The organism is Streptomyces sp. NPDC004031 (assembly GCF_053604375.1).
In genome coordinates, this window is sequence record NZ_JBSGHL010000016.1 from 57,672 (window position 1) to 148,638 (window position 90,967).

Below are 90,967 nucleotides of genomic sequence, written 5' to 3' on the forward strand. Positions count from 1 at the left end.
CTCGACGAGGCGGTACGCCTGGTGGAGACGGTTGCGGACGGCGACGACAATGCCTACCGGGACACCGTCCACGGCCTCGCGCTGACGCAGCGCGCCGCCCTCCGTGACCGGCCCGCCGCCGTACGCGAAGCCGACGCGGCCGCCGCCGTACGCCTGCTGGGCGCGGTCGCCGACCTGCCCGAACCGTCGGCCGCCCGGCGCACGACCCGCGCGGCCACCTACGCCGAGGCGCTCGTCGGGCGCTTCGAACTCACCCGGGACACACGCGACCTCACCCGGGCCGAGGCCGCCTTCCGGGACGCGCTCGCCCACGCCGCCACGTCGCCCGACGTGAGCGCCGTGCGGGCAGCAGCCGGACTCGGCGCCGCTCTCGGGCGGCGCGTCGAAGCGCTCGACGAGTCCCCGGCCCCGGCCCCCTCCGGGTCCGGGGGCGGCGGCGAGGAGTCGGTGACGCTGCTGCGGGAGGCCGTACGGTGGCTGCGCCTCGCCGTGGACCGGGCGGCGGCCCCGGACCGCGAGTCGTATCTCGCCAACCTCGCGCGGGCCACGGGACTGCTCCTGGCCCACGAGGCGCGCGCCCGGCGGGCCACCGCCGAACCTCCGCCGCCGGACAGCACGGCCGCTGCTGCCGCTGCTGCCGCCGTCGCCGGGCCGGGACCGGGGCAGTCCGAGAATCCTGAGGTGCGGCGCCAGGCGGAGGAGTTGGTCGCGCTCGCGGCGCAGGTCGGCGGGCGGGTCACGACCCAGGCCGAGGCGATCGCACGGGTGCGCGACCCGGCGCGCGAGCTCTCCCGGACCGCCGTCGCCTCCGTACTGCTCGGCGCCGCCCGGCTCGTCGAGGCCGGGAACCCCGTCGACGCCCTGCCCGCGCTCACCCTCACCCTGGAGGCCACGCGTGCGCGGTGGGCCGCCGAGCGGGACACACCGTGGTGGTGGGCGGCGGACGCGTATGTCGAGGCGGCGCGGCTCGCGCTCGTCGAGATCGCCGACGGCCACCTCTTCGCCCACGCCGCCGCCGTGGCGGACGAGCAGATCACGAAGCTGCGGGCCGGGGTCCGTACCGGGGACGACCCCGCCGAACTCGCCGAAACCCTCTACGCGGCAGGCCTGTTGCGTCTCAGTCCGTACGTGGCCCACACCTCCGGACTGACCTTCGCGTCGGCCAACGATCTGTGGCGCGACCGCGCGGCCCGGCGTCGCGCGGTCCACCCCGACGGCGCGGGGGCCGTCGGCGAGCCCGAGACCGCCGAGATGCCGCCGCCGCTGGAGGCGGTCGGGGAGGCGGTGCGCTACCTGCGCGAGGGCGCGAAGTTGTCACGCGGGCACGAACGGGCGCGCGTGCTCAAGTCGTTGGCGGAGGCGTTGTCCGTCCTCGCGGACCTGGCGCGGGAGCCGGGGCAGGCGGCCACGCCCACCGCGGTCCCGTACGACGACGAGATCCGCGCCGCCGCCCGCGAGGCGTTCGACCTGCTGGACCCGGTGCGGGACCCGCTCGGCCGTCTCTACCTGCTGCGGGTCCTGGCCGTCCTCGGCGAAGTCGCCCTGCCCGGCGAGCTGACGGGCGTCCTCCCGCTGCCGTTGGCCACCGTGCGGGAACGGTTCGGGGTGCGGGACGCGGCGGGCGTCCTCGCGGAGGCGCTCGGCCTGGCCCGGCACGTCCGCAGGCCGGACCTGGAGTTCCGGCTCATCGAGGCCGCCGACCGCGAACTCCCCTCGCTGCCGGGGGATTCGTACCGCCGGGCCCGGTGGGACAGCGAGGTGCACTGCCTGCCGGAGAACCGCGTCGAGTGCCCCACCGGACCCGTCCCGCCGGAGGCGGCGGCCGCGCACGTCCTCGCGCAGGCCGAACGCGAGGACTGGCCGTCCGAGGAGCGAGCGGCGACCCTCATCCATCTCGCCGCCCACTCCCGGGGCGGCGGCGAGGAGCACCTCGGCCGCGAACTGACCACACGGGCCCGCGACATCGACCTCGCGCTGTGCGCCCGGCACGCCGCCGCGCTGCACTACCTCGACGGCACGCTCGCGCACGACGCGGGGCTGCGGGTCATGGTGCGAGCGGCCTCCGGGGAGCGCCCGGCGCCCCCGGCCCCGTCCGCCCCGCCGGATCCGGCCGCCCCGCCCGACCCGGCCGCGTACGGTCACGAGGCCCTCGCCGCCCGGCACTTCGGCATGGCCGCGGAGTCCTACGCGCTGTGCGGCCAGACCGGCCTGGCGCTCACCAGCCTGGACGCCGGGCTGGAAGCGGTGCTGGCGGCGGACGGGACAGGCGCGGGCCCGGCCGCCGCGGCGCTGCTGCCCGGGTCCGTATGGCTGCGCGGCGGACTCGACGAGGGCGTCGGCTGGAAGCTGCGCGACCTCTACCAACTGCTCACCCTCAAGCTCAGCGGCTACCCCGCCCTCTCCTTCGGCCTGATGGCGCTGCTCCACCAGGCCGCCAAGGGCGTCGACCTCACGCTTGTGTCCGACCGTTCCGGCCCCTTCACCCCCTCCGCCCGGCTCGCGCGCATGCTCGCCCACGTCGCGGCGCAGGAGGCCCGGCTGCCGGGTCCGGTCAGCGAGCCCGAACTCCCGGGCCCCGACGACGCGATGCTCTTCTACGTCGGCACCGGCGAGGCCGAGACCGGCGGCGATCCCGAGACGGAGCACCGCAACACCCTGCGCGCGGCGGACCGGTGGATCAGCCAGGAGCTTCTCGCGGGCGCCGCCCGGCGCGGCAACCCACTGCTCTTCCCCGAGGAGCTGTGCCCCCTGCTGCCCGAGGACACCGTGCTGCTCTCCCTCTACCTCGGCTACGTCCCCCGGGCGGACGGCACGGGCGCCGCCAGCTCGGTGTCGGGCCTGGCGGTGACGCGCGAGGGCCTGGAGCACCACACCGTACGGCTGGGCGACGTCGACGCCGGAATCTACCGCTTCACGCGCGAGGGCCACGTCCTGTCCGCCCACCCGCTGATGTTCGACGTCTCGGAGCTGCGCCGCGCCGTCGTCGCGGAACCGCTGCACCGCCCCGTGAGTCGGATGGCGCAGACCCAACTGCGCGACCGGAGCGGCTTGTTGCTCGCCGGATACGCCGAGGCGCTGGACGGCTGGCGGGCGGCGGGCAAACGGCACCTCTGCATATGGCCCAACGGCCCCCTGCACTACGTGCCGTTCCACCTGCTGGAGGTGAACGGCCGTCCCCTCGCCGAGGACTGGACCGTGACCCAGCTGCCGAGCCTCGGCTTCCTCCGCACACCCCCCTCACCCGTGCGTCGGCCCCCCACCCCCCGGAGGCTGGTCGCCTTCGCCTCCGCCGCCGGGGGAACGCCGCACGGACGGCCCGCGCAGGACGCGCTGGAGCCGCACGCGGCCGGTGTCGCGGCGGCGATGGGCGGCCACGCGGTGCTCGGCGCGGCCGCCACGCCCCGTCGGCTGCTCGCCGAACTCGCCGACGCGCGCTACGTCCACATCGCCGCGCACGGCGCCCACAACGACTGGGCGCCCTGGTACCAGTGCCTGTTCCTGTCACCGGACGCGGACAACGACGGCCGCCTCTTCGCGCACGACGTCCTCCGCGCCGACCTGCGGGGCGTCGAGCTGGTCACGATGAGCTCCTGCGAATCCGCCCTGGGGCGCTTCGACGTCAACGACAACCTGCGCGGCCTGCCCGCCGCGTTCCTCGCCGCGGGCGCCTCGGCGGTCGTCGGCTGCCTGTGGCCGGTCCACCCCCAGGTGGCCACCGACTTCTTCGGCACGCTGTACGAGCGCCTCGCCCGGCACCCCGACCGCCGGGCCGCGTTCCGCGACGCCCAGACCACCACCCGGGCCCGTCACCCCGCATACCGCGACTGGGGCGCCTTCTGCCTCATCGGCGACTGGCGTTCCCCGGACGACGCGACGCACGGAGCCCCCTCATGAGCCAACTCGCCCTCCCCACCACGCCGTTCCACGATGTCGCCCTGGAGAGCGTCCCGCGCCTCCAGTCGCCCGCCCCCCACCCCCGCGTCGAGGGCCGGGTGTCGGTCAGCACCCCCGTCGTCCACCCCCTGACCCCGCGGGAGGCCGCCGCCGACACGGCCGAGTGGCTCGGCTTCCTGACCGCAGAAGCCGCCCACAGCGACTACCTGCTGCTCAGCGTCACCTGTGCCTTCCGCCCGCCCGCCAACGGCGACCCCTTCGCCGACGCGGCCGTCGGCATCCTCCTCGAAGCCCCCGGCGCCCCCGCCGATCGCCAGCCCATCGCCTGGTCCCTCTCCCCCCGCCACCGCAGCCGCCCGGCGGGCCGCTCCACCGCCGTCACCCTCACCGCCCGCCTGGCCATCGTCGAGTCCACTCTCGCCGTCACCCCCGGCGCGCCGCGCGAGTCCCCCTTCGTCATCGGCATGGGCGAACGCGACAGCGACCCCGAATGGCGCATCCACCCCACCAGTGACCACCCCCTGGTCGGCGACGAGACCTTCACCGTGATCGTCAAAGCCCCCGCCGCGACCCCCGCCCAGGCCCGCGTCACCGTCACGGCCACCCTCCGGCACCGCCGCCTGGGCCTCCTCCCCTACCGCGCGGCCCTCCCCCCGACCCTCCACACGATCCCCCTCAACTAGGCGCCCCACCAACGCGGTTGCCGGTGTCCGGGGCCGCCGCCGCGTGGGCGGCACCCCCGGAACCGCCCCCGCCTCAGCCGCCCGCGCCCTCCCCGTACGCCGCCGCGATCTCCTGCGAGGACGCCCAGCGGCTGTACGTCGGGGACTGCGGCCAGCCCTCGGGAGAGTCCTGCCACTCCTCCTGACGGCCGTAGGGAAGCAGGTCGACCAGGCCGAACAGATGGCTCAACTGCTCGGTGCCGCGCCCGTCGGTGTGCCAGGTGCGGTAGACGGTGTCGCCGTCGCGCAGGAAGACGTTGACGGCGAAGCCGCCGCCCGGCGGGGCACCGACGTCGCTGCCGAACGGGCTGTTCGCCGTCGAATACCACGTCATCGTGTTGCCCACCCGCCGCCGGTACGCGAGCGCCTCGTCGATCGGCCCCTGTGTGACGACCACGAACCGCGCGTCGAACTTCTCCAGCCCGAGAAGCCGGGTGAACTGCGAGGTGAACCCCGTGCACCCGCCGCACTGCCACGCGGCCCCGTCCCGCCACATGTGGTTGTAGACGATGAGCTGCGGCTGCCCGCCGAAGACCTCGACGAGCCGCACGGGCCCGTCCTCCCCCTCCAGCACGTAGTCCGGCATCTCCACCATCGGCAACCGCCGCCGCTGCGCGGCGATGGCGTCCAGCTCCCGGGTGGCCGCCTTCTCCCGCGCCCGCAACGCGGCCAACTCCCGCGCCCAGACTCCGGCATCGACGACAGCCGGCAGCCCCGTCCCACTGACGGACATGTTCCCTCCGAACACTCGGTCTCCTTGAGTACGCATCCGAGAAGACCGACTCCCCCCACCGCCGAAACTCATCGCTGCCGGGGCCCGGCGACGCCGATCGCCCCGCGGGGGGGTCACCCCTCCCCCGCCTGGTCCGGATCGGTGATGAGCTTGCCGTTCGCGTCCAGCGCGTGGTTCTGCCAGTACTTGTCCCACTTGTCGTCGACGTGCTGCGGCACCTTCCCCTCGGGGTAGCGGACACTGCCCTTGGGCGGCTGCTCCTTGTCCGGGACGCAGGAGCCGCCGCCGGCGGACCCGACGGCGGCGACCGGGTACTCGTCCGAGCTGCAGATCGCGTCCCGGAGATCGATGGAGCACGCGGTGGTCAGTGCGGCGACCGCGCTTCCGGCCACCAGCAGGGCGAGAGCGCGACCGGAGCCGCCGACAGACTTCTTCATGGGATCCCCCTCTTCGGTTGCCCCCGAGTCTGCCGACGGGCGGTCGCCCGCGGATCCGTACTCCTACTCAGACCGGAACGGGTGACAGCGGCGGCACATGAGTACCTGGCGGGGTCCGTGAGCGCCGCCGACGGGTGGCCGGGCGGGGGTCAGACGTGGGCGGTGCCCGGGGGCGCGTGGGTGGCGATCCAGGCGTCCACGCGGGTCCATTGGGTGAGCAGCCACTCGCTGCGGGCTTCCGGTGTGCGCGGTATGTCCCCGGAGCTGACGCGCCACCAGTGGGCCCGCACCGGCTGGTGCAGGGGGATGCCGTTCCAGACCGAGCGGACGGAGTCGATGACGTCCAGGCCGGAGTGCGCCACGAAGATCGCGTCGGCGGTCGGCGCCGCCTCCAGGGCGGCGAGCACGCCCGCGTCACGCGGTGGCAGGACGTAGTGCAGCCGGGTGGCGCGTGCGGCCTTGCGCAGACGGCCGTGGCGGCGCAGCGAGGCCACCGCCCTGCGGTGGCGGCGCGGGGTGAAGTTGCCGCCTTCCGGGAAGAGGACGAGCGCGTCTCCCGGGCCGAGCGCGGCGGCCAGCGCGCCGATCGCCTCCTGGTCGCCGCCGTCCGGCGCGGGCAGGAAGCAGTGCGGGACCTCGCTGACCAGTACGTCCAGGCACGGGTCCGCGCGCAGCGAGCCCTTGAGCACCGTGTACGGGCGCAGGCCCGCCTCGCCGAGGAGGGTGTGGAGGACGAGGAAGGAGTCGCCGGGGCCCGCGTGCCGGGCGAAGACCAGCAGCGGCGGGCCGGGCTGCTCTGCCGGGGCCGGTATCCGCGGGGTGATACGCAGATCGAGGCCGAACAGGGGGCGCGCCGCCGCGCGCAGGTACGTCAGCAGCCGGGTCAGCACCGCGTACGCACCCGCGACACGTGCCTCGCGCGCACCACGGCGGCCCGGAGGGTGGCGTACGTAGAGCGCCGCCGCCGCGACGAGGCCCGCGCAGTCCGCCAGCAGGTAGAGGAGCACGAAGCCGATGACGCGGGCGGGCCGGGCCGGTCTGCGGGCGGCGAGGGACACCGCACCGGCGAGGGCGGTGACGGCGAACAGCGCGGCCACGACCGGGATGAGCGCGAGCAGCAGCGGCACGGTGGTGGCGCGCCGCGCCACCGCGAGGGCCGTGGCGCCCGCTCGCCGGCGCGGGCCGGCCGCCGTGGCGTCGGTGGCCGGTGGCGTGCGGTCCGCGCCGCCCTCCGGGTGCCGGGCCCCCCGCGCGCGCCCCGCCCCGGGAAGCGCGCCCGCCACCGGCTGCCGGGCGCCCGGCACTGCCTCCGGCACGCCCGGCGTCGGCGTGCCCTCCACCGGGGACGTCACTGCGACGCCTTTCCACCGCCGGGTCCGGCGAGCGCGGTGTCCAGGTAGCGGGAGGACGCCGCGTACGCCGCCTCGATGCGCTGGGCCGTGTGTCCGAACGTGCGGTGGCGCAACTGGCCGAGGGGGGTGGGCTGCGCGGAGCCGCTGGGCAGTACGTGGACGGTCACGCCGCCCGGCAGTTCCGCCATGTCACGGGCGAAACGGTGGCGACGGGCGATCTCGAAGGCGACGAGCGCGACCTCCCACGGCAACCGCGGCGGCCGCAGGGCGCGTTCGACCCGGCCCACCTGGAGGACGTAGACCTCCTGCGCGCCGAGGGCCACCGCCCGCGCGACGGGGATGCTGTTGACGAGCCCGCCGTCCACGAAGTGCTCGCCGTCCAGTTCGACGGGCGGCAGCAGGCCCGGTACGGCGCACGAGGCGAGGACCGCCTCGATGAGCGGGCCGTCCTCGAACCAGTGCTCGGCGGCCTTCTCGATGCTGGCGGCCACGCACTGGAAGGGTACGGCCAGGTCCTCGACCCGGCTCACGGGCAGGTGCGAGCGGAGCAGGTCGTCCAGCGGACCGGGCGCGTACAGGTGGGTGCCGCTGCGCACGACGGTGGTGAGCCGTCCGAGGAGCGAGCCGGTGAACACACCGGCCCGGCCGAGCCCGGTCCACAGGTCGGCGAGGCGGTCGATGGCGGCGGGCGACGGCTCGGCGGCCACCGCCGCGCCGTTGATCGCCCCCACGGAGGTGCCGACGACCGCGTCCGGCCGGACACCGGCGGCGAACAGCGCCTTCAGCATGCCCACCTCGTGGGCGCCCAGCGCCCCGCCGCCGCCCAGTACGAAGGCCCTTCTCGGCCCGTCGGCCGCTGCATCGTCCATAGGCCCCCTTTGCCCCGGACGGCGGTGTTCACGCCCGGACCCGGACGTGAAGCCTCCCACCGCCCCCGGCGGCATCCGGCACGGCTGGGAGCGGCCCGTAGCGCCAGGGCCGCGGCCCGCTCCCCCACCGGGGTCCTTCGGTCTCCGCCCCGAAGGGATGCGGTCCGGTGACGCGGCGGGCATCCGCCCGGCCGGTCCGCCTGCGGACAGACCGGGACGACGGGCCGACCGCCTCGGCGGGGGCGCCGACGGACGAAGGAGGAGCCAGGGCGTCGAAGTCGCTCATGCGTGCGGATCGGTTCCCAGGGCAGATGCCTCCAGCCGGAGCAATCGCCCCGGCCGGTCCGCCGGGCGTAGTCGGCGGGCTCCCCCACCCCGAGGAAGAGGATTCGCCATGTACATCGGCCTGGGAACTGTCGTTCTGATCGTCATCGTCGTCGCCATCGTGATGTTCCTGCGCCGCGGGTGAACCCCCGCACCCCGGACCGGAAGGCCCCCGCCGCGCCCTGGCCGGCTGACGGCGGGGGCGAGCAGGGACTCGCGGAACCCGCCCTGCCCGAGGGGCCCGGAGGCGGGCGGGCCGGCGGTGGTGACCTCGGAGTCCGTCCAGGCGTCGGTGTGCGCGGGCCGCACCGGCCTCCGTTCGGTCACACCGCCTGAACTCCCCGGTCATCTGGTGACGCCGCCGGCGCAGCGCTGACGGCCCGGCAGGCCCGGCCGCCGGTCAGGTGAGCCGCTGCTCGAGCCGGCGCAGCGTACGGCGCTGGCGCCGGTATCCGAACCAGACCATGCCGTCCAGGACGACGAGCAAGCCGAGGAGCGGCAGGGCCGCCACCCATTTGCCACTGACCAGCGGCAGGACCGCGACAGCCAGGACCATTGCCGTGAAGGCCGGCGCCAGCCACCGCAGGCGGCGCAGCTGCCCCTTCCGACGGGCCATCAGGCCACGCATCTGCTGGCGCCGGGCAGGATCCTCCGGGATCCGCCCCTTGTTGATCATCCGGTTCAGACCCCGGATGTCGGCGCGTTCATCGCCGGCCGCGGCCAGGTCCCTGCGCCGGCGCCGGCGGTAGAGCGCAAGCGAGAACACGGCGTAGAAAGCCGCGCTCAGTACCGCCCCGACCGGCGAACGGCTGGGCCGGACGGCCATCAGGACGCCTGCGTCCACCACGACGAGCAACAGAGCGTAAGCCCATAAGTGCTGGTCCAGCCAGCGCATCACCCCACGCACGGGAGCCTCCTCCACGGTCGGCATGTGACCCCTTCGAAGGTCCGCTACCCGCCCGGCCCCATTCCAAGTACGGACCACGGCATGTACCGGCCGCCCTCGGCGCGGCGCGCGGCACAGCGACGCCAGCAGCCCCGCCCTCAGGGGACGATGTGGCCCGCGGCGCGGAACAGCTCGTACCACTCGGCCCGGGTGAGCCGGAGGTCGGAGCCCTGTGCGGCGCCTGCGACGCGCTCGGGGCTGGTGGTGCCGAGGACGACCTGCATCCGCGCGGGGTGGCGGGTGATCCACGCGGTCGCGATCGCGATGGCGGGGACGTCGTACTGGGCGGCGAGACGGTCGATGACGGCGTTGAGTTCGGGGTAGTCCGGCGAGCCGAGGAAGACGCCCGTGAAGAAGCCGGCCTGGAAGGGGGACCACGCCTGGACGGTGATGTCGTGCAGACGGCAGTAGTCGACGATCCCGCCGCCGTCGAGGGTGGCTGCCTGCTGCTCCGCGAGCATGTTCGCGGCGACCCCCTGCGCGACGATCGGCGCGTGGGTGATCGAGAGCTGGAGCTGGTTGGCCACGATGGGCTGGCGCACGTACCTGCGCAGCAGGTCGATCTGGTGCGGGGTGTGGTTCGAGACGCCGAAGGCGCGCACCTTGCCCGAGGACTCCAGCGCGTCGAAGGCGCGCGCGACCTCCTCGGGCTCGACGAGCGCGTCCGGGCGGTGCAGCAGCAGGATGTCGACGCGGTCGGTCCGCAGGGCCGCGAGCGAGCCCTCGACCGATTCGACGATGTGCTCGTAGGAGAAGTCGTAGTACCCGCCCTCCGGCACGATCCCCGCCTTGGTCTGGATCGTGATCTCGTCGCGCTGCGACGGGGTCAGCGCCATCGCCTCGGCGAAGCGGCGTTCGCAGGCGTGCAGTTCGCCACCGTAGATGTCGGCGTGGTCGACGAAGTCGATGCCCGCGTCGCGCCCGGTGCGGACGAGCTCCCGGACTTCCTCGTCGCTCTTGTCGGCGATACGCATGAGGCCGAGCACAACGTTCGGGGCGACGATGTCGGTACCGGGCAGAGTGAAGCTCTTCACGAGGGATTTCCCTTTCAGATGTCCAGGTCTGCACAGTACAAGCGGACCCTCCCGCACCGTCGCGAGGGCTCGGTGTCCGCCCGTGGCGATCCCGCGCCGCCGCGCGCCCGCGACCCCCGTTCAACGCCCGTTCGACCCCCGGTAACATGTTCGAAATCACGGGGATCGCCCTCTTCGGCCGGCGTTCGCCGGGAAAAGCGTGCCGTCCGGCACGAAGAATGCTCCGTGCGGCCGATACCCGACACATCGGCCAGACTTGATATCCAAGACATCGCGGGCAAGCAGCACAACAGCGGTCGCCGCACGGCACCGGCCAGGTGCCGTGCTGTGGGGCGCGGCAGGCGCAGTGGTCCTCGGATTCCTCGTCTCGCTGGAGATCGCCGCGCGCCACTACGGTCTGCCCGGCCCCGTCACCAACCAGGCGCGCGAGGTGGTGTTCGCCCCCACCTCGGGGCCGCTGCTGTACGCCGGACTGGCGCTGACGATGGTGGTGCTCACCTGGCGGCAGCGGTTCGTCGCGCTCGGCGCGGCGATCGGCATCGACGTCGTCTTCTGCCTCGTGCGGTGGGCGGTGGGCGGTGGGGTGCACTTCGGCAACGGCGCCCTGTGGGTGATCCTGGGCTGTGCGGTCATCGCCGTCACGCGCCGCACCGGGCAGGAGCGCGCCCTGTTGCTGAAGGGTGTCGGACTTGGCCTGCTGCTGGTGACCGGCCACAAGACCGGCGACACCTGGTTGCTCATCACGTCGAAGACCCGCCCGATGGTGCTCGACCAGTACGTGGCGACCGCCGATCACGCGCTGGGCAACCCGTCGTGGCTGGTCGGCCGGGCGGTCGCGGCCACCGGTCCGGCGGGTTCCCTCCTCCTGCACGGCGTCTACGGCCAGCTGCCGCTGGCAGCGGCCGTCATCGCCCTGTACCAACTGCGCAACGTGGCGGTGGAGCGCCGCTTCCCGGGCCACCACCTGGTGCGTACGTTCCTGGTCATCGGCCTGCTCGGGCCCGCCGTCTACATGATCTTCCCGGTGGTCGGCCCGGTCTTCGCCTTCGGAACCGACGGCGGCCACTGGGCGGCGGCCAACCTGTGGCCGGACACACCGACACCGATCGGCCCCCCGCACCGGATGGCGTTCGACGGGATCACCCCGCGCAACTGCATGCCCAGCCTGCACACGGCATGGGCGACCACGATCTTCATCCACTCGCGCAAGGGTCCGCGGGCGCTGCGCGCTGCCGGCACGTTCTGGCTGGTCGCCACGCTCACGGCGACGCTGGGATTCGGTTACCACTACGGCGCGGACCTCGTCGCCGGCGCGGTGTTCGCGCTCACCGTGGAGACGGCGATGCGCGCGCTCGACCGCGGTTGGGACTGGTCGGCGTCATGGCTGGTCGCCCGCGGTGCGACGGTCTTCGTCGCGCTGCTGCTGTCCTACCGCTACCTGCCGGTGGAGATGGCCAGGCACCCGTGGCTCTTCGGACCGCTTCTCGTCCTGGCACTGGTTTCGGTGGTCCTTCCCTACGTGTGGACCACGAGGCGATGGGACCAGGAGCCCGCCGGCGAGCTGCGACTGCGCCCGCGACCGGCGGAACCACGCCCCGAACTGGTCTGAGCCGGGCGTCACGCAGGGTTCTGGCCTGTACGGAGGCCACCGGGGGGCTGATGTGTGGACGAGCACAGCATTCCTCGGCTGGGCCGTTCGCGGCCTCACCGTGTGGGAGTGCAGCGTCAGCAGCTACCACCTTCAGGACTACGTGCCCGTGACGGTCAGCCACGTCGTCCGGGGTGACGGGACCCGGCTTGGCCAACAGGGGGAAGCGGGGAGTGGAGCAGCGGACACGGGAGCCTTCTCGATCACTTGGCTTGGACACCTGAAAGATCGCGGATCCCGTGTCCGCTCCGTCAACCCGTCAACCCGTCAACCCGCGGTATCCCTGGCAACATTGGCGACCTACTGCCGCCAGACGGTCTGGGTTTGCAGGACGTCATTGGTGTGGAGGTCTATCAGGATGATGTCGACCTCATTGATACCACCCGAGAACGCCGAGCCGTCGATCGTGAAGTTGTACGACTTCACCTCGTCGACTGCGGTGCGTGTTTGGATATCGACAAGACTCCCGCCGGCGTACGCATCGAACTCAACCTGCGTTCCGGCTCCACCGATGTCGGTGACCGATCCCTGAATCCCTACCGAACGGTTGAGCCACGTCACACTCCCGGACGCACTGTGTCCTCCCGTGCCGACGCCGTACGCGGAACTGGTGGCGAAAGCCGGACTCACGGCAAGCGCCGTGGCAGCCACGGCCCCCACGGCGATCGTCCCCATCGATCTCAAACGCATGAAACTCCTCCTGGAATGGCGGGACGTCTCTGTGCGTGTCAACGCTAAGTTTATGAGCGTGGGTGACGCAACTTGTTTCCGAGCCAAAAAATGAGCCACCGGTGGCACCGATTCGTGCAGGTGCCAGATTTTGCCGTCGATAAGGGAGTTTTTGGCTCTTTGAGCTGGTAACACCATCTTGTGGGGCGGTGGTCGAGCCGGTGCTGCCGTCGTGGCCGGAGCGTTCGCCGGGTCCGCGGCCGGTTTCGGATCGGTTGTGTCTGCGGGGTGTGCTGTTGGAGCCGCGCGTGCGCGGACGCTTCCCGTGTACGCGTGAAAAAAGGGGGCGCCGCGACGGCAACGGAACCCCGCTCAACGTCATCACCACTGCGGCGAACGTCAACGACGTCGCCCAGACCCTGACGCCGGTCGACGGCGTCCCGCCGGTCGCTGGCCGCGTCGGCCATCCCCGTAACCGCCCCGAAGCCCTGCTCGGCGACAAGGGCTACGACAGCGAACCAAACCGCAGCGCACTGCGGAAACGAGGTATTCCGCCCGTTGTTTCTCGACGCGGCCACCGCGACATCCATGGCCTCAGCAGACTCCGCTACGTCGTCGAGCAGACCATCGCCCTGCTCCACCAGTTCAAACGACTCGCAATTCGCTGGGAGCACCGCCTCGACCTCAACAACGCCTTCGTCTCACTGGGCCGCACACTCATCTGCCGGCGACGCCTCGAGAAGGCCCCACGGTGATGGTGCTACGAGTTCTTCGGGAGCCGGCTGGTGTGTCAGCGTAGTGATCTAGAGGGCAGGAACCCACTGGTGACCGGCGTGGCCCCACACGACCCCCAGGCCACTCGCGTCCTGGGAGGAATTCACGCATGTGAGGTCCATCGGGGTCTCGTGGCCGGCCTGCCCGGCAACAGGCTCCGGGCAACGGGATGGGGAGGATGCACGAGTTGCTTCCGGTTTCTGCCCGGACCCCTCCGTGCGGAGCCTGCGGCGTTATCTTCGTGTCCAAGGGCGGAGAGTATGGGGGGAACGCATGGCGGACGACGGTGTGTGGGTGGACGTGGCGGACGCTGTTGCCGCCTTGCGCCATGAACTGACCGCGGCCATGGCCGCCGCCGAGGAGCAGGCGCTGCGCTTCGAGGTCGCGGGGGTCGAGATGGAGTTCGACGTGGTGGTGCGCCGCAGCGGTGGCGGGTCCGGGGCGGTGAACCTCGGCGTCGTAACCCTCGGCGGGCAGCAGACGGTCGGGCGCGACGACCGGCACCGACTGCTGGTCAAGCTGAACCCCAGGGACGCCGTGACGGGCCGGGCGGTGGAGATCAGCGGCCGGGCCGACGACATACCGGCACACTGAGGTCCCGGCCCGGCCGATGGTTGTCGCTGAGGACCGTGTGGTCGAGATCTACGGGCTTCGGGAGGACGGTTCGTGGCGTAGCGGCTCCGGGTACGCGGTCGGCGGCGGCCTCGTCCTCAGCGCGGCGCACGTCATACGGGACCAGGGCGCCTGGAGCGCGGACATAAGGGTTCGCCGCTCCGGGACCGTGGACCTCTTCGTCGCCCACGTCCGCTGGGCGGGCGACGAAGACGCCGTGCTGCTGGAGGTTCGCGGCCCGGGGTGGGCGGGGCCGCGGGCCGTTCGGTGGGGCCGCCTCGTGGGCGCCGCGCCGCTCGTGCCCGGCGAGGCGACCGGCTTCCCCGAGGCGCAGCGCCTGCCCGACGGGGTCCGCGACACCGAGCAGGTGACGGGGACGGTCAACCCGGGGACCGGACGCAAGGCGGGCCTGCTCGCCGTCGACGTCGACACCGCGCCGCTGCCCTCCCGGCCGGACCCGTGGGGCGGCATGTCGGGAGCGGCGTTCCTGTGCGAGGGGTTGCTGGTCGCCGTGATCGTGCGGCACGCGACCGGGTTCGGCGGCCGCCGGCTGCTGGCGCTGCCCGCGGCGGCCTTCGTCCCGGACCCGGGTTTCGGGGATGCCGTGGAGCGCGCCACCGGTACCCGGCCCGTGCTCGAACCCGTGGAGTTCGTCAACCTGCTGCTGCGCGCCGACCCGCCCCGCTCACCCGCGGGTCTGCTCCGCGCGGAGAGCGGCGCCGTACGCTTCGCCGGTCGGCAGCGACTCCGACGGGACCTGTGGGACTGGTGCTCGACCGACGCCGGTTTCGCTCTGCGGCTGCTGGTGGGCCCGGGTGGGCAGGGCAAGACCCGCCTCGGTCTGCGGGTCGCGGCGGAGGCGCGCGACCGGGGCTGGGTCGCGGGCGTCCTGTCCGAGCGGGCGGGCACCGCGGAGGTGGCGCGGCTGGCGAGGCGCGGCGTCCCCACGCTGCTCGTCGTGGACTACGCGGAGAGCCGTGCCGAGCAGATCGCCGCGCTCGTGACCGCCGGAGGCATCTCGGACGTTCCGCTGCGCGTCCTGCTGCTGGCCCGCGCGGCCGGCGACTGGTGGCGGCAGCTTCTCGCGGCCACGCCGGGTCTGACGGCCGATCGTGTTCCGGAGCCGGAGCGGCTCGGGGGCCTCGCCGATGACGACGACACCGCGCCGGCCGCGTTGTGGGAGGACGCGGTCAGCGATCTGTCGGTGGCGCTCGGCGACGTCCGGGGGTACCGCTCGGCCGACCCGCCGCTCGTCGCCTCGATCGTCGCGACCGGCCCGCCCACCCCCGGTCCCGCCACCGTGTTGGAGATCCAGCTCGGCGCGCTGGTGGCGCTGCTGTCCGCCGTCGGGGAATCCGGCGAGCCCCAGGAGACAGCCGCCGCCTCGACGGTGCTGCTGCGGCACGAACGCCGCTACTGGACGGACGCGGCCCGATCCCGCGGCCTCGTCCTCGACCCCCGGACCCTGGAGGCGGCGGTGGCCGCCGCCACCCTGCTCGGCGCGAACGACGAGGGGCAGGCCATGGACGTCGTCCGCGGCCTGCCCGGTCTGCGCGACCAGCCGGAGGACCGGAGGACCGCGGTGATCTGGTGGCTGCACGAGACCTGCGGAAGCTCCACGCGCTTCTGGGAGGGCGTGCGGCCGGACGTGATCGGCGAGGATCTCGTCGGACAGGTGCTCACCGAGCGGCCGGACGCCTTCGGCGAGGTGAGCGGTAGGTGCGCGACCGACCAGGCCGAACACGCGGTCACCCTCCTCGCCCGGCTCATGGAGCGGCGGCCCGGTCTGGCGGACCGGGTGGACGGTCTCATCGCGGCCAACCTCGGGACACTCGGAGCGGCGACACTGGCCGTCGCCCCCCGGCTCGCGGACGACACACGCCTGGTCGCCCCCGTCGACCGGTTCATCAGCCGGGGCCCGGACGTCGACCCTGCCGTTCTGCGCCGCCTGGTGGCCGCGCTGCCGCAGGACGGCGGACCGTCCCACGACCGACGGGCGGCACGCGTCCTCACGCTGCTGGCCGGTGTCCTGGCGCAGGAGCTCCAGGAGCAAGATCACGTCGCGGAACTCGCCGTCACGCTGACGATGCTCGCCTCGCGGCTGAGCGCCCTGGGTATGACGGAACAGGCGCTGGGAACCGGCAGAAGCGCCGTGGACCTCTGGCGTCTCTACCGTGAGCCGGGTCCGGACGTCAGAGGCCATCTGGTCCGGGCGCTGCACAACCACGGGTTGCACCTGCACCGCGCGGGCCGGCGGAAGGAAGGGCTGCGCGCGGTCCGAGAGGCCGTCGGGCTCTTGCGGACCCTGGACGATCCCGAGCAGGACGCGGCGCTCGCCCGGGGGCTGACCAGCCTCGCCGCGATCGAGGCGTCGAGCGGTCGGCGGCGGCAGGCCCTCGCGACCGCCGGGGAAGCCGTCGCCCTGGTGCGTCGGCTGCCTGCCGAGGAGGCGGCGGAACTGGCTGTCGCCCTGCACATCCGATCGATGCTCCTGCTGGCGGAGCAGCAGGGGGATGAGGCCGCCGCGCTCCTGGACGACGTCGTGGCGAACTACCGCGGCGCCGCCGAGACCAGCGGTGTGGAGCCGGGCGAGGACGTCGCGACCGCCCTGCACGCGCAGGCGCAGGCGCTCGCCGTCATCAAGGACTTTCCGGCGGCCCTGGAGCTGGCCTCCGAGGCGGCCGCGATCAGACGACGCCTGCTGGCCGACGGGGCGAAGTCCGCCCGGGACCTCGCCGGAACGGAGGACCTGCTCGCGCGGATCCACGCCGTGGACGGCCGGCCGCGGGACCGCGAGGAGCACGCGCGCGAGGCCGTACGGATGCAGCGGGAAGCGGGTGGGGAAGGCCCGGCCGTCGCGGTGGACCTCGCGGACCGCCTGGTCGAATGGGGCGAGGCGCTCGCGATCCTGGACCGCTTCCCGGAGGCCAACACGGCCACCGACGAGGCGGTCGGCCTGCTGAGGGCCCTGCCCCTGCGGGACCGGTGGCGGAACCGGGGGCACCTCGTCCACGCGCTCGCCCTCACGGCTTGTCTGGCGGCGTCCTCACCGGTCCTGGACCCCGGGCGCCGGCACGTCGCCGTCCGTGCCGCACAGGAGGCGATCCTGCTCCGACGCCGGCCCTTCGGAAGGCGGAGCGGCCGGGCGCCGAAGCCGGAGGACGTGTGGTCCGCACTGGACCGGCTCCACGGGCTCGCCGACCGCGACTGGAGGGCGCATCACGCCCGCCGCCAGGCGTTGCGGCTGCTGGGGCGGAAGTCCGGTGCGCACCCCCTGGAAGACATCTACAGGGTCGCCGAACTCCGCAGCAGGGAGTCGCAGTGGTACGAGGATCACAAGCGATGGAGAAAGGCGGTGGCCGAGCAGGAACTGGCCGTCGCCGGCCTGCGAGCCCTCCATGACGCGGAGCCGGGAGCCTGGGGCGCCGAACTCGCAGGCCAGTTGGCCAACTTGGCCTGGCCGCTCGCCAGGTTCGACCTCGCCGCCGCACGCGGGTGCTTCACCGAGGCGGCGGGGCTCTTCCAGCAGGCTCTGGACGCCGACGGCACCGGGACGGACCTCCGTGCGGACTACCGTACGTTCCTCAACAGTTGGCTTCTGTTCGCCACCGATGTCGCAGACACCGAGCACACCCTCGTGGTGCTGGACACCACCGTGGAGTTCGCCTGGTCGGAACGTGTCGACACCCTGGAGTGGTACACCCGCTACCACCGGGCCTTCCGGTTGCTTGCCAACCATCTCGCCGAGGCGGGCGCGTCCGAGGACCTGGCCCGGCACACCGACCGGAACCGGGCCAGGGTCGGCGAACTCCACGAGGCCGGCTGGACCACGCCGGCCGAGGCGTTCTCCGTGCCGCCGCGGGAGGAGGACGACCCCGGCGGCTTCACCGCCTCAGCCTTCTGGAAGGCGAGGCGGCGACTCGCCGGCGACACCTTCCACCCGAGCGGGCGGCTGCCCGTCGACGTCCGCGTACCCCCGGCCCTGCGGCACCGGCGCCGGCTGACCGGTTACCCGCTGAGGCTCGTCGGACTGAGCCCCGGCCGCGTGACCACCTGGTCGAAGGCGCTGTGGGCGCCCGACCGCCGTCCGGTCGTCCGGCTGGGAAAGGCCACCGCCAGGGCACTGCTGGCCGTGACCTCGCTCGTCCTGGTCGCCGGCAGCCTGAGATACTTCGGCGGGGAGTGCCGTTCGATGGCGCACCATCTCTCGATCGACCTGAACCCTCTCGTGAGCGCCGCGATCGCCGTGCCGGTGGTGGCGGTCTCCTACCGGATCCGGTTGGCGATCACCTCACCCTTCGGCCGCGTGCTCGTCCACTACCTCGCCCTCATCGAATTCCTCTACGGCGTCGCGCTCATCGCCTACCTCGCGCGCCATGCGTCGTGAGGGTCGGCCGTCCCTCCTGTGCGGATCGGGACGAGCGGGCCATTCGTGTGGTTTCCGGTCGGCGATGCCCAGGCCCCGGCCCGGGGCCGATCTTGTAGCGGCAGCTTCGGGGCGCTTGCCCACACGCGAGGGGCTTCCCCGCATGTGCGCGAGCGGCGGTCTCGGTTCAGGGAACAGCGAGCACGGAAGGTGCCGCATCGGTGTCCGGCCACCGAACCGGGCGTGTCGCCAGGCACCGTTCAGGACATCGAGCGCGGCTGCTCCGGACCTGGGAGCAGGTCGGCCGCTCCCTCAGCTCGGGCCCGTGCTCGCCCTCCGGCGCCGCAGGCGATTGCGCGAGAACACCGTGCTCATCGTGGACGGAACCCTCCCCTCCGACAGTCCCGTGCGCTGCATGCGCGACGAGCGGGCCGAGGTCGGTCACAGCCGGGCCCCAGGTGTCGAAGGCGCTGAGCCAGGGCGGACGGCCTGGTCCTCGTGTCGCGCGGTCAGCGCGCGTCCTCCAGGCGGCGCACCCCGCGCAGCGGACCGGCCAGCAGGACACCGGGGGCGACGAAGGCGAGGGCGCAGACCAGCCACAGCGCCCCGCGGGTACCGCACGCGACGGATGCGGCCCCGGCGGTCAGGGCTCCGAAGGGGATGGCACCCCAGGACACGAACCGCACGGTGGCCATCACCCGTGGCAGGAGGTCCGGCGGTGTCGTGGTCTGGCGATGGGTGCGGGTCAGGATGCTCAGCACCACCGTGCCGGCGCCGAAGACGGCGCTGCCCGTGGCGAACAGCAGCAGACCCGGACCGCTGCCGGCCAGCGGCATCAGCAGCGCCGCGCATGCCGACGTGCCGCACGCCAGCAGCAGCGTCCGGGCGCTGCCGGCCCGTGCCGCCAGCCGTGGTGCCACGGCCGCGCCGGCAAGACCGCCCACTCCTTCCGCGGCCATCAGGACGCCCACCACCGCGGAGGGGGCGTGCAGGGTGCGCACCAGGAATACCGGGGTGAGCGCGGTGAGCCCCCCGCAGACGAAGTTGACGGAGGTCGCCATCGCGGCGCACGGCCCCACCGCGCGGTGCCGGACGACGTAGTGCCAGCCCTCCCGGATCAGCACGACGGTCGACGGCCCGGCCCCGGGCACGGTGCCGGAGCCGGAGCCGGGCCCGCCGCGTCGGGGCAGTGTCCGCAGCAGGGCCGCCGAGGCGAGGTAGCTGACGGTGTCGACCACCAGGGTCGCCGCCGCGCCGAGGGCCTGTACGAGGACTCCGCCCAGCGACGGCCCGGCCAGCTGCGTCACCGAGACCGTACCGGAGAGCAGGCTGTTGCGCGCCGTCAGCTCCTCCTTGGTGACGACCGACGGCAGGAACGTCGCGTTGCCCACGTCGAAGACGACGCTCGCCAGTCCCACCAGCAGCGCGACGGCGATCAGTTGCCCCAGCGACAGGACCCCGCACGCTGCGGCCGGCGGCACCGAGCCGATCGCCGCTGCCCGCAGCAGGTCCATGGCCACCTGGGTCTCCCGCAGCGGCAGCCGGTGCACCAGCACGCCGGCCGGAAGACCGATCAGGATCCACGCGGCGAAGCCCGCCGCCGTGATCAGGCTGACCTGGAAGGCGTCCGCTCCGAGCACACCGACCGCGAGGAGCGGCAGCGCCACGGTGGTGACCGCGTCACCGGCGCCGCTGATCGCCGAGGCGGTCCAGTACCGCCAGAAGACGGGCGCGCTCCGGCGCCGCCGGGCTCTGTCACCGCGGTGGCTGCCCGCGGCCGCCGGTCCCCCACCGGCGCTGTGGTGGTCTTGTGTCACCGGCCCGGACATCGCCAGCCCCCCTAGTCAGTCTCTAATGGAGACTCACTATAGGGGGTGCGTGGACGCCGGTGGCAAGCTGGGAGCATGCGCAACCCGAGAGACGTCGACCCGCACTGTTCCATCGCTCAGGCGCTCGCGGTCGTCGGCGACTGGTGGACGCTGCTGATCGTGCGTGACATCGCGGGCGGCACGCACAACTTCGACGCGCTGCGCACCGGGCTCGGCATCAGCCGCAAGGTGCTCTCCGAGCGGCTGACCGCCCTTGTCGGTGACGGCGTCCTGGAAAAACGGCTCTACCAGGCGCACCCCCCGCGCCACGCCTACCACCTCACCCCCACCGGTAAGGGCCTGCTCCCGGTCCTGGTCGCGCTCCAGGACTGGGGCGGCCGGTACGTGATGGGCGACGGCACGCTCACCGCGACCACCCCCGTCGACTCCGTCGAGGCCCGCCGGGTGCACGAACTGGTCGGCAGCCGGTTGCCCGCCTTGGCGCTGCCGGCCGCGCCCGGCCCCGGCACTCCCGCCGAACTCGACCCGGTGGGGGAAACCCCGTGGACCGTGCTCTACTGCTTCCCCGGTGCCTACGCGCCCGGCGCCGCGGGCCACCCGCCCGGCTGGGGTGACATCCCCGGCGCCCCCGGCTGCACCCTGGAGTCGTGCGCCTACCGCGACCGGCTGCCGGAGTTCGCCGCCCGCGGCGCCCGTGTCCACGGCGTCAGCACCCAGCGACCGGACGAGCTGGCCGCTTTCGCCGAGCACGCCCGCATCCGGTTCCCCCTGCTGTCCGACGCCGCCCTGCAACTGACGGCGTCACTGCGGCTGCCGACCTTCCGGGCCGCCGGCACGGACCGCCTCAAACGCCTGACGCTGCTGCTGGACAGGGACCGCACGGTACGCGGTGTGCTCTACCCGGTCCCCGACCCCACCGGCTCCGTGGCCGACGCCCTGGCCCTGATCGACCACGTCACGGCAACCGATCCCGGACGGCCTTGAGCCAACCGTCACCTGACGTTTCCGAGGCCCCCGGCCGTCCCGCGCCGCAGGCCCGCGGTCCTGGTCCCCGGCGCCTGGGCCGGTGGGCGGGACCGCGGGAGGCGGGCTAGAAGATGCCGGTGATGACGCTGCTCCATCCGCTGGTGCCGACGAGGTGCGGTGTGCGGTGCCAGGTCGGACCGCCCGGGTAGAACAGCAGGCAGCCGGAGGGGCAGGTGGTGGTCTGACTGGCGCCGGCGTCGTCCACGTAGGAGACGGTGGCCGTGGAGCCGGCCGGTGTGGTGGCCCAGAAGTCGCCGTATTCGCTGCCGGCGGTGGGCTGGAACTGCTTGTAGGCGACGGGGGTGCCGTCCTCGTCGACGGTGCCGCTGATCACCGTGCCCTGGACGTTGCCGGGCGAGGTGAGCAGCGGTCGGTTGGCCGGGTCCCAGCCGGGGTCGCCGTACAGGACGCGGGTGCCGAGGGCGTAGCCGTGGGTGCCGTCGGCGTTCGTGGTCACCCGGCCCGGGTAGAGGAAGAGCTGGCCGGTCGAGGGGCTGCGGGCGACGAGGTCGCCGACGCCGTCCCCGTTCTGGTCGCCGACGGCGAGGTCGGTGTAGCCCTGCCAGCCGCCGCTGCCGATCTCGGTGGGAGTGGTGTCGAACGGCCGCCCCTGGACGGGGCCGCCGCCGGCGGCCTGGGTGCCGCTGTAGAGGAAGAGCTTCGCCTGGGTGCAGGGCCGGGTGCCGTCGGTGCACTCGATGGTGACGAGGTCGTCGCCCGGGTTCTGGTCGATGTTCCCCGGGGCGATCAGCTGGAGGACGTTCGCCCAGCTGCCGCCGATACGGTCGGGCAACTGCGTGCGGGTGGAGTACATCGGCTGCCCCAGGCCGTCGCCGGGGTAGAGGTAGAGGTTGCCGTCGCCGAGGCGGACGACGAAGTCCTCGTAGCCGTCGGGGGCCGCGGTGGGGCTGGTGAAGCCGGCGAAGTCCCCGCGGTGGGCGACCAGCGCGCCGGTCCAGCCCGCGTTGCCGACGGTCCTGGCCGCGGCGACCCTGCCGGTGCCGTCGCCCGCGTAGAGACGGAGCTTGCCGTCGGTGTCGCTCGCGACGAAGTCGGTGTAGCCGTCGCCGGTCAGGTCGCCGGGCAGGTCGGCCGTGGCCAGTCCGGTGTCGGGGCTCCCGGGGGCCGCGTAGACGTGCTCGGGGGTCTGGGTCGGCAGACTGACGGTGTCGCCGGGGCTTCCTGCGGCGCCGTCGTAAGGGGAGTGGTTGCCGGCCAGGTCGTAGGCGATGACGTGCAGGGTGCTCGCCGGCCAGCCGGTGGGGGTGACGGTGACGGTCGCGGTGTGGTTGCTGTCGGCCGCCGCCCAGATGCCGTTGGAGCAGCGGGTGCCGGACACCGACAGCGGGCGGTCCAGGAGGTAGCAGAAGCCGGCCAGGTCGCTTGCGGGGTTGCTCAGCTTGAGCTGCCGGGCGGTGCGTGCCGGGGTCTTCGCGGTGGCCGGGTCGGCGCCGTCGGCGGTGGTGACGGTGACCGTGGCGGTGGGGCCCTGGCGGTCGACGGTGAAGGTGCAGTTGAAGAAGAAGGTGGCCGGTGTGCCCTCGTCGTCGGTGACGTTGGGGAACCAGTGGTAGGTGCCGCTGGGCAGGGAGCCGGACGGGACGGTGACCGACGCGGTCTGGCCGCTGGAGACGGTGTCGGAGTGCGGGCTGAAGTTCACCTTCGCGCCGGTGGCGTCGCTGGTGACCTGGAAGTCGGTGGTGACCTTGCCGCCGTCCTTGTCGGTGACCTTGGTGGTCAGGGCGATCCCGCTGTTGCCGATGATCCCGCCGCAGCCGATCTTCTTGTTGCCGTCGCCCGCCGGGTTCCAGCTGCCCTCGTACGCCGCCACCGAGTCCAGGGTGGGCGCGTAGTTGTAGGTGACCTCGAGGGCCGGGTTGTTCTTGAACCGCTTGAAGCTGTTCTGGTTGTACTCGTAGCCGTCCGCGGCCTTGAGCGCCAGCACGAGGGTGCCCCAGCTGTTGGCCGCGGCCTGCTTGACGTAGTCGGTCAGCGCGGTGCTGCGGAAGTCGTGGCCCTGGTTGCCGGGGCAGTAGGTGGGGTTGCTGTGGGCGAAGGAGTCCGAGTCCAGCTTGGCGGCCAGCAGCGAGGCGCTGGTGTTCCAGGTCGGGGTGGTGGTGATGCCGCCGGAGGACCACAGCTCGGTGGCACCGGCAGCCGCCGGGTCGCATCCCCAGGAGTGGGTCTCGGTGACCGAGAAGGTGGCGTCGGTGACGGTGGCGCCTTCCAGCCCGTTGGTGTTCATGGCGAAGAAGGAGCGGGTGGCTCCTGACCCGTTGTAGCCGACGCGGGGCTCGTCGGCCGGGTTGTCGGAGTGCCAGCCCGAGCCGTTGGGGTAGTCCTCGGTGGGGTAGGCGGAGTAGACCACCGCCCACTTCTCGACGTGGCCGCCGGTGAAGGGCGGGTCGATGACCAGCGGGAAGCGGGTCGCCTGCGACAGGGCGGCCGGGTCGGGGGTGAGCGTGAGGGTGCTGCCGGTGACATCGGCGGCGACCGCGGCGCTCTCGGTGTTCTGCGGGGCGGCCTGCGGTGCTGCCCCGGCCAGGTCCCGGGGGGCTGACGTGCGGGCCGCCGGGCCTGCCGGATCCGCCGGGGCCTGCCACATCCTCGGGTGTGCGGCGCTGAAGACGGTGGTGCCGTCGGAGTCCTTGGCGACGAGGTTGTCGCCCTCGTCGTCGTCCAGGGTGACGCCTCGGGTGGAGACGCCGAGCTTGATGCTTCTGACGGCCGGGTCGGCGGCTGCCGCCGGGGTGTTGACGATGAGCTGCTCGGAGAAGCCGTCGACCTCCGCGACGACCCTCAGGTCCACGTCGGGCAGCACCGCGGGGTAGACGGCGGTGCTGCCGTCCAGCACGGGCGCGGGCAGCGCCGTCGGCCACGTCAGGGAGAGCTGCTTGCCGCCCTTGGTCATGGTGGCCAGGGGGCCGCTTCCGCCGCCGGAGAAGGCGATGCCGAAGACCGGGGAGGCCGGGCCGACGGTCCCGTCGCCGCGGTCGACCAGGGTGGGGTCGGCCCTGCGCCAGGTCCCGCCGAGTTCCGACCAGACCGGCGTCGAATACTGACGGCGCGTCAGGGAACCGTCCGGGTTGGCGAAGACCTCCGCCGACTCCTCCCTGCGCTCCACGACCTCGACCCGGTGCCCGGTGGAAGCGGCCTCGGCGAATGCCTCCGAGTCGTATTCCGCGCTCTGGGACTGCGAAGGTGCGGCTTCTGCGGCCGCCGCCGAAGCGCCGGCCGACAAGGCGGTCGCTCCAGCCGCGGGAAGTACCAGAGCGAGAAGCAGCGCACCGTAGCGGCGTCTTTTCCGGGGCAGGTTGCCTGAACGTGGCATGGAAAGTCCTTCGTGGTCAGTGCACAGGTCCGGGGCAGGCTATTCGACGGGCTGTCTTTTCACCTAGGAGTTCTGTGAAACCGGGCTTGCGGATGCCCGCCGAGGCACGGAAAGTGGAATACGCAAGTCCGAATCACGCCTGGTGGGGCGGGTCCTTTGCGGCACCTTGGGGGAGGTTGACAGGTAATCGCGACCCTTGAAGGAGATTGCGCCGTTCCCCGCGCTCGTGCGGACGGGCGGAAGGCGTAATTACGTCAATCCCCGAAAAAGGCTTGTGCACGGCCGACGGGTCGGGTTGGATCCGCATGACTTTACTCGCGGCTTAGGTTTTCTTGGGGTGGGGCGTGACTTCGAGTCGGCGTTGTTTTGGCCTGTTCCCCTCTCGGGTAGGGCTTCGTGTGCGGTGGAAAAGCCGCCGCGGGTTCACGGCCGCTGCTCTTTCGTCGGCGTTGGCGATTTCCCTGCTCGCCGCGCCGGCCTGGGCGGCCGCCGCACCCGGTTTCTCGGTGCGCGCCGCGCAGAAAGCCACCTCCGTCAGCGGCGCCGATCTGCCGGTCCAGAAGAAGCAGGCGGCGCCCGCCGTGCACAACTGGTCCCCGGGCACCGTGCGCTGGCCGTCCGCGGGCCAGGCGGACGTCGATCTGCCCGGCGCGCGGAGCGGCACGGCGCCGCCGCCGCCCACCGCGGCCGGCACCCTCCCGGTCCGGCTCGAACGCGGCACCGTCGCGGCCGGGACCGCGCAGAAGCAGAACACGACGCGGGACCCGGCACAGAACACGGCAGGACCGGCGGCCCGTGCCCGCGTGTCCGTGGCGGACCGCGCCACGGCCGAGCGGGCCGGCGTCGACGGGATCGTGGTCTCGATCGCGCGGACCGACAGCGCACCCGTCGCGGTTCCCACCCAGGTGCAGGTCGACTACTCGTCCTTCCGCGACGCCTACGGTGCCGACTGGTCCTCGCGCCTGCACCTGGTGGTCCTGCCGCCCTGCGCCCTGACCACCCCGGGCGCGGCGGACTGCCGTACCGCCACCGCGCTGCCCACCGCCAACGACACCGCCTCCCACACGCTGACCGCGACGCTGAGCCTGCCCGACGCGCGACAGGCCGGCGCCACCGTACTGGCCGCCACCGCGGGCGACAGCGGGTCCGACGGCTCCTTCAAGGCCACCTCGCTCGCCCCGGCCGGCTCCTGGTCGGTGGGCGGCAACTCGGGCGGGTTCGCCTGGAGCGTGCCGCTGACCGCCCCGCCGGTGCCCGGAGGGCTCGCGCCCAAGATGGAGCTGACGTACAACTCGTCGGGCGTCGACGGCCGTACTGCCTCGACCAACAACCAGTCCTCCTGGATCGGTGAGGGCTGGGACTACTCCCAGGGCTTCATCGAGCGCAGCTACGCCTCGTGCGAGAACGACAAACAGGGCGGCAACAACACCGCGAAGGTCGGCGACCTGTGCTGGAAGTCGCAGAACGCGACGCTGTCGCTCAACGGGTCCGCGAGCGCCCTGGTGTGGGACGCGGGCAAGAAGGTGTGGCGGATCGCCACCGACGACGGCTCCCGCGTCGAGCAGATCTTCAGCCCCACCCCCAACGCGGCGGCGGGCGCGGGAGATGACGACGACGAGTACTGGCGGGTGACGACCAAGGACGGCACACAGTACTGGTTCGGGAAGAACCGGCTGCCGGGCTGGAGCGACGGCGACGCCGAGACCAACTCCGTCTTCACCGTCCCCGTCTTCGGCAACAACACCGGCGAGCCCGGCCACGCCTCCAGCTTCGCGTCCTCGGCCGCCAACCAGGCCTGGCGCTGGAATCTCGACTACGTGGTCGACCCGCACGGCAACGCCATGGCGATGTACTACACCAAGGAATCCGGCTACTACGCCGAGAACATGAAGGCCGACAAGCCGGTGAAGTACACCCGGGGCGGCTACCTCAACCACATCGACTACGGGCTGCGCGCCGGTACCGTCCCCAGCACGGCGAACCCCGCGGGCCGCGTCACCTTCGGCGTCGCCGAGCGGTGCCTGGCCTCGTGCACCACCTTCGACCACGACCATGCCGCCAACTGGCCCGACGTGCCCGTGGACCTGGACTGCACAGCCACCACCACCAGCTGCCTTCAGAGCAGCCCGACGTTCTGGTCCCGCAAGCGGCTGACCGACATCAACACCTTCGCGCTGTCCGGCAGCACGATGACGCCGGTCGACACCTGGACCCTGAGCCAGTCCTTCCCGCCGACCGGCGACACCTCGAGCCCCACCCTGTGGCTGGACTCCATCCAGCACACCGCCAAGGCCGGGGCGCTGGCCGACATCACGATGCCCAAGACGACCTTCGGCAACGACGGTGTCCCGATGGCCAACCGGGTCAACGCGGCCGAGGGCCGGCCGCCGCTGTACAAGTACCGGCTGACGAAGATCACCAACGAGACCGGCGGGCAGACCCTGGTCACCTACAGCCCCGCCGACTGCACACCGGCCTCGCTGCCCACCGCGCAGGACACCAACAACCGGCGCTGCTACCCCGTGTGGTGGACACCCGACGGGGCGGTCGACCCGGTCAAGGACTGGTTCCACAAGTACGTCGTCACGCAGGTCGTCGAGGACGACACCACCGCCGGCAGCGGCTCGGCCTCCAAGACCACCACCTACCAGTACAGCGGCGGGCCGAACTGGCGGCGCGACACCGGCGAGTTCACCGTGGACAAGCAGCGCACCTGGAGCGACTACCGCGGCTACAGCACGGTACGCACCCTGGTCGGTGCCGCCAACCGCACGCAGAGCGAGACCAGTTACTTCACCGGCATGTACGGCGACACCATGGCCGACGGCAGCCCGCGCCCGCAGATGTTCGTCAACGGGGTGCCCGACCGCGAGGACTTCGCCGGCCGCCCGGCCCAGACCCGCACCTACGACAAGGAGAACGGCAAGGTCGTCGCCAGGACCACGTACGTCCCCTGGCAGTCCGACGCCACCGCCACGCAGTCCGTCACCGGCATCACCGACCCGGACAAGCCCACCGTCCCGGGCCCGTCCCTCCCGGCGAGGACCGCGCACTTCTCCGGGACCGCCACCGAGACCTCCGGCACGCTCATGGACGACGGCACCTGGCGCGACGAGGTCGTCAGCCGCACCTACGACCCGGTCTACGGCCTGCTCACCGCGGAGGCCGACGCAGGCGACCCGGCCGACCCGGACGACAGCCGCTGCACCCACACCAGTTACGTCACCCCGGACACGACCAACTGGCTGATCTCCTACGCGGCCGAGTCCACCACGCTCAGCGCCGACAGCTGCGACCACTTCCTCTACGGTGACGACGTCACCGGCAGCACCCGCACGTACTACGACGGCAAGGCGCTCGGCGAGGCGCCCGACCCGGGCAAGGCGGACAGCGTCAGGGTCGAGCAGGCGGCGGCCCTGGACGGCGCGCACACCCTCACCTGGGACACCGTCTCGCAGTCGGACTACGACTCCTACGGGCGGGCGGTGTCGGCGAGCGGCCAGGACGGGCAGGCCACCACCACCGTCTACTCCCCGTCGACCGGCGCCCAGCCCACCTCGGTCACCGTCACCGACCCGGCGCACCACCGGACCGTCACCGTCCAGGACGGGCTGCGCGGGCTGCCGCTGACCACGACCGACGCCAACGGGAACACCACGACCCTGCAGTACGACAGTCTCGGCCGCGTCACCAAGGGCTGGAGCCCGGGGCGCGCCACGAGCGCCGACCCCAACGTCACGTACACCTACGCCCTGTCCAACACGGTGCCCACGGCCGTGACGACCAAGCGGCGCTACGAGAACGGCACGTGGGGCACCTCGACCACGTGGTACGACTCCCTGCTGCGCCCCCGCCAGACGCAGGCGGACGCGATCGGGATCACCGGCAGGACGATCACCGACACCTTCTACGACACCCTGGGCCGCGGCTACCGGACGAACAACGCGTACTACAACAGCAGCGCGGTCAGCAGCGTGATGTACACCGTCCCCGACAACCAGGTGCCCAGCGCCACCCGGACCGACTACGACGGCCGCGGCCGTCCCACCGCCGTCGTCACGCTGTCGCTGAACGTCGAGAAGTGGCGCACCACCACCACGTACGGCGACACATGGACGGCGACCCTGCCCGTCGCGGGCGACACCCCGACCCTCGCGATCGACGACATCCACGGCCGCACCGTCGAGCGGCGCGAGTACAAGGACCGCAACCCGGTCATCGGCGCCGCCCGCAGCCAGTACGAGCGGACCGTCTACGCCTACGACAGCGCCGACCGGCTGACCAAGGTCACCGACAACTCCGGCCGGAACACCTGGACGTACACCTTCGACCTGCGCGGACGCCAGACCGCCGCCGGCGACCCCGACGCGGGCGCCTCCAGCACCACTTACGGCACCGACGGCCGGGTGGCCACCACCACCGACGCCCGCGGCATCACCCTGGCCCGCACCTACGACGTCCTCGGCCGCCAGACCAGCCTGCGCACCGGCAGCGCCACCGGCCCCAAGCTCGCCGAGTGGACCTACGACACCGCACCTCACGGACTCGGGCTGACGGCCACGACCACCCGCTACGACACAGGCGTCACACCGGCCGCGGCCTACACCACCACGGTCACCGGCTACGACACCGCGGGCCAGGCCACCGGCAGCACACTGACCGTCCCGTCCGTGGCGGGCGAGGAGAAACTCGCCGGCACCTACACGACGGCCACCACCAGCACCCCCGTCAACGGCCTGCCCCTGACGACCGCGTTCAGCACCGGCAACACCAACGCCGGCACCGCCCTGCCCGCCGAGACCGTCACCGACCACTACGGCGCCCAGGACCAGCTCGCCCTCGTCGACAGCGATCTCAACCAGGCCTACCTGCGCGGCGCCAGCTACACCGAGTTCGGCGAACTCGCCCAGGCCCAACTGGGCAACCTCGGCACCCTCGTCGTCCAGACCCTCACCTACGAGACGGTCACCCGCCGGCTGGCCACCAGCGTCGTGGACCGCGAGACGTCAGGACCGCAGACGCTGTCCGACATCAAGTACACCTACGACACCGCGGGCAACCTCACCCGCGTCCGCGACGACCAGAACGACGGCACCGTCGTGGACGACCAGTGCTACGCCTACGACTGGGCGCGCCGCCTCACCGACGCCTGGACCACCGGCGACGGCTGCACCACGAAGTCCGCCAACGGCACCGGCACCCCCAACCTCGGCACCACGGACCCGTACTGGACCAACTGGACCTTCACCGACAGCAACGACCGGGCGGTCGAGACCCGGCACAAGGCAGGCCCGGTCACCGCCGACGCGACCAGCGCCTACGCGTACCCGACCACCTCGGGCGCCGCCCAGCCGCACGCGGTCCGCACCGTCACCACCACCAGCGCGGGCACCACCACGGCCACCGGCTACCAGTACGACGCCGCGGGCCACCTCACCCAGCAGGCACCCTCGGCAGGCCCGGCACAGGACCTCACCTGGACCCCCGAGGGCAGCCTCGCCACCTCCACCACCGCAGGAGCCGGAACCACCAGCTTCCTCTACGACACCGCGGGCACCCGCCTGGTCAAGCGCGAGCCCACCGCGACCACGCTCTACCTCCCCGGCGGCCAGGAACTCGTCCTCACCAAAGCCACCGGCACGGTCACCGGCACCCGCTACTACAGCGTCCCCGGCGGCACCGCCGTCCGCACCAGCTCCGACGGCAAGGTCCGCCTGCTCGTCGCCGACCCGCACGGCACCGACACCCTGTCCGTCAGCGCCGCCAACCTCGCCTTCAACCGCCGCAAGACGCTGCCCTACGGCGCCGCCCGCGGCACCGCCCCCGCCCTCTGGCCCGGCCAGAAGGGCTTCGTGGGCGGCGACACCGACCCCACCACCGGCTTCACCCACATCGGCGCCCGCGACTACGACCCCACCACCGGCCGCTTCATCAGCGTCGACCCGCTCCTGACCCTCGACCAGCCGCAGACCATCGGCGGCTACGCCTACAGCGCCGACAACCCCACCACCTACAGCGACCCCACGGGGACGTACACCTGCCGCAACGGCCACGAGGGGTGCGACGAGCACGGCAACACCTGCAGCACCGACTGCAGCGCGGAGGCGACCCAGATGGGCGACTGCGTGCACACCGAGTGCTCGCCGAGCACCGTCAACCAGAACCCGGAGGCGACGATCGAGGAGCAGCGCGCGGCACGCGACTGCGGCGGCAAGTGCGTACCGGCGGGGACGACACCCCTGGACCCGATCCTCGGGATCATCCCCGACTCCAGGGCCACCCACCAGTACAACGACGCCTTCGACGCCGGTGTGGCCTGGCTGTGGGGTCTCGAGGGCGACGAGTACTACTACGGCGGTGACCTGCTCACCAAGGTGCTGGCGGAGGACGACCCGATCGTGCGGGCGCGGAACCAGCTGATCAACATGGGCATCGACGCGTTCGTCGGCCCGCGGCAGGAGCAGGTCGCCATCCACTACAGGGACACCGGTCCCGATCCCGGCCACCCCTGGTACACCCCCCGCGGGGCGCTCAACAACATCCGCGGCGCGGCCTCGGACCTGCTGGGCGCGACCACCAGGGGACACCTCGGCCACAAGAACTCGGCGAAGTCATTCCTCGGCAGCTACAAGGGCTATGCCAACATCGTCCCCGGCGGCGACGTGGCACCCGGGATCATCAAAATCCACTTCCACATCGAGAATCCCGCGGACTGGAACTCCTTCACCCATGTCATTCCGCGAGGGTGGGACTCGTGGCTCCGCGGTCCCGGCCATCTGCAGAACATCACGTTCGACTGGACGGAACAGCTGCCGCTGGCATGCGTCAACATCAAGTAGCCGAGTGGGAAGAGTGTGATCCGGTGAAGCGTGTCCCCCGTGTGCGGGTCGCCTGCGTGCTGGCCGTGGGCGCCGTCCTCCTGGCGGCCTGCTCCGACTCGGGCTCGTCGGCGAGGATCGACGGTGACGGGCTGGCCGGCACCTGGACGTCGGGGAAGGGGGCCGCGCTGACGATCGAGAAGACCCCGCAGTCCTTCTCCGCCACCGGGCTCAAGGTCGACGCGTCCGCCTATCCCGACTGCACGGGCGAACTGGACGACGGGGGCTGGGAGTTCTACGACGAGCACGGCCTGACGTCACCGGCCGCGGGCTCGGGCACGCAACTGGTGCTGGCCTTCCCCGCCGGCCGGGGACGGCAGAGCAGCTCATGCTCGGTCGACGTCGACGTCCGCAAGAAGTCGGGCAAGCTCATGCTGTGCATCAGCGACTACGCGGACTCGACGTGCGACTCGGGTATCTACTTCACCAAGCAGGACGGCACCCCGGCGAAGTGACGGCGGCCTACGAGCGGTGGTACTGCTGCGGCACGAACGGCTCGGCGCCCAGCTCCTCCGCCGCGTGCCGGGCGAAGTACGGGTCGCGCAGCAACTGGCGGGCCAGCAGCACCGCGTCGGCGCGGCCCGAGGCCACGATGTCCTCGGCCTGCGCCGCCCCGGTGATCAGGCCGACCGCGGCCACCGGCAGGCCGGCCTCCTCGCGTACCCGCTCGGCGAAGGGCACCTGGAAACCGGGGGCCGCCGGGATGCGGGCGTCGGGGGCGTTGCCGCCGGTCGAGACGTCCATCAGATCCACCCCGCGGGCGGCCAGCTCCTTGGCGAAGGCCACGGTGTCGTCGCCGGTCCAGCCCTCGCGGTCGTCGTCCGCGTTCTCGCTGAGCCAGTCGGTGGCCGAGATCCGGTAGAGCACCGGCAGCTCCTGCGGCCAGGCAGCGCGCACCGCCTCGACCACCGCCAGCGGGAAGCGGGTGCGGTTCTCGAAGGAGCCGCCGTAGGCGTCGGTGCGGCGGTTGGTGTATGGGGAAAGGAACTGGTGCAGCAGGTAGCCGTGGGCGCCGTGGATCTCGACGGCCTGGAAGCCGGCGGCCAGCGCCCTGCGGGCGGCGGCGGCGAACTGTCCGACGATCTCCCGTATGCCGTCCTCGGTCAGCTCCTCGGGCACGGTCGAGGCCGGCGTGAAGGGCAGAGGGCTCGGGCCGACCGGCGTCCACCCGAGCGGCGCGTCGGGCGGGATCGGCGCCCCGCGGTCCACCCACGTGCGCTCGGTGGACGCCTTGCGGCCGGCGTGGGCGAGCTGGATGCCGGCGACGGCGCCCTGCTCCTTGAGGAAGGCGGTCACCCGGCGGAAGGCCTCGACCTGCGTGTCGTTCCAGATGCCGAGGTCGTAGGGGGTGATGCGGCCCTCGGGGCTCACCGCGGTGGCCTCGGTGAGGATCAGGCCCGTGCCGCCGGCCGCCCGCGAGGCGAGGTGCGTGAAGTGCCAGTCGTTCGCGACGCCGGTGTCCGCCCCCGTGGGCGCGGCGCTGTACTGGCACATCGAGGCCATCCAGACGCGGTTGCGCGCGGTCACCGACCGAAGGGCGTACGGCTTGAACAGCTTGGACATGGGGGGTCTCCGGGGGGAAGGGGCCGCTGGTTCCTGCGCCCATAATACTTGCACGAGCAGGTATATGCTCACGCATCGATCGACGTGACGTCCGCCACCGGGACGGCCACCGGGCTCTGCCCCTCCCAAGCCGACGCCCTACCGGCCTGCGACTTCCTCAGGACCGTCATCCTGACCGCGGCGCGGCTCCGCCTCTCCCCCGTGATCGAGCACGCCGGCCGCCGAATCCGAATCCTCGGCGCCTCCGCCCACCACCGCTTACCGCTCACCGCCCACCGCCCACCGCCCACCGGACCGCTGCGACGGTGCTGCGGGTACGCAGTAGCCCGTCGCGGTGCCCGGCGCGGAGGATCTCCCCGCTCTCGTCCAGGCCGAGGGCCGTCAGACCGATCTTCGACGACCGCCTCGGCCTTGTCGCAGCGACACCACGGACCGTCCACGTCGGCGGCTGTCCGTCGTGGAGCACCTCGCAGTCGGCGGCCACGAGGCGACCGCAGGGAGCGAACGCGTTCGTTGGTACGGGATTCGGCGTGGCCCGCACAGGCCGTCGGCCGCACCACGGCAGCACGGAGTCTCCCGGCCAACGGGGTGGTGAAGCCCGGCAGAGCCGGAGCGCGGCCCTGTTCCGCGCAGCCTGGGCTGTCTTCCGTCGGCATGACGCCGTGCGTGCCATCTTCAATAAACGCAAGCGGCGGTGTCGCTGTTGTCGCGTGTGGTCACCATGGTGGCCACACCACTACGGTGTCGGGGAAGCGCCGCCACGGGTGTGCCGTAAGTGAGCTTGGTGAGTTCCGCGGTGTCGGCAAGGGGCGCATTGAAAGCGTAGAAGAAAAATTTGCGGCGCACACTGGCGGCGTCACCGACGATCGATTTCGCACTTCTCCACTCATCGGCATTGACAGCATCTACTATTACGTTTGCGATGTAATACTGATTGTTGTCCTCGCTGCGAAAGGCAACCCACGTTCGGTACCCGGCGGGGGCGTGCCCGGTTCCCCGTACCGACACACAGCGCGGTATCAGATCACCGGGCGGTCGGATAAAGGCGAGATCCGCGCTGTGACGAGAGGATTCCGGCTCCGCGGAAACTGCGGCACGGGAGGGGGCCAGACTTGTCGACGGCCATGACCGCGGGACCTGCTGAGGCGAGTGCAAATGGACGTAGATCCCGGTGACCGCTGACGCGATCCCTGCGGCAGCCCCTAAGGCGCTCCATGTGTAGATCCTCAACCCGAAACGTCGCGCCTCAGCTCGCGGCAGCCGCGGCGCACTGCCCGGCGCTCCAGGAGACGAGTGAGAACCTGACGTTCCGCCCGTGGCCTGCTGTGTCATATCGGGCCGAGCGCCGACGCCAGGATCTGGGGTGGAGCTACTCACCGTTCCCCCTCGGGTAGACGCACCTGCACTTCCCGCCAGTTTGAAGGTGCTTATTCTATCGATGCAACGGCCTTCAAGCCCGACACTCTCCGTCTTTTGGCCAGAAGCCCAGCCACAGCTGCGGCGGCCCTTCGGGACCTAGCACTTCAGTCGCGCTTCTCCATCAGCGCGCGATACCCATGACGGAAAGGGGTCGTCGCCAGTCGCGGGCGGCGTGACACGGTCATCACCGCCGACGCGCTCCACACCCAGCACGCGACGGACTACCCGGCCGGCATCGCGGCCGGCGTGCGGATCCTCGGCCGGACCTGGAACGAGCTCAAATCGATGAACATGAACGTGAACAGCGGCGTCTGCACCGACACCTCGCAGAACGGCGGCCTCAGCGGAGTCGGTCGGCTGAACAACCCCGCCGACCCGACCTACATCTGCGACCGCCACCTTTCCCGCCTGCGAGCTACGCTGATGCCGCCACCTGCTGGTTCCACGGCTCGGCGGAATGGGGCGCCGACGACTCCCAAAACACTTCTGTCCCGGGACACTCACCTCACCGCCGACAACACGTCCCGTGCCAATTCAAGTAACGGGGCCCTGGCATGCACGGTGAGGCCAGGGAATGGTGATCAGCCGTGCAGTTTCGACCGGCCTGTCCGACCGTGCCGGACGCGCTACGGGAGTTCGAGGCGCACCACAACTCCCACCGGCCGCGCCAGGACGTCGTCAACGCCCGCCCGCTCGACCCGCAGGCGGTTCCGCTCACCGATCCAGAACCGACCACCGCCTCGACATACGAGAACACGACCGCCCCGGCGACGCTGAGTTCACCTGCACGTGCTGCGGGGAGGGTTGGGCCCGGGACCAGCCGCAAGAGGCACTGTTCATGCTTCCACCGGGAACCGCCGGGGAACTGCGGGTGCAGGTCGAGCGCCTGGACGCGGTGCTCCTTGGGCGAACGCACCACGAGCCGACGGCAGAGCCGGGGTTGGCCTGGTGGCATCGCAGGTGCTGACAGCACCCACGCCACTCTCCACATCGTCGGCTCTTACATGACGAGAGCCTGCCCCGATCGATCATCTGACCATCCGATGGTCTGGTCGTCGGCCGGGTATGGGTCGGGGCGACCCGACAGACGCGGAGTGGGAACGGCTTCGGCCGTTCCTGCCGGTGGGCAATGGCCGGTGCGGGCCTTGGCGGGACCACCCCCAATCGACTGGGACATCGCAGTGGACTCCACCGTGGTGCGCACACACCGCCACGCGGCGGGAACCCGCACCGCACCGCGAAAAACAGGTTACAAACAGTCAGATTGCATGTAGGCTACCGCAAGAGGCATGGCCCCAGGTCATATAACCTCGCGAAAAGCACAGGTGATTCACCATGAATGCGGGAAACTGACGCACAATCGCGAAGAATTCGGGAGGGGTATCTCGTGATGAATCGCACCGGCGCTGGGTCGTCCCGGCGTGCACAGAGCAAGACTCGGGGGATGAGTAAAGTTCGGCTGGGTGTGCTGTCGAGTGTGGTGGCGGGTCTGGTAGGCGTGAGCGGGATGCTTGCAACAGCACCGGCGCAGGCTGCCGAGTCCTGCAACAGCACGCGCGTGTGCTTCTGGCTCACCGACAACACGATCAGGAACATCGACCCGGGGGCCTTTTTCTACCCCTGTAGCTACGGCCCGGCCTACTTCCAGGCCACCGACGATCTCACCCAGGCGCGCAACCGGTCGACCACCGCGCTGTCCGTGTTCCTTTACAAGGGATCCGGGGTGTTCGCGGAGGTCAGTCAGCTGGACCCGGGCGACACGATCCAGTACACCGCAGGTGCTACCTACGCATTCTGCATCGCAGGCCAGTAACAGCGGAAACGCCAGGCACGGTCGGGCCTCATCGTAAGTTCCGGCCCTGCCGTTGCCATTCGCGATATTTCCGCCGCTGATACCTGGTCAGCTCGGCTGGAATCGTGCTTGTCCTTCCAGTGCCGTGCTGCGTCGGGAAGTGGTGGCCGGAGAGAATCGCTCCTCGGCTTGTCGGGCTGGAGCACTCGCGCAACACAGCACCGTGCCCGCTGCGTGAGGCGCCGGCCTCAATGGGGCTTCTGGCAGCCGGGGCGGGGTTGCGGTACCGCAGCCTCGCCCCGGCGTTTCCTCAGCCTGGACTTCCTCGACTCACGGGCGACTTCCCCGAACGGGCGCGGCAGATCCTCAAGGCCTCGCCAGCCGCTCCGGAGAAAGCACCACCTGCTGCTCCTGGCCGTCGTTCACGTCGCCCGGGTGGGCGAGCTGCATCTGCCCGTACAGCGCCGCGGCTCACCGCTCCGCGTGGACGGACCAGGTAGGCAGCGCCGGGGGCCTGGAGACCTGTGCGAGTAGGCGCCCGGCGCCGCCGGGCATCGCTCATCCGCGTGGGCCTCGATCACATGCCTGCTCCCGCAGGTCGGCCGGGCGGCGGCCGCCAGCTCCGCCTGGGCGGCATCATCCGTGCCGGGGTCGTAGACCGTGCCCGGCCCGCCGCAGCCAGCAGCTGCTCGATGCGCTCCCGCTCCGGGAGCTCCGCGCGGGTCGCGCGGGTCGTCGGCCAGGTCCTCGTGCCAGGAGTCCTGCCGGGCGAAGAGGCGCGCGTCGTCCAGAGCGGCCGCGACCGCGTCGGCGGTCATGCCGGTGGCGCGGCGGCGCACCATACGACGGCCGGTGCGGGGCGGGGTCGACCGGTTCGAGCGGACCGGGAGGACGTCGGACTGCGTGCCGGGGCGTAGACATCGGCGCCTGTCTTTCGCGCGGGGAACTGGGCTCGCGCAGGTAACTCGGTGAGCCAGGTGTACCAGCCTCAGCGGGTGGTCGCTCAGCTTGTTTTTTATCTTCCGGACTCGAACGCCGTCTCGTACTGGGTCGCTCACCTGGGGGTTCGCCGGACGTGGGGGCGGCCTTCGTCTGATCATGTGCTCCGACCAAGGTGCACGTGACCAGACGAAGGCCATGAGGATGAGTCTGCTGCCTAATGCTGTCCGGAGGGAGGCGTTCGCGGAAGCGTCACGCTTCCGGGGCGAGTTCTATGAGTGTCTGGGCGCTCGGCGCGACGAGTTGTTCGAACTGTCCGACGCCGTCTTGTGTGCGGAAGGTGCGGTGAAGTCCCCGGTGGATCTGACGTTGCTGCCGGAACATCGTCGCGGGCACGGAGCGATGTACGGAGGTCTGGATCACGGCCGGATCGACGTCGGCCGGCTGCGTAACGTGCTGGCCGGACTGTCTCTGCCGCGGTTCGAGGACGGGCGCCTGGTGCCGGCGGTGGATGTGTCACCGTGGCTCCGCTCGGACGCGCCGTGCTCGGCGGACCGTCTGTTCTGCCACGTCTACGGACGGGCGAAGACGGCCTCGCAGTTCATTCCGGGCTGGCCGTACTCCTTCGTGGCCGTGCTGGAGCCGGGTGCTACGTCCTGGACCGCAATCCTGGACGCGGTCCGGCTCGGGCCCGCGGACGACGCGACCGCGGTCACTGCCGCCCAGCTCCGAGGAGTGGTTGAACGACTCATCGCCGCGGGCCAATGGCAGGCCGGGGACCCGCATATCGTGATCGTCAGCGACGCCGGCTACGACGTCACTCGCCTGGCCTGGGTCCTGCGCGACCTGCCGGTCGAACTGGTCGGCCGAGTCCGTTCCGACCGCGTGATGCGTCTGCCGAAGTCACCACGGATGCACGGTGTCAACGGCCGGCCGCCCAAGCACGGCCCGGAGTTCCGCTTCACCAAGCCGGAGACCTGGCCCGAGCCCGCGATCATCACGGTTACCGACACCGCCAACTACGGCAAGGCCGTCACCCAGGCGTGGGACCGGGTCCACCCCCGGCTCACCCACCGCTCCTCCTGGCTCGACCATGACGGTGAACTACCGCTGGTCGAGGGGACGCTGATGCGGTTAAAGGTGGAGCACCTATCGAAGGAGCGGGATGCCCCGCCGGTGTGGTTATGGTCCTCCAAGACTGGTGCCACCCCGGACGACGTGGACCGCTTCTGGCAGGCGTTTCTCCGCCGTTTCGACCTGGAGCACACGTTCCGCTTCGCGAAGCAGACCCTCGGCTGGACCACCCCGAAACTCCGCACGCCCGAGGCCGCGGACCGCTGGACCTGGATCCTGATCGTCGCCCACACGCAGCTCCGCCTCGCGCGACCGCTGGCCGCGGACCTGCGCCGGCCCTGGGAGAAACCCTCCGCCGCCGACCGGCTCACCCCGGCCCGGGTCCGCCGGGGGTGCAGGAACATCCGCGCCCACCTCGCCTGCCCGGCCCGTGTTCCCCAACCCCGAGGCACCGGCCCCGGACGGCCACCCGGCTCCAAGAACAAACACCGGGCACCCCGCTACGACGTCGGAAAAACCGCCAAACGCCCCGAGACCCTCAAGGCCATCGGCAAGCCCGGAAGATCCTGGTAGACAGAGCACAAGTTCAGCGAGCAACCGTATAGCTCAAGTCGTGGGCTGTCAGGGACGAAGGGGTCAGCCGCAGCCACATCGTGCCGCGCTGAGCAGGATCATCATGCAGGTAGCGGACGAAGCGTGAATCCCAGAGGGACTCATCCGTGCCCAGATAGCGGACCAACTTGCGGCGCCCACGCGGGACGTCGAAGGGGACAAGTTCAGCCCGACCACGCGCGATGACCTGGCGGACAAGCCCCGTCGCGACGTCACACACATCCACGACAAGAGCGATTTGCGCTTCCGCGCTCACCCGGTGAAACAGCCTGGCCCACGGCCCGGTCAGAACCCAGAAGGCCCCCTCCTCCCACAGAAACCACACAGGCCGCACACTCGGTCCATCGGTAGCAATGCGCGCAGTGAGCGGCTGACCGAGGAAGACATCAATATCAAAGGGAGGAGACGTCACGTGGCCATGGTCGTTCTTCCAAACGCCGCCGAACACCCCGACCTTCGACCTAGGTCGAGCCATCCGTAGACCGGGCAAATCCTGGTAGATAAAGAACAAGCTCAGAGCGCGTTTGAGATCAGTTCAGGGGACTTTCCGTAGGGGTTTGGGGCCGGGTCGGGTAGCGGGCTGTCCGCGGGTGAGCGGGCGAACTGTCATGTCGGTCATGGCCCGGCGGATCATGGTTTCGGAATGAGCAGGGCCGTGTTCGTAGTCGCCACACCAGCGGCCGCTTCGCCCCGTCGCGGTCCTGGACGTGGGCCGCCAGGACATGGACGGCCAGAAGCAGGACGAGAACGTCGGTGACTCAACGCCTGGCAGCGGTACGCCCTGGCCCACCTGCCCGATCCCGCGCGACACGTGCTGTCGCTGATACCGCCCGAAGGAGCTGGCCGCCAGTACCCGTACAGCCGCGGCAAGCGCCAGCGAGCACGCCACCGTTCTGCATGAGGCAGGACTGATCCGCACCGCCCGGCATCACAACAGCGTCCCGCACAGCGCCACCCCGTTGGGCCTCGCGCTGCTCAACCGCGCGCAGGGCGCGATCTGACGGTGCCGGATTCGACCTGATCTCCCCTGGAGGGGTGGCGGCATCGTGCGTACCCGGCGCACCGGACATCAGCGCGTGATCCGCGGGTCCGGTGCGCCGGTGGCGCTCACGACGGCAGAAGGTGGTCCTCGAAGAACGCGACGGTGCGGCGACGAGCTGCGGGATGCCAGGGTGGCCCTCGGAGCAGTGTCCCGCCCCTCCACCCGCACCAGAGGGGAATCCGTGCCGGCGTCGAGCAGCCGCGCGTGCAGCTGTTCGCTCTGGGTGACGGGCGCAAACACGTCGGCCGAGCCGTGCACGAGCAGGAAGGGCGCGGCCGGACCGGTCACTTGCCGCACCGGGCTCGCGGCCCGCGCCGGGTCGGTCGCCTGGGCGAGCCTCGCTCCCAGTAGCCGGCCCTCGGGCGAGTCCGCGTCCCCACCGGCCGCGTTCGCGCCGGAGGAACGCGAGGACCGACAGCACGTCCTCCAGCAGGGCGGGGAAGCGTGCCTCGCCCGACAGGCGGTAGTCGATGGTGGCGACGGCGATCCCTGCTGCGGCCAGTGCGTCGAACACCGAGCCCGGCTACAGGGTGTGCGGCAGGCGGCGGCGGTCCCCCGACCAGAAGGCGCCTGCGTGGATCCACACGACCAGCGGCGCCCCGCCGTTTCAGCCGCCGACCACGGCGCACATCTCCGTGCCCGCCCGCTTGCCGACCCGGGTCATGAGGAGGACCCGGGCAGGAGGGGGCGCATGAAGGTGCGGTCGTACCGCAGGACGCACCCGCTCTCGTCCCTGATGCGGTCGGCGTCCACGAACTCCGGATCCGCGCCGAAGAGTGTCCGGTACTTCTCGTAGGCAGCAAGGCTGGGGAAGCTGAACAGGGCGAGAGCCTTGTCGCTCGCGCCTTCCGCCGGCAGGAAGTAGCCGTGGTGCGTGCCGCCGTGCTGGTCCACCAGCTCCATCCAGCGACGCCCGAACCGCTCGAACGCCTCGATCTTCGCCGGGTCGATCACGTACTCAACGACGCAAGTAATCATGCTCCGAGGTTAGGACGTTTCGTTCGGATCATCGGTCGGACGGGACGGGGGTGACCGCCCTAATGCTGCGTCTGCGGAGGTGGTCGCGGATGGGGCGGGAGGAGTGGGCCTCGTCGGCCAGGACCACGTCCGGCCGGGTGCGGAACCGCCCGACTGCTGCGCGGCCGGATCAGCTGTCGGCGGTCGTCCCGGGCTTGAGCAGACCCTCGCGGTAGGCGATGGCCACGGCCTCGGTCCGGCCCGTGGCGCCCAGCTTGGCGAGGATGTTGGAGACGTGGACGCTCGCCGTCTTCCCGCTGATGAAGAGCTCCTCGCCGATCTGCCGGTTGCTGCGCCCCCGGCCGAGCAGCCGCAGGACCTCGCTCTCCCGGGGGGTCAGCGCGGCGATGCGGTCCGCGGCCGCCGGAGCGTCGGCAAGGCGACCGCGCCTGATCAGGGAGTCCACCGCCTCGCACAGCGGAACCGCGCCCAGCCGCACAGCGGTGTCCCGGGCCGCGTAGGCCTGTTCGGCTGCCTCCGCACGGCGCTCGGCGGTGAGGAGGGCTTCTGCCAGCCTCCAACGGCACCGGGCCAGCTCGTACGGATCGTCGTAGCCGAACGCCGTCACGGCCCGGTCCCAGGCATCCACCTCCGGTCCGGTGGCGGCGCGCACCCCCTCGGCCTCGGCGCGGGCCAGCCACGCCAGTCCTTCGGGGCCCTGCCTGGTGCCGTCCTCGCCCTGGGCGGCTGTGGTCCGGGCCAGTTCCACCAGCTCGCCGGCGGTTTTCACCCAGAGGCCGGCTGCCACGGTGTCGGCGGTCAGGCGGGACTCCTGCGCCGCGTCGGCGACCGCCGCCAGTGCGAGCGCGGCGAGCCGCACCACCACGTCGGGCCGCTCGGAGCCCGAGGCGTCCATGAGCGCCTCGACGGACGCGCGCATCTGCCGGACGGAGCCGTCGGCATCGCCGCGCATCGCGGCGCTGTCGGTCAGCACGACACTCGCGACGAGCGTCGACATCCAGTCGAAGGGGCGGTCGAGCAGCGCCTGGGCGCCCGTGACGGCCGCGTCGTACTCACCGCGGGCGAGGGCCACGTACAGCGCGGGTCCGGTCGCGAACCCGCCCGCGACCGGGAGGATTTCGGCGTCGGCGGCGGCCGCTCGCGCGCACTCGTCCCAGCGGCCGAGCGTGTAGAGCAGCAGCGACCGCAGGTAGCGCAGTTCCAGGGCGTACGGGGAGGAGTGGAGGCCGGCCCGGGTGGCGCGTTCGAGGCCGTCGCCGATCCAGGTCAGGCTGTCGTCCAGGTCACCGGATTCGTAGCAGCCGATGGCCAGGTTGAACAGGGCGCGCATCTCCACCGAGAAGTTCCCGGCGGCGCGGGCCAGTTCGCGCGCGCGGCGCAGTCGGTCCCGGCCTTCGGCGGTCCGGCGGTTGTGCGCCTCCATGCCGACCAGGGAGATCATCACGTCGGCCTGGGCGTCGCCGAGCCGGAGCAGTTCGGCACTCTCCAGCGCCTGCCGGGCGACCTGCTCGGCGTGCTCGTGCCGTCCCACATAGCGTGCGGCCATGACATGGGTCGCGGCCGCCCACACCCAGGTGGACGAGGGCGGATCCGCCGGGATGAGCGCGAGCGCCTCACTGCTGTAGGTGAAGGCGTCGGCCAGGCTGTCGACGCGCATGAGATCGCCCGCGAGTGTGTAGCGCACTCGCGCGGCCAGTTCGGAGTCGGTGTTCGCGCCGGCCCGCCCGAGCGCCGAGCGGGTGAGCTGGACGGCACGATGGGGTTCACCGGCGCGGGCGGCGGCGGCCGAGGCGCGCAGCGTGAGGGTGATGGCGTCGAAGGTCCCGGGGCGATCGGACGCGTCAACCGCCGCCCACAGCTCGAGGGCGGACTCCAGGTGGCGCAGCTCCGCGGCGGGCGCGCCCACACGCTGCGCGTGGTCGGCGGCCTCGAGGGAGGCGGCCAACGCATCGGCCGGGTCGTGGCTCTCGCGTGAGTGGTGAGCACGCTCCGCCGCGCTCTCCGCCGATCGGCCCTCCCCCGCCAGGAGCCGGGCGAACACCCCGTGCAGCCGTACCCGTTCGCCGGGCAGCAGGTCCTCGTACACGGCCTCGCGGGTGAGGGCGTGCCGGAACGAGTACGTCGCGTCGTCACCGGGAATCAGCAGCTGGCGTCCGACCGCCTCGCGCAGCGCCGACTCCAGCTCCTCCTGAGGCAGTTGTACGGCGTCACGCAGCAGGTCGTGCCGGACGCGGCGCCCCGCCACGGCCGCGGTGCGGAGCACCTGCTGCGCCGTCTCGGAGAGCTGCTCGAGCCGGATGAGCAACACGTCGGCCAGGCCGCCCAGGCTTCCCACCCCCCTGGGCATCGCGGTGGAGGCGGGGCCGTCGTTGCCGGGCATCGCGGCCAGCAACTCCTCGGCGTAGAACGCGTTCCCCTCGGCGCGGCGGACGATACTGCGCACCGTGCTGTCGGAGACGGGGCCGGTGCGCAGCGCCTGTACGAGCCGCGCCACGTCCGCGTCCGGCATCGGCCGCAGCTCGAGCCGGTCGACGGCGTGCAGCCGGACCAGCTCGGCGAGCAGCGGCCGCAGCGGGTGACGGCGGTGCAGGTCGTCCGCGCGGTAGGAGGCGAAGACGGCGAGGCGGCGAGGCGGGCCGCCGGGGAAGGGCCGCTGGAGGATGCCCCGGCTGAGCAGAAAGCGGAGCAGATCCCGGGAGGACTGGTCCGCCCAGTGCAGGTCTTCCAGGACGAGCAGGAGCGGGGCCAGGTCCGCGAGGTCCGCGAGGAGTCCGGTGACACCCTCGAAGAGCTGGAGGAGGTTGCCGGGGTCGGGCGCGCCGCCGGTGCCGTGAGCCGCGCCGGTCAGGCGGTCCACGGCCGGGTGCGCGGCGAAGACCGGGGCGAACCGGTCGTCGGCGGCGGCCGCGCCGAGGATCTCCGTGAACGGGAGATAGGGCAGACCCACGTCACCGAGGTCCACGCAGTGGCCGGTCAGGACGGTCATGCCGGCGGCGGTCGCGTGCGTGGCGGCCTCCGTCAGCATGCGGGTCTTGCCGACACCGGCGTCCCCGGACAGCAGGACGGCGCGCGGATCGCCAGCCGAGGCCCGTTTCAGCACGCCGGTGAGCCGGGAGAGCTCGTCCTCCCGGCCGATGAACGGCGTACCGAATGTCTGTTCCACGTCCCCATCCTGGCACGTGCCGCCGACATCGCCCGTCTGCCGCCCGCGCCCCGGTCCGGGGCGCGGGCGGGAGCGACGACGCCGGACGTCCGCGGCACTACCGGAGCCGGTCCTCAGGCCCCGCCGGGGTGAGCCGGCGCATGTTCGCCCGCGTCCGCTGTCGCGCGGGCAGCGGGGGTGTCCGGGGCCGGGTGTGCGTGGGCGTCGTGGGGTGGCGGGTGGGCGTCAGCGGTGGCAGGCGCAGATCGCCTGGTGGCGGGCCCCGTGGGGGCCGGTCTGTAGCTCAGGAGGTGACCCGGTGGCTGCCGTGGTCCGACCAGGGCTGGTTCGGCGGGCCGTCACGGAGGTGCCTCCGCAGACAGGCGGGCCCCCTGCGCGCGCACGGCCGCGCCGTCCGCAGGCCGTCACCGGCCGCTGCCACGGCGGCCTCCTCGGCACTGGCTGCGCTTGCCGACCTCACGCCACCTGGGCGGCCCGGTGTCGGCAGTTCGTGTCCACGGGACCTGGCCGGACCGATGGCCGGCGTACAACCGGCGCCGTCCCGGTCACGGTCAGGTATCGGACCCTGCATCGGCCCATAGGCCACCCAGGGGTGCGAAACGATTCGGATATGGGGCGTTCGCGAGTCAGGCGGGTGGGCCTGGCGTACGCGGTCAGCCAACTGGTGACCACGCTGGTCGTCCTGTGGCTGAACCGTCATTACCAACTCGGCAGGGAAAGTGCTGTCGTCGTGACGCTTGTACCAACCCTGCCTGCGGCGTTTCTCGCCTGGGCGGCGTATCGGGACGACCGGTCCGAGGCAACGAGAGACCTGGACCTGGCGGCGCGGACCCTGGCGGCAGCAGTCAAAGTGTCGGGACGGGACCAGGTCGCGAGTCTGCTGGGCGCAGGTGGCAGGCGTATCGACGTGGTCTTCGACTACCTGCCCACAGCGGCGCACGATGCCGCTGGTACCGCCGCGCGTGGGCAACTCGCGGACGTCCTTGCGTACTACCGCAACCTGCGCCCTGCCCGACTGCTGATCACCGGTGCGCCGGGAGCAGGCAAGTCCTTGCTGGCTCTGCAGTTGCTCATCGACGTTCTGGACGACCCGGCCCGTACTGACACCGATCCGGTTCCCGTGCCCGTGTCCGTCGCCGGCTGGGACACTCTCCAGCCGCTGACACAGTGGCTGGCCGAGCAGATCCACCAGCGTTACGGCAGTATGGGCATCACCTCCGACGACGCGCACGCGCTGGTGAGCCGGCGACGTGTCCTCCCCGTCCTTGACGGCCTGGACGAGATGGACCACGCGGACACGCCACCCGGCCGCCGGCGCTCTGCGGCCGCCGTAGTCCAGTTGAACGACTACCAGGACACTCACGGCAGTGCTCCCCTCGTACTGACGTGCCGCACCGAGCAGTACGAGGAACTGGCCGCCACGAACGTACTGATGCTCGACGCCGCCCGTGTCCAGATCCGTCCTGTCAGCACCGCGCAGGCGACGGCCTACCTCACGGCCCGTGTTTCTGCCCCGCTCCGCTGGGCGCCTGTGCTGGCCGCTTTGACCGCGCATCCGGCCGGTTCCCTGGCTCGCGCTCTGGACACCCCGTGGCGTCTCAACCTGGCCGTCACCGTCTTCGAGCAGCGCGACCCGCAAACCCATACCTACGTCCGCGATCCAGCCGACCTCCTCGGCCTTGTCTCTCCCGATGCGATTCGCGACCACCTGCTCGCACGTCGTATCCAGGCCGCCACCGCCCAGCACCCGAGCCGCTACAGCCCGCACCAGGTTCAGCGGTGGCTGAGCAGGCTCGCCACGCACCTGGCGGGCTCCACCGGGACGGAGCCGGATACGGACGTCGTCCTCCATCAACTGTGGACTCTCGCGGGGCCCCGCCGTGTCCGCGCCATCGACGCTGTTGTCACTGCCTTCCTCACCTCGGCCGTCTGTGCGGCCTTGTTGGACCAGAGGCCGTCAGGCTTCTCCTCGCGCCAGCTGCTGGGAGTGGTGCTGCTTGTGGTTTGCTCCGCAGGGTCGATCGCCGTCAACTCGATACGGCCTCCCAGAAGCGCCGGCGCGCGAGGCAATCCCGCCCGGCGGCACCGGCTGACAGCCGAAATCGCGGTCCTTCTGGCGACCGCTCTGGCGTTCGGGCTTGCGATCGGTCTCGGAGGCGGGTGGGGAGACGGATGGGCAGGCGGGTGGGGAAGCGGTCGGGGAGGACTCGGCGCGGTGATCGGGCCGGCGGTGAAGGTGGTCGTTGGAGCGATGGTCGTAGTGGTGTTCTTCGTGGGGAGCCCGACAATCTTTCGCGCGCTCGCCGGAGGGTTCATCGTCCCTACGGACCCGCGGCATCCCATCAGGGACGACCTGGTGGTCGGCCTGACGATCGGCGTGGCCTGCGCGATTGCGTCGGGAACAGCAGTCGGAGTCATCGCGAGTCCCGGGCTCGGGGCGACTGCCGGGCTCGCGCTCGGCCTGGTGACAGGCTTCTGGCCGTGGTCACAGTCCGCTGCCCGGCGCTATCTGGTCTTTTTGTGCGTGTGCCGGGGCCGACTGCTGCCCTGGCGCCTCGGCGCGTTCCTGAACTGGTCCTACGAGGCAGGGTTGCTGCGGATATCGGGCATCGCCTACCAGTTCCGCCACCGGGAACTGCAGGACTGGCTCATTGCCAACCCGACACGTTGACCACGCCACAGCGCTCGCGCTTCCCGGGTTCACCGCCACCGTTGCCCCTGCGGCTCTGGTGACCTGACACAGCAGTACACGGACGCCGTCAGGACAAATCGTCCCCTCCGGGCTGGGGTCCCAACTGCGGGAGCGGCCGGCATCGCGGTCCTTCCGTCCCGGATTCCCCGCCGCGAGGGGAGCCGTGCAGGGCGGGGACGATGCGCCAGTCGCGCTGGAAGACGAGGTTGTGGAGGTCGGCAGCCACGACGGCACGCAGGGTCGGCACCAGTTCGGCGGCCTGCTGCGGGGTGGAGACGTTGAGCGGCCACTCGCCGACGGTCGCGCCGCGAAGGTGGGGGTGATGGAAGCCGGCGCCGTAGTGGGCGTGCAGGGTCAGGGAGGTGATGCCGGCCCGCAGTTGCTCGGGCCAGCAGAGCGACCAGGCGGCGAAGCTTCCGCCGTGCCCGTCCTGGCGGAGGCCGGTGGCGTTCAGAGTCCCGCTGCCCAGCAGCAGGTGGGCGTCGAACTCGGCGAGGACCTGGCGGGCGGGCGCGTCCATGAGCCGGACGGCGGCGCGGAAGGCACCGTCCTTGCCGGTCCTGTCCCGGTGCCCGGCGTGGGTGCCCTCGCGCAGATCGGCGAAGTGGCGCAGGAGGGCGTCCAGCGGGGCGGGGGACGCGGGAGGTTCGGCGGGGGAAACGGTCGAGGTCATCGGACGTCGTTCCTTTCGGGCGGGGGTGTGCAGGGTTCGCGGGGCAGGTCGCGCAGGGTGCGGGCGAGGAGCGGCAGCAGGGTCCCGGTCGGGCGCAGGAGGTCGGCGTGCCCGGTGCCGGGCGGGTGGAGGAGGTGGACGGGGACGTCGGCGTCGCGCAGGATCCGCGCGTAGCGGAGGGTGTCGCCGCTGACGGGGTCGAGGTCGCCGGCCGCCAGGACGGCCGGGGCGAGTCCGCGGTGGCCTGCTGCGCCGAAGGGCGTGGAGTGCAGGACGGTGCCGTCGGCGGCGAGGGCGGTGGCTGTCGTCCCGCGGTGGGCGTGCCAGGCGCGGCGCAGCGCGGCCGCGGTCGGGAAGGCTCGGGGGTCGCGCCGGTGGCTCGGCGCCCGGCAGCCGGGGTCGAGCGGAGGGTAGGCCAGGACCTGGACGCCGAGCCGGCCGCCGCGGTCGCGGACGGCGAGCGCGGCGCAGGCCGCGAGGGTGGCCCCCGAGCTGTCGCCGCCGACCGCCAGCGGCGAGCCGGAGGCGTCGCTGCGCAGGCGGGTCCACTCCAGGACCGTCAGGAGGTCTTCGAGGGGGGCGGGGTGCCGGTGGCGCGGTGCGAGCCGGTAGTCGACGCTCACCACGGCCCAGCCGGACAGGACCGCGAGGCGGGCGGTCACGTCGTGCCACTGCGCGACCGATCCGTACTGCCAGCTGCCGCCGTGGGCCCACACCAGGAAGCCGGTGGGCGCTCCGTCGCCGGAGCCGGGGCGGAACACGCGGGCGCCGACGGCGGGGTCGCCGGGGATCACGAGGTCGGACCAGGTCGCCCCGGCGGCGGGGCGGGCCGGGCGGAGGGCGGGAGACATGGGGGCTCCTTTCGTACGGGAAGCGGCCGGGGCGGCAGAAAGGGGGGAAGGACGGGATGTTCGCGGACCGGCGCGCGGTACGGGCGGCGGCGGAAGAGGGTGCGGCGGTGGTCACCTCGGGACGGGCGGGGCGGCCCGGCAGGTGCGGTCCGCCCCGGGTGCCCAGGAAGAGCAGCACGGCCGTGGCGGCCGCCTGGAGCAGCCCTCCGGCGACGAGCGCGGTCGAGGTGGAGGTGCGGGCGATGACCTTCGCGGCGAGGAGCCCGCCGACGACCGTACCCGCGCCGAGCACGCCGAAGGTCACACCGGCCTGGAGCGGTGAGAAGCCGAGGGTGTCCTGGAGGTAGAGGGTCAGCAGGTACACCAGCGACGTCTCGGTCACGAAGGCCAGCAGGCCGAACACGTTGCCCCAGGCCACGTTGCGGCGGCCGAGCACGGCGGGCGGCACCAGCGGCTGGGCGACCTTCCGCTCGCGCGACGTTCAGGATCGAGTAGTCGACGGCGAGCATGAACTGGGCGACCAGCAGCACCCCGAGGACAAGCTTCAGCCGGCCGGTGAGCTGCTCCGCGCCGGCGCCGGGCTCTGGGCGGGTTGCGGTGGGCAGCGACGCCGTTTGTGTTGTGGACATGACACGCACCCCTTTCGACTCCGCCGCGCGGAGGGGGCGTTGGAACGAGGGACACCGAACAACCCCAGCTAATGGGTCCGACGTCCCGTTACACCCAGAAAGGTAGCACGGGATCACCACTAAAGGCACTCTGATTCCGATTACCTGAGGCCCAGCACAACGGCGTCACCTGCACCGCATACGGCCACGGCGTCACAGCCCGGCCCGCCTGCCCCGTCCTCGCGGGCGCCCGCGAACTCCGCGGACAAGGCGGGGCACCGGCGGAGACCGGGCGGTGCCGTGCCGTGCTCCCTCGCCGTGCGGTCAGCGCACGGGACGCCTTCCGGAGCGCCGCCAGCGCAGCGCGAGATAGGCGAGGTCGGCGGCGAACAGCACGATGCCGATGACCAGCAGGAAGGCCAGGCCGTGGGCGACAGCGCCGACAAGGCCCAGCACGATGGCGACGATGACCAGCGCCAGGAAGAGAACCACGGCGTACTCCCTGTCCGTGCGACGCTCAGCGGCGTGCGAGCTGTCGCTCGCCGGCGGCGCCGACATGGTAGGCGATGTCATAGTGGGCGAAGATCGCGGCTTCGTCCTCGGCGGGCAGCACGTCGTCGGTGCCCATCGACGGGCTCTCCTTCACCAGCGCCCTGTCGTAGGCGACCTTCACATAGCCCGGTCCGACGCTCGCACCGTCAAGGGGGACGAACACCAGCCGGTGTCGTGTGGGCAGGCCGATCTGCACAGTGGCCATCGCCGGCTCGTCCGTGCTGGTGTTGACGTAGACCGCCTCGAAGGTGCCGATCTTGTGCCCTGCGGGGTCCACGACGTCGTACGTGCGCCACTCGCGGATATCCGCCACCTGGATCATGCTTCGGCCCCCTCGTGCGTTCGGAATCTGCGACTGCTCTGCCCATCTACTGCCCCGGAGCGCTGTGCTCCACCAGATTGCGGCCATCCGGCCGATCAGCAGGGCGCAGGCGCGGCGCCGGGGGCCGGGCCGCCGGAGAGCGGAAGTGCTCCCGCCTTCCGGCCGTACGGCCGGAAGGCGGGAGCCGAACCTGCTGGAGAAGGTCCGGAGAATGCCGCCCGGTCGCCGGGCGGGCCGGCTCAGCTCGGCAGCTTCCAGTTCTGCGCGCCCGTGCCGTTGCAGCTGTAGAGCTGCAGTTGTGTGCCGTTGGCGGTGGAGGAGTTCGGGACGTCCAGGCACAGCCCGGACTGCGGGTTGACCAGCGAACCGCTGGAGCCCGGCGTCCACTTCTGGGCGCCGCTGCCGTTGCAGGTCCACAGTTGGACGGCCGTGCCGTTGGTGGTGCCGCTGTTGCTGACGTCCAGGCACTTGCCGAGCGTACGCAGCGACCCGTCGGCGGCGACGATCCAGTCCTGGGCGTAGGTACTGTTGCAGCCGTAGATCTGGACGTGGGTGCCGTCGGAGGTCGAGGAGTTGGCGTCGTCCACACACAGGTTCGTGCCGACGCCGGCCCCGATCGGGCCGATGCGGGGCGAGGCCGGTGCCGCGGTGTCGCCGGCATAGGAGGGCGGGGCCGCCGAAGCGGCGCTCGCCCATGAGGTGTTGGCGCTGGTGCCGAGCGTGAAGCTCAACGTGCCGCCCGCGGTGACCGCGGTGGTGGGTGCGTAGGCGTTGTTCCAGGCCGCGCCGTTCCAGGTGGCCGACTGCACGTACGGTGCGTTGTCCGCGGCACCGTTGCCGTTGATCGTCAGCGACGCGCCGGACGGCAGCGTAATCACTGCCTGCGTGAACAGCGGTGAGCCGAGGGCGAGATCAGAGGTGCCCGGGGTCTCGGGGTACATGCCGAGCGCGGACCAGACGTACCACGCGCTCATCGTGCCCAGGTCGTCGTTGCCGTCGGCCAGGCCTGCGGGGGTGTTCGCCCAGATCTGGTCCTGGATCGCCCGCACCGTGCCCTGCGTCTTGTACGGCTCACCGATGTAGTCGTACTCCCACGGCAGTTCGATGCTGGGCTCGTTGCCCACCCACGCGTAGCCGTTGCCGCCGGTGAAGCTGCGCAGGGTGGTGTCGAGGTAGTCGTTCATGGCCTTGTTCCCGCCCTTGGCCCTGGCCAGGCCACCGACGTCGAACGGCACCATCCCGGTGTAGATCCAGGAGTCGGCCTCGACCATGTCGGTGCCGCTGGTCGGATCGAAACCGCCGGTCCAGGAGCCGCCGGCATTGCGCGGCTCGACGAAGCCGGAGGCCGGGTTGAGCACGTTGCGCCAGTCCTGCGCGCGGTTGGCGTAGGTCTTCTGGTCCGCGCTGTCGCCGAGCCGGCCGGCCAGCGCGGAGAGCGCGAAGTCGGCGGTGTCGTACTCCAGCGTGGTGGCCACGGGGCCGTAGAAGTTGCAGCAGCCGTAACTGCCGTCGTGCGGCATGTACCCGGGCGAGTTCAGGTAGTTCAGACCCGGCCGGTTGTTGTTGGCCTTGCTCGCCTCCGCGACCATGTCGGCCAGCGCGGTGGCGGTGTCGAACTTCGTGGCGCCGAAGGCATGGTAGTCCGCGAGGATGGCGTCCGCCGGGTCACCGACCATCACGTACGACTCACCGTTGTTCTCCGACCACTTGGGGAACTGGCCGGTCTGCGCGTAGTCGTCGACCATCGACTGCGCGGTGTCCGAGGCGACCTGCGGAGCGACCAGCCCTTCGAGCTGGGCCTGCGAGCGGTAGATGTCCCAGCCCGAGTAGTTCGCGTACGCGGCACTGTGGCCGGAGTCCACGGTGTGCGTCTTGCCGTCGAAGCCGTAGTACTGGCCGTTCGAGTCGCTGATCACGTTGGGATGCAGCAGCGAATGGTAGAGCGCGGTGTAGAAGGTCTGCTGCTGCGCCGCGGTACCGCCCGCGATCCGCACCTTTCCCAGCGCGGCGTTCCAGGAGTTCTGCGCGGCGGTGCGGGTCGCGGCGAAGTCCCACCCGCTGTTCTCCGCGGTGCGGTTGGCGACCGCGTTGGCCACCGACACGTAGGAGACGCCGACCTTGGCCTGCACCACCGGGTTGGCGGTGGTGTCGAAGGTGACGTAGCCGTTCGAGGCGGCCGCCTGGGGTACCGCGCTTCCCGTCACGGACTTCGTCGTCGCGGCCTTCGGCATCTTTGCGTGCAGCACCGACTTGCTCGGATCGTCCACGGTGTTCTTCGACGCAGCGCCGGTAGTGGCCCGGGGGTTCGCCGCCGGCTTGGCGATCGACGCGCCCTCACCGGCGAACGGCTGGTCGAAGACCATGTCGAAGTACACGGTGTACGTGTTTCCGGCCCCGCAGAAGTGACCGCTGGTGACCTGACCGCTCACCTCGGTGCTGGACACCTTCGTGAACTGGGTGTTGGTGCCACCGTACTGGCTGCCGGTGAGCTTGAAGATCAGGTTCGCCTGGGTGGTCTTGGGGAACGTGAAGCGGGCCATGCCGCTCCGCGTGGTCGTGGTCAGTTCGGTGGTCACCTGGTTGTTGAGCGCGACCTCGTACGAGCCCGCGGAGGCCGACTCGTTGGCGTGCGAGAACGCGTCCGTCGCTCCGGTGTTCACCGCACCGACGGTCGGCAGCACCGGAATGTCGCCGGAGGCACCGCACCCGGGGCCCGCGATGTGGGTCAGGCTGAAGCCTGTGATCGAGGAGTCGTTGTACTCGTAGCCACCGCCCGGTGGGCGCGAAGGCGTGTCCGGGCTCCATTGCACCATCCCGAAGGGCACGTCGGCGCCGGGGAAGTCGTTGGCCTGGTTGGTCGTCCCGACTAACGGGTTGACCAAGGTGGCCGGAGAGGTGACCAGAGCGGCCGCCCTGGCGGCGGCCGTGGCCGGCGCACACATCCCGGCCACGGCCAGCGATGCGGCCGCGAGCACGCCGATCACATACGCTCCGGGGGATCTGGACAGTCGTGTCCTCACGAGATTTCTCCTCTGAGTGAGCGTTGACAACGTTGTCGGTCAGTGCGTACAGCAACGGCCGGAACCACAGGGGAGATTGACAACGTTGTCGGATCTGATGCGGGCCTGAGAAGCTGCTGACGTTCCGGCATCTGATGACTCCAAGAGCTCAGCGGTACGCGAGGGGCCGGTGAGTGGAGAGCACTGAGCGCGAAAGTACCGACTAGGCAGGGACACGTCAACCATTCGCACGCGTGGTCGGGAGCGGGCCACCGGGTCCCCCGCGCCACGGCAGCGAAGCGCGGCGTTCAGAAGGCCGCTGCCCCGCGTCTCCATCCGGCTCCCGGCGCTGCGGTCCGCCCGGGAGAACCCTCCCGGGAATCCCGCCGCATCCACGGCGAGCTTCTCGTCAACGGCATCCGGATCCCGCGCATCGACGCGACCGCGGAACGGCGAATACGGACCGGCGCACACCGTACTTCCCCCCGTGCCCGGCTGTCCGCGTCACGGAGTAAGCCCGCGCCGCTGGGCCACGACAGGCCCGGCCGCGCGCCAGGCTCCAGGGCGGGTCCGCGAAGTCCCGGCGTCCACCCGGAGGGCGAGGCGGACGGAGCCTGGTGCGTGCGACCGCAAGGCGGAGGGTCGTCCTCGTAGCGGGCCTGCTCGGACGAACCCGACAACGCAGCGGGGGTGCGCGCCAAGCGCCGCCCGCCGGGCGGGACTTCGCGGACACGCCCTAGCATCGGGCGATGCGCCTCACGTCCTCTGCCACAGCAGCGCTCGCCTGCCTGCTGGCCTGCGCCCTCACCACGGCCTGCGGCGGGTCCTCCGACCGCGCCGACGCCGCGCCGTCCGCAACCCCCAGGTCCGCGTCCGCCTCCACAGCACCTGCTTCCCCCGGTGCGACCTCCTCGCAGCCGGCCACCGCGTCGAGCACCCACCGGCCCAAGCCGTCCGCGACGGTGAAGCTGCCCGCGCCGGGCGCTCCCGCCGCCGCGGGCAACCCGGACGGCCACGCGGCGGTCCCGGCCGCCGCGCGGGCGGTGGACACCTCGTCGCCGACCCGGACCGTGGGCGACGGGACCCCGGCGAGCTGCACCTCGGCCGCCGTGGTGGCCGCGGTCGCCGCAGGCGGCGTCATCACCTTCTCCTGCGGCCCTGACCCGTTGGTGATCACCATGAAGACAACGGCCAAAGTGCGCAACGCCGCCGCCCGCGTCGTCCTTGACGGCGGCGGCAAGGTCACCCTCAGCGGCGCGGGCAGGCGGCGCATCCTCTCCATGGACACCTGCGACCAGGCGCAGGGCTGGACCACCTCGCACTGCCAGGACCAAGCCACGCCGCAGCTCGTCGTGCAGAACCTGACCTTCGCGGACGGCAACTCCACCGGCGAGACCGCCGAGGGCGGGGGCGGCGGCGCGATCTTCGTCCGCGGCGGTCGCTTCAAGGCGGTGAACGACCGCTTCGTCCGCAACCGCTGCGACCGCACCGGTCCCGACCTCGGCGGGGCGGCGATTCGCGTCCTCGACCAGTACCACGGCCTGCCCGTCTACATCACCGGCAGCACCTTCGGCGGGGCGCCCGGCCTGGGCGGCAGCTGTTCCAACGGCGGCGCGCTGAGCAGCATCGGGGTGTCGTGGGTGGTGCTCAACAGTGTCATCAGCTACAACTCCGCGGTGGGCAAAGGGGCCAACCCTGCCCGTGGCGGCACGCCCGGGGGCGGCAGCGGCGGCGGCGTCTACACCGACGGCAACACGTACACGGTCACCGTCGAGGGCTCGCTGATCGCGCACAACGACGCCGTGGAGGGCGGCGGGGCGTTCTTCTTCGTCAGCAACGACCACACCGGCACCCTGGCCCTGCACAGCAGCGAGCTGCGCTCCAACGCCAGCCACGGCTTCGCCACCGCTGGATACCCCGGCGTCTTCTTCATCGGCGCGGGCAAGCCACAGGTCTCCGGCAGCACGCTTCGGTAGGGCACGTCCCCCCTCGGCACCAGTTCGCCGGGCCGGTCACCCCGGCTTCCTGCTCGGTCCACTCCAGCCACGGACGCATGAGGGTGCCGACACGCCATCCGCCAAGGTCACGGCCTTAGTCACCGGTCAGCGGCAGCAGCCAGCGACATTCGCGCCGGCGCCCAGGACGATGGTGTCAGGGCGCCCCGGGCGGGCTCGGCCTGGGAGAGCTGCGTGACGCGATGTCAGGAGCCGGTTGCCTGCCAGGCCACCGTCGTCTGGGTGGTCGACGTGGAGGTCAGCCAGATGTCGACCGAGGTTGCGGAGCGGGTGCCGATGCCGACTCCTGTGATCTGGTTGCCGGGGAGGGTGGTCTCGGCTGTGGCGACGACGACCGGGGCGGTGGTGAACAGACCGGCGGGGAAGGTCACGGTCGCCACGGTGGGAGTGGACGGCGCGCTCGGGGTGATCTGGACCGTTCCGGCGGTGGTGACTGCCGGGACCGCGGGTGCCACACCGTCCAGGAAGTTGTCGCCGCACGATGCCGGTGCGGCGGTGTAGGCGTCGAACGGGACGGCGCGGCCCCGTGGTGCGGCCAGGGCGAGGGTGCTGGCGGCGGTGACGGTCAGCCATGTCGAGGTGGTCAGGCCGCTGCCCGTGTCGCCGGGGACGCTGCTGGTGCAGTCGTTCTGGGAGATGACCGTGCGCTGCGCGTCCCCGCACGAGAACGCGTGCGTGAACGTCGTACCCATGATCTTGTTGCCGGTCACCTGGCACCCGTAGGCCCCGCTGAGCCGGACCGCGGCGGTGACCGTCGAGTACATCCGGTTGTCCTTCACGGTCAGGGACTGGACCCCGAACGCGCTCCCCGCCGTGATCTCGCCCGCCTGGATGCAGTGGTTTCCCGGGGTCTGCACCTTGATGATCTCGTTGTCCGAGATGCTGCCGACCAGGCAGGACGCGACGTAGATTCCGTTGGAGGACGACCCGTAGACCTGGTTGCCCTCGATGTCGACGTACGACCAGCTTCCGGTGCTGACCGCGGGGTGGGGCGGGGAGAGGTGGGTGTACGGGTCGACGCGGATGCCGCCGGCGCCGGGATTCTTGATGATGTTGTCACGGATGACGAGCCGGGACCCGCTGGTGCTCTCTCCCAGCCCGGCGTAGATGCCGTGGCCGCCCGCGTCGGTGATGACGTTGCCCTCGATGATCGACTCGGTCCAGGAGCAGGCGCGGATCGCCATGTCCAGGACGCCCTCGGCGACGTTGTCGAGGACACGGATCTGGTGGTGCGGTTGGCTGCCCACGGTGTGGCAGTCGACCAGTCCTCCCCAGCCCCCCGACTCGTCCGACGCCCCGGCGTAGCAGTTGCGGATCGTGATGTCGGCGCACGGGTTCGCGTCGCCCGTCTCGTCGCCGGTGTCGATCTGGATCGCACCGCGGAGGAAGGTACTGCCGCCCTGGGTGTAGCCCTCGAAGCGGCAGTTCTCGATCCGCACGTGCTGCATGCCCTGGATGTCGATCGCGTGGTAAGTCGTCAGGTTTCGTAGGATCACGTCACGAATCACGTAGTTGCGCCCGTGATTGATCGTGAACCCCTGGGTCGCGACGCCCTTCCCGTCCCACGTACCACCCGATATCGACACATCCCGGTGATTCGTGTAACCCGAGTAGTTCGGAGGGCTGGCGATGTCGCCCTCGTCGTTCATCAGCGACCCGCCGGCCGTGGCACCCCAGAACAGATGCGCTCCGTACGCGACGACCGTGGTCCCGTTGTAGACGTGCAGCGTGCGGGTCAGCTTGTAGGTGTACCCGCCGGGAATCAGCACGATCTGGCCGCCGTCGCCCCTGGCTGCGGTCAGCGCCGCCTGGACGGCGGACGTGTCGTCGTGGGAACCGTCACCCACCGCCCCGTAGTCGAACGGGTTGTAGATGCCGACCACACCGGCGGAGGCAGCGGCCGCCTGCTGCTCGCTCAGCACGGTGAGCGCACCGACGCCCGCGGCGGTGGCGAGTCCGCCGCGCAGCAGCATCCCGCGCCGGCTCACCGCGGTACCCGAGGTCTCGCCCGCACCTGACAGCCGGGTGGCCGACCGGTCGCCGGACGCTGCGCCATGACGGGAAGAGGTCGCGGCGAAGTCGGTGGGTACGGAACTGTCCTGTCGACGGCTCACTCAGACTCCTTCTAGGAGAAACGCTTCACCACGCAATGGGCCAGGACGCCCCGGGGGGACGGCGGCCACCGACGGCACGGTGAAGGCCGGGGGTCGGCCGGCGCGCCGTGGACGGCCGGTGACACGCCGGGCCACCGGAGAAGGTGGCAGCGCGCGAAGGGCGCGCCGAGCGCCCGGCGCGGCCGTACGTCTACAGCGGCCGGAGATGCGCTCGGCTCCGAGCCCCCCGGACGAATCGATCCCCCCGCCCCCGCCCCTCCCCCGCGGACACACCCGGCGCCACGACGTGGTCAACGGACTCGTACATGCGTACCACCGCACTTGCCCGTGGAAACCCCGCGGCAAAGCATCGCGTCCGCCACAGCATTCCCCGGCGGCCCCCTCAACGAGCACCAGATCGCCGCTCAGCCCGGCAGACGGGCCCCGCAGGGTAGTTGCCGCCGGAGCGGGGGGCTCCCCCAAGCTCGCTTTGTTCCCCGCGCGGAAGCGCAGTCCTGCCGGACCTCACCGGCCTGCTGTCAGGTCCGACTGCGGCGGAGGGTGACGCGAAACGGGGCACCGCCCGGTGGGCGGTGCCCCGCGCTGGGGAGGTGGGCGGCGTTACCGGAGCCAGGGGTTCCGGCGGATGACGGGGAGCTGTTCCCACAGCCGGCCGAGTCCCCAGGTGGTGCCTGCCGCGGTGAGGGCGAAGAGGATCATCGCGAGGGCGTAGACGACGTGGTAGTCCACGATCGGGTTGGACGACATGCTCGGGGCGCCGCCGGTCAGGTGCTGGGCGGGCGGCCATTCGGCGGCCCACATCATGGCCATCAGCACGGTGCCGGCGGCTGCTGTGACGCGCAGTGCGATGCCGGTGGTGAGGGCCACGCCGATGCCGAGCAGGGCGAGCATGAAGAGGGTGTCGGTCCAGCCCTTGCCGGCGATGTCGTGGAAGAAGGACTGGAGCGGTCCGGCGGAGACGCCGGTCAGGAAGCCCTTGGTGGGCGAGCCGCCGTCGATCCATCCCTTGCCGGAGCCGGTGGCGTAGTGCCAGCCGAAGGCCTTGTCGAGGAACGCCCACAGGAAGATGAAGCCGGTCGCGATGCGCACGGCGGCGAGCGACCGTGCGGCCACGGTGGAACCTGTGGTGGTGGTCGCCGCGTCGCTCACGCTGCTGGCGGATGCCCTGCTCCAGGTGGGCAGGTGGAAGCCGGTGCGGTGGGGGGTGTGGTCGTGGGCGGCCATGGTGACTCCCTGGTCGGTGGGTTGCTGTTCGGTACGGCATTACTGTCCTGCGCGCGGGTGCGTGGGCGCTGGGGGCCCACGGCCCGAGCCGCGGGGCCGAACGGCCCTGCTGCCGGGGCTGGTTGGGCTCGGGCTGCTGCTCCTCGGTGGCGGGCCCCGCACGCTGCGGGGCCCGCCGGACGTGCCTGGCGGGCCCCGCAGGACGTGGGAGGGGGCGCGGTCGTCAGGGTCACCGGACCCTCGCTCCGTGGCCCCTACCCGCGCGCCCGGCCCGCTCCGGCGGAGGCCGGGACGATCGCCACCGGACAGTGCGCACGGCGCAGCAACGCGACGGCGACCGGGTCCGGTTCGGGGCCGGACCTGCCGCGCGACGGGTGGGTGCCGATCACGACCATCTCCGCCTCCGCGGTCGCCGCGATCAGCGCGACGTCGAGCGGAGCCCTCCGGTGGGTCCGGGCGCGCACGATGTCCAGTCGCGCGCCGCGCAGTTGCGCCTCCTCGAAGGCGAACAGCGCCGCGTCCGCGTCGGCGTCGCCTTCCAGTTCGAGCAGCAGAGTGCCGGCGCGGTGCCGTCCCGATGCCGGCCGGGTGTCCGCACCACGCACGACGAGCAGTGGCCCGGAGGTCCGTGCCGCCAGCCGCCGGCTCACCGAGTGCAGTAACAGCCCTGCGATGCCGCTGACGTCGCGGCTGCCGACGACGGTGAGGGCGGCGCCGCCGCCCCGCTCGGCGAGTACGTCGGCCGGATCGCCGACGGCCGAGACGGTGGTCACGGGGGTCCCGGGGTGGCGCCGGGCCACCCGTGCCGCCGCGGCCCGCAGAACCGGGCCGGTTTCGTCCGGATCGTCGGCGCAGGTGACCACTTCGAGTCCGGCGGTACGCAGCCGCGCCTCGGCGGCTGCCACGTCCAGGGCGTCGAAGGACGACACCGACCCGTCGATCCCGACGAGCACACGTGGCGCACTCATGGCTGCTCCCTTCACCCACCGGTTTCCGAACCGATCCTGGGGCTCCCTCCCGGGTGGCGGCAGGGCCGTTGCGCACGGCGTGCACGGCCCGATCCGCCCTCCCGGCAGGGCCGTTCGCCTCTCCGCGGCCTCGGGTCCCACCCGGGATGGTGAAAGCGGCGGCCGGCTGTCCGCCCCGGAACCGAAAGGGAGGGACCGACCACGAAGCGCAGCACGGTGCTCTGGCGGTTTCGGCGCAACCCGCTGCGTGGCCGTTCGTACCTGGTGGAGGGCTGGGCTCTCCTCGCGCTCGGCGCGGCCGCCGTGATCGGCGCCGCCCTGACGGGTCTGTGCGTCGCCAGGGGCGCGGAGGTGCGGTACGCGCACCAGCGGCACGACCGGTGTCCCGTGACAGCGGTACTGGCCGAGGACACCGACGCGACCTACGGGACCCCGTCCTGGACCCGGGTGCGCTGGGCTCTGCCCGGAGGAGAGTCCCGTACGGGTCCGGTGCGGGTGAGCGCCGGGCTCGGCCGCACCGACCGGACGGCCCACCGCCCACCGCCCACCGGGAGTTCCGCTCCACCACCGGCCCTCGCCGTCCGCGCCGAGCGCTCGGTCCGCATCTCACAGGAGGCACATCGTGAAGCACCGCAAGGTAGGAAACGTCATGACGAGCGACGTCGTCCGGGTCGCGGAGGGGACCTCGTTCAAGCAGGTCGCGAGCTTGCTGGCGTGGCATCGGATCAGTGGGCTTCCCGTCGTCGACGACGACGAGAAGGTCGTCGGTGTCGTCTCGGAATCGGACCTGGCGGCCCGCCGGACCCGGGACCGCGCGGCCACGCCGTGGCACCGGCGGCTCCGGGGGCCGGCGTCCCGGCGCATGGCGGCCGAGGCCGGGGCCGAGGCGCTGACGGCCGGCCGGCTGATGTCCACCCCGCCGGTGACCGTCCACGCGGACGACTCGATCGCCTTCTGCGCCCGCACCATGGCCGAGCACGGGGTCGAGCGCCTTCCTGTCCTCGACGAGGAGGAGCGCCTGGTCGGAATCGTCACCAGGCGCGACCTGCTCCAGGTCTTCCTCCGCCCCGACGCCGACATCCGCGAGGAGGTCGTCAAGGAGGTGGTGGTCAACACCCTGTGGCTGACTCCGCAGGCAGTGGACGTGCGGGTCGAGGACGGTGTGGTGACGCTGGAAGGCGAGTTGGAACGCCGGAGCGAGGTGTCCGTCGCGGGCAGCGCGACCGCGCGGATCGACGGCGTCGTCGCCGTCGACAACCGCCTCACCGGCCGGCTCGACGACTCCACACCGCGCGCGGGCTCCTCGTCCGCGCACGGCGTCGCCGGCGAACGGTCGCACAAGCTCTGAGGCCGGCGGCCCCCGCTGCGGGTCCTGGGGTCCGAGCGGCCTGCGGGCGGGTCCGTTCGGCCCTGGTGCCGGACGGACGCGCGCGCGATGATCGGAGGCCCAGCGCGGCACGGGGCCGGGCGGACGGCAGGTGAGGGATGGTCATGAGTGAGGTGCCGCGGTTCTCGGCGGAGTCCCCGATCCGGGTCTTCCTGGTCGACGACCACGAGGTGGTGCGCCGCGGCGTCCACGACCTGCTGGACGCGGAGTCCGACATCGAGGTGATCGGCGAGGCCGACTCGGCGGGCCACGCCCTGGCCCGGGGTCCCGCGTTGCGTCCGGACGTCGCCGTGCTCGACATCCGCCTGCCCGACGGCGACGGCATCTCGGTGTGCCGGGAGCTGCGTTCGGCAATGCCCTCGCTCGCGTGCCTGATGCTGACGTCGTTCGACGACGACGACGCCCTGCTCGATGCGATCATGGCGGGTGCCGCGGGTTACGTACTGAAGCAGATCAAGGGTTCGGATCTGGTCTCGGCGGTACGGACGGTCGCGTCGGGCCAGTCGCTGCTCGACCCGGCCACCACGGCCCGCCTGATGAGCAGTCTGCGGGACGAGCATTCCGGCGCGGACTCCGAACCGGACGCGCTCGCGGCCCTCTCCCCGCGGGAGCGCGAGATCCTGGCGCTCATCGGCGACGGCCTGACCAACCGCCAGATCGGCAAGCAGCTGTACCTGTCGGAGAAGACCGTGAAGAACAACGTCTCGCGGCTGCTGGCCAAGCTCGGTGTGGAACGCAGGGTGCAGGCCGCCGTCATCGCGTCGAACAGCGCGCCGCCGTCCGAGTCAGGAACCGGCCGGCGCTGACCACGGGGCCGGCCGGCCTGCCGCCCGGGGCCCCGGCGCCCGGCCGGCCGCTGCGCGACCCGCGCGGCGGCACCGCCACGTGCGGATGCCCGCCCGCCCCGGTCACGGCCCCGCGGGGCCGTACCGTCCCGCCGCCGGCGTACCCGGCATGCCCTGGCCCGGCACCTGCGCGGGTGGGAGCGGCACTCGCCAGGCCAGTTGGGTGCCGCCTTCCGGGCGGGCGGCCGCGGTCATGTCGCCGCCGAGGTTCCGGGCGCGTTCGGCGAGGTTGCGCAGGCCGCTGCGGCGGCCCTGCTCGGGCAGGCCGACGCCGTTGTCCGTCACGGTCACGGCGAGCCCGCCGGAGGAGACGATCAGCGAGACCTCGACCGCCGAGGCGCCCGCATGGCGGGCGGCGTTGGACAGGGCTTCCTCCAGTACCGCGACCACGTCCTCGGCCACGGTCTGCGGCACGTCGGTGTCGATCAGGCCTTCCATCCGCAGGGACGGTGTGAAGCCGAGGGTGCCGGCCGCCGACTCCACGGCGGTGACGGCGCGTGCGCGCAGGCTCAGCCGCTTGCGGTCCGCCTCCTTGGCCCGGAGGCCGAAGATGGTCGAGCGGATGATCTTGATGGTCTCGTCGAGGTCGTCCACCGCCCGCATGATGCGCTCGTTCGCCTCCGGGTGGTCGACGAAGCGCAGGGAGCTCTGCAGCGTCATCCCGGTGGCGAAGAGGCGCTGGATGGCGAGATCGTGGAGGTCGCGGGCGATGCGGTCGCGGTCCTTCAGCAGCGCGACCTGCTCGGCGCTCCTGCGGCGCTCGGCCAGCTCCATGGCCAGGGCGGCCTGCCCGGCGAAGGCTGCCAGCGGGGCGATCTCGTCCTCGGTGAACGGCGGGGCCTGCTCGGCGCGGGCCAGCAGCAGCACACCGCGCGCCCGTTCCTCGGCCAGCATCGGCACGGCCACCACCGGCCCGAGCCCCCGCCAGCGCGGGGGCCCCACCGTGACCCGGGGGTCCTTGCGGATCTCGCCGGTGGAGATGGACCCCCCTGCGGCCAGCGCGGCCCCCATGAAGGAGCCCCGCGCGGGCAGCACCAGGCCGCGGTGGTCGTCGGCGGCCACCCCGACCGCGATGACCACCTGCAGGTCCGTGCTCTCCCCCACGGGCAGGGCGATCACACCGAGGTCGGCGTGCAGGATGCGGCCGGCCAGTTCGACGATGCCCCGCAGCACGGCCTGCTCGTCGGACCCCGACAGCAGGTCGCCCACGATCTGCGCGTTGGCCTCCAGCCACTGCTGCCGGTCGCGGGCGGCGGTGTAGAGGCGGGCGTTCTCGATGGCCACGCCGGCGGCCACCGCGAGCGTGCGCAGGACGGTCTCGTCCTCGCCGTCGAACTGGGCGCCGCCGCGTTTCTCGGTGAGGTAGATGTTCCCGAACACCTCGTCACGCACGCGTATGGGCACGCCGAGGAAGGAGTGCATCGGCGGGTGGCCGGACGGGAACCCGTACGAGGCGGGGTGGTCGGAGATCTCCGTCAGCCGCAGCGGCTCCGGGTGCCGGATCAGCTCGCCGAGAATGCCGTGGCCGGACGGCAGCGGGCCGATGGCCCGCGCCTGCTCGTCCGAGATGCCGCTGGTGAGGAACTGCGAGAGCCGGTTCCCCTCGATGACGCCGAGAGCGCCGTACCGCGCGTCGACCAGCGCCACCGCGGCCTCCACGATCCGCCGCAGCACCTGGGCGAGGTCCAGCTCCCCGCCCACCGACAGCACCGCCTCCAGCAGGCTGTGCACCCGGTCACGGGTGCCGCGCACCGCGTCGATACGGACCTGCAGCTCCTCCAGCAGCTCGTCCAGCCGGAGCTGCGGTAGCGCGCCTGCCTCTTCGCCCACCAGGTCCTCCGCTCGCAAAAGGCCAGTGCGCTCGAAACGGCCGTGGCCTCGGTCACCGTATTGGGTCCCCGCACGGCAGCGGAAGCGGGACCGTACGGCAACCTCGAGGTGCGCGACGTCGACCGGGCCGACCACCGCCCGGGAGTTCGCGAGTCCTCCTCACACGGCCTCCTGCTGGGGAAGGGCGTCCAGGGCGGTGAGCTGGTCCTCCGACAGGTGCAGGCCGCCGACGGCGACGTTCTGGGCAAGGTGGTCGAGGTCGCCGGTGCCGGGGATGGCCAGGACGTGCGCGCCCTGGTGGAGGGTCCACGCCAGCCGGATCTGGGCTGTGGTCGCACCCAGGGCGCGCGCGACGGCGTGCACTTCCGGGCTGTGGTCGGTGGTCAAGCCGGCGGTGCGTCCGGTGCCGGCGATCGCGTAGAACGGCACGAACGCGATGCCCTGCTCACCGCAGATGCGCAGCAGCTCCCTCTGCTCGGCTGATGCGCCGAGGCCGTACACGTTCTGGACGCAGACCACCGGTGCGATGGTCCGGGCCTCGGCGAGGTGGTGCGGGCGGACGTTGGACAGGCCGAGGTGGCGGACGAGTCCGGCCTCGCGCAGTTCCGCGAGCGCGCCCCAGCGTTCGGCGATGGAATCGTCGCCGACGATGCGAAGGTTCACCACGTCGAGGTGGTCGCGGCCGAGCTGGCGCAGGTTCTCCTCGACCTGGCCGCGCAGTTGGTCCGGCGTGGCGTGCGGCAGCCAGCGGCCGGAGGGATCGCGGCCGGGGCCGACCTTGGTGGTGATGACGAGATCGTCCGGGTAAGGGCTCAGCGCCTGGTTGATCAGCTCGTTGGCCGAGCGCAGCGCCGAGAAGTAGAACGCAGCGGTATCGATGTGGTTCACTCCGAGTTCGACCGCGCGGCGCAGCACGCTAATCGCCTGCTCACGGTCGCGTGGGACACAATCGGCCGCGAATGCCTCGCCGTGCTGCGTCAAACGCATCGTGCCGAAACCGATTCGGTTGACCGTCATGTCGCCGAGCATCCAGGTACCCGATGCCGCCGCGGTGATCGTCTGTGAGGTCATGGCGGGATGATCTCCACACCGTAGGCCGACCCGCCATTGATTCATATATGCCTGAATCTTTTGAGGAGTGATTGCCCTGGCAGAGCTGGCGTTCTCGACAAGCGATCTGGCGCAGGTGCGGTTCGCCGTGTCACCGTTGTGGGAGGTCGCCCCCAGCTTCCGGCTGCTTCGGTACGGCACCGCACATCCGATTCACCAGCCCTGGGCTGACCAGGTTCGCCCGCGTATGGTGGCCGCCGGGCTGGACCGGGGATGGCTCTGCGAGCTGATCCCGCCCACCCCCGGCTACGTCCCCGACTTCCTCAACCCGGCCCCCGCCGGACCGGCTCCCACCCCGGCGGCAGAGCGGGACGCGATCCGGGCCTCACCCGCCGAGCGGGTACGCCAGGACCTCGACCACCTGGCCCGCCACCAGGGGAACCTCGGCCCCCGGCTGCGGGCACTGCATGCCGACCCGCAGAGCCTTCTGGCCAAGGTCGCCGAAGAGATCGAGATGTACTGGGAGGTGGCGCTGGCCCCCTACTGGGCACGAATCCGGGCAATCCTCGACGCGGACATCCTCCACCGGGCCCGCCTGGCCGCCGAGCACGGCACCGGTCACCTCCTCAACGACCTGCACACCTCGCTGAACTGGCACGGCAACGCGCTGCGGATGGACTGCCGCAAGCAGCCGCTGGCCCGCACGACAGCCGGCACAGGGCTGCTGCTGATCCCCTCCGCCTTCTCCGGACCGGGGCTGCGGACCCGCACGGCGCCCCCGGACCCGCCCCAACTCGCGTATCAGGCACGCGGAATCGGCTCCCTGTGGACGGCGCGTCCCGCCACCCGGGCCGACACCCTCTCCGCCGTACTCGGCCGTTCGCGGACCCTGCTGCTGACCGAGCTGGAAATCCCGGCCTCCACCACGCAGCTGGCCCACCGGACCGGGCTCTCCACGGCCGGGGTGTCCCAATACCTCACCGCGCTGCGGGACGCGGGCCTGGTCAGCGCCCACCGCGTCGGACGCTCCGTCCTCTACGCCCGTACGACCGCAGCCGAAACCCTCCTCCAGGCCGCCTCGGCGTGACCGGACGTCAATCCCGGAAGGACCCTTTCCGGGAAGCAATACGCCGGTTTGACCTCGGTTATCCGCCACCACCCCGCGAAGGTCAGTAACCGGTATGTAGGGAGATCGAGGTGACAGATCATCATAAAGCTTTGCTAAAAAGGCCGTTCGGGCTCAGTCACTTGCCTGGCGTATGCACGGTGATCTACGGTCCTCGAAATATCTCGCGCGCCGCGACGCTCGCGGATGCGCTCATGTTCCGGGGGGGTCATGGATTCGGGTGGGGGTAGACGCGCGCGTTCGCGTCGGGTTCGGCTACTGACGGGGGCGGTCGCGACCGTGGTCGTCGCGGCCGGTCTCACGGCCGCCGGGCAGGCCGCCGCGGTGTCACCGGCGCACGGCGCCAAGGGGGCGCAGCCCGTCGCACAGGCGCAGCCCGCGAAGAAGGGCGACGCCCGGAGCGGCCGCACCGCGCTGACGCAGAGCGCGGCTGCGGCCCAGGCCGCCGACGCCGGCCAGAACGTGGAGATCAGCTCGCTGCGGACGGAGTCCAGCGAGACCTACGCCACGCCGGACGGAGGCATGGAGACCGACCAGCACCTGCGCCCGGTGCGGGCGCGTGTCGGCGGTGGCTGGAAGACGCTCGACAACACCCTGGTCGAGCAGCCGGACGGCAGCATCGCACCCGCGGTGGCGTCGGTCGGCATGACGTTGTCGGGCGGCGGTTCCGCCCCGCTGGTGACGCTCGACCAGGACGGCCGGAAGCTGTCGTACACCTGGCCGTCGGCGCTGCCAGCCCCGACGCTCAGCGGTGACACGGCCACGTACGGCAACGTGCTGCCGGACGTCGACCTCCAGGTGCGCGCGGATGTCGACGGATTCCACGAACTGGTGGTGGTCAAGACCGCCGCGGCCGCGAAGAACCCGGCGCTGGCGAAGCTGACGTTCGGGGTCGAGGCGACCGGCCTGGACGTCTCGCGCACCGCGGAGGGCGGCCTGACCGCCACCGACACCGCGGGCGGCGGCGAGGTCTTCGCCGCGCCGCAGCCGATCATGTGGGACTCCGGCGCCGGCGCCGCGGCGGGGACGGCCGACAGTGCGAAGACCGCGCGGACCGCCGACGAGGGCACCGGGGCCGCCACCGCGGACGACCCGGCGCAGGGCCCGACCGACACCTCGAAGGTCGCCCCCATCGGCGTCGCGGTCGACAGGGACGACACGCGGCTGACGCTGACACCCGACCCGGCCCTGCTCTCCGGCGCGGCCGTCTCCTTCCCGCTGTACATCGACCCCCAGACGTACACCCCCAAGGCGGGGGACTGGACGATGGTGTCGAAGTACTGGGCATCCAGCCCGCAGCACCGCTTCAACGGCGACGGGGACTCCGGCGTCGGCGACTGCGCCTGGAACTACTGCGCTCCCTACGACGTCAAGCGGCTGTTCTACTCCTTCCCCACCTCGAAGTTCGCCGGCAAGACGATCGTGAGCGCCACCTTCATCGGGCACGAGGTGTGGTCCGCGTCGTGCGACGCGAGCAAGATCGAGCTGTGGCGGACGAAGGGATTCACCTCGGGTACGACGTGGAACTCCTCGTCCGACAACTGGCTGGACCTGCTGGACACCAAGAACGAGGCGCACGGCTTCTCCTCCAGCTGCAAGTCCTCCGACGTGGAGTTCAACGCCACCGCCGGCATGAAGTACGCGGCGTCGCACAACTACACGACCACCACCTTCGGGCTGAGGGCCACCAGCGAGGGCGACAAGTACAGCTGGAAGCGGTTCACGGACGACGCGTACCTGCGCGTGCACTACAACATGCCGCCCCGGCAGATCCCCATGTCCCACCTGTCGATGAGCCCCGGCAGCTCGTGCCACGGCCCGTCGTCACCGGTGCGCATCCGCACCCTGCCGACCATCAGCGCGAGCGACGTCACCGACCCCGACGGCGACCAGGTGAGCGTGCAGTTCGCCGTGGCGTGGGACGCCAAGGACGGCAAGGGTCTGAGCACCAAGTGGACCTCGGCCAGGATCGGGCCGAAGAAATCGGGGTCCAGCTTCTCCACACAGCTCACGGCGGCCCTGTCCGGCAAGACGATCCCGAAGGGCCAGACGATCGCCTGGCAGGCGCGTGCGGTCGACTACGACCAGGGCACGTACTACAGCTACTCGCCGTGGTCGTCCACCGGCTCCGCGACCAACTGCTACTGGGTGTACGACACCAGCGTGCCGGCCGGCCCGGTGATCACCTCCGGTGACTACCCGGCGGTCGTGGACAGCGACCCGGACGACCCGTCGTACGACGGTGTCGGCAGGGACGGGAGCTTCACGTTCGACTCGGTCTCCACGGACGTCGTCAAGTACTGCTACGGCATCGACGCGGAGCCGGTGTGCGACAGCGGCCACACACTGACCACCTCGGGCGGTGCGGCGAAGACGGTGAAGTTCCGGCCGACGCGGGCCGGCACCAACTTCGTCTACGCGCAGAGCTTCGACAGCGCCGGCAACGGCAGCGAGCCGGAGAAGTACCAGTTCCGCGTCAAGGAGGGCCAGCCCGCCCGCGCGGAGTGGAAGCTGGACGACACGGCCGGCGCGACGCAGGCCGCGGGCACCGCCGGCGACCGGACCCTGGACATGGTGGGCTCCCCGACCCTCGGCGTGGAGGGCAGGACGGGTACCGCGGTCGGCTTCGACGGGACCGGCTCCTACCTGGCGTCCGACATCCCGACCGTGCACACCGACAAGAGCATGACGGTGTCGGCCTGGGTCAGACTCGACCGGATGCCGACCGCCGCGGCGGTGGTGGCCGCCCAGCCGGGCAACCAGGCGCCGGGCTTCGAGCTGTACTACTCGAAGGGCTACGACCGCTGGGTGTTCAACCAGTACAGCGACGACACGGCCACGGCCGTCCCGGTGCGGGCGATGTCCGCCACCGCGGGCGGAGTGGTGGCCGGCCAGTGGTACCACCTGGCGGGGTCCTACAGCACGAGCACCCACCTGCTGTCGCTGTACGTCAACGGGACGCTGGCGGGGACCACGAGCTACACGACGGCGTGGGACGCCCGGCGCGGGCTCCAGATCGGCGCGGGCCGCTACTCGGGGGGACCGGGATCGTACTTCCCCGGCACGATCGACGACGTCAGGATCTACGACAAGGCCCTGGTGGCCGCTGACGTGGCGCGTCTGGCCGAGGGCGCGCCCATCGGGACCGGGCGCGAGGCTCGGGCGGTCTTCCCGCTGGACGAGCCGGCCACGCAGGACGACGGTACGGCGACCACCCAGCTGCACGGACGGGCGGACACCGAGCCCGCCGTCTTCCACGGCGGGGTCACCGCCGGCGGCGCCGGGGCGCAGGACGGCGCGCTGACCTTCGACGGGACCAGCGGCTACGCGTCCACCACGTCCTCGCACATCGAGAACCGGAACAGCTACTCCGTGGTGGCATGGGCGAAACTGTCGTCCAAACCGTCCCAGGCCGCCATCATCGCCACCCAGGCCGGAGTCCACCGGCCGGGCTTCGAGCTGTACTACTCGGCCACCTACGGCTGGTCGTTCGACGCCTACACCGCGGACTCCGACACGGCCGGCATCGTGCGGGCCGCCCAGGGCGACACCACCCGTTCACCGGCCGGCGTCTGGACGCAGCTGCTCGGTTCGTACGACGCGAACACCGACGACATGCGGCTGTACGTCAACGGCCTGTGGGTGGCGACGACCAAGTTCGCCGCACCCTTCTACGGCGGCGGCGCCACCCAGATCGGCGCCGGGTCCTACGACGGCGCCCCGAGCGCCTTCTTCCCCGGAATGATCGACGACGTCCAGATGTACGACCGGGCCCTGTCGGCACCGGAGGCCGCGGCGCTCTTCCACAACCAGCTCCAGGTCGAGGGCCGGTGGCGGCTGGACACCGCCACGGGCAGCCCGCAGGTCTCCCCCGACGCGCTGGCCTCGGCGGCGGACCGGCACCCGCTGACCCTCGGCAGCGGCGCGCGGATCGACGCCACCGGCGCCGACAGCATGGTGGGCACCGGATCGCTGGTGCTCGACGGCACGTCGAACGGCTACGCGTCCACCACCGCTACACCGATCCACACCGACAGCAGCTACACCGTCAGCGCGTGGGTCTCGACGCCGGCGCGGCCGACCAAGCCGGTGACGGTGCTGAGCGCGTCCGGCAAGACCGCCAACGGATTCGCGGTGCGCTACGTACCCGACTCCGCCGATCCGGCCGACGCCGGCAGCTGGCAACTGACGACGGCCAAGGACGACAGCGCCACCGCCGTCGTCTCGACCGCGTCCCACACCAGCTTCCAGGACAACGGGGCCTGGGACCACATCGCGGTGGTCTACGACCTGATGGCCGGGCAGACACGGCTGTACGTCAACGGCCAGTTGCAGGCGGCCCTGTGCGCCGACAGCGACGACGACGGCACTCCCGACGACGCGTCGTGCACCGAATCGGTGTCGTGGAACTCCTCCGTGCTGCCGTTCGACGCGACCTACGGCCTGCAACTGGGCCGTATCAAGACCGGCGCGACCACCTGGGGCGAGTTCTGGCCCGGAGTGATCGACGACGTCTGGGCCTTCGGCGGCGTGGCCTCCGACACCCAGATCGCGGCGCTGGCCAGCGGGTCGGATCTGGACACCACCGCCGGGCCCTGACCCGGTGGCATCACCTGGGCGGCGCGCGGGCATCGCGCGCCGCCCGCGCACGCATGGCGTGACGCAGAAGACGTCGAAGGATGATGGGGGCGGGACAGGCGTGACCAAGAGACGGATGCCATCGAGAAGACTGCGGGGCGCGGCCGCGCTGCTCACCGGCGGAGCGCTGATGGCCGGCATGCTGCAGGCGGTGGCCGTGCCGGCGGCCCAGGCGGACCCCGCCGGTGCCCGGACGCACGGCGCGGCAGCCCGGCCGTCCCCCGGCGTGCCGATGGCCGGGCACTCGGGAAGTACCGGGCTGAAGCGGGCCGATGACGGCCTCGCACACCACCCCGTGGCGCAGCAGGACACCGACTGGGACCGGCCGGGCAGCGCCACCGTCACGCTCCCGGCCGCGCATGCCGGGGCAGCGGCGGTCCGCGCGGGGAACCTCCCGGTGACCCTGACCGTCCCCGCCGCGGGAGCGGCCACGAGCCGGGGCGTCACCGCGGCCGGTACGGTCGCCCCGCTGACCGGCGCCGCGACCGTCCGCGTCCTCGACCGGCGGACCGCGCAGGCGGCCGGCGTGGACGGCCTGCTCTTCACCGTGGCACCGGGCGCCGGAGCCGGCGGCGGCACCGTGGGCGTACAGGTCGACGACAGCGCCTACGCCCGGACCTACGGAGGCGCCTACGCGGCCCGGCTGCACCTGGTGCGGCTGCCGGCCTGCGCGCTGACCACCCCGGCGCAGGCCTCGTGCAGCACGCCGGCCCCGGTCCGCACCGCGAACGACGCGGCCCGCCACACCCTGACCGCCGACGCGCTGTCCCTGGCATCCGCCTCCGGCAGCGCGCCGATGGTGCTCGCGGCGGTCGCCGGCACCTCCAGCGACCACGGCGACTACGCCGCCACGTCGCTGTCGCCCTCGTCGTCCTGGGACGTGGGGCTGAACACCGGTACGTTCACCTGGTCCTACGACATGCCCGCACCGGACGTCCCCGGCAGCTTCGCCCCGGACGTGAGCCTGAGCTACGACTCCGGGTCCGTCGACGGCCGCACCAGCAGCACCAACAACCAGGCGTCCTGGGTGGGCGACGGCTTCGACATGTCCCCCGGCTTCATCGAGCGCAGCTACAAGCCCTGCGGCGACGAAGGCGTCAAGGACTCCTCCGGCAACAAGGTCGACGACCTGTGCTGGGCGTACGACAACGCGAACATCTCCTTCGGCGGCCACTCGGGCCAGCTGGTGTCCACCGGCACCAACAGCTTCCGGATCAAGGGCGACGACGGCACGAAGGTCGACCGGGTCTACGGCAGCAGCACCGACGTGCGCTCCAACGGCGCCCGCAACGACGAGTACTGGCGGGTGACCACCACCGACGGCACCCAGTACTACTTCGGCTACAACAAGCTGCCCGGCTGGGCGAGCGGCAAGGCGACCACGAACTCGGCATGGACCGTGCCGGTCTACGGCAACAACGCCGACGAGCCCTGCCACGGCTCCACCTTCGCCACCTCCTGGTGCCAGCAGGGCTGGCGGTGGAACCTCGACTACTCGGTCGACCTGCACAACAACGCCATCGCCTACTACTACGACAAGGAGACCAACTACTACGGCCGCGACAGGACCGCGTCCGACCCGACCGTCTACGTCCGCGGCGGCACCCTCGACCACATCGACTACGGGCTGAAGTCCTCGGCGGTCTACTCGGCCAAGGCGCTGGCCCAGTTCCAGTTCGCCAGCGCCGAGCGCTGCCTGTCCACCACCGCGGGCGCCTGCGACGCCGCGAAGATCGAGACCGCCGCCACCCCCTGGTACGACACGCCGTGGGACCTGAACTGCAAGTCCACCGGTGACTGCTACGCCTTCCAGCCGTCCTTCTGGACCCGCAAGCGCCTGACCGGAGTCACCTCGCAGGTGCTCACCGCCGCCGGCGGCTACACCCCGGTGGACACCTGGACCATGGCCCAGCAGTGGGGCATGGCCGACATCGATTACCAGCTGGAGCTGGCGTCCGTCCAGCACACCGGCAAGGCCGACACCCCCGAGGGCGCCCCGGACCTCAGCACGCCCAAGGTCACCTTCGGCTACGACCAGCGCACCAACCGGCTGGACATCCCCGGCGACAACACCTCGCCCTTCATCAAGGAGCGCGTCGCCACCGTCGACGACGAGTCCGGCGCGCAGACCGACGTCACCTACTCCACCGCCGTCTGCGACGCCGCCCACCTGCCGACGCCGGACTCCAACGGCACCCTGTGCTTCCCGCAGTACGTCACCGTGCAGGGGGCCGAGAACCCCAGCCGGCAGTGGTTCAACAAGTACGTCGTCACCAAGGTCGTCCAGACCGACCGCACGCGCACCTCGCCCGACGAGGTCACGACGTACGACTACCTCGGCACGCCCGCCTGGCACTACGACTCCGACGACGGCATCACCAAGGAGAAGTACAAGACCTGGTCCACCTTCCGCGGCTACGCGCACGTACTGGTACGGACCGGCGGCCAGGACCCGGTCGGCATGCTCACGCAGACCGACCACTACTACCTGCGCGGCATGGACGCCGACAAGACCACCAGCGGCAAGCGCAGCGTGAGCGTCTCCGACGACAACGGCGGCACCATCACCGACCACGACTCGCTGTCGGGATTCGAGTACCGGACGGAGCACTACTCCGGACCCGGCGGCAAGGTGCTCGACAAGACCGTCAACACCCCCTGGCACCACGAGACCGGCTCGGTCACCCGCAGCTGGGGAACCATCGCGGCGAACCTGACCGGGACCGCCGACACCCGCTCCTGGACCTCGCTGGACGGCGGCGCCGGCTCCTCGTGGCGGATCACCGACGTCGGCCGCACCTTCGAGAACACCGCGGGCCGCGTCCTGACCGTCGACGACCACGGCGACGTGTCCACCACCGCGGACGACCGCTGCACCACGACCAGCTACGTGGACAACCCCACCTCCTGGATCCTGGACTCCCCCTCGCGGGTCCAGGCGGTCGCGGTGCACTGCAAGGCCACACCCGACTACACCAAGGACGTCCTGTCCGACCTCCGCACCGCCTACGACGGCCACGCCTACGGCGCGGTGCCGACGGCCGGTGACGCCACCCGGGTGGCGACGCTGAAGTCCCACAACGGCACCACCGCCACCTACCTGGAGGCCGGCGCCGCCTACGACGACTACGGCCGCCAGGTCTCGTCCACCGACGTGACCGGCACCGTCACCGCCACCGTGACCGGCGCACCCCAGCGCACCGACCGTACCGACGGCCGGGTGACCACCACGACCTACGCCCCGGCGACCGGCTTCCCGAAGACGACGACGGTCACCACGCCGCCGGCCACCGTGGGCGACCTGACCACCGCCCAGACCACCACGACGACCCTGGACCCGGTCCGCCGGATGCCGGTCACCGTCGTCGACACCAACGGCAAGCGCACCGACACCACGTACGACGCGCTGGGCCGCAAGCTCAAGGTCTGGCTGCCCGACCGTTCCAAGGCCAACAACCAGACGCCCGACTACGCGTACTCCTACACGATCACCGACGGCAAGCCCTCCGCGGTGGGCACCACCACCCAGGCCGGCACCGGCACCCGGACCGCCTACGCCCTCTTCGACGGATTCCTGCGGGTGCGGCAGGCCCAGGCGCCCGGTCCGAAGGGCGGCATGCTGGTCTCCGACACCTTCTACGACCCCCGCGGCCTGGTCGCCAAGACCTTCTCCTCCTACTACGCGGCCAAGGCGCCCTCCACCGCCCTGTACACGCTGGACGACGCGCTGTCGGTGCAGACGCAGGTCTGGAACACCTACGACGGGATGGGCCGGATCACCCAGAGCCGGCAGGTCGCGGGCAACAGCGACGGCGGCACGGTCCTGGCGACCACCACCACCGCCTACGGCGGCGACCGCACCACGGTCACCCCGCCGCAGGGCGGCACGCCGACCACCACGGTCACCGACGCCCGCGGCAACACCCGCGAGCTGGACCAGTACCACGCCCCGACGGCCACCGGGCCGTACGACACAACGCTGTACGACTACGACGGCGCCGACCGGCTCACCGAGATCACCGACCCGGCCGGCACCACCTGGACGTACGGCTACGACCAGCGCGGCAACCAGACCAGCGCGGTCGACCCCGACAAGGGCACGACCACCACGGTCTACGACGACCGCAACCAGGTGGTCTCCACGACCGACCAGCGCGCGCAGAGCATCTACCACGTCCGGGACGGGCTCGGCCGCGAGACCGAGACCCACGACGGCGCCGCGAACGGGCCGCTGCTGACCAAGCACGTGTGGGACCCCGCCGGCTTCAAGGGCCAGCCGGCCTCGGCCACCCGCTACGTCGGCGGCGCCACGGGCTCGGCGTACACCGTGACGTACAGCCTGTACGACAACCTCTACCGGGCTCACCGCACCACGACGACGATCCCGGCCGCGGAGGGTGCGCTGGCCGGCTCCTACCAGAGCAACGTCCAGTACAACGCGGACGGCACCACCCAGTCCGTCGGCTACCCCGCGGCGGGCAGCCTGCCCGCGGAGGCGGTCACCCCGACCTACGACGAGGCGCTGCGGCCCGTGACGGTGTCCGGCTCCGGCGGCGCCACCTACACCACGGACACCGCGTACAGCTACACCGGTCAGGTACTGCAGTACACCTTCCAGGCGGCCGGACAGAAGACGGTCCAGGTCACCAACACCTTCGAGTGGGGCACCCAGCGGCTGTCCAACTCCCGGGTCGACCGGCAGGACGTGCCCGGCACCGACAAGTCCGCCACCTACGGCTACGACCCGGCGGGCAACATCACCTCGACGACGGACGTCTCCCGCGACGGCACCGACGCCCAGTGCTTCCAGTACGACGCCCTGGGCCGGCTGACGGAGGCCTGGGCGCAGGGTACGGCGGGCTGCGCCGCCACCCCGTCCGCCCAGGTGCTCGGCGGGCCTGCCGCGTACTGGCAGTCCTTCGGCTACGACAAGGTCGGCGACCGCACCAAGGAGACCGACCACAGCGTCGGCGCGAACCCGGCCCCGGACACCGTCCGGACCTACACCTACCCCGCTCCCACCGCGCCGCAGCCGCACACGCTCGGCCAGGTCACGACCACGGGACCGGGCGGGACGACGGTCGACTCCTTCACCTACGACGCGGTCGGCGACACCGGCACCCGTACGGTCGACGGCGCCGGGCAGACCCTGACGTGGGACAGCGAGGGCCGGCTCACCCGGGTGGTCACCGACGCGGGGCAGACCACCGACTACGTCTACGACGCCGACGGCAACCGGCTGATCGCCCGCACGGGCACCGGCAGCACGCTCTACCTCGGCGGCACCGAGGTCACCGCGGCCAAGGGGGCGACCACCGCGCACGCCACCCGCTACTACGACCTCGGCGACGGCAACCAGGCGATGCGCACCGACGACAACACGGTGTACTTCCTCATCGCCGACAGCCAGGGCACCGGCCAGCTCCAGATCGACAGCGCGAGCCTGGCCCTCCAGCAGCGCCGGACCACCCCCTTCGGCGCCCTGCGCGGTACGGCGCCGGCCGGCTGGTCCGGTGACCGGGGCTTCGTCGGCGGCGTCAAGGACCCGGGCACCGGGCTGACCCACCTCGGGGCCCGCGACTACGACCCGGTGACCGGCCGGTTCATCTCCGTCGACCCCGAACTCGACAGCACCGACCCGCAGTCGCTCAACGGCTACGCCTACGCGGGCAACGACCCCGTCAGCCAGAGCGACCCGACCGGCCTCTACACCTGCCGCAACGGCCACGAGGGCTGCAACGAGCACGGCAACGCCTGCGGCAGCGACTGCAGCGCCTGGGCGACGCAGGCGGGCGACTGCGTGCACACCGAGTGCGGTTCGAGCAAGGTCAACCAGAACCCGGACGTGTCCCTGAAGAAGCAGCGGGAGGTCCGCGACAAGCGGCGCTGCCACACCCTGTGCCAGGTCCCGGGCCACGGGTACTACCTCGGCTACCCGGCCATGTACCAGAACTGGCTCAAGTGGGTGTACGGCGGCTACAAGAAGGAGCTTGAGGAATACCGGAGCCCGCCCCCCGCGCAGACGTCGGGCCTGAGCTACTCGTACACGACCACGGAGTACATCGGGCCGAACAGCCTCGGCGACCCCAAGGGGATCATGGCCTTCTTCATGAGGCACCCCCATGAGATCTTCCCGTTCAAGGTGACCGGCTGCGGCAAATTCACGGACGGGGCGAAGTGCACCCTGCACCCCGCCGAGTCGATGCTGCACGGGCTGGGCAGGATCGCCGGCGGCCCGGGGGACGTGACGGTGTCCGTGGACGATCCGACCTCCTTCACCTTCACCGTGACCAACGAGGGCTATTTCGACAAACCCGGCTCACAGATCAAGTTCTCGATCTCGTCCAACAAGAAGGGGATCTACCTGACGCAGAAGGCGCACACGACGGGCTCGAGCCTGTTCGGCTGGCTCGGCGTCAAGGTCGGGATCGCCCAGGACACCTGGAAGCAGCAGGCCCGCAACCTGACACAGTCCCTGCAGGACCACGAGAACATCCTGGGGCCGAACTTCGGGATGGACCCGTAGGCCGACCGGCGCCGGCCGTACCCGCTGACCTGCGGGTACGGCCGGGGCGCCGGCCCCGCCCAGGTTCTTGGCGGGGCCGGAGGCCAGGACGACCGGTGTGCTCAGCGGGCGGTGCAGGTAAGCGTGGGCGGCGGGTTGCTGCCGCTGTAGCTGCCCAGGAAGCCGAAGGTGGTCGAGCCGCCCGCGGCGAGGTGGCCGTCGTAGTCGGCGTTGGTGGCGGTGACCCTGGTGCCGTGCTGGGTGAGGGTCGCGCTCCAGCCGCCGCCCGCCCGCTGGCCGCCGCCGTAGTCCCAGCTGACCTCCCAGCCGTTGACGTCCCTCGGCCCGGCCGTGACGGTGACGTTCGCGACGAAGGCGTTGCCCCAGTCCGCGGTGACGACGTAGGTGGCCGTGCAGTCCCCGTAGTGCTTGACGTCGCCGAGTTCGTCGAGCGTCACGACGTACGGGTCGGCGTACACCCGCTTGAGGAAGTCGAGGTCGTTGCTCGCCGGGTCCTGCTCGGAGCCCGACCAGGCGACGAAGTACGACCACTGGGCCTGGTAGGCGCGCAGCAGGTCGGGGTCGGGAATCGTGCCCACCTCGGCCAGGGCGGCGACCTTGGTGTCGCCCGTGAGCGACAGCTCGTGGTCGTAGGTCAAGGCGACCGGCCCGTGGTCACCGGCCTGCGGGTAGGAGTCGGCACTGACCATGTCGACCACGTCGTCACCCGGGTACCAGGCAGGATCCACCGAATTCCACTGCCAGACAAGGTTGTGGATGCCGTCCACCCGGGTCAGCCGGTCGTGCATGAGCCGGTAGAGCGCCTTCGCGGGCTCCGGGCCCTTCGCGCCCCACCAGAACCAGCCGCCCTCGGCCTCGTGCAGCGGCCGCCAGATCACCGGCACCCCGGCGTCCTGGAGCCGACCGAGCTGCACCGCGATGGCGTCGATGTCGCGCAGCAGCAACTGGTAGTCCGTGCCGGACGGATCGGCCAGTGCCGCCTGGAGGTCGAAGGTCGTCGAGTCGGTGTAGAAGCCCCGCCACCACTCCTTGCCCGGCTGGTCGATGAGGCCCGAGGGGGCGTTCCAGTGCCAGCAGAAGGTGACGATGCCGCCGCGGGCGTCCCAGGCGAGGGCGTTCTCCGTCTCGGTGGACGTGGCGCCGCGTTCGACCCGGCTGGGCGAGTAGTCCATCATGTCCAGGCCCTCGATCGCCGGGGCCTTGCCGACGCTGTCCTCCACCCAGCTCTCGTCGGCGGCGCCCTGCTGGCCGCTGAGGATGTCCTGGCCGTAGTGCGCGGTCAGGTACTTCATGAGCGACTTCGCCTCGGGCGTGGCCTGCGGGTCGGTCAGCTCGCCGGTGACCTGGTGCGGCGGGCGGGGCGGGGCCGGGGTGAGCGAGATCGAGTCGATCAGGTACCACCCCCAGTCGTTAACGACGGTCACGGTGTTGTTCCCGGCCTTGAGCAGGACGTTGCCCGCGGCGGCGTCCGTCCAGTCGGTGGTGCCGGGGAGCGAGATCTCGCCGACCCCCGCGTCGTTGACCAGGAGGTTGGTCTTCTTGTCGCCGTACGGGCCGTCATAGCGGATCGAGAGGCTGTAGAGGCCTCCGGGGCTTTCCGGCACGGTGAAGGTCACCTTGTCGGAGGCGGTGTCGAAGCCCTCCGCGTATCCGGTGCCCTGGTAGCCGGGGACGGACGTGCCCACGGTCACGCCGTCGAGGGCAGCGTCCTCGGCCTGGTAGACGACGGTGGGCGGCGGATCCGCGGCATGGGCGGCGCCGGGCGCCAGCACGGCGGCTGCCGGAAGGGTGAGCAGGCAGGCGACCAGCAGCCGGACGAGCCTGCCACGGTGGTGGGTGCGGGGGGACAAAGGTTTCTCCACGGTGTGAGGGGACGGGCGACGGGCGCCCGGGGAGCCGTACTGGGAGCGCTCCCATAGAGCCAGCCGACAGCCCGTCACGTCAACGGGCGTGCACCACCGGGCGATCACGCCGTGCACGACGCTGCGGGAGCCGACAACTCGTCCGCCCAGTTCACGCCCCTGATCACTTGCCGCCGATAAACGACCGCGACAAGGACATCGAGATCCCCGCTCTGCGGCACCAGCTGCTGATCCTGCAACGCCGGGTCGGCAAGCCCGCCTTCACCGACGCCGATCGCGCCCCTCCCCGCGTCCGGAAACTGTCCTGCGCCGGCACCGCAACCTGCTCGAACGGCGCCACGCTGCGACCTGCGTACCGAAGCCGCGTGGACGCCCAGCCACGATCCGCTCGATCCGCGCCCTTGCCCTGCGCCTCCCCCGCGAGAACTCCTCGTGGGGATACCGCCGCATCCAAGTCCCGACCGACCGCTCGGACGCCTTTGCCTCCGGCGGAAGCGCCGGCATTTACGGGTGGCGCCCAACGGCAATTCGTGCCGGTATGTCAGTCCCACACGTTGAAGAGGACTCCACCCAACGTGGTGATGCCATAGAAGCGGATCTCCAGCCACTCGTCCTGCGTGAGCGCTGAGGTGTCCACGTCGGAGAGCGGTGTGGCGAGTCGTTCGCTGCTCAGGACCGTGAAGCCCGCGTTGGTGAAGGCGTGAGCCCACGGCGGCGGCGGGAGGAAGCCCTCTGCGTACCAGTCCTGCCGCGCCTTGGCGAAGGCGACCCAGGGGTGGTGGGCGTGGCACAGGACGATGTTCTCGCCTTCGCGTCCGACGACCGTTGCGGTGTGGAAGGTCCGGGGGTATGCCCGTTCTTCCACCTCACCTACTTCGCCTCCAGCGACGCGGGCAGCGGCATACAGAGCGGCGCGGAACGCCGACAGGTCAGTCTCGGGAGGAGGGCCGTCCTTCGGCCGGTAGAAACCTGTCGCCCCTCGCGGCAGCGTGAAGCCGTCGTTCCCCTCTTTGACCATGCCGCACATTCTGCCTGGTGGGCGGGGCAGCGGTCCTTCGAGCCGGGCGGCCTGCCCGGTCCGGGGCGTGACGGTTTCGGTGCACCGGCTGGTGAGCCGGTCTTCGCGTGCAGGTTCCTGAACCCTCTGCGCACGCGGGCGGGCGTCAGTCTGTTCGGTTCGGTCGGCTTCTCCCAGGGCCTGCGGAGATCGGTGGCCAGCGGTCGACCTCCGCTTCGGTGGCGCTCGCGCGCGACCACCATAGTTCAGACCGGCTTGTTGACCCCGCCGCTGGGGAGCTTCTCCACGACCAGGCGGATGACGGTGCCCTCGACGAGGGGCAGCGGCCCGCGGTGGTCGAGACATGCGGCCCGGCGGGTCAGAACTCGAACAACGCGTCGCCCCGCGAGGTCGGACACGCGTACAGCTCCGACCGGAAGTGTGACAATTCCGCCAACGCATGCCGCCCGACACCCTGATGCTCCAGGCTCACGACCACGGCCTTCGTGCTGATCCACTCTGTGACGGAGCACAGGACCAGACGAGGGTTCGCCTTCACGTCTGCTGGACCGCGAGAGCGCTGACCAAGTTCGAGCCGCGTTCCACGTCGGACCACAAACGACAAGCTGAGTACGCCGACGGGTTGCGGGCTGTGGGTTGTTGACAACCCATCGAGCTGCAACCGCTGTGTGTTCCGCCGTATCACCACGAGCCGTTCAGCTCTACGGCAGCCCGCAGGTCGCACCCAGCCGGTCAGCGCAAGGAGGGCCAACGGATGTCGGGCAGTCCGTTCCGGAGCCCGCCGCTCAGCCGAGCTGGTAGTCGAACCAGATGCGGTGCGTGCCGTCAGCATCCACAGCCATCCCGCCAGCGCCGTCGCCGAGCGGCCGGTTGCCTCCCCCTCGAAGTGCTCCTCCATGGTCGCAACACCGACCGGCAGCGCCGTGAACACGGCTGGCTCGGGCTTCAGCCCGGCAGGAACGAACGCTTTGACGGCGAAGGTTGCGGTAGCTCTCATGCGCCGGCCGTAAAGAGAGGGTCTGACAACCGCTCAGGAGCTGAGGCAGCCTCAGTCCTTGCGGAGAGACCTTGAGAGCAGGCTGAGACAGGCCGCGCAGGCCTGCTTGCCGAGTGCGCCGGGTAGGTCACGGGATGCCCCATCCCGTGTCGGGTTTCCCGTCGGCGTGGGTGAGCGCGGCCTCGTGGAAGGCCCTGAGCCGGGCCGTTGCGGCTGAAGGACGCCATACGAAACCCCATTCGTACGGCGGGGCGTCGCTGATCGGGACGTAGGTCACGTCGGGGCGGGCGTAGTAGGCGGCGGCGTGGGCGGGGGCGGGGTAGATGCCTTGTCCGGCGCCGACCAGGGCGATGAGTTCCTGAATGGTCTCGACGCTCTCGCCGCGTTCGACGGGACGGCCGCCGGGGGTGCGTGACGGTATGTGGTGCTCGTCCCAGTAGTCGGGGACGGAGCGGGGCGAGCGCAGCACGATGTCGCGGGCAAGGTCGTCGAGGCAGACGCAGGCACGCCGGGCGAAGGGGTGGCGGGCTGAGACGGCCAGGACGTGAGGCTCGCGGACGAGCACCGGCCCGGCGGTCAGATCGGGCTCCTCGACGGGCCGGGAGCACAGGAGGACATCGATCTCGCCGCTGCGCAGCGGGACGTAGCCGTCGCTGAACTGCACCTCGCGGATGCGCACCTCGACATCGGGGTGCCGGCGCCGCAGCGACTGCGCCACGGCGAGAATGAACGGACCTCCGGGCGCTCCGACGAATCCCACGCGCAGCAGGCCGTCGACGGCGCGGCCGGCGGTCTCGGCCCGCCGTATCCCTTCGACGATCTGGTCGTAGGCGGGGCGGATGTCGTCGTACAGGCGCTGTCCCACCGGCGTCAGCGCGACCCGGCGGCTGGTCCGCTCGAACAGCAGCACGCCGACGCGCCGCTCCAGTTGCTTGACGGTCTGGCTGACCCGGGCGGTGGAGACACGCAGCCGTTCCGCGGTGCGTCCGAAGTGCAGCTCCTCGGCAACGGTCAGGAAGATCTCGATGTCGCGACGCTCCACGCCCGCGCCCCCTCGTCCTGGCAGCCTCCCGCCGCGGTCGTTAACGCTCACCTTAACAAAGGTGCGTGGACCGGTAGTTGGTCCGTGCTTCGCGCGGCCCGAGGCTGGAGGCACGGATCGACACCCCGATCGCGGCGAAGAGGGCGAAGGAGTCCCACCGTGCAACGACACGCACCCGTGCTGGTCCTCGGCGGGACCGGCAGGACCGGCCGCCGGGTGGTCCGGCGACTGGCGGCACTGCACCTGCCGGTACGGATCGGATCCCGCTCGGGCGGACTGCCGTTCGACTGGCAGCAGCCGGCCACGTGGGAGCCGGTGCTTGCCGGCGCCCGCGCGGTGTACGTCGCCTACCAGCCCGATCCGGCCGCTTCGGGCGCGGCGGACAAGGTCGGCCGCCTCGCCGGCCTCGCGGTGGCCTCGGGGGTGCGCCGGCTGGTGCTGCTCTCACGCCGCGGCGAGCCTGAAGCGATGCGCGCGGAGGAGGCGCTGAAGCGGTCCGGCGCGCAGTGGACGGTGGTGCGCTCGGCCGGCTTCCATCAGATCTTCAGCGAAGGGCACCTGCGGGACGCGGTGATCGCCGGTCGGATCCCGTTTCCGGCCGAGTGGTCTGCCGAGCCCTTCGTCGACGCCGACGACGTCGCTGACGTCGCGGTTGCCGCCCTCACCGGGGACGGACACACGGGCCGCCTGTACGAGGTGACCGGCCCCGAACTCCTCACACTCGCCGACGTCGCCGCCCGGCTCGGCGCGGCGACCGGGCGGCGCATCGCCCTCGTACCGCTTACCGCCCGGCAATACGCCCTCGTCCGGGCGCAGGCGCCCGAGGACACCACCGATCCGCCCGGACACCCGTTCACCACCGCTCTCGACGGCCGTAACTCCCGTCTCGCGGACGGCGTCCAGCGCGCTCTGGGCCGTGCCCCGCGCGACTTCGCCGACTACGCCCACCGCACCGCCGCCATCGGCATCTGGAACGAAAGGCACCACGCATGAAAGCCCTGCAGCAGACCACCCTGATCCTGACCGCCCTCGCCACCGGCCTAATGGCCGGCCTGTTCGCGGCCTTCGCCTACTCCGTCATGCCGGGCCTGGCGCGTTCCTCCGACCGCACCTTCGTCGAAACGATGCAGAACATCAACAAGGCCATCCTCAACCCGGTCTTCATGCTGCCCTTCATGACGGCGATCCCACTGCTCGCCCTCGCCGTCGTCCTGGCCTGGCGCGGCCACGGACGGCCGGCGCTGCCGTGGCTCATCGCCGCGCTCGTGCTCTACCTGCTCGCCTTCATGGTCACCAGCAGCCTCAACGTCCCCCTCAACGACCAGCTCGCCAAGGCGGGCAGCCCCGACCGGATCAAGGACCTGGCAGCCGCGCGCAAGGACTTCGAGGACAGCTGGGTCGCTTGGAACATCGTCCGCGCCCTGCTCCACACCGCCGCCTTCGGCTGCCTGCTCTGGGCACTGGTCGTCTTCGGCACCCACCGGTCACAGGAGACCACAACCGCTGCCCCTCCGGTTCTGCGACCGCTCGCGGCCACGGCACAGCACGACAGCCTCGTGGACGCCCCCCTGGCACCGGCGGCGCAGGCGGGCCTGATGCCGCGGGGACCGCAGGCCCGTGAAACCGGTGGCCCGCGCTGGTAGTCCACCGGCACGACGATGGGCAGGCGTCGATGCCGCACCCTGCGGCATCGACTCGGCCACCGGAGGGATCATCAGGGCCCGCGCATCGTGGCAGCGAGAGGGGCGGCGCTGCCGGACCGGCGCCGGGCAGGTGCGCCGCAGGAACATCCGACCACGTCGTAGGGCGTCCCCGTCCGGGCCCGCGGGCGACAAGGCCCACCTCGGGGTCAGGGGGTGCGGAAGGTCCACGCCGTCGGCGGCAGGGGCGATCCGGTCAGGAAAGGGGCAGACGCATGATCGTCAGGTCGAGGCGGCGCCCGAACTTGGTGCCCGCGTCGCGGATGGTGCCGACGTGCTCGAATCCGCATCGTTCGTGCAGCGTGATGGACGCGGTGTTCCCGGCCTCGATGTCAGCGATGACGATGCGGTGACCGGCGTGGCGGGCCGCCTCGACGAGTGTGCCCAGCAGGGCGGAGCCTATGCCGCGCCGGTGTTCGCCGTCGCTGACGTAGACCGAGTCCTCGACGGTGTGGCGGTAGCCGTCGGAGTGCCGCCACGGCCCGTACACGGCGAAGCCGACCACCTCTCCCGAAGCCTCGGCGACGAACGCCGAGCCCCGACGGAGGTGAGCGGACAGCCAGGCGGCACCGTCGGCTTCCGACAGCGGCGTATTCGTCCACAGCGCAGTTGAGTGCTCGATCGCCCGATTCCGGATCGAGCGGACCGCCTCCGCGTCCTGCGGGACGGCCGGGCGCACCACAACCTGGCTCTTCTTATATACTAGATCCATGTCCAACATAGTAGAACCACTGGTCGGGCAGATCGCAACCCGTATCCGCGCCGAGCGCGACCGCCACCGCTGGACCCTGGCGCAGCTGGCGGAGGCTTCCGGTGTGTCCCGCGCGATGATCAGCCGGATCGAGAACGGCGAGAGCAGCCCCACCGCCGTCGTCCTGGGCAAACTGTCCGCCGCGTTCCAGCTCAGCGTGTCCGAACTGCTCGCCCTCGCCGAACAGTCCGCGAGCCGGGATCCGGACGGACCGGCCGGACTCACCCGACGTGCCCGCGCCACCGAGTGGTGCGACCCCGATACGGGATACCGGCGGCGCCAGATCTCCGGGGCGGCCTTCCCGGCGGAGGTCTCCGAGATCCGGCTGCCCGCCGGAGCCCACGTGGCCTACCCGGCTGCCGCGTTCGCGTTCATCCGCCAGGTCATCTGGGTCCTCGACGGTCACCTGACCTTCCACGAGGGCGACACCGTCCACGAACTCGACGCCGGTGACACCCTGGAACTCGCAGAGCCCGCGCCATGCGCTTTCCACAACACCACCGAGGCCGAGTGCCGCTACGCGGTCATCGTCACCCGCACACCCCAGCCATGACTGCCACCCGCCCCTCCCCGCTGAACAGCTGTCCCCATGCGCTCCCCTCGCACTCCCCTGACCATCACGCGCCCCCCAGGTCAGTGGACTGACCTGGGGTTTGCGCGCGGCCGCCGCCGGGATCCGGAAACGGGTTGCAGGATCGCCGCGATCGAGGTGAGGGTCCATGCGCGCTCACGTCTTGCAGGCCGGGGAGATCTCACGCACGAGCAATGGCCGGCACCGGAGCCGTTGCTGCCGAAGGGCACCAGGGCGGGGCAGCCGCCTGCCTGGCCTCGACGGCAGTTGACCGACGGCATACGCTCCCGTGTCCGGACCAGAGTTCCGTGCCGGGACGTCCCGGGCAAGTACGCACCATGGAACCGGGTCTACGACCTGTACCTGTTCCGCCGGTGGCAGCAGATCCTCACCGGCTCCAGTCCCTGGCCGACGCGAAAGGCGCGATCGTCTGGGACTTGAGCATCGACTCCACGGTGTGCCGCGCCCATCAGCACGCGGCCGGGGCCCGCAAGGAGGGCCACCTGCAGAAGGACCCACCGGGCGGCATTTCCACCGAGCCCCGTGATCACGGGCTGGGACGCTCCCCCGGCGGGTTGCCACCAAGCTCCACCTGGCCGTCGAGCAAGGTCAGAAACTCATGTCCATCGTGCTCGACGCAGGCGAGGACGACGAGGACGTGGCCTGGATGGAGATGAGCAACGGGCCGTCCGTCGTCATCCAGCTTGCAGGCGAGCGCGACTGCCCTGAGGCGGTCGTCAGGACGGGTCGGGGTCCACGGTCACCGTGCGGGTGCCGCATGTTCCTCCGGACGCATGCGCCCCTGGGCGCACGCCTGATACCTGATTCACGAGATCGTCATCCGGGCCGTGGTGGGCCGGATCGTCGAGCACCCCTGGAGCGGTGGCTGCGGCGGGTTGGGGCCGGGGGCGGGTCAGGCGCCCGCGTGCAGGTACCCGGCCCAGAGCGACGGGGTGCCGGGGAACTGGTCGCGCAGCGCCAGGACCGACGTCCGAAGCGCGGCCGCGGAACGGGCGCAGTGCAGGCCCTCGGCGTCCGACAAGGACGCGTAGAAGCCCTTCGCCACCGTCTCGGAGATCACGTCGTCCACCTCCCACAGCGTGCCCACCACATGCCGGAAACCGGCCAGTTGGAACGCGCTGGTCAGGTGGATGGCCTCGTCCAGGAGATCCGGCGCGGCGGTGTACGTCGTCCGGCAGGCCGACAGATAGGCCAGCTCGGCCCGCTCCAGCGCCACGGAGGCGACCCCGGCGACGTTCAGCGCCCTTGTCTCGTGGTCCCGCAGCAGCAGTCGGCTGCGCGAGGGATCGGCGGCATCGGTGACCGCATGACACGCCAGGTGGATCACCCGGGCGTCGATGAGCCCGGCCAGGACCGCCGCCCGCGTGGCCGCACCGGTGACGACCGTCGGGTCCGGCAGCACCGCCGCCACCGCGGACGCCTCCTCCGAGGCCCCGAGCAGCGGAGGGGCACCCGGGGTGGTCGGCATGGCGACGATCAGCGAGCGCCCCGGCCCGCCACCGGCCGGCCGCGGGCGCCGGGCGTGCCGCAGGGCACGGATCGTGGGCGTGTACGAGGACACGACCCGGTCCAGGACCGTACGGTCACCGCCCCCGGCGGACTCGGCGTGATGCCCGGCGGCGTGCAGCGGCAGCGAGCCCAGCAGGCTGCCGGGGGACCACCACACACGGGGCGGCTCACCGCCGCGCCCGGAGCCGGGGCCGATGCCCAACGCCAGCAGGACCGGCTCCGCAGCCACGTCCCAGAGCCACCCCAGGATGCCGCTCAGGGTCCGCTGCGCCTCCCGTTGGGCACGCCAGTCGGTCTCCGGGGCCGCGACGACGGCGAGCGTGTGGTGGAAGAGGCCGGCCTGTGAGGTCAGCTCCGCGTGTGTGAGGCGGGGCAGCGGCAGGTGCCGCACACCGCCGCCGGTGACCAGCAGGGCGTCGCAGCGTGTCTCGTGGCAGTTGAACACCACGATCGGTCCCGCTTCCGCCGTGGCGAGGAGCGCCTCGGGCTCCGGCGGCCGGGCGAACGAGGCGAAGCCCTCCAGGCCGCGGATCTCCTCGATCGTGGCCGTGAGTTCGGTGGCGGCCCGGGGGCGGTCCAGGGTCCCGTCGTCCTCGCTGTCGAGGAGGTTGCGCAGGTGTACGAAGCGGTCGGCGAGCCCGGGATGGCTCCGCCGCAGGTCCGAGATGTCACCGCGGGTGTCCAGCATCTGGCTGAGGAGGATCGTGCGCCCCTGTTCCAGGGTCTGGAGGGCGCTGCGCGCGGCGTACGGCAGGAGGGGCAGGTACGGCCTGTCCGGGCGCCGCTGCTCACCCGCGTCGAGGGCCGCGGCCGCGGTGAACGTGACCAGGGCTGAGTGGTCCTTCACCGCGTGTTGCTGATCGGCCCGCGCGATCCGGCGCGGGGCGGCGAGGGGGATCAGTTCGACGGCGTACTCCAGAAGCTCGAGAGCGGCCAGCACGTCCACGGGATAGAGCGTGAGCGCGGCCGCTCGTGCCGAGCGGATGCGATGGGACGCCGCGAGGGTCTCACTGCCGGCCGCCTTTCCGAGATCGGCGACGGCCTCCACGATGCCGAAGGGGATCACCGTCCTGCCGGCGACCTCGCTGAACGCCCGGAACAGCGGGTCCGGTTCGCTCGCCTCGGACTGTTCCCTGTGGGCGATCCCCAGGTTGTGGTGGAACATCCCGAGGGCGGCGTGGTCGGGCGGTGCGAGGTCGACGACGCGCTGACACAGGGCGACAAGGTCGTCCACATCGACCCGTTCGGGATTTCGCCGCCGCTCCTCCAGGAGTGCGCCCACCAGAGAGGTGAGCATCGGCAGCGAGACCGGATCGTTCGCCGGTACCGCGTCGGCGGCGCGCCGTGCGTACACGAGGGCCTCGTCCAGATCGGCCGGTTCGCCGCGGTGGCCATACTGGCACAGGAGTGCGCTGCTGAGCCCCGACAGCACGATCGGCGCCTCGGATGCGTCCGGTTGGCACGACTCCACCGCGCGCCGCAGCAGGTCCACGGCTTCGTCCAGTTGTGTGGCGTCACGGGTGCGGTCGAAGAGCTGCTTGAGCGCGAACCCGAGCCCGTGCAGCTCCCGGGTCCTGGTGGCAGCGGCAGTGGCCTGCAGCCGCCGCAGCGTCCGCACGGCGTCGTTCAGGTCGTCGAGGCTGCCGGTGCGGGCGCCCCGTTCGGCCAGGGCCGTGCCGAGGAGGCGGAGGGCGTCCACCCCGACGGGGCTGTGGAGCTGGTCCTCACCCACGGCCCGCACGGCCTCGCGGTCGCGGTCGACCGCCTCGTCCAACGCGGCCAGGTCCCCGGTGTGCTGGTAGAGGTAGACCGGCGATATGCCGAGCTGCATCAGCACACCGGGGCGTGCGGAATGGACGTCCGGGGCCGCCCCGAGCGCCTCGCGGACGGCGGCCGAACCCAGAAGCTCAGCGGCCTCGTCGAGGTCCTCAGGCCGGCGCGCGAGGACGTACCGGAACCACAGGGCCCGCAGCAGCGCCCGGGTCAGGACGGCCCGGAGGTGGGGCGACGCCTGGTGGCTGTCCCGGTCGGCCAGTCCGGCACGGCTCACCGTGACGGCCCGCTCCACGTCGTCGGCGGTCGGCTGCTCGGCGGTCGGCTGGCCAGGAAGAGACCAGATCAGAGCGCATGCAGGACTTTTGGCACCCTACAGGCATCAAGCCACGCCCACGCCCACCATGACCAGCTGCTCTTTGCGCGTCAGAGCCCGTTCAACACGGAGCCAAGGCCGAGAGGGCTGGTGGCCGACATGTACTGCACCCCGAGCGGGTGTCACCGACGCAAACCACGTGCGGCCCACCTCCGCGTTCCCCGCTTCACGCAAGGGCGATGACCAGGCCACATCTGACGCGGACGTCGTGCACGAACACCTGGCCACCCTTCGCTGGCAGTCTGTGTTGCCACCATGGAAGCCGCGACGTGTCGGCGGTCGGGATGTCAACCGTCGCGATATTCCGGAAACGACGATCGATGGCAGCGACCGCACCGCTGAAGTCGTCGTATCCTCGAGTCCTCCGGAGCGTCGGGTCGTCGAGCATCTTCTGAATGTCGTCCCGGACAGCCAGGTCGAAGTCGAATTCGCTAAGCTCGCTTCCGTATCCCTCTTCACACTCCTCCACAAAATCCTCCCAGTCACGCAGCTCGTCGGCAGGACTAGCCGCACCCCGCTGGCGTTCCTCTGTGAAACGGCGATACAGGGTGACGAATTCATCACTCAGTTGCATTAGTCCAAACCTCCGACCAAAGTGACCGGTGTCAGTGAGCCTTTTCCAACCTGGCGGTGGTGCTGTGCAGTTGGGGTGACAGCATGGCGAAGCCCCTGGTAGATGGGTTTTCGGCCAAGAGAACCATGTCCACCAGAGGCTTCGCATGCTTGTTTACCCGTCCGGCGTGGACGTGTCCAGCTCCACCCTTTGCTTCCTCGCCGGGCATCTGCGGCGGCATCGCCGTGCGATCAGCTCCCGCTGGCGAAGGCTGAGCGCCGACCGCCAGGCCCTCCTCGCCTTGGCCCACCTGCGCATGGGGCACACCTACGCTCAGCTCCCGACCGGGTTCGGCGTCGGGACCACGACCGCATACCGCTACGTCACCGAGGCCGTCGACATCCCGGCCGCCCTCGCACCCACCCTGGCCGAAGCCGTACGCACCGCGTCGACGAAAGCGTTCGTCCTCCTGGACGGCACCCTCCTGCCGATCGACCGCCTCGCCGCGGACCCGCCGTTTGACTCCGGTAAACACAAGAAGCACGGCATGAATGTGCAGGTCCTCACCGACCCGTTCGGCCGACTGCTGTGGGCCTCACCAGCCCTGCCCGGAGCTGTCCACGACATCCGCGCGGCTCGCGAACACGGCATCGTCGACGCCCTTTCCCAGGCCGACGTCACGTGCTGGGCCGACAAGGGCTACCGAGGCGCCGGCGGCACCGTCCGCATCCCGCACCGGGGGCGCTGGCATTCGCTTTCCGCCGGTCAACAGGCCGTGAACCGGTCCCACGCCAAGACCCGCGCACTCGTCGAACAGGCCATGGCCACCCTCAAGAACTGGCGACTCCTGCGCAAACTCCGATGCTCCACCACCCGGATCACCGCCCTCGTCAAAGCCGTCCTCACCCTGCATCTGGCCAGCTCAGACCGATAACGGAAAGGGCCCAGTGGCAGCGTGAATGATCCCGGCGTCGGCGACGAGCACCTCCGCCGGGCGGACTTCGGCGCGGTCGCAGTGCCCGGTGGCGTTTTGGCAGTTGACGGCTTCCCATTCATGCATGGCGCGTCCGAACGCTCGTGTGGGTTGTGTGTTCCTGCCAATGGCGAGATGCTGGAATATCAAAGCTGTAGAGTGAGGGCCCTGTGAGCTATCGGGGACCATCTGGGGACCACGCGGTGTACGCGTTTGCGAGCGCTATTCGCCTGGGGGTCAAGGGGCCACAGGTTCAAATCCTGTCGTCCCGACGGTGCGAAAGGGTCTTTGCAGGCGAGAGCCTGCGAAGGCCCTTTTTACGTGCCCCGTGTTCCAGCTCCGAGGTCGAGCATGCCGCTCGGCGACACCTTGACCCGGAGGATTTTCATCATGCCCCTACTGGACCTGGACAAGATCACCGCCGGTCTGCCGAAGACCTGGTCGGGCTTCCTGGGCGACTGGGACCGCAGTCTGCGCGCGGGCAACTACCCGGAGACGACCCAGGGCTTCGGCGTAGTGTGACACGGTCTGATTGATGACGGTCTGTCGGGCGATCGGCGGGGAGCGAGAACAAACACCGCCTTCCAAGATCACGGAGGAGAGGTAGTGTCCCGCCACCAACTCACCGGCGTCGCGATCAGCACGGGGAGGAGCCGTCTGTGTTCTGGGCCGCCAGTGAGCCGTCGTGTCGTAGGTGTGTGGCACTCTGGCCGCCGTGGATGACCTCGTTGGCACTCAGGTGCCCACTTGCCGGCTGACCGACCCGGCTGAAGCACTGCAGGCGCTTGAGCGCGCGATCCCGGAGTTGGTCCAGCATCGCCGGGCCGTGCCGCTGCGGATTGACTGGACGCTGGTTGAGCAGGCGCTCGGCTGTGTTCCTCCGGCGGACTACCGACTGCTGGCGGAGCTCTACCCGACCCTGCACGTCGGCGACTACCTCGGTATCTGGCTGCCAAAGCCTGGCGAAGAGCACCTCATGCACTGGGGTGAGCGCATGGACATTGAGATCTTGCAGGAATGGTGTGAGAACTCGGAGCTGCCCGGCCTGTACACATATCCCGAGCCGGGGGGCTTGCTCCCGTGGGCCACCTCGAACCAGGGCGACTACTTCCTGTGGACAACCGCAGGCCCAAATTCTGACGACTGGACGGTGACCGTCGCCACCCGCAGCTTCGCCTGGTGGCACTACGAAGGCGGGATGGTCCAGTTCCTAGCCGAGCTGGTTGATGGAGCGCTGGAGCTCTGGGCGCTTCCCCTAGTGACCCCGGACGTAGAGGTGAGCTAGGGCGTGTCCGCAAAGTGGGTGTGGGCGTTGTTGGTGTGTGGTGCGTCGGCATGAGTTGACTGATCAGGCGTGGGAGCGGATCGAGCCGTT

Annotated in this window: 56 protein-coding genes and 5 pseudogenes (1 of these 61 running past the window's edge); 25 read left to right on the top strand and 36 right to left on the bottom strand. The window is 71.4% G+C overall.

The genetic code is table 11. The features are described from left to right. Both ACWERV_RS13060 and ACWERV_RS13065 read left to right on the top strand, forming a co-directional pair. Nucleotides 1-3,894, top strand: the 3' portion of a protein-coding gene (locus ACWERV_RS13060; RefSeq protein ID WP_452932227.1) for a CHAT domain-containing protein. 399 nt of this gene lie to the left of the window's left edge; 3,894 of the gene's 4,293 nt are visible here — the last part of the coding sequence; its start codon lies beyond the left edge, outside the window; it ends in the stop codon at nucleotides 3,892-3,894. Further along, nucleotides 3,891-4,577, top strand: coding sequence for a hypothetical protein (locus tag ACWERV_RS13065; RefSeq protein ID WP_452932230.1), 687 nt, complete (start codon nucleotides 3,891-3,893; stop codon nucleotides 4,575-4,577). Before ACWERV_RS13060 ends, ACWERV_RS13065 begins: the two co-directional genes overlap by 4 nt. Nucleotides 4,578-4,650: 73 nt before the next feature. On the opposite strand, the gene ACWERV_RS13070 is transcribed toward ACWERV_RS13065, so the two are convergent. The 6 genes from ACWERV_RS13070 to ACWERV_RS13095 form a co-directional block, all read right to left on the bottom strand. Further along, on the bottom strand, nucleotides 4,651-5,349 hold the full coding sequence (locus tag ACWERV_RS13070) for a DUF899 family protein (protein ID WP_452932232.1): 699 nt from the start codon (nucleotides 5,347-5,349) through the stop codon (nucleotides 4,651-4,653). 113 nt (nucleotides 5,350-5,462) lie between these two features. After that, complete coding sequence (locus tag ACWERV_RS13075; RefSeq protein WP_452932234.1) at nucleotides 5,463-5,786, bottom strand: SCO0607 family lipoprotein; 324 nt, start codon at nucleotides 5,784-5,786, stop codon at nucleotides 5,463-5,465. A 149-nt stretch (nucleotides 5,787-5,935) separates the two neighbouring features. Beyond that, a complete protein-coding gene (locus ACWERV_RS13080; protein WP_452932237.1) occupies nucleotides 5,936-7,138 on the bottom strand; it encodes a hypothetical protein in 1,203 nt (400 codons plus the stop codon). Beyond that, a complete protein-coding gene (locus ACWERV_RS13085; RefSeq protein ID WP_452932240.1) occupies nucleotides 7,135-8,007 on the bottom strand; it encodes a patatin-like phospholipase family protein in 873 nt (290 codons plus the stop codon). Before ACWERV_RS13085 ends, ACWERV_RS13080 begins: the two co-directional genes overlap by 4 nt. 724 nt (nucleotides 8,008-8,731) lie before the next feature. Next, nucleotides 8,732-9,262 carry a hypothetical protein gene (locus ACWERV_RS13090; RefSeq protein ID WP_452932243.1) on the bottom strand — a complete coding sequence of 177 codons (531 nt, stop codon included), beginning with the start codon at nucleotides 9,260-9,262 and terminating at the stop codon, nucleotides 8,732-8,734. A 113-nt stretch (nucleotides 9,263-9,375) separates the two neighbouring features. Continuing rightward, the gene (locus tag ACWERV_RS13095; RefSeq protein ID WP_452932246.1) at nucleotides 9,376-10,311 is read right to left on the bottom strand and encodes an aldo/keto reductase; all 936 of its coding nucleotides are present in this window, start codon (nucleotides 10,309-10,311) and stop codon (nucleotides 9,376-9,378) included. Between the two features lie 322 nt (nucleotides 10,312-10,633). Between ACWERV_RS13095 and ACWERV_RS13100 the strand changes: the two genes are divergently transcribed. Continuing rightward, entirely contained in the window at nucleotides 10,634-11,920 is a 1,287-nt protein-coding gene (locus tag ACWERV_RS13100; RefSeq protein ID WP_452932248.1) for a phosphatase PAP2 family protein, read from the top strand. 339 nt (nucleotides 11,921-12,259) lie between these two features. On the opposite strand, the gene ACWERV_RS13105 is transcribed toward ACWERV_RS13100, so the two are convergent. Beyond that, on the bottom strand, nucleotides 12,260-12,649 hold the full coding sequence (locus ACWERV_RS13105; protein WP_452932251.1) for a hypothetical protein: 390 nt from the start codon (nucleotides 12,647-12,649) through the stop codon (nucleotides 12,260-12,262). A 188-nt stretch (nucleotides 12,650-12,837) separates the two neighbouring features. On the opposite strand from ACWERV_RS13105, the gene ACWERV_RS13110 reads away from it, so the two are divergent. The 3 genes from ACWERV_RS13110 (at nucleotide 12,838) to ACWERV_RS13120 (ending at nucleotide 18,401) form a co-directional block, all read left to right on the top strand. Continuing rightward, on the top strand, nucleotides 12,838-13,383 hold the full coding sequence (locus ACWERV_RS13110) for a transposase (RefSeq protein WP_452932254.1): 546 nt from the start codon (nucleotides 12,838-12,840) through the stop codon (nucleotides 13,381-13,383). A 292-nt stretch (nucleotides 13,384-13,675) separates the two neighbouring features. Then, complete coding sequence (locus ACWERV_RS13115; RefSeq protein WP_452932257.1) at nucleotides 13,676-13,996, top strand: trypco2 family protein; 321 nt, start codon at nucleotides 13,676-13,678, stop codon at nucleotides 13,994-13,996. 16 nt (nucleotides 13,997-14,012) lie between these two features. Further along, complete coding sequence (locus tag ACWERV_RS13120; protein ID WP_452932260.1) at nucleotides 14,013-18,401, top strand: hypothetical protein; 4,389 nt, start codon at nucleotides 14,013-14,015, stop codon at nucleotides 18,399-18,401. Nucleotides 18,402-18,889: 488 nt separating this feature from the next. Here ACWERV_RS13120 and ACWERV_RS13125 read toward each other — a convergent pair whose 3' ends face one another. After that, nucleotides 18,890-20,209 carry an MFS transporter gene (locus ACWERV_RS13125; RefSeq protein ID WP_452932263.1) on the bottom strand — a complete coding sequence of 440 codons (1,320 nt, stop codon included), beginning with the start codon at nucleotides 20,207-20,209 and terminating at the stop codon, nucleotides 18,890-18,892. Nucleotides 20,210-20,284: 75 nt separating this feature from the next. On the opposite strand from ACWERV_RS13125, the gene ACWERV_RS13130 reads away from it, so the two are divergent. Further along, nucleotides 20,285-21,193 carry a winged helix-turn-helix transcriptional regulator gene (locus ACWERV_RS13130; protein ID WP_452932265.1) on the top strand — a complete coding sequence of 303 codons (909 nt, stop codon included), beginning with the start codon at nucleotides 20,285-20,287 and terminating at the stop codon, nucleotides 21,191-21,193. A gap of 106 nt (nucleotides 21,194-21,299) precedes the next feature. Here ACWERV_RS13130 and ACWERV_RS13135 read toward each other — a convergent pair whose 3' ends face one another. Then, nucleotides 21,300-24,476 (bottom strand): hypothetical protein, encoded by a 3,177-nt coding sequence (locus ACWERV_RS13135; protein ID WP_452932268.1) that lies wholly within the window; start codon nucleotides 24,474-24,476, stop codon nucleotides 21,300-21,302. A 539-nt stretch (nucleotides 24,477-25,015) separates the two neighbouring features. On the opposite strand from ACWERV_RS13135, the gene ACWERV_RS13140 reads away from it, so the two are divergent. After that, complete coding sequence (locus ACWERV_RS13140; RefSeq protein WP_452932271.1) at nucleotides 25,016-31,405, top strand: RHS repeat-associated core domain-containing protein; 6,390 nt, start codon at nucleotides 25,016-25,018, stop codon at nucleotides 31,403-31,405. Nucleotides 31,406-31,428: 23 nt separating this feature from the next. Then, nucleotides 31,429-31,899, top strand: coding sequence for a hypothetical protein (locus ACWERV_RS13145; protein ID WP_452932273.1), 471 nt, complete (start codon nucleotides 31,429-31,431; stop codon nucleotides 31,897-31,899). Nucleotides 31,900-31,906: 7 nt separating this feature from the next. Here ACWERV_RS13145 and ACWERV_RS13150 read toward each other — a convergent pair whose 3' ends face one another. Together ACWERV_RS13150 and ACWERV_RS13155 are read right to left on the bottom strand one after the other, a co-directional pair. Continuing rightward, entirely contained in the window at nucleotides 31,907-33,007 is a 1,101-nt protein-coding gene (locus tag ACWERV_RS13150; protein ID WP_452932276.1) for an NADH:flavin oxidoreductase/NADH oxidase, read from the bottom strand. A 675-nt stretch (nucleotides 33,008-33,682) separates the two neighbouring features. Next, nucleotides 33,683-34,015, bottom strand: a complete 333-nt coding sequence (locus ACWERV_RS13155) for a hypothetical protein (protein WP_452932279.1) — start codon at nucleotides 34,013-34,015, stop codon at nucleotides 33,683-33,685. Between the two features lie 1,855 nt (nucleotides 34,016-35,870). Between ACWERV_RS13155 and ACWERV_RS13160 the strand changes: the two genes are divergently transcribed. Both ACWERV_RS13160 and ACWERV_RS13165 read left to right on the top strand, forming a co-directional pair. Next, the gene (locus tag ACWERV_RS13160) at nucleotides 35,871-36,239 is read left to right on the top strand and encodes a hypothetical protein (protein ID WP_452932282.1); all 369 of its coding nucleotides are present in this window, start codon (nucleotides 35,871-35,873) and stop codon (nucleotides 36,237-36,239) included. 1,122 nt (nucleotides 36,240-37,361) lie between these two features. Then, nucleotides 37,362-38,804 carry an NF041680 family putative transposase gene (locus ACWERV_RS13165; protein ID WP_452932285.1) on the top strand — a complete coding sequence of 481 codons (1,443 nt, stop codon included), beginning with the start codon at nucleotides 37,362-37,364 and terminating at the stop codon, nucleotides 38,802-38,804. A 13-nt stretch (nucleotides 38,805-38,817) separates the two neighbouring features. On the opposite strand, the gene ACWERV_RS13170 is transcribed toward ACWERV_RS13165, so the two are convergent. The 6 genes and pseudogenes from ACWERV_RS13170 to ACWERV_RS13195 all read right to left on the bottom strand — a co-directional run bounded on the left by ACWERV_RS13170 (nucleotide 38,818) and on the right by ACWERV_RS13195 (nucleotide 44,026). Next, nucleotides 38,818-39,255, bottom strand: coding sequence for a pyridoxamine 5'-phosphate oxidase family protein (locus ACWERV_RS13170; RefSeq protein WP_452932288.1), 438 nt, complete (start codon nucleotides 39,253-39,255; stop codon nucleotides 38,818-38,820). Between the two features lie 657 nt (nucleotides 39,256-39,912). Continuing rightward, a pseudogene (locus ACWERV_RS13175) lies at nucleotides 39,913-40,254 on the bottom strand (hypothetical protein); the annotation flags it as partial. A 31-nt stretch (nucleotides 40,255-40,285) separates the two neighbouring features. Continuing rightward, nucleotides 40,286-40,399: pseudogene (locus ACWERV_RS13180) on the bottom strand (alpha/beta hydrolase); the annotation flags it as partial. 146 nt (nucleotides 40,400-40,545) lie between these two features. Next, a complete protein-coding gene (locus ACWERV_RS13185; RefSeq protein WP_452932290.1) occupies nucleotides 40,546-40,863 on the bottom strand; it encodes an NIPSNAP family protein in 318 nt (105 codons plus the stop codon). Between the two features lie 31 nt (nucleotides 40,864-40,894). Continuing rightward, nucleotides 40,895-41,026 (bottom strand): annotated as a pseudogene (locus ACWERV_RS13190) (IS5/IS1182 family transposase); the annotation flags it as partial. 6 nt (nucleotides 41,027-41,032) lie between these two features. Next, nucleotides 41,033-44,026 carry a helix-turn-helix transcriptional regulator gene (locus ACWERV_RS13195; RefSeq protein ID WP_452932292.1) on the bottom strand — a complete coding sequence of 998 codons (2,994 nt, stop codon included), beginning with the start codon at nucleotides 44,024-44,026 and terminating at the stop codon, nucleotides 41,033-41,035. Between the two features lie 664 nt (nucleotides 44,027-44,690). Here ACWERV_RS13195 and ACWERV_RS13200 point away from each other — a divergent pair. Beyond that, nucleotides 44,691-46,697, top strand: coding sequence for an NACHT domain-containing protein (locus ACWERV_RS13200; RefSeq protein ID WP_452932295.1), 2,007 nt, complete (start codon nucleotides 44,691-44,693; stop codon nucleotides 46,695-46,697). A gap of 88 nt (nucleotides 46,698-46,785) precedes the next feature. Here ACWERV_RS13200 and ACWERV_RS13205 read toward each other — a convergent pair whose 3' ends face one another. The 6 genes and pseudogenes from ACWERV_RS13205 to ACWERV_RS13230 all read right to left on the bottom strand — a co-directional run bounded on the left by ACWERV_RS13205 (nucleotide 46,786) and on the right by ACWERV_RS13230 (nucleotide 52,744). Further along, a complete protein-coding gene (locus ACWERV_RS13205) occupies nucleotides 46,786-47,391 on the bottom strand; it encodes a hypothetical protein (RefSeq protein WP_452932298.1) in 606 nt (201 codons plus the stop codon). Next, nucleotides 47,388-48,242 (bottom strand): alpha/beta hydrolase, encoded by an 855-nt coding sequence (locus ACWERV_RS13210; RefSeq protein ID WP_452932300.1) that lies wholly within the window; start codon nucleotides 48,240-48,242, stop codon nucleotides 47,388-47,390. Before ACWERV_RS13210 ends, ACWERV_RS13205 begins: the two co-directional genes overlap by 4 nt. A 151-nt stretch (nucleotides 48,243-48,393) precedes the next feature. Then, nucleotides 48,394-48,714, bottom strand: a pseudogene (locus ACWERV_RS13215) (MFS transporter); the annotation flags it as partial. 460 nt (nucleotides 48,715-49,174) lie between these two features. Then, nucleotides 49,175-49,342 (bottom strand): hypothetical protein, encoded by a 168-nt coding sequence (locus ACWERV_RS13220; RefSeq protein WP_452932303.1) that lies wholly within the window; start codon nucleotides 49,340-49,342, stop codon nucleotides 49,175-49,177. Nucleotides 49,343-49,367: 25 nt separating this feature from the next. After that, a complete protein-coding gene (locus tag ACWERV_RS13225) occupies nucleotides 49,368-49,724 on the bottom strand; it encodes a PRC-barrel domain-containing protein (RefSeq protein WP_398191628.1) in 357 nt (118 codons plus the stop codon). 239 nt (nucleotides 49,725-49,963) lie between these two features. Next, nucleotides 49,964-52,744, bottom strand: coding sequence for a lectin (locus ACWERV_RS13230; RefSeq protein WP_452932305.1), 2,781 nt, complete (start codon nucleotides 52,742-52,744; stop codon nucleotides 49,964-49,966). 728 nt (nucleotides 52,745-53,472) lie between these two features. Here ACWERV_RS13230 and ACWERV_RS13235 point away from each other — a divergent pair. Continuing rightward, nucleotides 53,473-54,699, top strand: coding sequence for a hypothetical protein (locus tag ACWERV_RS13235; protein ID WP_452932308.1), 1,227 nt, complete (start codon nucleotides 53,473-53,475; stop codon nucleotides 54,697-54,699). Between the two features lie 224 nt (nucleotides 54,700-54,923). Here the strand turns inward: ACWERV_RS13235 and ACWERV_RS13240 are convergent, their stop codons facing one another. The 3 genes from ACWERV_RS13240 to ACWERV_RS13250 form a co-directional block, all read right to left on the bottom strand. Continuing rightward, nucleotides 54,924-56,852 carry a right-handed parallel beta-helix repeat-containing protein gene (locus ACWERV_RS13240; protein WP_452932311.1) on the bottom strand — a complete coding sequence of 643 codons (1,929 nt, stop codon included), beginning with the start codon at nucleotides 56,850-56,852 and terminating at the stop codon, nucleotides 54,924-54,926. Between the two features lie 600 nt (nucleotides 56,853-57,452). Beyond that, nucleotides 57,453-58,076, bottom strand: a complete 624-nt coding sequence (locus ACWERV_RS13245; protein WP_452932314.1) for a hypothetical protein — start codon at nucleotides 58,074-58,076, stop codon at nucleotides 57,453-57,455. 254 nt (nucleotides 58,077-58,330) lie between these two features. After that, nucleotides 58,331-59,044, bottom strand: a complete 714-nt coding sequence (locus ACWERV_RS13250) for a universal stress protein (protein ID WP_452932317.1) — start codon at nucleotides 59,042-59,044, stop codon at nucleotides 58,331-58,333. Between the two features lie 622 nt (nucleotides 59,045-59,666). Between ACWERV_RS13250 and ACWERV_RS13255 the strand changes: the two genes are divergently transcribed. Together ACWERV_RS13255 and ACWERV_RS13260 are read left to right on the top strand one after the other, a co-directional pair. After that, nucleotides 59,667-60,392 carry a CBS domain-containing protein gene (locus tag ACWERV_RS13255; RefSeq protein ID WP_452932320.1) on the top strand — a complete coding sequence of 242 codons (726 nt, stop codon included), beginning with the start codon at nucleotides 59,667-59,669 and terminating at the stop codon, nucleotides 60,390-60,392. 143 nt (nucleotides 60,393-60,535) lie between these two features. After that, entirely contained in the window at nucleotides 60,536-61,237 is a 702-nt protein-coding gene (locus ACWERV_RS13260) for a response regulator (protein WP_452932322.1), read from the top strand. A gap of 102 nt (nucleotides 61,238-61,339) precedes the next feature. On the opposite strand, the gene ACWERV_RS13265 is transcribed toward ACWERV_RS13260, so the two are convergent. Together ACWERV_RS13265 and ACWERV_RS13270 are read right to left on the bottom strand one after the other, a co-directional pair. Next, on the bottom strand, nucleotides 61,340-63,106 hold the full coding sequence (locus ACWERV_RS13265; RefSeq protein WP_452932325.1) for a GAF domain-containing protein: 1,767 nt from the start codon (nucleotides 63,104-63,106) through the stop codon (nucleotides 61,340-61,342). A 159-nt stretch (nucleotides 63,107-63,265) separates the two neighbouring features. Then, a complete protein-coding gene (locus tag ACWERV_RS13270; protein ID WP_452932328.1) occupies nucleotides 63,266-64,177 on the bottom strand; it encodes an oxidoreductase in 912 nt (303 codons plus the stop codon). A 226-nt stretch (nucleotides 64,178-64,403) separates the two neighbouring features. Here ACWERV_RS13270 and ACWERV_RS13275 point away from each other — a divergent pair, with 226 nt between their 5' ends. The 3 genes from ACWERV_RS13275 (at nucleotide 64,404) to ACWERV_RS13285 (ending at nucleotide 76,446) form a co-directional block, all read left to right on the top strand. Further along, nucleotides 64,404-65,243 (top strand): ArsR/SmtB family transcription factor, encoded by an 840-nt coding sequence (locus ACWERV_RS13275; RefSeq protein ID WP_452932330.1) that lies wholly within the window; start codon nucleotides 64,404-64,406, stop codon nucleotides 65,241-65,243. Nucleotides 65,244-65,561: 318 nt separating this feature from the next. After that, entirely contained in the window at nucleotides 65,562-69,881 is a 4,320-nt protein-coding gene (locus ACWERV_RS13280; RefSeq protein ID WP_452932333.1) for a LamG-like jellyroll fold domain-containing protein, read from the top strand. A gap of 115 nt (nucleotides 69,882-69,996) precedes the next feature. Further along, the gene (locus ACWERV_RS13285; protein ID WP_452932335.1) at nucleotides 69,997-76,446 is read left to right on the top strand and encodes an RHS repeat domain-containing protein; all 6,450 of its coding nucleotides are present in this window, start codon (nucleotides 69,997-69,999) and stop codon (nucleotides 76,444-76,446) included. Between the two features lie 101 nt (nucleotides 76,447-76,547). Here the strand turns inward: ACWERV_RS13285 and ACWERV_RS13290 are convergent, their stop codons facing one another. The 5 genes and pseudogenes from ACWERV_RS13290 to ACWERV_RS13310 form a co-directional block, all read right to left on the bottom strand. Beyond that, nucleotides 76,548-78,308, bottom strand: a complete 1,761-nt coding sequence (locus ACWERV_RS13290) for a glycosyl hydrolase (RefSeq protein ID WP_452932338.1) — start codon at nucleotides 78,306-78,308, stop codon at nucleotides 76,548-76,550. 541 nt (nucleotides 78,309-78,849) lie between these two features. Next, on the bottom strand, nucleotides 78,850-79,173 hold the full coding sequence (locus ACWERV_RS13295; RefSeq protein ID WP_452932341.1) for a hypothetical protein: 324 nt from the start codon (nucleotides 79,171-79,173) through the stop codon (nucleotides 78,850-78,852). A 5-nt stretch (nucleotides 79,174-79,178) separates the two neighbouring features. Continuing rightward, a pseudogene (locus ACWERV_RS13300) lies at nucleotides 79,179-79,532 on the bottom strand (hypothetical protein); the annotation flags it as partial. Nucleotides 79,533-79,571: 39 nt separating this feature from the next. Next, nucleotides 79,572-79,724, bottom strand: coding sequence for a hypothetical protein (locus ACWERV_RS13305; RefSeq protein ID WP_452932343.1), 153 nt, complete (start codon nucleotides 79,722-79,724; stop codon nucleotides 79,572-79,574). Between the two features lie 726 nt (nucleotides 79,725-80,450). Then, nucleotides 80,451-81,365, bottom strand: coding sequence for a LysR family transcriptional regulator (locus ACWERV_RS13310; protein WP_452932346.1), 915 nt, complete (start codon nucleotides 81,363-81,365; stop codon nucleotides 80,451-80,453). Between the two features lie 159 nt (nucleotides 81,366-81,524). Between ACWERV_RS13310 and ACWERV_RS13315 the strand changes: the two genes are divergently transcribed. Together ACWERV_RS13315 and ACWERV_RS13320 are read left to right on the top strand one after the other, a co-directional pair. Further along, entirely contained in the window at nucleotides 81,525-82,358 is an 834-nt protein-coding gene (locus ACWERV_RS13315) for an SDR family oxidoreductase (RefSeq protein WP_452932349.1), read from the top strand. Further along, on the top strand, nucleotides 82,355-83,008 hold the full coding sequence (locus ACWERV_RS13320) for an anthrone oxygenase family protein (RefSeq protein WP_452932352.1): 654 nt from the start codon (nucleotides 82,355-82,357) through the stop codon (nucleotides 83,006-83,008). Before ACWERV_RS13315 ends, ACWERV_RS13320 begins: the two co-directional genes overlap by 4 nt. 253 nt (nucleotides 83,009-83,261) lie before the next feature. On the opposite strand, the gene ACWERV_RS13325 is transcribed toward ACWERV_RS13320, so the two are convergent. Next, complete coding sequence (locus ACWERV_RS13325; RefSeq protein WP_452932355.1) at nucleotides 83,262-83,777, bottom strand: N-acetyltransferase family protein; 516 nt, start codon at nucleotides 83,775-83,777, stop codon at nucleotides 83,262-83,264. On the opposite strand from ACWERV_RS13325, the gene ACWERV_RS13330 reads away from it, so the two are divergent. Both ACWERV_RS13330 and ACWERV_RS13335 read left to right on the top strand, forming a co-directional pair. Beyond that, the gene (locus ACWERV_RS13330; protein WP_452932358.1) at nucleotides 83,776-84,369 is read left to right on the top strand and encodes a helix-turn-helix domain-containing protein; all 594 of its coding nucleotides are present in this window, start codon (nucleotides 83,776-83,778) and stop codon (nucleotides 84,367-84,369) included. The two genes, ACWERV_RS13325 and ACWERV_RS13330, sit on opposite strands and share 2 nt — an antisense overlap. Before the next feature lie 36 nt (nucleotides 84,370-84,405). Beyond that, on the top strand, nucleotides 84,406-84,828 hold the full coding sequence (locus tag ACWERV_RS13335) for a transposase (protein WP_452932361.1): 423 nt from the start codon (nucleotides 84,406-84,408) through the stop codon (nucleotides 84,826-84,828). Nucleotides 84,829-85,300: 472 nt separating this feature from the next. On the opposite strand, the gene ACWERV_RS13340 is transcribed toward ACWERV_RS13335, so the two are convergent. Together ACWERV_RS13340 and ACWERV_RS13345 are read right to left on the bottom strand one after the other, a co-directional pair. Then, nucleotides 85,301-87,967: a CHAT domain-containing protein gene (locus tag ACWERV_RS13340; RefSeq protein ID WP_452932364.1), complete on the bottom strand. Its 2,667-nt coding sequence runs from the start codon at nucleotides 87,965-87,967 to the stop codon at nucleotides 85,301-85,303. Between the two features lie 265 nt (nucleotides 87,968-88,232). Next, complete coding sequence (locus ACWERV_RS13345) at nucleotides 88,233-88,640, bottom strand: hypothetical protein (protein WP_452932367.1); 408 nt, start codon at nucleotides 88,638-88,640, stop codon at nucleotides 88,233-88,235. A gap of 145 nt (nucleotides 88,641-88,785) precedes the next feature. Between ACWERV_RS13345 and ACWERV_RS13350 the strand changes: the two genes are divergently transcribed. The 3 genes from ACWERV_RS13350 to ACWERV_RS13360 all read left to right on the top strand — a co-directional run bounded on the left by ACWERV_RS13350 (nucleotide 88,786) and on the right by ACWERV_RS13360 (nucleotide 90,877). Further along, the gene (locus tag ACWERV_RS13350) at nucleotides 88,786-89,553 is read left to right on the top strand and encodes a transposase family protein (RefSeq protein ID WP_452932370.1); all 768 of its coding nucleotides are present in this window, start codon (nucleotides 88,786-88,788) and stop codon (nucleotides 89,551-89,553) included. Between the two features lie 429 nt (nucleotides 89,554-89,982). Further along, nucleotides 89,983-90,114: a hypothetical protein gene (locus ACWERV_RS13355; protein WP_452932373.1), complete on the top strand. Its 132-nt coding sequence runs from the start codon at nucleotides 89,983-89,985 to the stop codon at nucleotides 90,112-90,114. 193 nt (nucleotides 90,115-90,307) lie between these two features. Next, nucleotides 90,308-90,877, top strand: a complete 570-nt coding sequence (locus ACWERV_RS13360; protein ID WP_452932376.1) for an SMI1/KNR4 family protein — start codon at nucleotides 90,308-90,310, stop codon at nucleotides 90,875-90,877. The last annotated feature ends 90 nt before the right edge of the window (nucleotides 90,878-90,967 follow it).

What these genes read in the sequence shown, in the direction of transcription:
- ACWERV_RS13065 (WP_452932230.1), top strand. Translation starts at nt 3,891, where the DNA reads ATGAGCCAACTCGCCCTCCCCACCACGCCGTTCCACGATGTCGCCCTG.
- ACWERV_RS13070 (WP_452932232.1), bottom strand. Translation starts at nt 5,349, where the DNA reads ATGTCCGTCAGTGGGACGGGGCTGCCGGCTGTCGTCGATGCCGGAGTC.
- ACWERV_RS13075 (WP_452932234.1), bottom strand. Translation starts at nt 5,786, where the DNA reads ATGAAGAAGTCTGTCGGCGGCTCCGGTCGCGCTCTCGCCCTGCTGGTG.
- ACWERV_RS13085 (WP_452932240.1), bottom strand. Translation starts at nt 8,007, where the DNA reads ATGGACGATGCAGCGGCCGACGGGCCGAGAAGGGCCTTCGTACTGGGC.
- ACWERV_RS13090 (WP_452932243.1), bottom strand. Translation starts at nt 9,262, where the DNA reads ATGCCGACCGTGGAGGAGGCTCCCGTGCGTGGGGTGATGCGCTGGCTG.
- ACWERV_RS13105 (WP_452932251.1), bottom strand. Translation starts at nt 12,649, where the DNA reads ATGCGTTTGAGATCGATGGGGACGATCGCCGTGGGGGCCGTGGCTGCC.
- ACWERV_RS13115 (WP_452932257.1), top strand. Translation starts at nt 13,676, where the DNA reads ATGGCGGACGACGGTGTGTGGGTGGACGTGGCGGACGCTGTTGCCGCC.
- ACWERV_RS13120 (WP_452932260.1), top strand. Translation starts at nt 14,013, where the DNA reads ATGGTTGTCGCTGAGGACCGTGTGGTCGAGATCTACGGGCTTCGGGAG.
- ACWERV_RS13125 (WP_452932263.1), bottom strand. Translation starts at nt 20,209, where the DNA reads ATGTCCGGGCCGGTGACACAAGACCACCACAGCGCCGGTGGGGGACCG.
- ACWERV_RS13130 (WP_452932265.1), top strand. Translation starts at nt 20,285, where the DNA reads ATGCGCAACCCGAGAGACGTCGACCCGCACTGTTCCATCGCTCAGGCG.
- ACWERV_RS13150 (WP_452932276.1), bottom strand. Translation starts at nt 33,007, where the DNA reads ATGTCCAAGCTGTTCAAGCCGTACGCCCTTCGGTCGGTGACCGCGCGC.
- ACWERV_RS13160 (WP_452932282.1), top strand. Translation starts at nt 35,871, where the DNA reads ATGAGTAAAGTTCGGCTGGGTGTGCTGTCGAGTGTGGTGGCGGGTCTG.
- ACWERV_RS13165 (WP_452932285.1), top strand. Translation starts at nt 37,362, where the DNA reads ATGAGTCTGCTGCCTAATGCTGTCCGGAGGGAGGCGTTCGCGGAAGCG.
- ACWERV_RS13185 (WP_452932290.1), bottom strand. Translation starts at nt 40,863, where the DNA reads ATGATTACTTGCGTCGTTGAGTACGTGATCGACCCGGCGAAGATCGAG.
- ACWERV_RS13205 (WP_452932298.1), bottom strand. Translation starts at nt 47,391, where the DNA reads ATGACCTCGACCGTTTCCCCCGCCGAACCTCCCGCGTCCCCCGCCCCG.
- ACWERV_RS13210 (WP_452932300.1), bottom strand. Translation starts at nt 48,242, where the DNA reads ATGTCTCCCGCCCTCCGCCCGGCCCGCCCCGCCGCCGGGGCGACCTGG.
- ACWERV_RS13225 (WP_398191628.1), bottom strand. Translation starts at nt 49,724, where the DNA reads ATGATCCAGGTGGCGGATATCCGCGAGTGGCGCACGTACGACGTCGTG.
- ACWERV_RS13235 (WP_452932308.1), top strand. Translation starts at nt 53,473, where the DNA reads ATGCGCCTCACGTCCTCTGCCACAGCAGCGCTCGCCTGCCTGCTGGCC.
- ACWERV_RS13245 (WP_452932314.1), bottom strand. Translation starts at nt 58,076, where the DNA reads ATGGCCGCCCACGACCACACCCCCCACCGCACCGGCTTCCACCTGCCC.
- ACWERV_RS13250 (WP_452932317.1), bottom strand. Translation starts at nt 59,044, where the DNA reads ATGAGTGCGCCACGTGTGCTCGTCGGGATCGACGGGTCGGTGTCGTCC.
- ACWERV_RS13260 (WP_452932322.1), top strand. Translation starts at nt 60,536, where the DNA reads ATGAGTGAGGTGCCGCGGTTCTCGGCGGAGTCCCCGATCCGGGTCTTC.
- ACWERV_RS13270 (WP_452932328.1), bottom strand. Translation starts at nt 64,177, where the DNA reads ATGACCTCACAGACGATCACCGCGGCGGCATCGGGTACCTGGATGCTC.
- ACWERV_RS13275 (WP_452932330.1), top strand. Translation starts at nt 64,404, where the DNA reads ATGGTGGCCGCCGGGCTGGACCGGGGATGGCTCTGCGAGCTGATCCCG.
- ACWERV_RS13285 (WP_452932335.1), top strand. Translation starts at nt 69,997, where the DNA reads ATGCCATCGAGAAGACTGCGGGGCGCGGCCGCGCTGCTCACCGGCGGA.
- ACWERV_RS13320 (WP_452932352.1), top strand. Translation starts at nt 82,355, where the DNA reads ATGAAAGCCCTGCAGCAGACCACCCTGATCCTGACCGCCCTCGCCACC.
- ACWERV_RS13330 (WP_452932358.1), top strand. Translation starts at nt 83,776, where the DNA reads ATGTCCAACATAGTAGAACCACTGGTCGGGCAGATCGCAACCCGTATC.
- ACWERV_RS13325 (WP_452932355.1), bottom strand. Translation starts at nt 83,777, where the DNA reads ATGGATCTAGTATATAAGAAGAGCCAGGTTGTGGTGCGCCCGGCCGTC.
- ACWERV_RS13335 (WP_452932361.1), top strand. Translation starts at nt 84,406, where the DNA reads ATGCGCTCCCCTCGCACTCCCCTGACCATCACGCGCCCCCCAGGTCAG.
- ACWERV_RS13345 (WP_452932367.1), bottom strand. Translation starts at nt 88,640, where the DNA reads ATGCAACTGAGTGATGAATTCGTCACCCTGTATCGCCGTTTCACAGAG.
- ACWERV_RS13350 (WP_452932370.1), top strand. Translation starts at nt 88,786, where the DNA reads ATGCTTGTTTACCCGTCCGGCGTGGACGTGTCCAGCTCCACCCTTTGC.
- ACWERV_RS13355 (WP_452932373.1), top strand. Translation starts at nt 89,983, where the DNA reads ATGCCCCTACTGGACCTGGACAAGATCACCGCCGGTCTGCCGAAGACC.